Origin of the sequence: Chitinophaga rhizophila (assembly GCF_019492185.1) — a bacterium.
Classification (GTDB): Bacteria; Bacteroidota; Bacteroidia; order Chitinophagales; family Chitinophagaceae; genus Chitinophaga; species Chitinophaga rhizophila.
On sequence record NZ_JAICCF010000004.1, the window covers coordinates 115,343 to 230,685 of the forward strand.

Here is a 115,343-nt window from a genome sequence, read left to right on the forward strand (position 1 = left end):
GGAAGAAGCGGTCATGCGATACGATGATGACAGCGCCGTTATAGCTCAGGAGGTACTTTTCCAGCCATTCGATGGAAGGGAGGTCAAGGTGGTTGGTCGGCTCATCGAGCATGAGTACATCCGGCTGCTGAAGGATCAGTTTTGCCAGGAGAACACGCATACGCCAGCCTCCGGAGAACTGGCTGTAGGGGCGTTCCAGGTCGGCAGTGGAGAAGCCGAGGCCTTCTAGTACCTGGGCCGTCTTATGCCGGATATTGTAGCCATCGAGGGCTTCAAACTCGTGCAGTTTGTCGGCATATTCCATGAGCAGGGCTTCTGCTTCATTGGTTTCCAGTTCTTTGGTAATACGTTCAATATCTTTCTCCAGTTTGAGGGCTGCCTCAAAAGCAGTCATGCCTACATTGAGGATAGACTCGTCGGATTCAAAACTGAGCAGGTCCTGGTTGAAGAAGCCGAGGGAAAGGTTTTTGATCTTATTGACACTTCCTTTTGAAACGGTATATTCACCGTTGATGACACGTAAGATGGTGGATTTACCAGTTCCATTCAGGCCGATCAGACCTACGCGGTCGCCGGGTACGATATGCCATGAAGAATCTTCAACGATGACCCTTGCGCCAAACTCAAAAGTGATATCCTGTAGTGCTATCAGCATGCGAAAATTAATTGAGAGGTGCAAAGTTAGTGCTTTTCGGGGAGAGTCCATAGAGGTGGAGGCACTTCTATCATCTGATTCGATTATCTTTGGAGCCAAAAGTTCAGTAAAACATGAGGTCAGCTATATTTCTGGTAATCATTGGGTTCCTTGCCTGTAATGAATCTGCCAAAAAAACCGAGGCTGCTGCAGTGGAGGAAGCGCCATTGAAAGCGCCGTATGCGGCGCAGTTTTATGATTCGCTGCAGGTAACGATGGATGCGTATTATGATCTGACGGAAGGGTTTTCGCAGAGCAATGCGACTTATATTAACAAATGGGCGGGTGTTCTGAAGCAGCATGTGGACAGTTTGCCGTTACAGTTATTGCAGCTGGATCCCGCGAAGCTGGAAGCGATCCGGTCGGCGGCAGGCAGTATCAGTGCGGAACTGACCGGTATAGCAGGCGACAAGGATCTGGAAGAGAAAAGGGCGGGATTCAATATGGTGTCGGACATGTTGTATGACATTGTGCAGGTGACAGGGTTGAAGGGCCAGACAGTCTACAGGCAGTATTGTTCTATGGCTTTTGATGACCGGGGCGCGTACTGGATGAGTAAAAGCAGTAAATTACAGAATCCTTACTTTGGTAACGGAATGTTAGGCTGTGTGGAGGTAACTGACAGTCTGCGTTATTAAAAGTAGCGATATGAGGTAGGAATGCAGTGATGTTCATTACATTTGATATACCAAAATGCCGTCATTTTTCTTAACTTCGCAAGCCGATTTTATAGGCTATTTAAAATCAACATAAAAGCAAACAGCAAATAGCTGTAGGATAACAGCTCAAATCGTATGATCAACATTACATTACCGGATGGCGCAGTTCGTCAGTATGAAGCAGGAGTAACTGCAATGGATGTTGCCAAATCCATCAGTGAGGGATTGGCAAGGAAAGTTTTGGCCGCAAAATTTAATGGTCAGGTGACGGATGCGTCCCGGCCAATTACAACGGATGGTACTCTGCAGTTATTGACATGGACAGATACAGATGGTAAAGCTACCATGTGGCATTCCTCTGCCCACCTGATGGCGGAAGCGCTGGAGACACTGTATCCCGGGGTGAAATTTGGTATCGGACCTGCTATTGAAAACGGGTTCTATTACGATATTGACCTGGGAGGCCGTAGTATCTCCGACGAGGACCTCCAGAAGATCAGCGATAAGATGGCGGAACTGGCGAAGCAGAGCAATGCATATGAGCGCCGTGAAGTCAGCAAAGCTGAAGCTGAGCAATACTTTACTGAAAAGAATGATGAGTACAAGCTGGAACTGATCAGAGACCTGCAGGATGGTACCATCTCTTTCTATACACAGGGTAACTTCACGGACTTATGTCGTGGACCGCATATTCCGAACACTGGCTTTATCAAAGCGATTAAGCTGACCAACATTGCCGGCGCTTACTGGCGTGGTAATGAGAAGAATAAGATGCTTACCCGTATTTACGGTATCACTTTCCCTACCCAGAAAGAGCTGGATGAATACCTGCACCTGGTAGAAGAAGCGAAGAAACGTGACCACCGTAAGCTGGGTAAAGAACTGGAACTGTTCACTTTCTCTGAGAAGGTAGGGCTTGGTCTGCCTTTATGGCTGCCAAAAGGAGCGATGCTGCGCGAGCGCCTGCAGAACTTCCTGCAGAAAGCGCAGATAGAAAGCGGATATATGCCGGTAGTAACGCCGCATATCGGTAATAAGAACCTGTATATTACATCAGGTCACTATGAGAAATACGGTAAAGACAGCTTTCAGCCGATCCATACCCCTGAAGAGGGCGAGGAGTTTATGCTGAAACCGATGAACTGTCCTCATCACTGTGAGATCTATAAGGCCAGTCCGAAGAGCTATAAAGACTTGCCGGTACGTTTTGCAGAATTTGGTACCGTATATCGTTATGAGCAACATGGAGAGCTGCATGGCCTGACACGCGTGCGTGGCTTTACTCAGGATGACGCCCACCTGTTCTGTCGCCCGGATCAGGTAAAGGAAGAGTTCTGCAAAGTGATCGACCTGGTGTTATATGTGTTTAACAGTCTGAACTTCACAGATTATACTGCGCAGATTTCACTGCGTGATAAGGAAGACAGAGCGAAATATATCGGTACAGAAGAAAACTGGAACCTGGCAGAGCAGGCTATTATTGACTCAGCGGCAGAGAAAGGGCTGAAGACAGTAGTAGAGTATGGCGAAGCAGCGTTCTACGGACCTAAGCTGGACTTCATGGTGAAAGATGCCCTGGGCCGTAAATGGCAGTTGGGTACTATCCAGGTTGATTATAACCTGCCTGAGCGTTTCGAGCTGGAGTACGTAGGTGCGGATAACCTGAAGCATCGTCCGGTAATGATTCACCGCGCGCCATTCGGATCACTGGAGCGTTTCATTGCAGTATTGATTGAGCATTGTGGTGGTAAATTCCCGCTGTGGCTGACGCCGACACAGGTGAAGATCCTGCCGATCAGTGATAAGAACCAGGCTTATGCAGAAAAAGTCGCTGAATTACTAAAAAATGCTGAAATTCGCGCAGAAATTGATGACCGGAATGAGAAGATAGGTAAGAAGATCAGGGAAACTGAACTTGCAAAAGTACCTTATATGCTCGTTTTAGGTGAGAAAGAAACAGCTGAAAGCAAGGTTGCAGTACGCAGACAGGCGAAAGGCGATCTTGGTGCGATGGACCTGGAACAATTTATAGCACTTGTAAAAGAGGAAGTAGTTAGCAGGAAGCCATTCGAATAAGACAATTATATACAAAAGCTCATAAAATATATTTTTAACTAATTGAACTTTTGTATTTTCGGGTACGTTAATTGCTTTATAGTCCATAGATCACAGATGACGGTCTGCAGATTCAATCTTATAAGACTCTGTTCGTGGACTATGGACCACATACTGACAATTATTAATTAGTAACTTTATTTTTTTTAATGCCACAAGGACCCAGACCAAATTTTAACAGCAACAATCCCAACAGGGGTAGAAATCCTAACTTTCGCAGAGAACAACAACAAGAGCACCGCACGAACAGAATGATACGTGTGCCAGAAGTGCGATTGGTAGGTGAGAACATTGAGGTGGGGGTATATCGCACAGAGGATGCCCTGCGTATGGCAGAAGAGCAGGGACTGGATCTGGTTGAGATTTCTCCAAATGCCGCTCCTCCGGTATGCCGTATCATTGACTATAACAAGTTCCTTTACGAGAAGAAGAAGAAGGAAAAGGAGATGAAGGCGAAAGCTCATAAGAGCGAGGTGAAGGAAATTCGTTTTACGCCAAATACCGATGACCATGACTTTGACTTCAAAGCTAAACATGCTGAGAAGTTCCTCAAAGATGGTAACAAGGTTAAAACATATGTACAGTTCAAGGGCCGCGCGATTATGTTTAAAGAGCGTGGTGAGCTGATTCTGCTGAAGTTTGCTGAAAGGCTGGCAGAAGTAGGTGCCCTGGAAGGTATGCCGACAATGGAAGGTAAGCGTATGATCGCTATCTTCGCACCAAAAGGTGCTAAGAAGAAGGCTGATGCAGGACCAAAAGAAGATCGTCCGAGAGAGGATCGTCCTAAGGAAGATCGTCCTCAGCAGCCGAGAGAGCCGCGTCCAGCGCCAGCGCCGGCTCCATCTGAAGGCAAGCCTGAATAACTGTTCATATTATATGCGCTTTATTTACTTGGTGCAATTATATCAAATGAACCCGGGACATGTGTTCCGGGTTTTTTTATTGCATAAATTTGCCGAATGTTGTAGCTTGCTCATGCGGAGATTACTTAAACCAATAACATGCATTTATTTCTAATATTCACTATGTTACCCAATGTACATTATATTGGGTAAGTTTTGACACAATATGCAGGACAAGAAAATTTGCTTCTTAATCGATGATGATGAAGATGACCAGGAAATTTTTAGCCTGGCACTTGATACGCTGGACATAGACGTTACTTGCATCACTGCCAACGATGGTATTGAGGCGCTGAACAGACTGAATATAGATACTGATTTCACTCCGGACTTCATCTTTCTGGACCTGAATATGGTACGGATGAATGGGAGGGAATGTCTTGCTGAAATTAAAAAACTGTCGCGCCTGAAAAAGGTGCCGGTTATTATATACTCCACTTCTTCAGAACAGAAAGATATCACGGAAACCCGGATGTTAGGGGCAGATGACTATATAATTAAACCTCCAAGTATCTCCTTACTCGTGAAAAGATTGGAGCAAGTTTTGAGTAGGGATAGCTAGACGATTTAGATATTTTATGGAACTAACCAAGACCATGGCCCCTGAATTTCTCACCGGTGGAGGTGAAATGGGGGAGTTGATTCGCTCCAGGGATTGGTCTAAAACGCCATTAGGACCTGTAGAAGCGTGGCCCCAAAGCCTGAAGACATGCATAAGAATCATTCTGACATCAAGGCAACCCATGTTTGTTTGGTGGGGCAATGACCTCATTAACCTGTATAACGATGCTTACAGAAGTATTTTGGGAGGTAAACATCCTGCTGTTCTGGGCATACCCGCCAGAGATGTTTGGAGAGAGATCTGGGACGATGTAGGCCCCAGAGCTCAGGCCTGTATGGAAAACAACATCGGTACGTATGATGAATCGTTACTGCTGCTCATGGAGCGGAATGGCTATCCTGAAGAGACTTACTATACATTTTCCTATAGTCCGGTACCCGGTGATGAAGGAGGTACAGGCGGTATTATCTGTGCCAACACAGATGATACGCAGCGCATTCTGGGTGAAAGGCAGCTGAGGACTTTAAAGGACCTGGGCAAATACCTGGCGGATGCTGCCGACGACACAGATGTGTACTCACGAGCCATTACTGTACTTAGAAACAACACTGCGGATTTTCCATTCGCCTGTTTCTATAACGTAGAGATAGCTGAAGGACGTTTAAATATGGCGGCAAAGACAGAAGACGGCATTCCTACAGAAGTGCTGCCTGAGTCAATGCTGCTGATGGATGATATTGCCACGGAATGGAACTTCCCTGACGTTGTTACCCACACTAAAACGATTACTGTCCGTGACCTGAGCTGGAAGTATGGTCCATTACCATCCGGTAGTTGGAAGATTAGTCCTGATCAGGCCCTGGTAATACCGGTGATGCAAGGTGGACAGGATTGTCCGTTCGGGATACTGGTAGTAGGAATTAGCCCTCACCGGGAACTGGATGATAAATACAATAGCTTCTTCCAACTAGTAGCAGATCAGGTGGCAGGTAGTATCGTGAACGTGCGCGCAGTAGAAGAAGCCCGTAAAAGAACAGAAGCGCTGCTGGAAATAGACCGTGCTAAAACAGCCTTTTTCAGTAATATCAGTCACGAGTTCAGAACACCGCTGACCCTGATGCTGGGCCCACTGGAGGAGTTGTTATCCCAGCAAGACGGCTCTCTCACCCCTGAGCAGGAAGCAAACCTCCAGGCTACTCACAGGAACGCCATGCGCTTATTGAGACTGGTAAATACATTGCTGGACTTCAGCCGTATTGAAGCAGATAAGGTAAAAGCACAGTATTTCCCTGTGAATCTGGCAGACATTACGACTGACATTGCCAGTACGTTCAGAGCAGCAGTAGAACATGCCGGCCTGAAGTTTCATGTGGACTGCCAGGCATTATCTACAGTAGCTTATGTTGACAGGGATATGTGGGAGAAGGTCGTGTTGAATCTTCTTTCAAATGCCTTCAAATACACACTCAAAGGTTCCATAAAAATAACGCTTGAAGAAGCAGATCATCACGCAATATTGCGTGTGAAAGATACCGGGGTAGGTATTCCTGCTGACGAACTGCCCAACATGTTTGAACGTTTCCATCGTGTTAAACATTCTAAAGGTCGGACGCACGAAGGAACAGGTATTGGTCTGTCGCTGGTCAAGGAATTGATACAACTGCACCAGGGCGATATCAGCGTAGAAAGTCAGGAAGGTACGGGCAGTACTTTCACCGTAAAGGTTCCCTTGGGCAGAGCCCACCTCCCGGAAGATCAGGTAATTGACAAGAGAGTAGACTATACCTCCTCACTCACTGACGCCTATGTGAATGAAGCACTATACTTCAGCCGCGAAACAGAGCATCAGGCAATTGATAAGATCACAGAGGGAGGTGAAAAGGCCCGCATCCTGATAGTGGATGATAATGCCGATATGCGGGATTACCTGCAGCGACTCCTGGAAAAACAGTATATCATAGACACTGCCGCTAATGGTAAACTGGCGTTGGAGAAAATAAAGTCGCATACGCCAGAGCTGGTAATTAGTGATATCATGATGCCGGAAATGGACGGAATTGAGTTATTGCATCACATTAAGCATACTGCTGCAACCGACTCATTACCAGTCATTTTGGTGTCTGCGCGCGCAGGAGAGGAAGCGAAGATTGAAGGCTATGATATTGGGGCAGACGACTACCTCACCAAGCCATTTTCCTCTAAAGAATTGCAGGCAAGAGTACGAGCACAGATACGTATCTCCAGATTGCATCGTCATGCGATAGACATCTTACAACACAGTGCCGAAGAACTGGAGAAGAAGGTGGAAGAACGTACAGCGGAATTATTGCGTAAGAACTCTGAACTGGAACAGTTCGCATACATTGCCAGTCATGACCTGCAGGAACCACTGCGTAAAATAAGAACCTTCTCTGAGCTATTGCAGAAGAGTTTGCAGAAGGGTAACCCGGTTAATAACTATTTTGAGAAGATACAGTCCTCTGCAGCCAGAATGACTCAGCTGATCAAAGACGTGCTGGATTATTCACGCCTGGCTAACACTGAAGGTAAGTTTATTCCGATAGACCTAAACACGGTATTACAGAATGTTAAGATTGACTTCGATCTGCTGATAGAACAAAAGCAGGCGGTCATCCAGAATAATACGTTGCCTGTTGTAAAAGGAGTGCCATTACAGTTGCAGCAGCTGTTTACCAACCTGATAGGTAACTCACTGAAGTTCTCTGAAAAGCAGCCGCTTATAACTATAACAGCACAGCCGCTGCCTGCATCCGAAATACCTTTCTACCAGGGGTTGAAAGAAGACGAGAACTATGTTAAACTGGAGTTTGCCGATAATGGTATCGGGTTCGAGCAGCAGTTTGCAGAAAGGATATTTGCTATTTTCCAGCGCCTGAATGAACGGAAGGTATATGCAGGAACCGGGATAGGTTTAGCGCTTTGTAAGAAGATTGTAGAGAATCATCATGGGGTGATCCGGGCGAATGGTAAGTTGAACGAAGGGGCAACTTTTACAGTCATCTTACCCGTATAACTATTCATTATATCTTATCGTCAATATAAAAGAGGAAGAGGAACTGATATTCAGTTCCTCTTCCTCTTTTATTATCCATGTCATAGCTACTGCGGATATCCCGTGAAGTAGAAGTCAGGATGTTCTATACTCTTCAGTTGCCCCAGTTTACCTTCCTGCGGATCATTGAAGAAGTCAAGTGTAAACCGGTCATTACGGATATAGTCAAGTAAAGGCTTAGCATCAGCTGCTATCAATGAAGCATTACCTGCGAATGCCTGTCCTGTAAAGTTGAATACACCGTCGGCCGTCTTGGTGTAAGTGAACGGATATCTTGCCAGGTACTGGTTATTGTTCTGGACGATATATATGTTCAAGTCCATCGTCTGCTGTGCTACATTAAACACGTAAGCTGTGTAATACAGTGTCAGGCCGTAAGGCCCATTGATCAATGAACTAGCCAGGTTAGCAGAGATGGTAGCATAAGCCGGCGATGACCCGGGAAGTGGTTGCGGCAGTACGATCAGGCCGTCGAACTCTATACCGAGTAAACGGTGAGCAGGTACAACGGCGCTGGCTGCAACTTTCACTTCCACCCGTTGATCTCCTATAGTAACATAGAACACGCTTTTAACAGGATCCCAGAGCAGTTCACTGAAAGTGTTACCGTTATAGGTAACCGGTGTTTTCAGCTGGATGCCATTAATGGTATAAGAAAAGCTCGTCGTAAGTGTCTGCACTTGTCCGGAGCCGTCTACATACACCAGGGAAAAGTTCTTTGTCGTTGGATTGATACCCACCTGTAACCGGATGCCGTCAGAGAACTCCAGGTACAACCAGGGATTTGAGAAAATGTAACTTCCTGCATTATTAATGAGCGTAGCCAAACTTCCTGCGGTATAAGCGGCTGCTTCTGCGGCTGTTGCTCTGACCAATATCATGCGGGTATTGTTGGCTATACCTGTCAGCTTAATAGTATCTGTAGTTACTGTATCAATGCTGTACTCAAAGTCAATGGAATACCCAAGACCGGTTACACCTCCAAAGACATTCGGATCAGGGTCTGCCAATAAATGCAGATATGAGTAGGTGTCAAATAAGAGGGAAGGCCGTTGTACTGCTTTGAGGCGGTAGCTACTTTCCATAGACTCGGCTGCGGCGTCCAGGTTGATGTCACTTTGCATGGTTACACGGTCATTAGCGCCAAACTTGAAATAGAAGGAATAGCCACCTCCGTCCTCCGGATATACTGCCGTTTTCCATCCATTCGCACTTCCTGTAAGCGCTGTTTTATATTCCTGGAGTGCCTGCGCCATCCGGTCTTCCGGCTTTTCACCGAAAACAGATTCGGTCTTATCCTTTGAACAGGCGGCAAAGAAAAACGCCAGTAGTATGATATATATTCTATTATAGAGCATTTGTCCGGGTTTATAGGTTATCAATGGCGGTCTGTACACGTTCCTGCAAACGATAGAAGTCGATGTTGTAGTTCTCCATAAAATAGCGGACTATGATCTCTTCCTTTTGTCTGAATTTCGGTAGTACGTCATCCGGTGCTTCTGCAATAATGGCTTCATAGCCGTCTTTTCCTTCTACCAGCATGGTAGCAATCATCTCAACAAAATCCTCATCGGGTGCGCTACGGGCATATTGCGTGATGAAACCCCTGTCAAGTGCCTCCTGCAAAGTATAGTCATTCCAGCTGCCAGTATAACCGGTGGATATGCGCTTATATTCTACCGGGTATAGTATCGTCTGATGCAGGATGTGTGCAAATTCGTGATGAATAGTGTGCAGCATCTGTCTTACAAAGGGCTTGTCGGTAAGCACAAACTCGTTGAGCCAGAACAACACGATTTTACGGCCACCTTCTGCGGTACCCAGGGTGATGGTATTATTGGAGTTAAACTGCGGACTCCCTACCAGCACGAACTGCTTCTGACAGTAGGTCTTGAAGAAGGTCTCTCCGGCTTCGGCAACATAAGGGGCAATCCAGGTTTGCTGGATACTGCTCATTACCGGTCTGATCTTACTCTCCATTACGGGAACCAGTGTCTTGTCCAGTGTCAGTTCGTAGCGTTCAAAACGATATTTCACCTCAATATTATAAGGTTTGGTGAATACGGAATCCAGCCAAGTATCAAGTGGACCTTTTTCCCAGGTCTCGCCACCAAGGCCGGGGATGTTCACACTGTTTATCTTTTCATCCTTTGAGCAACCCGTCAGGCTTGCAAGGATGATTACTATCATGAGCAATTTTATCTGCATCTGTTTCATAATCAATTTAGTTTTGCCGTTTAACGGGGATTCTGCTCAACGCCGGCCAGTACCACTTCCTGCGGTAACTGGAACAGGCGTCGCTTGTCATCTGGTGCGAGTGTTTCAGACTCTCCGCCCACACTGGTATGTACTACAGGGATCTCGTACCGTAGGATATCAAACCAGCGCATGCCTTCCTGTATAAATTCCGCCCGTTTGAAGTCGAGTAGTGCGTTCAGCAACCCTGTCTTTACATCGGAAGTATTATAGAAATTGCGAAGTGCAGCATTGGTGATGCGGTATTCACTGGAGTAGTCTTCAATACGCATACTCGCGTAGTCATCCAGGTCGTTCCTGGCAGCGGTAAGATTGCCCAGGTAGATATTAGCTTCGGCCCTGTTAAATAACGCTTCCTCTGCTGTGAAAAGCGGGAAAATGGTATAAGGCACGCCGATGTCTGCATTAGCGCTGGAACGCACGAAGTGCTCCCTGAATTTCAGCACTATCCAGTTTTCTGTATTGCCACCTCTGTAGTACAACGGCTGTACCCAGCTGGCACCTGTTACATTTGGATAGATGAACAGCTCATATACCAGGTCAGTTCTGAGGCCATAACGATAGCTGGCTACATTCCTGGCCCAGTTAGACGGACCTTCTGCCAGCAGCAGATTGGCTGTTTCAGATGCTTTGGTATAGATGGCCTCCATCTCGTTACCTGTCAGCTGACTATACACTGTCACCCATGGACGGAGATTTGTTTTAAAGTTTCCGCCGGGGAAGACGTTATTAGCGTAGGTCACCACTTTCTGATAGTCCTTTTTAAACAGGTAAAAGCGGGCTGCAAATGCATTGGCAGCTGCTTTGTTAAAGTGATATTTAGGCACTTTATAGGAGGCGTTATCCAGCAGCGGCATGCCTTCCAGCAGGTCTTTTTCTATCTGCTCATATACGTAGGCAACGGTCTTTCTTTCATATTTCCCGTTCACTACTTTCTCAGGTGCCGTCACATAAGGAATACCCACGTCTTGTGCTGAAGTGGTGGCATTATAGACCTTGGAGAACAATGTTACCAGCATAAAGTGATTGTATGCACGGGCTACAAGCGCTTCCCCTTTCTGTGCATTATAGTCTTCCGGATTCTCTGCTATAGCTATTGCTTCCAACGCCTGGTTACAGGCAGCGATAGACTGGTAACAGGCATTCCAGTAGTTGGTAGGAGTACCCTGATCTCTTTCCAGTACATCCCGGAAAAAATAAGGATTGGTATTTACGGGCTCACTGACGAAAGCACCGGTACCCTTATCGGCTGCGTTATCAGATGCGGCCTCGGTAAAGGTAGCATAGTCGGCCTGCGGGTACGCTGTAGCCAGTAACTCGGCCACCTTCTCAACAGTATTCAACTGGGTACGCTGATCCGGCGACTGCTCCAGGTATTTTTTACATCCTGCAGAAGCGATCAGCATTATGGCAATTATATAGTAAGTTGTTTTTTTCATCATTGCTTCGTTTTAAATTACAGACCGGCTTTCACAGAAAAAGTGAATTGTCTGGGTATAGGCAAAGCCACACCGCCGGAGTTAAAGAACTCAGGATCCTGACCGTTAAGGCGGTCATCAGAATAGATCAGCCAAAGGTTATTGGCGACTAAGCTTACAGACAGATTATTAAAACCAGCCCGGCGTATTGCCTTTGGAGGCAGGTTATATGAAAGAGATACCTGCTTCAGTCTGACAAAATCGCCATTAGCTACACGAGCTGTTGAATAGTTGTAATTGTTGTAAGGATAGGCTCCATCCAGCTTTGAAAATCCCAGTTTGTCCAGTACCGAAGGTACGTTAGTTCGGTCCTCATCTCCCGGCAGTGTCCAACGATTTAGAAAATCATTTGAACTGGCATCCAGGTCGGTATACTGCTGCCTGAATCCTGGGTTCAGCCTGATTTTGTTACCCGAACTATACGTTACCAGGGCGGAGAGGGAGAAGTTGCTATACCGCAGTGTATTATACCAGCCTCCGGTCAGCGTAGGGTCTACCGGGCCATTATATACCAGGTTCTGAATCCTGTCACTCTGCAGGTACACGTTGCCACTCTTATTACCATCCTGGTTGGTAAATACCGGGGTACCATCCTTCGGGTTCAGGCCCTCAAACGGAATAGAGTAAAGTCCGCGCACGGGATGACCTACTGTTGCACCACCTTCTGCTACCACAAGGTCCCAGATGATAGGAATGTTTTCCAGTTTAGTGATCTTTCCTTTGTTGTAACCAACGGTTAACTGTGTGCGCAGTCCCCAGTCTTTCTGGTCTACTATCTTATAAGCCAGTGTTGCTTCCACACCATGCGATTTCATATCTCCATAGTTGGCAATCTTTGTCCCCTCACCACCAATGCCGGAGGTACGGATAGGGCCAATCAGGTCAAAGCCATTCCGCAGGTAACCATCAATAGTAAAGGTCAGTTTATCCTGAAAGAAACCAGCGTCTATACCGATGTTGGTCTCATACTGCTTTTCCCAGGTAAGCTGGGAGTTCTCGAGGCTCTGGATATAGATAACCGATTCAATCTCGGATAAATAAGGGCGGTTAGCACTCCTGTTCTGTAACACCACGCTGGAGTTACGCGCATTACCCATACTACCGGTCAGGCCGTAGGTAGCTCTCAGGGTTAACCTGTTCACGGTTTCCTGTCTGCGCATGAAGTCTTCAGTATCCACGTTCCATGATCCGCTCACATTCCAGGTAGGCAGCCAACGTGCGGTACGGGATTCGCCCAGCAAGTTAGAACCATCATACCTGATACTGGCGTTAAAGTTGTATTTGCCCTTGTAGGAGTATGCTGCATTCGCCAGATATGCCAGGTAGCGGTCATAGTTCTGGGACATACCATAATAGTTGAAGTTGTTCTCTACATTCTGCTTGATCACATTCGGATCGATGAACGGTACACCTCCTTTGTCAAATTGATATCCATAACCGTCAAACTGCCTGTTCTGGCGGTTGGCGTACCGTAGTTCCTGAGATCCGAGGAAGTTAACCATATGTACATCATTCCAGTTCTTACTCCATTCCACCATGTTGCGGAAGTAGTAACTTACCAGGTAATCATCTTCGGTAGTATAGATACCGCCATAAGGTAGTACCACTACAGGTTCTGCCTCCGGATCATCGGGGTTGCGGTAGAGGAAGCGGTTACGCTGGCGGATGGTAGCATCGCCTGCTGCCCGGTACGCCTGCGGCATGTTGGAGTTCTCCTTGATCTTGTGCTCCTGGGTGGATTTCACATAACGGATATTACCCAGGAAGGTATATTTCAGGTTCTTTAGGATCTTGTAAGAGAAATCGCCCTGTAGTTTTATATCGAGCTGGCTGAGATCAATCAGGTTGTTATTCATCTCGTTCACGATATTAAAAGGAGCGTAGTTCCGCGTAAAGTATTCAAGATTACCTCGCTCATCATAAGCTGTCAGCGCCCGGCTGGTATTAAGGGCGTAACTGTATGGGTTGATGTCAAAGTCCCGGTCAAACTGTCCGCTTACAGGGTTACTGTTCCTGTTCAGGGTACCCGGTACGCGCTGGTCACGGATGACTGCCTGGGTAATGAAGCCGAAGGATACTTTATCATTGATATTGTAGTTGGCTCTTACATTACCGGTAAAGCGCTTCAGTTTATCTGCGAGCGTCCAGCCCTGGTCCTGCAGGAAACTGGTAGATACGTACAGCTGGGATTTGTCTGTACCGGAAGATACGCTCAACGAGTGCTCCTGCATGAATGAGTTCCTGAATAACACGTCGAACCAGTTGGTATTGGCTTTGGCATACCGCTCCAGGAACTGGCGTTTCGACTCCGGACTGTTATACAGGCCGAAGCTGCCATTAGTAGCGTTATAGGTATCAATGAGGTTATACATTTTGGTATACACACCGCCATTCTCTGCCCGCGTAGCGTCAGAGTGGTTGAGCCAGCCTTTCAGGGACAGCTCATTGTAAAAAGCCATCTGGTCGTCCGAGTTCATAATGTCAAACTGATCGTAGGTAGGACGCAGGTAAGTAGAGTAATTACCGGTATAAGAGATCACTGGTTTGCCGACTTTACCTTTCTTTGTGGTGACTACCACTACGCCGTTCATGGCACGTGCGCCATATAATGCGGTAGCTGCCGCGTCTTTCAGGATCTGGAAGCTCTCAATGTCGTCTGAGTTGAGTCCGGCAACAGAAGAACCCAGCAGGGTAGCAGGGTTACCGGTGGACAGCTGCTCGTTGGATACATTAATAACGTCTTCCAGTACAACGCCATCTACCACCCAAAGAGGCTTATTATCTCCGGTGATGGAGGTAGCGCCACGCACCCGGATCTTGGGTGCAGCGCCGAAGGTGCCTGATACGTTCTGCACGCTTACACCGGCTACCTGACCTTCCAGCATACGGCTTACATCAGCAATACCATCACGCTTGATATCGGAGGCTTTAACATTAGTCGCAGCTCCGGTGAAGAGCTTACGGTCGATTGTCTGGTAGCCGGTCACAACTACCTCTTTCAGTGCACTTACATCTTCTTCGAGAATGATGTTCACGGGTTCGGTGGTCGCTTTGGCTTCTCTGGATTTGTAGCCGACCATGGAAAAGGTTAGGGTGGCACCTTTCTTAACTTTTAAGGTAAATGCGCCTGCGGCGTCAGTCACCGTTCCGTTTGTAGTGCCTTTCTCAATCACGTTGATACCAGGGATGGCTTCCGGGCGACCGTTCTTGCCATAGATCCGGACAACCCCGGTAATGGTTTCGGTAATGGGTTGCTGGAAAAGGCCATAGGTACCTGGCGAGGCAGTCGTGCTGACTACAGGGGCCGCGGTGGCATGCACTTCGCACAATGCACTGCACACAAGCAGGCAAAGCCACTTTGCTTTCGGGTTTAGAATATACATACTTCAGATTTTGGTTGCCCGTCAACGAGCTAAAAGAAAAAAAAATATACTAATATATACTGCTCACGTCAATTAATAACTCAGGACAAATTCGGGCTTTCTACATACAGATTTCAGTCACAAACCCCTACACTAACTTACGCAATATTTTCGTTTTCTTTGTGCATCAATCCAACACGTTTTGCAGAGAAGAGAACTTCGGGTGATACTGGTATCACTGATCGTCAGTTTTATATTAACCGGAACCAAGTTTGCCGCCTGGTTCATGACCCATTCTGTGGCTATCCTATCCGACGCTTTAGAATCTATCATCAATGTCGTAGCCGGGGCTTTCGCCTGTTATAGTATTTACCTCACCGGCAAACCCAAAGATCAGAATCACCCCTATGGCCATGGAAAGGTAGAGTTCTTTTCCATCGGGTTTGAAGGTGCTATGATATTTATAGCCGGCTGCCTTATCCTGTTCAAAGCCGCCCAGTACTTCTTTATTCCAACCGAACTGCATAAATTGGATCAGGGTGTCTGGCTGATCGCCGGAACCACACTGGCTAACCTGATGTTGGGGCTATTCCTGAAAAGAGAAGGGCAAAAACTGAACTCGCTCACCATCTCTGGTAACGCCAAACATATCATGACGGATGTATACAGCAGTATCGGACTGATTGCGGCATTATTGGTTATACACCTGACAGGGTGGGAGTGGATTGATCCGGCCGCATCTGCACTGATGGGGGGATTGATATTACGGCAGGGATATCAGTTGATGCGTACGTCTATCTCCGGACTGATGGATGAAACAGACATGCATGTGGTGGATAAGGTGATACAGGTATTATCTGCAAACAGAAGAGAGAATTGGATAGACATTCATAATATGCGTGTACAGCAATATGGCAATAATTATCACATTGATTGCCACCTTACGCTGCCTTATTATCTTGAACTCAGCGATGCGCATGATGAGCTGAAAGCGATTGAGCACCTCGTGAATGCCTCATTTGCTTCGGGAGAAGTGGAATTTTTTATCCATATAGATCCCTGCATACCTTCCTGTTGTCATTACTGCCGGCTGGAGAAGTGCCCGGTGAGACAGGAGGTCTTTACGGGTACCATTGTATGGACGAAGGAGAACGTGTTGCCTAACAGGAAGCATGGGGAGTAATTATTCCTCCCCTTCCTCGGTACCATGGCCTAAGATGGCACTGATGGGTTTTACCGCTCTATAGATATTGCGGTTATATTTATTCCCGAGAATAATAATAGTAGAAGTATCCTTGATGATACGGTTGAACACAGTATTATTGCCATGCCACCAGCCATTATGATATACAATCTCGCTGCTGTCAGGATTTATCATTAAACGCCAGCCGAGTCCGTAATTCCGGACGCCTGGACGTTCATTACTATAAGGCGTATAAGCTGCTTTGATCGTCTCAGGCTTGAACAGCTGACCACTATAAAGGGCCTGGTCCCATTTGAGCATATCGCGCGCGGTACTGTAAATACCTTTATCACCCACTACACCATCAAAGTAAGTATCCGGTTCCAGCTGACCATTATATTTATGGCTGATAGTCTGATGTGGACGAGCGGCGGCGGTAGGATCATATACAAAGGTATTGTTCATACCGAGCGGGCCGAAGAAGGTCTGCTGCATGAACGCTGCGTACTTCTGTCCGCTTACCTGTTCAATGATGGCGCCTAACAGCATATAATTGGTATTACAATACTGGAAATGTGTTCCCGGCTTATATTGAATACGCGGACGGTGTCTGATCATCAGCTGAATCACATCTTCGTTAGAAAGGAATTTATCCTTATCCGGCCAGATGCTGTCGCAGAAGTAGAGATAATTAGGCAGGCCGCTCCGGTGGTTGAGCAACATCTCTACGGTAATACCTCTGTATGGAAATTGCGGATAATATTTCTGAATGGAATCTGACAGACTGAGCTTTCCTTTTTCCATCAGGGCAAGAACGCCCATGCCGGTAAACGTCTTTGAAACGGAAGCCAGCTGGAAAGACGAACTATCATTGATAGCAGAAGTCTTATTACGATAATTTTCCAGGCCATGGTATTTCTCAAAAATCACTACGCCCTTCTTGGCAACGATCATTGAACCGTTAAAGCCGGCGCGGACCATATTCTGATAAAAGCCGTTTAATTCAGTCTGCTGGGATTTGGTAACGGGGGAGTTGAGAATAGCCAGAGCGGTTTCACTCATCACTTCCGTTCGTGGGGTATCAGGTTTATTTTTGGTTTCTTTATTGTTCGCGGCATTACTCTGGCAGGCAGTAATGGCATACAAGGCCATACCAGAGACAGTCAATGCGATATAAGCTGCTTTCATTCTGCTAGTTAGAGTCGGTTCTGTATCTGCTTAATTGTATAGGTACTAAAATTAGGCCCTAATGAATTGTTACACAAAAAAAACAGTCGGCAAAACACGATTTTAAAGGTATTTTAAGATTTAAAGGTTAAAAACCCTTAAAAAAGGGCCAAATTTGACTTTAATTTTGACGAAATCAAATTCGGGGGACACACTGTTTGATATTTGCCTAACATCTTTTAGGTTTGTGCCTTCGTTTCGCCATATAACAATTATTAAGCCAATTGTTCTTTGCAATTGGTAACACATAAAATATAAGCAATGGATCAGCAAAAGTTGACAAGTTATCCGAAGGAGAAGATCAATATTTTATTGTTGGAGAATATCAGCGATGCCGCCGCAGCGGAGTTTACATCGGCAGGATATGCCAACGTAAAAAGGTTGTCGGGCGCATTAGGCGAGGAAGATCTGATCCGTGAAGTGAAAGACGTGCATCTGCTGGGCATACGCTCTAAAACGCAGGTCACCCGGAAGGTATTGGAAGCGGCTTCCAAGCTACAGGCCGTTGGTTGTTTTTGCATTGGTACCAACCAGGTAGATCTGAAAAGCGCCCGTGAATTAGGGGTTGCCGTTTTTAATGCTCCATACTCAAACACCCGCTCCGTAGCTGAGCTGGTGATTGGTTTGTCGATCATGCTGATCCGCCGTATTCCTGACAAGAATACTGCTGCCCATGAGGGTATCTGGATGAAGGAAGCTAAAGGTAGCTATGAACTGAGGGGTAAATCGCTCGGTATTGTTGGTTACGGTAATATTGGCAGCCAGGTCAGCGTATTGGCTGAAGCGCTGGGAATGAATGTATTCTATTATGATGTAGAGACCAAACTACCACTTGGTAACGCAGTACAGGTACGTACGCTCGAAGCGCTGTTCGAGCAGGCGGATATTATCTCCCTGCACGTACCCTCTACCAAGTCTACTGCAAATATGATCAACAAAGAGACCCTGCAGTATGCAAAGAAAGGAGCTATCTTCATCAACTACGCCCGTGGCGAAGTAGTGGAACTGAATGATCTGAAAGATGCACTGACCAGCGGCCATTTATCCGGTGCGGCTATTGACGTGTTCCCGGTTGAACCTGAAAAGAATGGTGCAGCCTTCTCTACGCCGTTGCAGAAATTATCTAACGTGATCCTTACCCCGCATATCGGTGGTAGCACTGAAGAAGCACAGCATAATATCGGACTGGATGTAAGCGCGAAGATGCTGAACTACCTGGAAAAAGGTGCCAGCTTTGGTTCTCATACTATTCCTGCTATCAGTGTACCGGCTATTGATCATACGCACCGTATCCTGCACATTCACCAGAACGTACCGGGTGTATTGTCAGAGATTAATACTGTATTATCACAGAACAAAATCAATATCCTGGGACAGTATCTGAAAACGAACGATGCCATTGGTTACGTGGTATTAGACGTGGATAGTAAGTTGTCTAAAGAAGCATTTGCGCTGCTGAAAGATGTGAATCATACTATTAAAACAAGACTGCTGTATTAAGCTGGTCTGATAATAAATTGAAAAGGGCGTACTGTTGTAACAGTGCGCCCTTTTTCATTAACCGGTAGCCTATAACGTACCCTCTTTGATATTATTTTAACAAAATTGCTTGTTCGTCGCGTCTTCGCCGCTAGTCCGTCGCTAGTTCGTTGCTAGTTCGTCCGGGCAAGGAGCAAAATATCATCAGGCTATTCTGCCTTCTGTATTTTGATACGCTGGTGAATATTACCACTGGAAATGTCCAGGATATAGATACCCTTCGGCAGATTTGCCGTCTGCAATGAAGCAACAGATTGTTTACCTTTTACCACAGATCGTAGGACTTGCCTGCCGTTAAGATCATATATAGTGGCAATATGCGAAGCATAACCAGGTGGTATTGTGTAGTTCAGCTGACTGCCGAACGGATTTGGATACACGTTCACCGCGGTGTTGTTATTTTCTGTTGATGCAGGCAATGTTGACGCAGTGGTAACAGCAGCAGGTACCGGTCCGACAATGGAGAAGCTAAACTGCTCCCAACTGCCTGCAGTGGCTTTGGTACAGGTCATTGGCGCAGCGCCGTTTTCGGAAGATATGTACAAACCATTATTACCCCGTAGAGAGATGGTGCCATTAGCATTTGTTATCCAATCAAACGTTTCTGTATTGCCGGGCGATGTACGGTTGCAGGTGATTGCCTGTGTACCATTTTCGGAAGATACATATTTGCCCATACTCCGGAGGTGTACTTTGCCTGTACCTGCATTCCACACAGAAAACTGCTCCCATGTCTGCGGCGCTGCTCTTTCGCAGGTCATGGCTTTTGTACCATTTTCTCCGCTTACATACATGCTGTTATTACCTCTTAAAGTGATAATCTGGCCTACCGGAATCGGTGCCGGATTGGAGGTGTTAGAAAACTGTATCCAGTTCAGGTTAAAACCACCGGTTGCAATTTGGATGCGGATCGTCTGTTCGCCGGCAGGCAATGTTGCCGTTGTACTCACGGTCGTCCAGGTCTGCCATCCACCGGTTACAGGTACCGTAGCCGTTGCCAGCGTAGCGCCGTCTTTTCTGAGTGCGATAGCGCCGCCGGCCGTCTGACTGGCTACTCTGAACTGCACATTATAAGTACCCGCGGTCAGTACGTTGACGCGGTAATCCAGCCAGTCGCCGGTGTCGGTATATCCGATGTTTTGTCCGCCGCCGGTATCGGTAGTGGTTTCCGTCTGAAGTCCGTTCATGCTGGTGTAGCTTTCTGCCTGCACCGTGCCTGGGATGGGTATAGCAGGAGCGGGGCCGGGATCAGCGCCACCGAGCCACAGTAATCCGTCGATTATAAAACGGTTCTGTATTTCACTGGCGAAGGTGGATGACTTAGGCGTGTTATTGCTATAGTTCATGTCATTGTGCCCGAAGTTAGCGTACAACATCCGGAAGTTCCTGTTGGTCCAGATGATGGGATAGTATCCGCTGGTCCATGATTGATTGGGGTCGGTCCCCAGTGGGAAGCTGACAGGATCTACGGAAGCTAGTATGCGGATGTTACTGTTGGCGCGCAGGTCGTTGGTCCAGCTGTACCATTCACTGACGGCGGACGTGAATGTTGCCGGCAATCTCAGGGTACTTGGGTGGGTACGGTCTTCTGTGCGTAGTGTTGCCGTGGTAGGGCCCCAGGTATTATTCCGGAAGTTGCCGGTACCGAGCAAGGTATTGTGGTACCAGCTCCACTCGCCGGAATTGGTGGTGAAGGCGGATACGTGAAAGCCCATCCATGCGCCGCCGTTCTGCATGTATTGCTGGAAGGCAGTGCGTTGAGCCGTACCGGAGGGCAGGTCATCGAGAAACAGGACGACCTGGTATTGCGACAGGAATGCGGCGTTCAGGTTGTTCCAGTTGTTGGTGGCTTCGTATGAGAAGTTGTATTGGGCAGCGATGGAGGGAAACCATTGATTGGCTTCCTGCACAAAGCTGATGTGGGCGGCGTCCCATGTGCCATTGTAAAAGGCAATGACTTTGAACCGGGGCGTTTGCGCCTGTGAAGGGAGGGCTGCTATCAGCAGCAGGAATAATGCGACGGTGCGCATTATCCGTTTGTAACGGAGAACGTGGATTGTCATGAGGGACAGATTTTAACAGTTATGAAGAGGGTCGTATAGGGTTACCTATGTTGATGAAGTTAGTGAAAATGGGGTATCTGTCAAAAAGAAAGGCGCCCCGGAAAAACCGGGACGCCTTTGCCTATTGTACTTTACACTTCTTATCTGATAGCGGTTACTTCACCTTTCACAACATTTACAGCACCACCAAGTACCTTCTTGTAGCTCAGCATCCATACATAAGTACCATTTTCCACGAGGGCGCCTTTGTATCGGCCATCCCATCCCTGTTTCTGATCCTTGCTCAGGAAGATCAGCTCACCCCAACGGTTGTAGATACGTAAGTCGTAATCATACATAGGTCCACGAACGACAGGTTTGAAGCTATCATTATGGCCGTCACCGTTAGGCGTAAAGCCTGTTGGGAAATGTGGTTTAGGTTCACATGGCTGGTAGCGGACTACTATCTGGTCTGACATAGCGCCACACTCGTTGGAAATAGTCACTGTGTAAGTGCCAGGAGTGGTTACCCTGAACGTTGAGGAGGTGGAACCATCCTGCCAACGGATCTGGTTACCTGCACCAGCATTTACTCTCAGTGTCAGATCTTCGCCAATACACAGCATCGTGTCACGACCGAGGTCAAATTCAGGAATACCTGCTACAGTTACATTTACACTATCCATGGTAATTCTTGAACAGAATCTGTCCATAACAGACACTACATATTTACCGGCGCCAGTGATTTCTTTCACCGGATTAGTATCACCGTCATTCCAGAGGTAAGAGATGGCGTCAGGGTGAGTAGCGTCAACCACTACACGTCCGCCGTTACAGAACTCTCTGTCTGGTCCGAGGTCGATATCCAGGTCAGGTCTGAGCGTGACAGTTACATTTTCAGTAACTACGCAACCATCGCGGGTTACAGTCACGTCGTAGTTGCCTGGTCTTGATACTACGATCGAATTGGTTGTTTCACCAGTGTTCCACAATACGGAGCCACCATCAGGATCAACGTTCAGCATCGCTGTTTCGTTAGGACAGATCTCCAGGTCGTTGGTTACAACTACAGCAGGAGGGGTACCTACAAGAACAACAACTTCAGCGTGGGTTGTACAACCATTTACAGTCACATCCACACTATAAGTACCAGTAGCATTTACAGTGATAGAAGCGGTGGTAGCACCGGTTGACCATACATAGCTGCCGCCATCAACATAAGCGTTCAGCGTTACGGATTCGCCCTGACAGATTGCAGTATCGCGGATATTAACTACCGGCGGCATATTTACTATCACCTTCACAGAGTCTGTGGTTGCACAGATACCGTTGGTAACAGTAGCGTAATAAGTACCGGCGGTGCCTACTTCGATAGTCTGGGTGGTAGCACCTGTAGACCAGCGGATTGGGTAAGCAGCATTATCAATACCGGCATCGAGGGTGACAGTGCTACCTTGACAGATAGTTACGTCGTTACCCAGTTCAACAACCGGTTTGGTTACATATTGCAGGTCATAAGTTACCGGATCGGAAACGCAACCTGTTACACCATCAGTTACAGTGAAGGTAGCCTGAGTAGCGCCGTTCAGGTCAAACACGTTGCTGCTCTGAGTCAGCGGTGTAGGCACTGCGTTAGCTGGTACTACGCTCACGAGGGTGAACCGAGGTCTTGTTACTTTGTTCAGCAACAGTACTGCAAATTTGGTATTGTTTGAACAGTTTGCAGGCATGTTAGGATCCAGGGCCGGTTTCGGACAAGGATTTACTGTGATGGTCTGCACACGTTCGATGGCCTGGTTACCACATGCATCGGAGATAGTCCATCTTCTTGTGATGGTATAACCGTTACACAGGTCTACTGTAAACGGATCCTGTACCATTGTTGCCTTCTTAGGGAAGGTAGCGTCACAGTTATCACGTGCATACAGGGTAGCCGCAACCGGGATAGCATCTCCACAATTCAGCGTTACGTTGGTCGGAGCCGGGTCGATAACTGGTCTTGTGGTATCCGTTACGGTAATTACCTGGCGGAAAGTGGCTGTATTGTTACAAGCGTCTCTAGCAGTCCAGACACGGATCAGGCGGTAGTTGCTTGCGCAGGCTCCCTGGATGGTTTCGCGGCTCTGGGTGTAGGAGATTCTCACAGCGCTGCAATTATCGGTAGCCCTCAGATTGGTCGGAGGAACCGGAACCGCATCACAACTTACTGTGGTATCGGCAGGCGGCGCTACTACGAACACCGGCCTTGTAGTATCCTGTACAGTGATCACCTGCTGCATTACGTTGGTATTACCGCAGTTATCAGTTGCTGTCCAGGTACGGGTTAATCTGTAGCTGCTTGCGCATGAAGAAGACAGGTTATCTCTTCTTTCAGTGAGTCTTACAGTTACATTGGAGCTACAGTTGTCTGTAGCGGTGATAGCTTCAACAGATGGTACCCTGTCGCAATCAACAGTGATTGCAGGAGGTACTGTCATGGAGAATCTAGGTCTGATAGTATCCTGAACAGTGATAGTCTGAGTCAGTACGGTTCTGTTACCGCAAAGGTCAGTAGCTGTCCAGGTACGGATGATCTGGTAGTTATCAGCACATCTGCTACCGGAGAGATTTCTACGAATATCTACCGGATTCACAATGATGTTACCAGGCGTACAGTTGTCTGTAGCGGTCAGCGGAGCGCCAGCAGGAACCTTATCACAATCAACAGTGATGTTGGAAGGAGCAGGGTTGCTGAACACAGGAGGCGTCATGTCTCTGACAGTGATCACCTGTCTGAGGGTATCGCTTGCGTTACCGCATGCATCAACTGCCACCCATTTACGGATCAGTTGATAGTTGCTTGCACATGCACCTGGCTGGTCAACTCTTACTTCGATAGGAGTGATGGTCATTGTGCCGTTACAAGCGTCGTTAGCAGTCAGTGTTACCGCAGCAGGAACCTGGTCACACTCTACAGTTACGTTAGCAGGAGCTGTACCTGTGAATACAGGAGCTGTTCTGTCAACAACTGTAATAGTCTGTTGTGCCTGAGTGGTGAGACCGCATCGGTCAGTAGCTGTCCAGGTACGCATGATGGTGGTTGTACAAGCATCAACGTTGACAGTTACATCGTTATGGGTGATGGTCAGCGGCTCATTATCGTAAGGAGCGTGGCTGAACACCGGTGTACCGAATCGCTGGGTGTAGTCAGTACCCTGTACGCAATCCACAGTAACAGGACCAGGTACGGATATAACTACCGGAGGAATGTTCATCAGGGTCAGCATTACTGCGTTGCTGATGTTACCGGTACAAGCACCTGACATTACCACACGTCTGTACCACGTATTACGGGTGATCATCGGCGGGGTGAATGTGGCGTCGGTACCACCTACGGTTACGTTAGCGAAACCGGTTGTAGCATTTGTGGTACTTACCTGCCACTGATAAGTGTAGGTACCGTTACCACCGCTTAAGGTAGCACCCTGCAGCATGCCAGGAGTTTCGTTTGCACAAAGCAGCTGATCAGCGGTGATGGTGTTACCCAGGATAGCAGCCTGGTTGGTCAGCACCACATCATCAGGAACAGATGTACATGTTCCGTTAGTAATTGTCCAGCGCAGGGTTACTGTCTGACCGGAAGCAACTCTTACGGTTGTGTTAGGATCATTTGGATTAATGATAGTAGCAGCGCCACTTACGATTGTCCAGATACCTCTTGCGTTAGCAGGGGAAGGTGTGTTACCTGCCATTGTGAAGTTTGGATCATCACAATGTGTCTGGTCAGCGCCAGCAGCAGCGTTCACCGGCATTTCGTAGTTAGTGAGTCTTACTGTATCTGTGGTTACGCACAATCCGTTAGAGATTGTCCATACCGCATTAACAACAACACCGGCAGGTACAGTGATAACTGCATTTCTGTTAGTGCTGTCGGCTACTGCGAAGGAAGCACCGGTACCAGTAACTGGTATCAGACTCCATCTGCCAGTACCTACAGAAGGTGCCTGGGCGGCCATAGTAAATGACGGGTTGTTACAGTGTGTCAGGTCGCCACCGGCGTTAGCCGCAGCAGGAGCCACAAAGTTGGTCAGTCTTACAGTATCAGTTGTTACGCAGACACCGTTAGAGATTGTCCATACCGCGTCAACAATTACACCAGCAGGTACGGTGATCACCGCATTTCTGTTAGTGCTGTCGGCTACTGCGAAGGAAGCGCCGGTACCAGTAACTGGTATCAGACTCCATTTACCTGTACCTACAGAAGCAGCGTTGGCAGTCATTCTGAAAGCTTCGGTATTACACTGTGCCAGGTCGGAACCAGCAACAGCGGCAGTCGGCATTACATAGTTAGTCAGTCTTACAGTGTCAGTTGTTACGCAGACACCGTTTGTAATAGTCCATACAGCGTTCACCACAACACCGGCAGGTACATTGATTACCGCGGCAGGGTTGGTGCTGTCAGCTACTGCGAAGGAAGCGCCGGTACCAGTTACGGTAATCAGGCTCCATTTGCCGGTACCTACAGAAGCTGTGTTAGCAGCCATTGTGAAGGCAGGCGTGTTACACTGTGCCTGGTCGGCGCCAGCGTTAGCAGCAGTTGGCATTACATAGTTAGTCAGTGATACAGTGTCTCTGGTTTCACACACACCATTGGTGATGATCCACACAGCCTGTGCTGTTTCACCGGCAGGAACATTAATTACAGCGGTTGGATTAGTGCTGTCAGCTACTGCGAATGAAGCAGTAGAACCAGGCAGTAGGTTCCATCTGCCAGTACCTACAGATGGCGCGTTAGCAGCCATTGTAAATGCAGGCGTGTTACATTGTTGCTGATCACGGCCGGCATTTGAAGGAGCAGGCATTTCTCTGTTGATCAGAACAACTTCGTCAGAAGTCACACACACACCATTGGTAATGGTCCATGTAGCAGTTACTGTCACACCCGCAGGTACGTTAATAACAGCGTTAGGATTGGTGCTGTCAGCCACTGCGAATGAAGCAGTAGTGCCGGCAGTCAGTGTCCATCTGCCAGTACCTACAGAGGCTGTATTAGCAGCCATAGTGAAGGTAGCGTTGTTACAGTGTTCCTGATCGTCGCCTGCTGCAGCAGCAGTTGGCATTTCATGGTTGATCAGTACAACGGTGTCAGTTGAAGGACAAGTACCGTTGGTGATGGTCCAGATAGCTATTACTGTGTCGCCCGCAGGAACGTTAATCAGCGCAGACGGGTTGTTATCGTCGCCAGCATTGATAGAACCGGTAGATCCGGCAGTCAGCGTCCAGGTGCCGGTAGCGCCAGGAACGTCAGGAGTATTAGCAGTCATGTAGAAAGTAGAGATGTTACACTCTTCCTGATCAGGACCTGCATTAGCAGGAGCCGGGGTGAGGAAGTTAGTCAGTTCAACATCTGCGTAGTTTGAACATGTACCGTTAGTGATAGTCCAGCGCAGGATAGCAGATTCGCCGTTTGGCACAGTGACGTGTGCAATCGGGTTATTTACTTCACCTGTTCTGATAGTAGCGTTACCGCTTACAACGGTCCAGCTACCTACAGCGCCAGCAACTGTTGGCGCGTTAGCAGCAGTTACGAAGTCAGTACCCGCACATTTTGACTGGTCAGGACCAGCGTCAGCCACATCAGGTTCCTGGTAGTTAGTGATGATTACATCATCTGTAGAAGAACAAGTACCGTTAGCAATTGTCCATCTCAGTGTTACAGATGTACCAGCAGGAATCATGATGCCTGCTGTCGGGTTGTTAATCTGTGCAGCAGGGAAAGTGAATCCTGCAGGCGCAGAAGATACCACGCTCCAGGTACCTGTTGCGGTAGCAACAGAAGGAGCATTGGCAGCCAGGGTGAATGTAGACGTGTTGTTACAGTCTTCCTGGTCAGGACCTGCAGCAGCAGCAGTTGGTGCGATGTGGTTTACAAGTGTAACCTCGTCCGACTGAGAGCAGGTACCATTAGTAGCGGTCCAGCGCAGGGTCACGGTTGTACCGGCAGGTACAGTGATCGTAGCGGTAGGATTGTTTACGCTGGCAGCAGGGAAGGTAAATCCTGCAGGCGTAGAAGAGACAACGCTCCATGCACCTGTTCCGGTAGTGATAGCGTTAGCTGCCAGTACGAAGGAAGGTGTATTACACTGGGCCTGGTCAGCGCCAGCGTTTGGCGTAGTCGGAGGTGCATCATTTCTGAGCACTACCTCATCAGCAGAAGTACAGATGCCGTTAGTGATCGTCCAGCGCAGGGTTACAGTAGTACCTACAGGTATTGTAACATTCGCGGTAGGATTAGTCGTCTGAGCGGCAGTCAGTGTAAATGTGCCAGGAGTAGCGGAAACAACGCTCCATGCACCCGTACCTACAGTCGGCGTGTTAGCCGCCAGGGTAAAGGCTGTGTTATTACATTGTGCCTGATCAGGACCAGCAGCTGCAGTTGTAGGCAGCGGCGTGTTAGTCAGCACAACATCGTCAGTAGAAGAACAGGTTCCGTTAGTAACTGTCCAGCGCAGCGTAACAGTAGTACCAACAGGTACAGTGATAGCAGCGGTTGGGTTACTGATGCTGGCAGCAGGGAAAGTGAATCCTGCAGGCATAGAAGATACCACGCTCCATGCACCGGTACCGGAAGTCGGCGCATTCGCCGCCAGGGTAAAGGCGCTGTTGTTACATTGTTCCCGATCCGGACCTGCAGCAGCAGTTGTCACAGGCGCGTCGTTTCTTAATGTAACAGTGGAGGCAGCAGTACATGTACCATTTACTACCGTCCATGTAGCTACTACAGAAGTACCAACAGGCACGTTAATAGTAGCGGTAGGGCTGTTCTGCTGACCTGCAGCGATAGTCGCTGTAGTACCAGCAGGCAGTGTCCATGTACCGGTCATACCAGCACCAGGCGTGTTAGCCGTCATGGTGAAGGCAGCGATATTACACTGAGCACGGTTAGCGCCAGCTGAAGCAGTTGGCGGTGCATCGTTCCTTAATGTAACAGTAGAAGTAGTTGTACATGTACCGTTTGTAACAGTCCATGTAGCTACTACAGAAGTACCAACAGGTACGTTGATGGTAGCGGCAGGGTTGTTCTGCTGACCCGCAGCGATAGTCGCTGTAGTGCCGGCAGGCAGTGTCCATGTACCAGTCATGCCAGTACCAGGGGTATTAGCCGCCATAGTGAAGGCAGGGTTGTTACATTGTGCGCGGTTAGCACCAGCTGTAGCAGTTGGTGGCGCATCATTTCTCAATGTAACAGTAGAAGTCGCGGTACAGGTACCGTTTACTACAGTCCATGTAGCTACTACAGAAGTACCAACAGGTACATTGATAGTAGCGGCAGGGTTGTTCTGCTGACCCGCAGCGATAGTCGCTGTAGTGCCGGCAGGCAGTGTCCATGTACCAGTCATGCCAGCACCAGGCGTGTTAGCCGTCATGGTGAAGGCAGAGATATTACACTGAGCACGGTCAGCGCCAGCTGAAGCAGTCGGCGGTGCATCGTTTCTTAATGTAACAGTAGAAGTAGCCGTACAGGTACCGTTTACTACAGTCCATGTAGCTACTACAGAAGTACCAACAGGTACGTTGATAGTAGCGGTAGGGCTGTTCTGCTGACCCGCAGCGATAGTCGCTGTAGTGCCGGCAGGCAGTGTCCATGTACCGGTCATACCAGCACCAGGCGTGTTAGCCGCCATGGTAAATGCAGCGATATTACACTGAGCACGGTTAGCGCCAGCTGAAGCAGTTGGCGGTGCATCGTTTCTGAGGCGTACTATGTCGCTGGTGCTACATGTACCATTTGTGATGGTCCACACCGCATCAACAGTTACACCTGCAGGAACAGTAATCACCGCAGCGCGGTTGTTAACGCTGGCAGCAGGAATGGTAGCACCGGTACCTACAACAGGCACAAGCGTCCATGTACCCTGTCCTACAGTAGCAGCGTTGGCTGCCATAGTGAAGGAAGAGTTGTTACATCTTGCCTGGTCAGGTCCTGCATTTGCAGCAGCCGGAGCGGCATCGTTGGTCAGAACAACATCGTCTGTAGAACTACATTGTCCGTTAGTGATTGTCCAGCGCAGGGTCACGGTAGTACCAGCAGGTACAGTGATTGCAGCAGTACGGTTATTTATACTACCAGCAGGGAAAGTGAAACCTGCAGGAGTAGAAGAAACCACGCTCCACGCACCGGTCATACCGGTTCCTGGTGCGTTAGCAGCCAGGGTGAAGGCAGTGTTATTACATTGAGTCTGGTCTGGGCCTGCATTAGAAGGAGTAGCCGGAGCGGAATTGCTCAGGATTACATCATCAGTGAGGACACAGGTACCGTTAGTAGCGGTCCAGCGCAGGGTCACAGTTGTACCGGCAGGTACAGTGATCGTAGCGGTAGGATTGTTTACGCTGGCAGCAGGGAAGGTAAAGCCTGCAGGCGTAGAAGAAACAACGCTCCATGCGCCGGTACCGGTAGTGATAGCATTAGCTGCCAGCACAAAGGTAGGCGTGTTACACCTGGACTGGTCAGGACCAGCGTTTGGTGTAGTTGGCGGTGCATCGTTTCTAAGTACTACCTCATCAACAGAAGTACAGGCACCGTTAGTGATCGTCCAACGCAGCGTTACAGTATTGCCTACAGGAATAGTAACATTAGCGGTAGGATTACTCATCTGAGCGGCAGTCAGTGTAAATGTACCAGGAGTAGAAGAAACTACACTCCATGCACCCGTACCTACAGTCGGCGTGTTAGCCGCGAGGGTAAAGGCAGTATTATTACATTGAGCCTGATCAGCACCAGCTGCAGCAGTTGTAGGCAGTGGTCTGTTAATCAGTATTACATCGTCAAAAGAAGAACAAGTGCCGTTAGTGATCGTCCAGCGCAGGGTTACAGTAGTACCTACAGGTACAGTGATAGCCGCAGCGCGGTTGTTGATACTTGCAGCAGGGAAAGTGAAACCGGCAGGAGTAGAGGAAACTACACTCCATGTACCAGTCATGCCTGTACCTGGGGCGTTAGCCGCTAGGGTAAAGGCACTGTTGTTACATTGTTCACGATCCGGACCTGCATTGGAAGTCGTTGCAGCCGCATCGTTTCTTAATGTAACAGTAGAGGAAGCAGTACAGGTACCGTTTACTACAGTCCATGTAGCTACTACGGAGTTACCCGCAGTCACATTGATAGTAGCGGCCGGATTGTTCTGCTGGCCGGCAGCAATTGTAGCTGGCGCGCCTGCAGGCAGAGTCCATGTACCGGTCATACCAGCACCAGGGGTGTTAGCCGTCATAGTGAAGGCACTGGTATTACAATTTGTCTGATTTGCACCAGCTGTAGCAGTTGGTGGCGCATCGTTTCTCAGCACTACATCGTCAGTGCTGGTACAGGTACCATTCGTGATGGTCCAACGTAAAGTAACTGTCTGTCCGGCAGTTACGTTCACCACTGCGGCGCGGTTAGCACGCTGAGCGGCTGTTAAGGTATAAGACGCAGGAGAAACGACAGACCATGCACCGGTCATACCAGTAGCAGGAGCGTTAGCAGCCAGCGTGAAAGCAGGGGTATTACATTGCGCCTGATCTGGACCAGCTGCAGCAGTTGGCTGTACATCATTTCTCAGTACAACGTCGTCGCTGCTGGTACAAGCGCCATTTGTAATCGTCCAGCGTAATGTTACAGTTTGTCCGGCAGTTACGTTTACAACGGCTGCACGGTTGCTGATCTGAGCAGCAGTCAGGGTGTATCCTACAGGAGAAACCACAGACCATGCACCAGTCATACCGGTACCCGGCGCATTAGCGGCCAGGGTGAATGCAGGCGTGTTACACTGTGCCTGATCAGGACCCGCATTAGCAGTAGTCGCTGCAGTATAAACAGTTACGGTACCACTAGCGCAGGTGGTGTTACCACAGGAGCCGGTGATACTTTCAGCACGTACATAATAAGTAGTAGTAGCGGTTACAGGCACCGTGATAGAAGCGCCGGTTCCTACAGGAGTACCGATACCACAACCACCGGCATACCATACCCAAGCTGCGTTAGGGGTGCCATCAGGTCTAGTACCCAGGGTGCCGCCTACAACAGTCAGGGTAGTTGTACCCGATATACAAATGCTAGGAGATCCTACAGTTACACTTGTTGGAGCAGTTGGCGGAGTGGCAACACCGACAGTAAATCTTACGGTAGAGTCACAACCAGCTGCAGCGCTGTTCCTATAGGTCATATTGAAGCTATAGTTACCAGCAGGAGTGTTGGCAGGAATAGGAATGGTCATCGGCCATGTACGGATGGTATCATTCGTGATAGCCACAAATCCAGGCATGGCAGGAGTACCTGTAGTGATGCTGTAAACATCCGGGTTACCTTTTGTGGATATGGTATCCAGCGCGAAGGAAGTAACGGTGTTACAAATATCTGCTACGGGAGCAAGTCTAATAACCGGACGTGTTGTTTTATGCAACACAACCTCATCAACCACCGGCGTACAACCGCCAGCATTGGTGATAGACCATCTTAATACGATGTCCTGCTCATTTACCAGAGAAGTAACAGTTGTATTAGGGTCATGAATGTTGGCAATGGTAGCATTACCACTAACGAGCGTCCAGGTACCCTGTTCAGCATATGGGCCGGTAAGGGTTGCATCCGGAGCGCTGGCTCTCATTCTGAACACGTTGTCAGTACCACACTTAGTAGTATCCGGACCAGCGTCGCTGTTGGAAGGATCGAACATCAGTGTCAGTACAACAGATGCTGTATCAGTACAAGCGTTGTTAGCGCTGCTTCTTACAGACCATCTCAGGCGTACACTGGTACCGCCTTTTCTAACAGTTACCCTTGTGTTACGAAGGTTAGGGAAGAGAATCTGTGCATAGTCTCTCAGGTCAATACCTACAGTATCAGCAGGTGCGCCCGGACCCCATACATCAGCTATAGTCCATGTACCGGTTTCACCTGCTGCCAGCTGGGCATTCATGGTGAAGTTACCTGTTCTGTTTACACTTGCACAGGCAATCTGGTCAGGTCCCGCGTTAGCGACAGGTACCGGTGTTACATTAATAATAAAAGGAGCCGATTGAACACGACATACATCACCAGGCGTACGTACTACGACAGTGAAGATGCCTTCTTCCGGCGAATTTACCTGTACCTGAGAGAGAGTGGTCATGCCATCGTATCCAGGTAGGTGAGTCAGGTTCCCATTTACATCTGGTCCCTGGAACCATTCAATAATGTTTGTACCATTATTAATAGCGTCGTTGATACGGATATCAACAGAAGAACCAGCACAAATATTCTGTGAAGTAGATACTACTTCAACAATTGGTGCATCGACAGAGCTGATAAACGCAGTGTTGGAGTCCACACACGTATGACCGTCGGCGTAATCTACGTAACCATATACCATGATAGTGGTGTCTCCGAGTACCTGAATGGTTCGGGTTTCACCAGTATATCCGGGCAGGTCTCTCCATGTAAACCTGTCAAAGCCTCCCGAGGCTTGTAGTTCGACAAAGGCCCCCGCACAGACCTGACTTCTGGTCAGGTAGAGCTGAGGCATTGGTAATATTGTCAACCGGACAAATTCTGAAGGCGCGGCACACGAGACGGCGTCACTGCCTGTTTCATAAATTCGTACGCGGAAACGGTAAGAGGTAGGAACTGTTCTAGTACCTTTCAGTTCACCTGGAGGAATGACCAGGTCTCTTGACTGGTTGGTACCAAATGGAACGTTGTTGTAAGTGAGTCCTTCATCGTCACTCATCTCCCATTGGTAGGAAGGGTTTACGAAGTAGTCAGAAGGAGTGTAGCTGGAAGTGAGGGTAATAGGAGCGCCTTCGCAGACAACTTCCGCGAGGTTATCTGTTTTACCCAGAATTGACGCTGTGATGCTTGGGCTACAATATGCGAATTCGATATCGTCAATCGCGATATCGTTACCACAACCACCAGGTTTGTTATTAATAATCTGTACTATGACAGCATCAACGTTTGAAGGAACCGTAAAGGAGCCGCCGTATTTCTGCCAGCTCGATCTTGGGTTACTCAGGTCCATTGATACGTTATAGGTCGGGAAGTTTGCCAGGACCTGTGAAGGGTTGTTGGCATTCACGACCTGGAAGGTTACACCTGCGTACTGATAGCCATATCCACAGGTACCTTCGAAAACGGCAAGAGGGTTGACGTTAATCAACCATGCACTAAAGTTGTAAACAGATCCCCGACAGAGACCGGTTACTGTTTTCTGGTAAAATCTCCTCGGCTGATAAGCTGAGTTGGCAACAAGCATTGCACCACGGTTATTACCGGTGTGGTCTGTGTTGTTAACCCAGTCTGGTTTCAACTGAGTTGTGTGTGAAATTGCATAATAGTTGTCGGCTAGTTCACCGCTGCCCTGGTAGTCGTAGGTAACGACACCATCAATCGGGTATCTTCTGCGGTTAACGCCATTTGCCATTGTACCGAAGTCCTCAAAGAAGCCGGGTTTATCATTGGCTTCGTTGGTACCACATATATTAATGGTACAATCCATCGCGACAATCCTGCGGGTAAACGTCTGGGTCCTTGCGGCTCCATTGTCTGTGTAGGGCAGGGTGATGGTCAGGGTATAAATACCAGGCTGCATAAATTGCAGTGTCAGCGACTTTGTTCGTTGCAGTTTTGCTGCTTTCGTTGTCGCTGAGGTATTACCTGTGTAGAGCACCTCATAATCTGCATCAGACCCTGAGGGGCCAGCTATAGACCATGAAGCCTGATCGGTCACCCTGTATCGGTTACTGGTGACCACCATCGCGTTGACGCTAAGGTATTTTGTTTGACCAGCCGTACTACTGGCGGTCGAAACGCAGACCGTATCCGGCGTGTTAATATATATGGTCTGTGCCTGCACCATCCCAACGGCGCAGAACAGGATCATACATATAAGGAAAAGAATCTTTTTCATCAGTAGGTGTTTTGTGAAAAAAGTATCAGGGGGGATGCGACTAGACATCGCGCCAACTGACGGATTTACAATAGCTTACCGATCGTTCGAAGTTCCAATCCCTCACCGGAATGGCTTTTTGAGAAGTGTAAAGTGTTTCCATAGGCTTGATCATTTTTTACTTGATATGGCTAAGAAATGAGACTATTTTAAAATTAAAATTATGATTAATATAGTAAATATAAAAAATGTGTATATATTCTAAAGAGTCTTATACAAGGGTAATTGTAAATAAGTAACTGGTGGGAATTTGATATTCAGTACCTTAGTGGCGCGAAAAAAAGTTTACTGCTGTGGATAAAAGTTATCCACAGTCATGAGACGTTAATAAATATTTTATAACACGTGCTTGTTGTTTAAAATATTTACCTACCTTTGCAGACCAAATTTGATGTAAGATGCCCAAAGTAAAGACTCATTCCCGGGCGAAGAAGACCTTCAAGGTTACCGGGAGCGGACAGATTAAGCGGTATAATGCTTTCAAAAGTCACTTGCTGACCAAGAAATCTACCAAGAGAAAACGCCACCTGAGAGGTAGCAGCCTTGTCGATTCGGCTAACCTGAACCTGGTAAAAAGAATGCTTGCTCTCAGATAATGAGAAGTGGTGTTGAGTAATTAATTATTAACCTGATCAAAAAAGCACTATATGCCTCGTTCAGTAAATGCTGTTGCTTCCAGGGCCCGCAGGAAGAAAATTTTAAAGCAGGCCAAAGGCTTCTACGGTAAAAGGAAAAATGTTTATACCGTAGCGAAAAACGTATTGGAGAAAGGTCTTACGTATAGCTACGTAGGCCGTAAACTCAAGAAAAGAAACTACCGTCAGCTGTGGATCGCGCGTATTAACGCTGCAGTTCGCGCAGAAGGTATTACTTACTCTGAGTTTATCCATAAATTGTCAGAAAAGAATATCGACCTGAACAGGAAAGTATTAGCTGATCTGGCGATGAATGAACCAGAAACTTTCAAGAATCTGGTTGCTTCCGTTAAGTAATCTGTTAGCGATTAAAGCATAAATACTTTGTAGCCGGTGTTGATATCAATACCGGCTATGCTGTTTTTAGGGAAGATCCCAACAAAAGCCGACCCACTACCACTCATAGCTGCATATACCGCTCCCGCAGCATACAATGTATCCTTGATCTCCGCTAACTCCGGATGTGCCGGAAATACCGCTGCCTCAAAATCATTCGAGATAATCTCTCTCCACTGCTCAACCGGTTGTGCAATGCTATCCCTCAGAGATAATACAGGCACTTTTGGCGTGATCCTACTAAAAGCCCATCCTGTGTTGATATGGATGCCCGGATAAACAAGTACAAAACTCCAGGAAGACAGATCGAGGTTAACAGGTGTCATGATTTCTCCTCTGCCAGTTGCATACACTGCCTTGTTCTCTATAAAAAACGGACAGTCGCTTCCAAGTGCCGCTGCATAGGTAATCAATTGCTCTTTCGAGATACCCAGCTGAAAACGGTTATTGAGTGTCTGTAGCATAAACGCTGCATCTGAAGAACCACCTCCCAGGCCTGCACCAATAGGAATATGCTTGTGCAGGTGAATATCCACTTCCGGCAAATCTGCAAAGTCCTGCTTCAGCAACCGCCACGCTTTCAGGCACAGATTATCGGCACTGTTGCCAGGTACGGCTATACCGGATGTTGTAAAAGAAAGGCTGCCCGGACTGATCACTTCAAGTGCATCTGTAAGGGGGAGTGGATAGAAGACAGTTTCCAGTTCATGAAACCCGTCAGGTCTTTTGCTGACTACGTGCAGACCGAGGTTAATTTTACAGTTTGGGAAGACGATCATGGTATAAAAAACCATAAACCATAGCTATTAGAACTATGGTTTATGGATCATTTATCGATAATAAAATTTGTTAAGATAAGCATCAACGGCTTTTGCGGCTGTTGATCTCGTCGCGTATAGCGATAGCACGGATATAATCTTCCTGTTCCAGTACTTCCTGCAGCAGTTGATTCAACTCATCCAGGTTAAGTACTTTCAGGTCGTCTTCCGCACCTTTTTCGTGTTCAGAGATAGTAGGAGTTACCGGCTTAACACCGCTTTTCTTGCCAGCAGGATCGTCGAGGAGGATGCCTGCGCTATTGAGAATGTTTTCGTAAGTGAAGATAGGACAGCCAAAGCGTACAGCCAGTGCCAGTGCATCAGAAGTACGTGAGTCAATCTCTATCGTTTCGTCATTACTATAACAGATCAATTTTGAATAAAAGATTCCTTCCTGCAGGTTGCTGATAACTACTTCGTGCAATTCAATATTGAATGCATTCATAAAGTTCTTCATCAGATCGTGTGTTAACGGGCGGCTGGGTTGCATCTTTTCTAACGCCACGGCTATCGCCTGAGCTTCAAATCCACCTATTACGATAGGCAGACGGCGCAAACCGTTCACTTCTCCCAAGACTACGGCGTAAGAATGTGTTTGCGTTATGCTATGCGATAAAGCAACTATTTCCAGTTCTATTTTTCTCATATCTGTCCTGCGTTGTCGCTGAATATTTTATAAGAACGTGAAGTTAGAAAAAATATTCCTTATCTAAAAAACAGATAATAAGTTAGTGCGTTGATGCGCTACACTTATTTCAGTTCCTGTATGGCCGCTGTTAATTTAGGAACCACTTCAAAGGCATCGCCGACTATACCATAGTCTGCTGCTTTAAAAAATGGCGCTTCTGGGTCCTTATTGATCACCACAATGACCTTACTACCGTTTACGCCTGCCAGGTGCTGAATAGCCCCTGAAATGCCTATTGCAATGTATAGATTCGGGCGTACGGTAAGACCTGTCTGACCAACGTGTTCATGATGGGGACGCCATCCGGTATCTGCAACAGGGCGGGAACAGGCTGTGGCTGCTCCCAGTGCTTTTGCCAGATCTTCCACAAGTCCCCAGTTTTCAGGTCCTTTTAGTCCTCTGCCACCACTTACCACAATCTCTGCCTCAGTCAGTGGAATTTCTCCGCTAACTGTTTCTGTACTGCTCACCTTTACTTTAAAATCTGCGTCGTTAACAGCAGGGGAGAAGGCAGCTACTGTAGCTTTTGCTGCTGTAGGTTCCAGCGCAAAAGTATTTGGCATAACAGCAATCACTTTTTTATCGGAAGTGATATTTACATTGGCAAATGCCTTGCCGGAAAATACGCTCTTCTTAACAACGAAACCATTACTGGTATCAGGTAGTGAAATGGCACCGGAAACAAAGCCGGCTTTCAGGCGTGCGGCCACTCTTGGCGCTACTGCCTTACCATCAAAATTGTGGGGAAATACAATGAGCTGTGCGCCTTCCTGCTCAACAGCTGCTGCAATAATCTTAGTGAATACGGAGCCTTCCACTTCATTCAGCCGGGCATCTGCCACGTGGAGTACTTTTGTTGCGCCATAGCTACCCAGGGCTTCCAGCTCTGCATTGTCTGCTGCACCAAGTACCAGTGCTGTCGCACTTACACCCAGCTGCTGTGCAACTTTAGCGCCATATTGTATTGCTTCAAATGCTACTTTCTTAACCTTTCCGTGGGCCTGATCTGCGAATATTAAAACTGACATGTTTGACGTAGAATTTAAGTGCTAAAAAATAGGGGAGAACTGCATCTGCAAATATGACTAAATCACCTTTGCTTCGTCGTGCAGTAATTTCACCAGCTCGGCTACATTGTCCGGACTGATAAGCTTAACACCAGCTTTGGCCGGCGGCAGCTCAAAGCTGGTTACCGTGGTTAACGCTTCTGCAGCTACGGGTTCTACAACAGCCAATGGCTTGGTACGTGCAGCCATGATACCACGCATGCCAGGTATACGTTGTTCTGCCATTCCTTTCTGACAGGATACTACTACCGGAAGCGCCACTTTCACGATTTCCTCGCCACCTTCTATCTCTCGATTAATAGTTGCTTCCGTGCCACTCAGTTCAAACTTTGCAGCAATAGAAACATAAGGCATTTCCAGTAATTCAGCTACCATGCCGCCGATAGCTGCACCATTGTAATCAATGGTTTCCTTACCTGTAAATATCAGGTCATAACCCTGCTTGCGCGCATGCTCAGCAATCTGTGTAGCAATATAGAAACTATCCTGGCTGTCTGTGTTGATGCGGAATGCCTCATCTCCACCCAATGCCAGGGCTTTACGAATAATCGGCTCAGTGTCTGCGCCGCCAACGGTTACAAGATGAACGGTAGCGCCCAGCGTTTCTTTCAGTTCAAGGGCACGAACCAGGGCATACCATTCATCGTAGGGGTTAATGATGAACTGTACACCCGCCTCATTGAATTTCGTGTTGTTGTCTGTGAAAGCTATTTTTGCAGTCGTGTCCGGAGTTTTACTAATACAAACTAAAATCTTCATGGCCTAAACTGTTTTATGTTTTAAAGCGGTATGAGCAAATATATTTAAATAATGGATAGAATAGCCAGGATAAAGGAATTTCTTAAAACCAGTCCGAATGACAGCTTCCTGAAGCATGCACTTGCGCTTGAGTACATCAAGCTGGGAGATGATGCCGGTGCCAGACAGCTGTTTGAAGAGTTACTGGCGTACGAACCAGGATATGTCGGTTCTTACTATCAGCTGGGCCGTCTGCTCGAAAGAGCCGGTCTTCAGGCAGAAGCCATCGCTGTATTTGAAAAAGGCATGCAGATGGCAAAAGCAGCCAATGACAAACATGCCTATAATGAATTGCAGGCTGCATTGGACGATCTGATTTAACTTAACTTTCAGCTAATGGATTTACTGACAGATTTTAAAGCATTTATTGATAAGGAGAAACTCTTCTCTGCAGATCAGCCCCTTTTGCTGGCTGTCAGCGGGGGCGTAGACTCTGTAGTAATGGCATGCCTGTGCAAGGCCGCCGGCCTTCACTTCGTTATCGCGCACTGTAATTTTCAGCTCAGAGCCGAAGAGTCAACGCGTGATGAAACCTTTGTAAGCAGCCTCGCAGAACGTCTACAGGTTCCTTTCTGTCACACACGATTTGATACTGCTTCCTATGCTGAACTAAACCGTGTATCCATTCAGGTGGCAGCCAGAGAGCTACGCTATAAGTGGCTGGAAGAAACGCGTGCAGCACAGTCATGCAGTTGTATTCTCACTGCCCATCATATGCAGGACAATGTGGAAACTGTACTGATGAATCTCGTTAAAGGCACCGGTATCTCCGGTCTGCACGGCATTCTTCCTGCGCAGGGTAAACTGCGCCGTCCCTTACTCTTCGCACAAAAAGATCAGCTGCTTGCCTATGCACAACAACATGCTATCGCCTATGTAGAAGACAGCTCCAATGTCACTGTTAAATATACCCGTAATTTCTTCCGCCATAAGGTGATCCCCGTCATGCAGGAAGCTAATCCTGGTATTGTTCCTAACATAGCCGCCAGCATAGACCGCTTCCGCGAAGCAGAAATACTGTATCAGCAGGCGCTGGAAAAGCATGTCCGCAGACTCTTAGTGCAAAAGGGAAACATGTATATGATCTCTGTACTGAAGCTACAGAAGACCACTCCTATGCAGACTGTCGCCTGGGAGATATTCCGGCAGTACGGCTGTACAGCCGCACAATTGCCTCAAGTGCTTGAATTACTGGATAGCAGTTCTGGAAGGATGGTGGAAACAACTACCCACCGTTTTATCCGTGACAGACAATGGTTGCTGATTACGCCGCTTGTGGAGGAAGAATCGCCTGTGATTGTAATAGAGAAAGACAGAAGTGTAGTACCTACTGCCAATGGTGTGTTACGCATCAGAACTGTACTCAGGAAGGAATATACAACAATTCCAACTGCTGCAACCATCGCTTGCCTGGACAAAGCAGCACTGCAATACCCGCTACTACTGCGCAGATGGAAGCAGGGAGACTATTTCTATCCGCTGGGTATGCGTAAGAAGAAAAAACTGAGCAGATTCTTTATTGATCAGAAGTTATCCGTTCCTCAGAAGGAAAATGTGTGGGTACTGGAATCTGCAAAGCGCATTGTCTGGATAGTAGGTCTGCGCATAGACGACAGATATAAGATCACGCCGCAAACTAACGAATTGCTAACAATAGAGTGGGAGGCTTTGTAAGCCCCCACTTTACTTAAAATTATTGATCAGGCTATTGAACTCAGGAAATGAGTGTTTCTTCAGACAAAAGTCATAGAAATGCTGCGCTGAAGACAGGTACTCTTCGTAAGTAAATGGCTTAACCATATAAGACAACGCACCCAATTGCTGACATTCATGCATTTCTATCACGTTCAGTGAAGAAGAAAATATAATCACCGGTATATCCTTGTAGGCATCAAGACTTTTCAATTCACGCAGCGTCTGCGTACCGCTAAGTCTTGGCATATTCAGGTCAAGGACGACCAGTGATGGCATGACGCCTTTTTTACGGTGTATTTCCGATAGGTAGTCCAGCACTTTTTCTCCATCTTCTACCAAAAGAGGTACCTCCGGCAGATTTATCGCGTTAAAGGCATCCTGCATAATGAAACGGTCCTCAAGATCGTCATCCGCCAGCAATATCTTCACAGTATTATCCATAACTGATAAATTCTTTCTTTAATTTGAAAAACCAAATATTCCTGCCAGCTACGCAACGGGTGGCAGTGTTACAATAAATTTCGCTCCGATCCCTGGCTGACTGCTCGCGGTAATACTACCATTGTGCAAGTCAACAATCTTCTTACACATTGCGAGTCCTATACCGGTACCCGCATACTTTTCGCGCGAATGTAATCGTTGAAATAAGCTGAACATCTTATCCAGGTATTTCTCTTCAAAGCCAACTCCGTTGTCTTCAAAGATCAGCTGGATCTGTTGTTCTGCATTTTCCTTCGCGTAGACCTTCACAACCGGTGATCGCTGCTCATCCGAGAACTTGATTGCATTCGACAACAGGTTCTGAAATAATTGCCGCATCTGCATTGGATAAACGGATAAAACAGGTAATGAGATTACCTCTACCCGCGCATGTTTGGCTTTAATAGCCAGGTCCAGATCATTCATTGCTTCTGATGCAATGATGTTCAGGTCTGTCTTCACCAGATGCAGGTTTTCCCTGTAAATACGCGAGAAGTTCAACAGGTCATGGATCAGCTGCGTCATTCGCTGGCTGGCACTCATCATATTGCCGAAATAGAGCTTTCCTCTTTCATCAGTCTGTTCTGCATAGTGCTTATTGAGGTAATCGCTGTAAAATACGATCTTCCGCAAAGGCTCCTGCAGATCATGAGAGGCCGCATATGCGAACTGCTCCAGCTCCTGGTTGCTCCGGTTCAGTTCCTTTACCTTCTCTTCCAACAGCAGTTTTGTTTCCTGCAGTTCTTTGTTGTCCCGGAGGGTTTGCTCCATCACTTTATGGGCATGGATATCTACCATAGAGCCGGTCCAGTAGCTGATATTGGCAGTTTCAGACATCACAGGCGTAAGTGACACCAGGTGCCAGATAAATTCACCCGTATGCTGATTCCGCAGCTCCATTTCCCGTTTAAATGGCTTTCTTTCTGCCACATGTTGCCACCAGAACTCCCACGCTATAGAAAATTCCTCTTCACGCAGAATCGGCTTCCACTTGTTTTCATTTAACTGATGTGCGTCATATCCGGTGAAGGATTGCAGCCAGCTATTTGAATACAGTATCTCGCCTTCGTCATTCAGAGAAAATATCATCAGCGGCAGGGCGTTTGTTACTTCGCGGTACTGCGTTTCACTGTCTTTCAGCTTCTCTGCCAGTTCATGCAGCTGTTTGTTCTTCCGTTTGATCTCGTCGTACGGAGATAGCGGCTGTTCTACGCTAAACGCCGATATCCACTGTTCAATACGACTGCTGATAATCTTGTGTGAGCCTGGTATTTTAAACTCCAGCGTTATTTCTACACCTTTATCTGTTCTGTCCAGTGTAAACTGGTCTACCAGTTTCCGGGCATACACCAGGTTTTCGTTGATCTTCTCAGTAAGGTTGACGTTACGGTCGAATACCTTTGCTATGAGGAATTTCTCCGGATCCTTGATATCGGCACGAATACCGAGTACCAGCGCTGCGTTGTAACCGTACTCAATCACATGCCTGGCTACTTCCGACACTGCGGTTGCAAAAGTAGTTTGTGCTGCCAGTGACAATCCTGCCAGTTCTCCCAGCTTCATAGTCCGTTTGTGTACCAGCACCAGGTCCATATCAGTTTCCAGCGTAATCCGGGTGATTTCCTGCATTGTGTTTATTTTACTTTAACAATCACTACAGACATGTCATCGGTCTTGCGCGCATTATCCTTATAAATAGCGGCGGCAAGTATGGACATGTCATACCTGAAAATTCCGGGATAGCGCATCATTTCCCAGCGTGTTTTGATTCCATCAGAACACATAATCAGTATTTGCTCTTTTCCTGGTCCATGTTCAACTTCCTGTTCGTTCATGGTTCGTGGCAGGTTATGGCCGATGATACCATTATACGGAAGATAAGTTTTGGACGCTGCTGCAGTCCACATCCGCGTATGGATATTACCCACGCCGCATAACCGCCATTTCCTTAAGCGGTAGTTATAAATGGCGATTGAGCCTACCAGTCCGCGTGTACGTTTGACATCTTCATTGATCTGTCTCAGTACTTCTCCCAGATCGGGCAGGAGGCAATACCGGAAAGAGCTGATTGCCGCAGTTACAGCCTTATTGGCTTCAATGCCGTGACCAAGTCCATCACCAAGAAATATGCGGATACCTGCTTTATCAGGATTAATGAAAAAACCGTCTCCGCATACTTTCTCGCCTGGTTTTGGTACCAGTAATGTTCTTATTTCAGGCCCCGGTTTCGGAGGGTATTGCTCCGCAGGTTTAATGTAGAACCTGGATAACAGGATGGTACCCCAGCCTTTAACGGAGTAAATCTGAAGAAAGTCAGATAACCGCTTGATGGCTCCCAATCCCTGTCCAAGTGTTTTGGAAGTAGACATGCCGTCCTGCATCATACGTGCAAGCTCCGTGATTCCCGGTCCGCTGTCAATTGCGATGATCTCAATCGCTGGTTGTGGCTGATCTGTGAGCATTACCAGTACCTCTCCGGTACCAGCATGTTTAATGATGTTAGACCCTATTTCAGCTACGACGATATCAATCTCCGCAACTTTCTTTTCAGGCAGACCGCATTGTATAGAAAGACGGTGCACTTCACGTTTTAATAGGGACAGATAACTTCTGTCTTCTATGTTAAAACTGATCTGCCGTCCGGTTATCCATTCTTCCATTTAGTTATAGTAATGGTAGTTCCTTTACCCACCGTACTTTTAATATCAAATTCACTCACAAGACGCTTTGCACCCGGTAATCCAAGTCCAAGACTTTTGCCCGTAGAAAAGCCGTCTTTCATAGCCTGTTCTATATTGGAAATACCAGGGCCTTTGTCTGAAAAGGTGACACGGACACCATTTTGTCGCTGACCGTTAACTATTTCAATGAGGGCAGTACCTTCTCCGGCATAGCGGAGCATATTTCTGGAAAGTTCGCTGGCTGCTGTAATCAGTTTTGTCTGGTTGACCAGTCCCATGCCAATTTTGACAGCATACTCCTTCAACCTGTTTCTGAATAACACCATGTCCAACTCTTTCGCAATGCGGATATTATCGCTGGATAGTACTATCATTCCTCAGGTTCTTCTTCTTCGGTGACTTGTATTTTTTGCTGAAGCAGTTCCATCCCTTTTTCGACATTCAATGCCGTCTGTACTCCTTTTAATGGTAACCCCAGTTCTACCAATGTGATCGCAACCGCAGGCTGCATACCCACAATAACAGTTTCTGCGTCAAGTATTTTGCTCATGCCTGCAATGTTACCCAGTATTCTTCCCATGAAAGAATCGACGATAGACACTGCAGATATATCAATCAATACCCCCCTGGCACCGGTCTTACTAACCGCCTGCACCAGATCAGACTCCAGATTCAGCGCCAGTCTGTCGTACAGGTCCACCTGAATGGCAACCATCAGGAAATGGCCAATTTTCAGAATAGGTATTTTATCCATCAATTCGTTCTTTTATTTAACCGCTGATTTTCTAACTTCCAGTTGCAACAGGGAATACGCATGCCTTAGCGCGCTTGCCAATGTAGCTTTAGTGATAATACCGGAGAGATCTATTCCAAGATGTACAATTGTCTGAGCAATCTCAGGACGTATGCCACTGATAATACATTCTGCTCCCATCAGACGGGTTGCACTGACAGTTTTGATAAGGTGCTGGGCCACAAGGGAATCAACAGCCGGAACGCCGGAAATATCCAGTATCGCTATATTACTTGATGTGTCAACAATTTCCTGTAATAAACTCTCCATTACTACCTGTGTACGTGCACTATCCAGGGTACCAATAATCGGCATAGCCACAACGCCATCCCAGACACGTATAACAGGCGTAGAGATCTCTGCTATCTCATCAGTCTGCCGAAGAATTACTTCTTCTCTTCCTTTAATAAATGTTTCAAATGTAACAATCCCAAGGCTATCAATCAGTTTGCTGATCTTCAGACTCTCCTCCAGCAATTGTACAGGATCATTTTTGATCTCCTGCTGTAGTATTGACAGCAGGGCGTCCTTAAGACTAAATACGAACGTACCAGTCTCTCTTGGAGAATAACCTTGTTTTGCCCTTGATATAGAAATACCTTCCAGTGCTTCATGTACCGGTGTCAGCGCAATGGAATGTATATCATCCAGATTAACATCGCTCAACGCTTGTAGTAAAACATCTACAAGTTCTTCCGATTGAACCGTCAGCTCCTCGTTAGACATTAAGTCTTCCCGTAGAGAAAAATCCACTAATTGGTTCTTCATCCACAATTCGAGGATCTGCTTTTTCCTTTTCTGTAAAATTTTTGCTGTGTCGAGCTTCATGTGTGTGGCTTGTTTTGCTAAAATGGCGCATATTGTCCGCGCTACACCTGCAAAAAACAAACCGGAAAAGGAAGAAGCCGCTGCCTACAGGCCGTTCAACAGCTGGTTGACGAAGTGTATGCCGATTTTTGGCTCAAAAATAAGTGGGAATAATAAGCCAAACACCGCCCCCCACAAATGCGCATCATGATTGATGCCGCTATGGGCCTGGCTGCGTGACATGTATATAGTATATCCCAGATATATTACACCGTATAATATAGCTGGGAGCGGGAAGAAGAATACGTAAATCCTTGCCCATGGCTGAAACAAAATCGCCGCAAACACCACCGCAGATACCGCACCCGAAGCGCCGATTGTCTGATAACGGTAATTATTTCTGTGTTTCAGAAAAGTTGGCACGTCAGATAGTATCAGCGCCAGCACATAAAAAAGCAGGTAATATGCCTTACTATTAAAAACGGCTGTAAACGCACTTTCAATAAAATTGCCAAAGAAATAAAGGGTGAACATGTTAAACCCCAGGTGCATAAAGTCAGCATGTACCAGCCCTGAAGTGACAAAACGGTAATACTGATTTTTCTCCTTTACCATATATGGCCACATGCTCAGGTCTCCCATACGCGTTTCATTATTAAATGATGTGACGGAGACCACACAGGTAATGATGATAATTGCTAAGCTGATTGTAAATGCCATGCTAACGGGTAATTTATATGTTGAAGATGTAATTATACTGATTTTTTACTGATGATGATACTTCTCCCTGTTGATAACCGTATAAGCACGATACAGTTGCTCAGTCATGATCAGTCTTACCAGCTGATGCGGAAAGGTGAGGGGAGAAAGGGATAACTTCAGCTGCGCTCTTCCCAATACCGCCGCATCCAGTCCGAATGCGCCTCCAATCAGAAAAATCACCTGACGTGTGGCAGCATTCGCCCTTTGCTGTATAAACTCTGCCAGTTGTATCGTCGTCTGCATCTTGCCATATTCATCCAGCGCAACCAGGTAGTCCTGCGGCTGCAGCATATCCAATATCATCTTACCTTCCTGTTTCTTTAGCTCCGGAACGGAAAGACTGGCCGCCTGCTTCACTGTCGGTATCAGTTTTAGTTCAAAATCCACATAATGCTGTAACCGCTTCTGAAAGATAGCGATACCATCCCTGATATAAGGGTCATTCTCCTTTCCAATGCTCCAGAGTTGTATTTTCACTTGCTGATATTTAATGAAATATGTCTGCCTGTTACGGCGGGCGGTAAATGTACGGAACCTGAATATTATGAATCAAACAAAAAAAATATTTCAAAAATTTGGTGATTATATAAATATTCCTACCTTTGCAATCCCAATAACGGGAATGGCTTCGTAGCTCAACTGAATAGAGCATCTGACTACGGATCAGAAGGTTTCTGGTTTGAATCCAGACGAGGTCACAAAACCGCTTCAGCATTGCTGTCGCGACTATTTCAGCAGATCATCGCTGCAATAAAGGGTAAGTTCTTTAAATGATTTCTTTCCGGCTAATGAGTCCGCAGTTCAACTGAACAGCACTGCTGATTAACTATCAGTAATCACCATTACCAAATATGGAAGAAAGCAATGAATGGCTTCGTAGCTCAACTGAATAGAGCATCTGACTACGGATCAGAAGGTTTCTGGTTTGAATCCAGACGAGGTCACACAAAACGAAAGGGTTGTATCGAAAGATGCAACCCTTTTTTATTGGGCCATCCTGCCAGCAATTACCCATAACTCCCTGCTATCACCGGCCATTATATTCCTGTTTGTTTACCTGCAACCAGCCACTGTTAGTTCCTCAACCCCTGGTTGTCACTCCAACCTGCACACGCAATACGCCATTTCCCTGATCTGAGCATCGTCAAAACCGCCCCTCTCTGCTATACGGATAAAAAAATTACATACTTCTCTGCATCCTGCGGGAAATTGTTCGTGTATTATCTGTCAGATAAGCGTTTGTGCTTTACTCCAGCCCTTCACCATTAGTACATCCTGAGTACACCTGTATATCCCGGGGATATTGAAGTGATCCTTAGATGAACTATAGAAACCGGGTCAGTACAAATACCATAGCAGTACTTAACCCTATCTTTATGATAAAATACCTCAAAATCAATCTCTATGGCCATTGTTAAAGACAATATGCTGCTGCAACTGGTGCGTGGCTCCATCGGCAAACTTGTCACTATCTACGAAAGGAACGGGCAGATCATCATGGCGAAGAAGCGTGGGCCATCCACCAGAAAGCCCACTGCCAAACAATTGGAGGCGCGGCATAAAATGACCATCGCCGCCGGCTATGCACGACAGCTGCTAAACGATCCGGAGCTGAAGGCCTATTACGCCTCGCTGGCCGGTCCCGGACAAAACGCTTATAATATGGCGGTAAAGGACGCCTATCGCTCGCCGGAAATACAGCAAATCAGGTTAGAAAACAACGATGTGGTAGTTACTGCGAAAGATGAATTTCGCGTAGCGGAAGTAAAAGTGCAGGTTCTCGATGCAAAAGGCGACATCACTGAAACCGGTGTTGCTATATTGGGGCGCAATGGTATAGACTGGCACTACAAAACACGTACACTGCCGGCAGGAGGGAAGGTCGTGGTAGTGGCAACAGATCTGCCGGGACAAAAAACCGTCCGGGAACTGCTATTGTAAATCGCACTTATCAGGAGTGTGTCGTTCAAAAAGCATTTGAACTGGTTCGGCATGTCCATAACAACCAATCTATGTCAGTTACCACCATAAATAAAAACAGGATACTTACAATAGTTGCAAGTATCCCGTTCTTTCTTGGACTCCGTCTGGATTCAAACCAGAATCCCCTGATCCGTAGTCAGGCACTCTTTCAGTTGAGCTACAGAGCCACACCCGGTTAGGGACTGCAAATGTGCAGTAAATTATTGTACCTGACAACTAAACTGACCGCATATTTTATATAACGGTAACGAATATATATTGAGGATAGTTCGGTGCTATTTCCCGTAAATTATTATTGGGTAAGTAACAATCTAATTATCAGGAGACTGTAGAAGATCGATATTTTGAGAATAGGTAAAACAGTACCTTTGGCGGCTTAAAAATAAAAAGTCCCAGCTGTTGCTGAGACTTTTCCTGTGACCTCGTCTGGATTCAAACCAGAAACCTTCTGATCCGTAGTCAGATGCTCTATTCAGTTGAGCTACGAAGCCATTCCCGTTTTGGGATTGCAAAGATGCATAAAAAAATCATACTACCAAAATATTCTTATAAAAATTTATCGTTTATGCGTACGGTATAGTAAGCATATCAGCAGTAACTCTTTTTATGCAAAGGCGGATCAGCTGTCCTGTTCTGTTTCCTTAATCGCCTCTTCATCTTCCTGCGGATCGGGCATGTCTTCTATATTAGCCCCTTCCCGGATATACTTCTCCGCTTTTTCATCTATCAGGCTCTCGCCCGGACTTACGCTTTCTTCCGGCGATCTATTGCTGGCATTGCCTGTGGCCGGTACGGCCTTCGGTTTATCATCCTGTTGTAACATAAGCTTTCTTTCAAATAGTCAAAAAACTGTGCCATGGTCTGTAGCAGGAAGCCAGATATGGTATCCGGCATGTCATCTTTTATTTCCTAGCCCGCCCCGTAATTTCTGGCATCTGATATGCCTTATCAGGTGCTGATGCCCGCAACTCAGGTCTGCTACGGCTTTGCCTGCTGGACGTGGCTGCATAAAAGCACTGTTTGTATGAAACATTACTACTACCTGTTTACCTGTTTGTTATCATTACATATCTCCTTTAGTTATGCCCAGCACCCGTTGCGCAATCCGGCAGAAGATCGTTGGTATAAAAAGGCCATTATCTACAGTCTCGAAGTACATACCTTCAAAGACAGCGATGGTGATGGCAAGGGCGATTTCCAGGGATTAACGCAGCAGTTGGATTACCTGAAGGGACTAGGTATAGACGCTATATGGTTAGCTCCCTTTCACCCGTCACCCCGCAAAGACGATGGTTATGATGTGGCCGATTATTATGGAATTGATTCCAGTTGCGGAACGAAGGGCGACTTCACCGAGTTTATGTACCAGGCAAAACTGCGGGGGATCAGAGTAATGATGGATATGGTGTTAAATCACACGTCTGACCAGCATCCCTGGTTCCAGCAGGCTAGAAAGAATACCAATTCAGCATACTATAAATGGTATGCCTGGTCAAAGGAACGGCCTTCCAATTACAATAAGGGGATGGCCTTTCCCGGTGTACAAAAGGAGGTATGGACCTACGATTCATTAGCGCATGCATGGTACTTTCACCGCTTTTATAAGTTTCAGCCAGATCTTAATTTTACTAATCCACACGTACGGGCTGAATCAGAAAGAATTATTAGTTACTGGCTGCAACAAGGCATTGCAGGGTTCAGACTGGATGCAGTTCCTTTCATGTTAGAGGTTGCCACACCAGGACAGGACGAGCCTCCGCAGCAATATGAGATCATTCCCGACATGCAACGTTTTGCGCAATGGCGTAACGGCGAAGCCATTATGCTGGGGGAGGCAAATGTTCCACCAAAGGATAATAAGAAGTACTATGGTGAGAACGGAGAAGGCTTACAGATGATGTTCAACTTTTACGTTAACCAGTACCTCTTCTATGCATTTGCTACAGGAAAACTATCTCCGTTTGTAAAGGCGCTGGAAGATACCCGCGCAAAACCTGCATCCTTTCAATGGGCTTACTTTCTGCGCAATCATGATGAAATTGATCTGGGTCGCCTGAGCAAAGAGCAGCGCAACGAGGTATACAAAGCTTTTGGTCCTGATACATCTATGCAATTGTACGACAGGGGCATCCGGCGCAGACTGGCCCCTATGTTGGGAAATAATCAGCGCAGACTTAAAATGGCTTACAGCATGTTGTTTGCACTGCCTGGTACACCGGTGATGCGTTATGGCGATGAAATAGGCATGGGAGACAATCTTCAGTTGAATGAACGGCTGGCTGTGAGAACGCCGATGCAGTGGTCTGCCGCTCCGCAGGCAGGATTTACTACGGCGGCAAAAGCATTCCGTCCGGTGATTGATAGCGGAGAATACGGCTATAAACACCTGAATGTGGCTGCACAACAGCAATCCCGGGAATCGATGCTGCACTTCATGAAAGACATGATCAGCTTACGTCGTGCATGTCCTGAAATTGCGCTGGGAGAGTGGCAGACTGATATTCTCAACGGATCTGTGCTGCGTCTGCACTATCAGTACAAAGGGAAATCCCTGACTATTCTGCACAATTTTGCGGATAAACCACAGCAAGTACAGCTAAGTGGCGCACAGGGTCAGGAGATATTGCAGGAACTCTCTGGTAGCAGGCGCTCCATTTCACCCGGTAAGGGAGGCTATACTGTGAGCCTGGAGGGCTACGGATATGCATGGTTCCGCCATAGTGATGCCCCTGGCAAATGATGCAAAAGGATAGGAGGAATATTAGAACCCGGTTGTCAGACCAGGTAGTATGGCAGAAATAGTAAACGCGTACTGCCGCCTCAAAACGTATATGTTTGTCTTCAACTGAAAGGGGCACGGGTGAAAAAAGCAGTCCCGGCAAACTTTTAAGAGTATACCGGGACTGTGCTTTTAATGGAAGTATTGATTACACTTGCGCATTCACTTTATATGTCAGCCATAATACATCGTCTTCCAGTTGTTTGACCTGCTGTAATTTCAGCAGGGTCGCATTACACCTGCGATCTTTTTCTTCAATTTCAAAAACGGAAGAGGTATCAGTTCTGCCGTCAGCCAATGGCAGCAGCAACTGATGATATTCATCTATCAGGCCTTCATTGAGGAAACTTCCGTTTAGATGTCCGCCACCTTCCAGCATCAATATCTCAATGTTGAATAACGTTTTCAATTTTTCGAGTGCGACAGGGAGGTTGATCTTGTCTTCTCCTGCGAAAACATAAGACACCCCGATCTCCTGGAGATGTGCCAGGTAGCTGTCCTGCACAGCTTCTGTCAGTACGGTGATAACATGTTCCCCCAGCATCTCTGCACTATTCCAGCCCAATTTACCATGACCATCTATGGCTATAGCATAAGATGCCGCATCAGACTTTGCTACATGATCTTCCCGGCTGATGGTATAGTCTATGAGCTTGTGTATGGGTGCAGCATGATGAGTGAAATCCTTTTCCATGGTAGTTCGTCCGACGATCCAGGTTTTATGTCCGAGGGCTTCGTGTGCTTTCTCAAAGCTTTTGGTCAGTTCCTGTACAGTGCTGTTATCCCCCCATTTCTCTCCCAATATCTATCCATCTACAGAGGTCATCATCAGGCAGATGATATAAGGCCGGTTATTCATAATAATATCAGTTTATAATTAACGATCTGTAAATGTAATGCAAAGGTCGCACCGTCCTGTAACAGATATAAAAGATAGCGGGCGGCTGCGCTTAAACAGGAATACTGCAATAGCATCGATATCAGACCGTAAAGCCCTGGTGATTACTTGTCGTTAATCATGAGGGCACTGTCATTGATTTCCAGTCTGCTGTTACCGAGTAGTGTGATGACTTCTGCTCCTGCAAGCAACACGGGGCCATAGCCATGGGCCGCGTAAATATTGACAGGCCGGTAATAGTAGTACGCAGGGTCAAAAGCCATTCCTGTACCAACGCATGTACCCTCTACATGCCCTTTTTCATTTACTTTGGTAGCAACGGCGCTCCATGCAAGCAGGCACATTGGAGTATATGCTTTTGCATCCAGCCATCCTTTGTTGATACCACGCGCAATCGCATAGGTATAAATAGCTGTAGCAGAAGTCTCAAGGTAACTATCATTCCTGTCCAGCAACTGATGCCAGAATCCTTGTCCGGATTGGTATTTAGCCAATCCTTGTACATGCAGCTTTAACTGTGCAAGCACTTCTTTACGGCCATTAAAATTCTCTGGTAATACATCCAAAAGTTCTGTCATGGCCATTACAGCCCAGCCATTGGCACGGGCCCAGTGAAATTCAGGATGTACAGCCATTGATTCTACCCATCCATGCATGTACACACCCAGTTCTTTATTGAACATACGCTTTGAATAGGACAGGACCTGCTTAACGGCATCGTTGTAGTATTTCGCATCACCGGTAAGTTTCCCCATCTGTGCAAGCGCAGGTACGCTCATAAACAGATCGTCCAGCCATAGGGAGTTCTTGAGTGGGCGGTTCCTGGCAAGCGTACCATCCGGTAGCCGGTATTCTTTTGTGGTAATGTAAGTGATATAATTATCGATAAGAGGCTTCAGGCGTGCGTTTTTGGTACGCCGGTATTCCCTGATCATGGCCGCACACATAGCGCCGGCATCGTCCAGTGCATGAGGGGCTACAGGCTGGCGCATAGCATTGAAAGCCCGGGGATATTGCTGGTTTAATTGTTTGAAACCAGGGTAGGCATCCGCCAGGAAGTTCATACGTGCAGTAGTATAACCGGTATACCTTTCGTCGCCGGTAGCTTCTCCGACACTGGTCATACCGGCATAGGTTACGCCCCATTCGTAACTGGTTAACCGGAAATCGCCTTGTTTGAAGATGATGTTACTGTCTGGCGTAGCGGTCATTGTATATTCTTTATTAGACAACCGGTTTATCCATTGCGTTGGTGTAGCCTGATCAAGATAAGTGAATACCCTGTCCAGTGTTGTCTTTACCTCGTTTTTGGTAATTACCTTGTAAGGCATAGGATAATCGGGCTGCAGCGCATGCAGGGGGGCTGTCACGTCATTGGCTTTTTGTGCACTTGCCACTTGTCCGATCAGACAGCATAATAACAGTAGTTTTTTCATATCGGGTCTTAGATTTATTGCTTGATGTAAATAGTGACAGTTGTGTGTAATTGTTGAATACAGGGCGTTGTAAGCTTGCGGCTTATTTGCGTTGCAGCGTGATGGACATGAGTCCGATGACGACATCGTTGGATAATGTTCTCACGGTAAGGTGCTTTAATACCTTGTCAGGATCGAGCCTGATATCCTGTAATACGGCAGCTCCACCATCGATACTACGGCCATATACACCGGGGATGTTCAGCGCTTTGCCGAGGTCATTGCTTACCAGTCCTGACAACAGATGTAGTCTGTATTGACGTGGTGCATGCAGTTGGAACGCCAGACTGTCTACATAGTAATCCTGCTCTATGGGTGCCCAGGTATCCGGATTGATAAGGGGGAACTGCTGACGACTGCCATCAGTATAAGCGATGTCTATATAACCGTTTTCAATCCTGCTTTGCATCTGATTAGTGCTGCCGGCCATCAGTAAGTAGGCATGTGTAGCATTACCGGATAATGGTATGGTCACACTATCCGGATAATTATCCCATAAGGACGTGTAAACAATGTTTTTACCGGTAGCCGGCGTGCGGAAAGGAATGCCAAGATTTGTACTGTTAATACTGTTACGTACCTGGCGCCGTAATCCGGAGTCGTCTATCGTGGCATTGATCAAAGGATGACACCATTCACCAATACCTTGGGTGGGTATCTGGAGGGTGGTGTAGGGAGGGCGCGGTGTCAGGTATTGGTGATTGAAGATATCTGTAACCGACGCGTTCCAGTGTTCATCCATGTTGACAGGCTCACAGGAGGCAGTGTTGACGGCAAGAAAGGCCGGAGATATGACGGGTGCTGGTTTGTCAGATGGATAGTGTATTGCTTTCCACCAGGTGAGCTGTCCTTGTGAGGTGCGCTCAAATCTGGTACGATTACCATTTCCTTTTGGTAGAGCGATGGAATCGCCCGTCCAGGTAATACGTATATCGCAGGGTTTGGACTGCGGAAAATCTTTTGATGAGATATGGATGGAAATGAAGGGTGCGCCGGCAATAGCGTCAGTAAGGTTCCATTTAGCCGGGAGGCCATTAACGGTGACACCAGAGATCCTATCTCGACGCGCAGCAAGTTGTAGCTCGAGGTCCATGATCCGGGAAAAGTTGGGCGTGATGATGTAGTGGTCAGTTTCGGATGACTGGCGTGCGGTTCCTGAGTGCCGGAAGCTGTAGGCAATATCGGGCAGGCTGATGGAGGCGTATGGCCAGTTAGCCGGAAAGCCCGGACGAATCATTAAGCGGCCTTGGAGTGCATCTGGCGTGATGCCGTAGAGGCCTTGTACAAACAGGCGAGATGCTACACCAATAGCATCACCAAAGTCGCGGTAACACTCGCCTCGGGCAGCGTCGTAAAAGGATACCTGACCGATATTACCTGGGCTGCCGCCGAGGTACATACCATCGAGTACGGCACTTTTCAGTAGCAGGAAACCTGCTTCTTTTCTACCCGCCTGGAAGTAGGAAAGCGCTGTGTGCATGACTTCTTCAAAGGCGACGTTGTTTGTACTCCACACATAGGGCATCCAGTTGCTGGTGGATATTGTATGAAAGCCTTCGTCGGGTAACCCCGCAGCGCGCACAGGGATATGAGGAATCTCACTATCTATATACCTGGTAGCCTGGTAGTTCTGACGAGGATCGCCTGCCTCGCTGTCAATAGCATGATATATGGTGTAAACACCCGCGCTGGTATGCAGGCGTTTTAGTCCCATGAAGTCCTGGTATTCTGCCCAATGCCCCTGGTCTTTCAGCCATAGTCTGGCATTAATAGCCGCATGAATCTTCCGGGCTTCCGTCTGATATGGAAGTGGATCTTCACCTATTTTCTCTGCTATGGCAGCAGCCATGCGAAACGCCCGGTAGTTATATGCGGAAGAGTGGGTAACAGCACCGGCGTTATAATACAGTCCGTCGCTGGCCCAGATACAGGCATATGCATCGAATAAGCCGTCGTTATCAGGATCGTAGTTAAGCTTTTCCCATGCCAGGTGACGGGTCAGTACGGGCCATAACTTACGAGCGTAGGCAGTATCACCTGTCCAGTTCAGATGCCATAAGAGCGCGTCTATGTAGACGAGGTTCATATCATAGTGATGCATCTGGTCTGGCCTGTTGGGATTGCGGGCGATGTATCCGTTACTGTATTGTGGGGTACCCCATATTTTAGCGGAGCGGGCCAGGTGCAGGGCAGTGTCCTGCGCAGGATGAGGGATGGAGTTAGGGACGTTTGTGACCTGACTGGCAGCGAATGCATCAAAGTGACTGCGGGCACGGTCATGCCATCCCAGGAAGTCGCCTGCGTAGGCAGCACGCCAGCCGGTAAGCGGCATCCGCCAGCCGATAGCACCATGAAGCCATGTTTGTCCGTCCCAGATGCCGTTAGCAGCAGTAGAAAGAATGCCGCCGACAGGGTTAAGGAAAGCGTCAGGCGTAGAGATCCGGACCCTGGCAGTGAGGTCAGTGCGTGCTTTTTCGGCGGTGTTAAACAGAGCAGCCCCTGTAGGAGTATCAGTGGAAGCAATTTCCTGTTGCCGTATCAGCATGTAATGCGTAGTAGCATGTGGGCCGATAGTCCACTTACAGGAGCTGGAATATACAGGAGTTGACGCAGGTTCAAAGCTATCCGGAGGATCAGCGCCCATGTCGCCGTTACGGTTCAGGCGTGCCGCCCTGATAGCACTGCAGCCACTCCATAATTGTGTTCCGGCAGGCATATTGGAAGTCGTGATTTTCCATATAGCGCCTTCAGTATCGTGCAAGGCCAGGACGGTAATGGTCAGTTGACCATGCCCCCATGAAGGATCGGTGAGTTGATAGGTGCGTTTTCCGCCGGAGTAGGAGGCTTCACATCGGGAGGTGGAATCCAGCGCAATGGCAGTATGCCTGGGAGTAGCGATGGTAAATCTGATATGCCGGTTGTTTTTAGGCATAAAAGACGCGAATACGGGCCGATCACTGGTTTCCAGTCTGTAGGCAGTATGACCGCCGTATAGGGCCCGGGTAAAACGATTAGCCCCGTTTATGCAGACTATACTGTCGCCCGCGGGGCGATAGTGGAGGGTGCGGGGTGTATTTCGTTTGGCGTCGTTGTAGGAGGTAGACTCAATGAAATCACCGGCTTTTTGTTTCGGAGCAACCTGGGAATAGCCGTGCAGCACGGGGAGCAAAAGTAGGTAGCTTAATGTCAGTCTGATATTCATTTATACAAGCATCTGGTTAAACCGGTAGTTAATGTCAGCGGGCAGCGTTGTAAACCGGCGGGTCTGTGATTGATAATGTGTCTTACTTTTCCTGGCGGCAGGAGGGTAGCAAGTATTGAACTGGTCTGTCTGGGATGAAGGGCAGTCAGCAGCAGAGATACCAATGAGATATCAGGAGCGCTGCTGATGTTTCATACCGTGGAAGTTACTTTATTTGATATTAGAGCTGTGTTTACAGCTTGTTTAGTGTCTATAAGACAATATAACGTAGTTTCAAATATAGTAAATTTTACACCTGCCGTCAAAGACATTCTGATGGGGGGAGCAGCTGGGGGTAGGAGTCAATAGGCGGTTAGCAGGAGGAGTTGTGAAGGGCAGGAGTAAGGGCCGTGAATGTGGCGCAGACGGCGGGATTGTTATGAGGAAAAGTGCGGGGAACAGGCGGGAAGTATCGAAGGCGGAGAAGCGTATTTCTAGGAATGGAAAAGATTTTTTTGATAAATAAGGGTGTTTTCCTATTTTTGCAGTCCGATTCAAGGGAATGGCTCCGTAGCTCAACTGAATAGAGCATCTGACTACGGATCAGAAGGTTTCTGGTTTGAATCCAGACGGGGTCACAAAACGGAAGAGGTTGTATCTGATGATACAACCTCTTTTTTTATTACGGTTGGATGATTTATATGCAATGACGCAGGCACACCAGCTGACTAATATGACTTGCCGCAATGGTTGCGGGCAACTTCTAATGTCAATCTTCCTCTACCCCATTTACTTAAAAGTTAAAATAAAAGACGCATTTTTACAAACTGCCGCATTTCATTTGGTGTAGCTTTGGCTTTAAATTGAATACCATGATAAAATTTGGATATACGATTCTTTATGTAGCGGATGTAAGTAAGGCAGTTGAATTTTATACATCAGCTTTTGGTTTAGAGAAGAAATTTATTTCTCCGGATAATGACTATGCGGAATTGTTGACAGGAGAGACGGCATTGGCATTTATATCGAGAGAGCTGGGACATGCGAATCTGAAAGAGGGCTTTGTGCCTAGCAGGCTTGCCGACAAACCTTTTGGGATAGAGTTAGGGTTTGTAACAACAAACGTGAGCGAAGTGATTGAATCGGCTGTTAGCAAGGGTGCAGTATTGGTAGAATCACCTAAAGAGAAACCCTGGGGGCAGACCGTGGCATATGTACGCGACATTGATGGTTTCTTAATTGAGATTTGTACGCCTGTTGGCTGATAGCCGGTTGGTTATAATGGGGGAAATAGTGTATTAAAAGAGGAGCCGGTGAGGAAACTCACCGGCCATAAGATTACTAGCTAAATAACTGAGGTTAACTTGACAATGGACAGATGAAAAATCATTACAAATCAAAATGGTTCTTTCGAGGAGAAAATAGAGTTTTCATCTGATGTTTGTACATGGGAATTATTTTAAATGGTATACACCTTTGATTATATTTAGTTCCATTCGATGTGGCAATTGGTTAATAAAGTCCTTCTCGTCTTCAGTGCGGACGATATTTAATCGGCCCATACCATTGGGAAAGTCCCGGTCTATAGACAGTTGCTTTCCATAGAAGCTTTCAAAAGCATTTTCCACATCGCTTTTACTGGCATTCACGAAGAAGAGTACATTTTCCTTCCAGGAAGTGACCTCTTTCTGATCAAATTTCTGAACGAGGTAATGTCCTTGTTTGTAGATGCCTTTGTCACCGGCACCCAGTTGGGTGTTAATGCCGTTGTCGTTCATCCTGACGCTGCCGGATACTACCGCTACGCTTGGACTGCCTTTGGTGAAGGTATTAATGTTAAACGCAGTGCCCAGTACTTCAACTTTTCCCGTAGGGTGTTGAACAATGAATGGCCGGCCGGGTTCGGAAGCAATGTCACAGTATGCTTCACCATCAATGAAGATGTCTCTTTGTTTTCCTGTGAATTTTTTAGGAAAAGTGATCCTGGAGCCTGCGTTTGCAACAATACCACTTCCATCTGGCAGGGTAATGCGGCATATCTTTTTAAATCCTGTTTGTATTTCGAGTTGATGTCTTGTGAACATGCCTCGGGGCACATTCAGTAATTTATCATCAGCATAAATTTCTCCGTTATTGGATAATCTAAGTGTTTCGTTTTGCAGTGTTATCCAACTTTCCCCGTCAAACAGATAAGTGGCATTATTATCTTTCTGTGCGAGGGCAGGAATCTTGTTAGTATAGTTGTTGTAAGCTGTTATACCTAGTATAATCATAGCCAGTAAGCAGGCAGCGATCAGTGGCACACGGATTCTTACGTACAGGCTGCTTCTTTTACTTCTATCTATTGCGTTGGCCATTGAAATAATCTTCCTGGCTGATGTATGCATTTCCTCTTTTGTTTCTCTCCGGATTGAACCCAAAGACTTGTACAGTTCTGCGGATAGCATATTAACAGCCGGATCTACTTCTCTCAGCTTATTCAGAAGAACCTGTTCTTCCGGTGTGATAGTATCTGCTATCTCTGCAATGATGAGGGCTTCAAGTTCCAGGGGCATATTTTCCATGGTTGTGTAATTAAAAGACAGAACTAAAGTTGAAAATTGATGAAGAAGAGGGAATTATTTTTTTAGAATTTCTTTTAGCTTCTTCGTTGACGAGACGATAATGCCACGCAATGCGGGAACAGTAATGCCCATCTCTTTAGCAACTTCCTGTTGTTTTCGTCCTTCCAGATATACTTTTCTCAGGGCGTCAGCCCTTGTTGGAGAAAGATATTTATCTAAGGCAGGTATGAGTTGTTCAACCAATGAATAATTTGTAGCTGTTGGATCATCGAAAAGGGGAGCGTTCTGAAAATATTTCTTTTCTCGGGACTGATCGGTCTTTTTCTTGTCTATCTTGTTTAGCGCGCGGTTATGAGCTGCTTTTATTAGATAAAAGCGCCAGTCTTTTATTTCCGGTAATTTCGCACGTTTGACCCAGAGATACATGAAGACCTCCTGTACGACATCCTCGGCTTCCTGTGGGTTACTGAGTTTTGATGTTACATACAGGCGGACCTGGTGTGAGTATTTTTCATATAATGTACTCAATGCTTCTTCACTGCCTTGCCGTAGCGACGACAGTAGTATGGCATCCCCGATGTTCTCCATAGATCTCAAGTTGTTTAGCTTGTTTAAGAAAGACACCATTCCCTGGGTGTTTTTCGGATCTCTTAAAAGATATAACTGAAAGGTCAGCATGAGGGAGGATACCTAAAAGCAACCCTCAAATTGGCATTTCGATCACTCGGCGATAAATCCTCATAGATCATTCGTATTTTTGTAGCTATACTTATTTCCCAACGTGTACTAGACATTTATGCGACTAATTTTATGTTCCGGTTATTCGTTTCCAGGGTTTTCCATAGGTAGTAACAATTAGTTACTATGAGGGACTTTCCTAATTAAGGCAAAACTAAATAGCCCTTTCGATCAAAATGACCTCATTTTATTATTTTTTTAATCGGACTAAATAACTTAGCTTGATTCTGACACTCTCAATTTAAACATAGCTGTTACGCAAAGCAGAGATTACTATGGGAATATTCCTAATATATGAACCATTAGACATCAACTAGACACGAACAACCGAATGTATCCTCGGCGCATAAATTTCTACGTATACACAGTCATTTAACTGCATCCGCTTTGTCGTTAAACAGGGGAATTTTACTGAATGAAGGACTTTTATATTTCTGACATGCGACTTCAGAAGAAATATGCCAGCATCTCATTTCTCTTCCTGCTATTTCCATTACTATTCATTGCGATTAAAACGCAGTCACAGCATCAAAATTCAGTACTGGATACTAAGTATGTAACGGTTAACAAGCACCACGTACCGTTTGCCGATATCCTATCTGCACTGGAGCAGCAAACAGGCCTGCTGTTAAATACTGCCCGTGATGGCAGAGAGCTGGCCAGTCTGCACGTACAACAGGAAACATTAAGGGCCGCACTGGATAAATTGTTTGGAAAAGACCAGATGGAGTACATTCTCCTGGAGAAGTCCCGGGTGGTAAAGATCGTGCCCAGAGGGCAAGGTCATAATAACGGGAATAATACGAAAGGGAATGAAAATGAGCAGGTTGTTTCTCCAGATCGTTCGGTATATCATATATCGGGTCACGTGAAAGATGAAACAGGCATATATCTTCCAGGTGCAACGATTCATGTAAAAGGGAAAAAAGATGGGGCCCGAACAGATTCCACTGGCGCATTTACATTGGTAACCAGTGAGTCCAGGCCACGTTTGCAGGTATCCTATGTGGGTTATGAGACGCTTGAAAAATTCGTTGAGCCTGGCAGTGGAATTACACTGGTGCTGAAACAGGGCAATCGTGGTTTGGACGAAGTCACAATAGTAGGTTATATGGATAATTCCAGAAGATATACAGCCGGGTCCGTATCCAGGATTACAGCCGCTGAAATTGAGGGGCATCCAATCGGAAATCCGCTTTTGTCGCTACAGGGCAGAGTACCTGGAATGGTGATCACACAATCAAGTGGCATTGCCGGATCTTCCATACGGGTGAATCTAAGGGGAACCAACTCGCTGTTTAATGGTTCTGACCCGCTTTATATAGTCAATGGCGCTCAGCTACCGATTAACAGTGAACAGATTAATCTTTTATCATCAGTTGCTTCTCAGAATGAGAATGGGGGGATAAGCCCCTTCTCGCTTTTTGGTCTGACAGATATTGAATCAATAGACATTCAGAAGGATGCGGTTGCGACTGCTGCTTATGGTAGCAGGGGCGCAAACGGGGTAGTACATATTACCACGAAAAGGCCGGATTCCGGCAGGTTAAAAGTAACCGTCAATTATATGCAGGGTGTTAGTAATGTGTCCCACCATCTACACCTGCTCAACACACAGCAGTACCTGGGGATGCGCAGAGAGGCATTTAAAAACGACGGGTTGATTCTCAATGACAGGCCAGGGAATCCAGGATATGCTTATGACCTTCTTCTTTGGGACACCATGAGGTATACTAATTGGCAAAAAATGCTGACCGGCAGGAGCGCCGCATTACGGGACTTCAATATTGGCGTATCCGGAGGAAGCAAGACTACGCGGGTATTGTTGAGTACAGGGATCTATAGAGAAGGCGCTGTTTATTCAAAGGATATGTCTTATTTGCGCAGCAACATTAACCTGGCACTAAACCATGAGTCCCGCGATTCAAGTTTTAACTTAGGCATTTATGCTAATTATTCAATAGATAATAATCAGCTATTCAATCCTACTACAAATGGAGAGTTTTTACCACCCAATGCACCTAAACCTTACGACGAGCGTAATAAGCTGGTATGGGAAGAGAAAGGTGAAATGTTTGCCAACCCCCTGGCCGAGCTATTAAAACGCTATTCCATTGTAAAGAATAACCTGATTGTCAATGTAGCCCCTTCATATGAATTATTCCGTCATTTCAAAGTGAAGGCAAATATCGCTTTCTCAGGTATAAATGTGTATGAAAATAGTACAGTACCGATAGCCGCACAAAACCCCTACGCGGACAGTACTATTACTGGCAGCTCCTCATTTGCAACCGGCAGATACAAGAGTATAATGATCGACAATATGGCCGAATATGCGATTCATTCGAGGTTCGGAGATATTATGTTGTTGGCAGGGTATTCTTATCAGTTTGCCAGGTCCAATACATCTATTATTACGGGATTAGGATACACTAATGATGCGGATCTTCGTTTTAAAGAAAGAGCGCCTGTAAAAACAGCAGAGTTACGTGATCCGAATGAATACAGGTATGGGGCACTATTTTCCCAGCTCAATTATCGTTATCACCAGAAGTATATCCTTGACATGACTTTCCGCCGGGATGGAAGTAGTAAATTCAGTCCGGAGCGGCGTTTCGGTAGCTTCTGGGCTGCGGGTGCTGCCTGGATATTTTCAAAGGAAGCATTCTTCGCACATTTCGATAGCTGGCTGCGATATGGTAAACTCAGAGGAAGTATGGGTGTGACAGGAAATGACAAGATTGCAAACTACAAATACCTGGATACCTGGTCGCCCATACCATCCGGCCCTTATCAGGGTATACCCGGACTTGCTCCAGACGCTCTATATAACCCGGCTTACTCTTGGGAGACCTGCCGTAAAACAGAGTTGGGCCTTGAGATGGAGTTTGTGCCAGCGGCAATGTTCCTTTCAGCCGCTTACTTTTCAAATGTTAGTTCCGATCAGCTGGTGAAATATAATCTGCTCGTGCAGACTGGCTTTAACAGTATACTCAAAAACATTGATGCAGATATACTGAACCGCGGCTGGGAGTTTACATTTGACGCAACACTCCTGAAAACAAATCGAATGAAGCTGTCTGCAGGACTTAATTTTACTATTCCTGAGAACAGACTGCTGACGTTCCAGGATCTGAAGAAGTCATCTTACAATGATACCTATGTCCTTGGGCAATCCGTAAGGGTATTGAACCGCCTTCGTTCAGACGGTATAGATCCTAAAACGGGCACATTTATTATCAGGGATAAAGATGGTAACGGTATTTATAACGGTGCGGATTATGAGGTGATTGGGCATCTTGATCCTGACTGGTATGGTAGTCTTCGTTTGGGGCTGGAATGGAAAAGACTAAGTATTATGGTACTCAGTGATTTCAGAAAACAGATTGCTCCTAATTACCTGCATGCGATCTACCTGAATAATATCCTGCCTGGTGCTCCAAGAAACCAGTCAGTAGAAGTATTGGATCACTGGCAGGTACCCGGTGATGCGTCTTTATATCCTAAGTACTCAACACAATCCGGAGGCGCTGTGTACGGAGATCGCAGGTTAATTGTTAATTCTGAAAGAGCTTACTCAGACGCCAGTTTCCTCAAATTGAGAAACGTTTTTATTTATTACACAATACAGCCATTCAGGTTGTCACACCTACGTATGCAAAGTATACGGCTGTATTGCAAAGCACAGAATCTTTTTACACTAACGAGGTATAGGGCTGGCGATCCGGAAACGGCAAGTCCGCTATCACTAGCATCATTAAGAACGGTCACAATGGGTCTGCAGGTAACGTTTTAGCGTAAATTAAACTGACATGCTAATAAGTAATCATATGGAATGCAGCATTATTAAAAAGAGTACAATAGTTGGTTTGCTGGCTATAATGCTGGCATTGATGTGCTGGACAGGGTGTACAAAATTATTGGATGTACCAGCGCCAGATAACAAAACTATTGGTAAGGAGATTTTTAATAATAAAGACTCTGCAACAGCAGCGGTAGCAGGTATCTATACAGGATTGTCATCCACGACAAATCTGCTATCCGGTGCTATCTCAGTATATACTGGATTGTATTGTGATGAATTATCATATAACGCACAGCAAACACAGATTCAGGAGTTTTATTCAGCGGAGTTATCCCCCGCAAATACTACTATTGAGTACTATTTCTGGGGTGGCGCGTATAAACATATTTATAGCGCAAATGCTTGTATTGAGGGCTTGGAAGCAAGTACTACACTTCCTGAGCAGCTTAAAAACCAGTTAATCGGAGAGTGTAAAGTATTAAGGTCACTGATGTATTTTCATTTGATTCGGTGTTTTGGAGATGTACCGCTTGTAAAAGTGACGTCTTATCTGCAAAATGAGCAGATGCCCAGGACACCTGTACACATAGTAGAGGAGTTTATTGAAGCTGATTTGCTAAAAGCAAAAGAACTTCTGGGTACAGCATATCCATCTCCGGATAGGGCAAGGGCTAATAAGTGGGTAGCGGCAGCATTGCTTGCACAGTACTATCAGTATAAAGGCAATTGGCAGGCAGCAGAGCAGGAAGCCACCGCAGTAATTAATGCGGGATACTATTCAATGGAAGAGATAGGAGAGGTCTTTCTTGCGACGAGTTCGGAAGCCATCTTCCTCCTGCAACCCGTACTTAACGGGTATAATACCATGGAGGGCAACTGGCTCGTACCCGCTGGAGCTATGAGGCCCCCAATTACGCTTAGTCCAACTTTGTTGGCTGCTTTTGAAACTGGAGATATACGTATGAAGGAATGGGTAGGGTACAAAACAGTTAATGGATATGTTTACTCATATCCCTTTAAGTATAAGAAACGTGCTGATTTTTCCACTTCCTTTAAACTTACAGAATATACAACGCTGCTAAGACTATCAGAAATGTATCTTCTGCGAGCCGAAGCGAAGGTAGCACTCGGCCAGTTGGCAGATGCTATGACGGACCTTGATCTTATCCGTGGCAGGGCAGGGCTACCACTAATAAAAGAACATTCCCCATCTATATCAGCAGAAGAATTGAAGGAAAAGATTTTACATGAAAGGAGAATAGAACTTTACGCCGAATGTGGCCACCGCTGGTACGATTTGAAACGTACAGGAAAAGTGAACCAGACCATGTCAGCAGTCAAAACGAAATGGCAATCTACAGATACACTGTGGCCTGTTCCCGCAACACAAATCTTCCTCAATCCCGTGTTAACGCAGAATGAAGGTTATAAGTAAAAATTATCGAAAGATTAGACTAGTCAATAGTGCATACTTTGTACGCTTGCTTTAATAAGTTTGTTAATGTAAACAGCACTCAAATTTGTGAAGACGTAGTTGTTATCAACGTAGTCAGCTCCACCAGCTATTAACTACCAATGGAACTGCAGGAACCTGATACATCAGGGGATGATCAGCTCCCTGATGTAATAAGATCTGAATTACTTGTAAAGCATATACCCAGTAGTATAGACATATACATTATCCTGCGCCCTGAGACATACTTCAATAGATGGAGCGCAATGCTGCTCAGCGATTGATTTTGGTACATTAACTAGTACCAGCTCGTCGTTCCAGTTTATCCAGTTACGATATGGTTCTGCTGAAGCATCAGCGGAGGGTTTTCCGGTAGTAGCAACTGCTGATCCTACCCCTGTTAATACTGCTGCGAACGCAAATAGTAGTGTGATTTTTTTCATAAGAAGTAATTAATCGATGTTAGAGAAAATTTGTCGGGAAAATAAAAAGTGTGACTTAAAGATTTTTGTAACAGACGAAGGTGATTGTGCTAACCAGCACGGGAAGAACAAAAGCTATCCCGTGCCCTGCTGATAGCAAGGCATACTGAAGATTGTTCCATTGATTTGACTTTAGGTTAGAAGATTTATTTAGCTAGTTTAAAAGACTTTTCAAGTAATTCCGCACGCTGCTCTATGTAAATACCCGCAAAACCGATAGCAATAAATAACAGATTAAATAGCAGATGCTCTGTCCATGACAGCTTTGCAATAGCTCCCCCGCAACTACATGGTATCTTGCCATAAAAACGTAATTGCACAAGAATGATGTAACCTGTAAAACAGATCATGAGAGAAGTAGAGAGATACAGTGCCAGCTTGCGGAAGCTATTTACTGTCATCATTAGTGCAAGTAATATTTCCACTAATGGTATGACCCAGGTCAGAAACTGACCATAAGCATCCGAAAACGGTTGACGCTGCATCTGAACTACAAAAACCTGGAACGTCATTAATTTGGAAACTGCTGCATAAAGAAACATGCTGATAAATAGAAAATAGCATGCATGCAAAACCATGTCCCTGGCTTTCATAGCTTAGGTTTTAGTACATATCCATATATCCCTCGAACAGTTATAAGTTGTTGGTTGATCGTCTGATCTTAGCTAGTAATTGTTAGCAGTCCCTTTATTTCCCCTTGACAAATGTTAGTGCTGTTTACGACTGCATAATACAAAATCCCCCATGCCGAATTGTTAATGCGTGGTTAAATAAAACTTAAAGGACATGTTAACACATATCAGCGGCTTCCGCAGAGAAGAGAGTACACCAGTTTAAAATGGACGTGTTGGTAACGCACTCCTACATTAGAACGAAGTTGTTACAATAGTCATAGAGATTATCAGACTATCTCCTGCGATAATGTCGCCATCAAATTGATCGTAGAATGTTTGAAATACAAGTATCTGAATTAGATAAAAAAAAGACAGCCGACTAGTTAGCCGGCTGTCTACACGTAGAATAATATTTACTGTTTAGCCTCTTTCTTGTTCTTCTTATCTTCTTTGTTAGCAACGTTCTCTAGGACCCTACCATCAGGACTGAACGTCACCTTCCTTTCCTCTGTTTCTTTTTTCAGTTCCAGCTTATAGGTGATCGCACCATCATTAGTATGCTTATCCGCATCCTTAATGGTATATCCGGTGAACTCTCGCTCAACGGTTTGTTTGATAGCAGTTGGCAAATCGGTGTTTTTGATATCTTCTTTTTGTTTTATTAGCTTACCGTTGGCATCATACCACACATCATGTTTATGGAACGCTGCTTTATACTGGTTATCCTTCAGTTTCCATTTGACGTCTGCTGCACCTGGAAACTGCTGCTGAAAGTTCCTGGACACAGCCGCCGGCACATTAATAGCTTCGGGACTTTTCTGTGCATAAACAGTGATGCTGGTTCCTAGAATAATAAGTAAAATAAGATGCTTCATGAATATGTTTTTATATAACATCCAAAATTAAGAATTAGAAACAGCACTTGGGTATAAATGCAGGAGATCAACAACAATTACCGCTAATATGGAACTAAAATAAGTGTATGATGGGAATGGAGCAGATTACGTACCTTTACTATATCTTTTACTTCCTACATAAACGTCTGTTTATGATACACTTTCGCGCAATCAAAAGGTCACTGGCCCCTGACACTTCCATGGCTGACTATATCAGCAATCTTCCAGCACGGTACAATAACTCAAAAGCTGAGAGGATTGCCGCCTATCTCACCCACCAGTTTAGCAGTGAATGCTGTAAATCGCACCCCGATTATAAAGTGGAAATGAATATCGAATCCCGGTCAGAAGACGGTGATGTGGTATTATATTCCTATGATAAGAGCTGCTGTGATACATTCACACAACGGCTATCAGAGATCATTGCCAAGAGTAAAGAATTATTCCCTTGATCTGCTATTTCCCGTAAAAAAGCTGTACCTTTTCCCTATCCTTAACCCTTGTTTATGGCCTTACAATACCAGTTTGGAGAACGGGAGCAAACATCCGCCCGAGCTCACGCAAGCAACATATCTTCTCAGGGACTTCAGCGTAAAGCTGTATCATCATTTCCGGAGGCGTTACCCGTCCAAAAGCAATCATTGACTGATGAAGAATTACCTGCCCAGCGCGTAGGCATAGAGGAGGAGGAATTACCCGTGCAGCCTAAATCAGCAATACAGCGCAAGGCGAATAATACCGGCCTGCCCGACCACTTGAAATCAGGAGTTGAATCGCTGTCAGGACTGGATATGTCTGATGTCAAAGTCCACTATAACTCTGCACAGCCAGCTCAGCTGAATGCGCATGCCTATGCCCAGGGTACAGACATCCATGTTGCCCCAGGACAGGAAAAGCATCTTCCGCATGAAGCGTGGCATGTAGTGCAGCAGAAGCAGGGCAGGGTACAGGCTACCACACAACTGAAGGATAGCATGCCAGTAAATGACGATGCCGGATTAGAAGCCGAGGCAGACCTAATGGGGCAAAAGAGCCTAACCAACTTAGGTCAGGGCTTCTCTTCCTGAGTCATCATAGGGCGTAGCAGAAATCTGCTGATTAAAATTCCCAGTGCAATACCCGCCGCAAAAATAAATAGTGCGTCAGCCAGAGGAATCGTTACACACCTGGTGCCATCAGTATTCTTGTGCGTCATCCCAAATGGTACTTCCCGGTTGAGGAAGACGGCTACAATCCCAAAAAAGGCGCTAATAAAAACAGCCCCCAGCAGAATACGTAGTACCGTCTTACGCCACTCCCAGGTAAATCCTTTCATGCGTAGGTTATACGCGTAATATATCCCGATCAATACGGTGATACAAAACAGGAATAGCGCAACGTAGGCAAAAAAATCGTCGTCGTCTTCCTGCCGGTCCTCCATAAGCTGACACGGGTCAGAAAACATTAGCTTCAACATGCGTAGCTCATGACTAAGCTTGTGCATTACCCTGCTCCACCACGACATAGTAGGCTCCGTTCGTGGTACCAAGGGTACGGTGTCCAGAAAGGTTGTATCAATTTGAACGAATTTGTCTGTCATTACATCCCACAATTCTCCATATCCATCATCTGCACCCAGTGGCCAGACGGCTACACCTCCAAGACCACTATTCAGAATATAATCATATTTCACCTCCAATGTATTCGCATCGTCAAACCAGATCGCTGACCTGACTATACCTGCTGCATCTCTCTGGTGCACCACTGCTGCTACCGCGTCTTCATCATAGCTCACCATACTGTCAGCCGGAAATCGCTTTTTGATATCGCTATAGGACACATAGCGTGTAAAGAGATCTCGACCGTCTGCACCCAGCTTCCACTCAGTACCATAATAAGAGAGCAGCAGAATGAATTTGGCTGGTTTGATCTGTTGATTGAGTAAGCGTGATATGACGGGCTCAATAGCTTTTCTCGCATCGCCTTTCATAGGAGAAAGTGGACCAGCAGCCGAACCAATTGCTTTAGTAAAATCTACCAGGAAATGATCGCTTACCTGATCTAACGCCCGCAGGTCATAGGCACCGGTCTCATCGTATGGTGGTATTGTTATGGCGACTCTGTAGTGCCTGCTGCCATTATTAAGGTGATTGTACAGTAATGTAATAAAATTAGTAAAAGCTTTTCTATGTGTACTCGGCATTGACCCAAACCAAATATTGACACCGTGCGCTTCGTACTTTAACAGCAGAGTCATGAGGGTATCTGCGCAGCGTAGTTGCGAAGATGCATCGTGTAATAATGCCTCTATCCGTGCCGCGTCCTGCATATAAAAGGTAAAGGTTCGGTTCGCAGCAAGATCCACCAAAGGGAGTTCATTAGGTATAGGTTCTTTTTTTTCTGCGGGAGTGTAGCCATAATAATTGAGTTCGCTAAGTGTGCTAAAATTATAATGAAGGTATTTTTCGCCCATCCAGTAAGGATGAATTCCCATGACTTTGCATTTGTGTGCTAACCGAACAGTATATGTTATACCGGTCGTATCGCTTAATTTTAATGTATCGACCTGGAACGGCGAGCGGCCGTATAAAGACCGTATCTTTTGTAGGCGTTGCTGCTGAGCTGCCGTATTTTGCTCTATGGTTTCCTTCTGTTGCAGGATTGGAATAATCTTGTTAATCAGAGAGGCAACATCGGCATCTGATACAGGTTGAGGTGACGCCTCCGAAGCTTCTGTTCCTTCATCAGAAGTAGGGACCGGATCTGGTCGCTGCAAGATTTTATCAATTAATGCACGTAAGGAGTCAAAGTGCTGATTCTGTTGAAGCGATAGTTCTTCGTTCAGCTTCTTTATATCTGCGGCTGTCGCTACCAGAGAATCGGCCATGACGGTCCTGATGATCGTAATGACGCGTTGCTGTTCCCGGGCATGTGCATTCCGCCTGAATTGCAGCGCCGAAACAATCTTTTGAAGCAGCTTGACCTTTCCTGTTGTGTCCTTCCGAAATTCCGGAAGTTGAATCGTTTGTTTTGGTTGCGTGGTGTCATACGCTGACGTATACACTCCAAAGGCATACATTTTTGTTCCGGTAAATAAAGAGATATTAAGGAACAAAAATATGCGAAGGATATTTTTGTAAAGGGAGTACATAAGAAATGGAATTTACCTGACAACGCGAGAGCAAGAGTAACAATAATATTTAATAAAAAATAGGTAATTATTCATTTAAATAAAATTTTTATTAGTTTCATTTAACTGCTATCTTGTGCTCAGTATAATAAAAAACAGTCCGTTAAAAGATCCTAGCACCCTGACTATCCACCGTTAAAGCGGAAAATATACAACACAACGTACGACATAACGCGTTAGAATATTTATAAAGTAAAACATCATGTATTATCTCTGGTAATACCTTGTGCACCTCAGTCTGACTGAGTACTTCCTGAGAAAATTTAGCCATATGATTTACGAAACCCTTTCATGCATCACTGAAGTGATCAATAATCATTTCAACAGGCAGTTGCATGTCAATGAGGATAAAGTGATATTGTCCGGTATAGTAAACCAGGATGGTAGTGTTGCTGTGCAGGGTGAAAATAAAGTACTTGTAACGCTGATCAACATTGAGAAAGAGGCGATGGGGAAAGGTGTGCCCGGCTACAATACAGGACTGGTACAGGCAAAGACAACGCCGCCTATATGCATCAACCTGTATGTGTTGTTTTCGGCATACTTCACAGCCAATAACTATGCAGAAGCATTGAGGTTTATTTCCTTTATCATGGCTTTCTTTCAGTCGCGCAATGTACTTACACCCGACAACACACCTTCTCTGGACAGACGTATCGATAAGCTGGTTTTCGAGATGGAGAGTCTGGGCACAGAACGTATGAACAACGTATGGGCAACACTTGGCGCCAAGTATATGCCTTCTGTTGTCTACAAAATGCGCATGCTCACCTTCGATGACAGCATTATCAGAGAATACAGACCATCTGTATCGGACATTACCACAAACGATAAACTTCTGTAAACAACATTACAGTAATGGGATTTGCTTTGCTGACGGAAATCGTTTTCCGTCACAGATTCTTTGCTGATAATAGTTTCAGGAACATAAACGTGCTTCTGCCGCAACAAACGGCAATAGAAATGCGACGTTATGGATTGCTATTCCGCAGAATGCCGGACAGGATTGTTGTGCTTTTAAATGCCGACAATAGCGACCGCACTCGCTTACTACAAGAGGGTGTGACGCTTTTCTTTGATGTGCAGCTGCTGGATCGCTACTTCTATAACTATACCGCATTACGGCAGACAGATGTTCCAGGAACTATCTTACTGTTCAGCAATCAGCGTGAATGTGCTCCAGGTAAATTGCACAGGCAGGAGTCTGCCTCTGCGGATGATCTCATCCCGGCAGAGTCAGAGGGTGCAGGAATCTCCGCCCGTCCTTTTGCCAGGATAATCATGTCACTCACGCCTGAGCTGCTGCCGGTATATGAAATCAGTTTTGCTGCAAAAGCTACAAAGTGGTGTTACTTCCTGATGAGTAATGATCTTTCGTTACTCACACAACCATCTATTGTTGATGCCCGTGGCAGCATTCAATTTGCTGCGCCGCTGCCGGTAGATATGCCTGACGGAAGGAGAGTCCCAGTACTTATCTCCCAGCAGGTATTGCCTTTATCACAACGGCCGGTCCATACGTTGCAGCTGCGAGACACTGTAGGAGAAGGTGAACAATACCGAACCATTATTCAGGCATTGCCATCACCAGATATTACAGCGGTTTCTGCAGCAGGCATGGCCATATACGACCGTACGGTGGCATATTCGGAAATCTTTTTGTACTAAAATCAAATCCGCACAGCTATGGCTTCAACACTCATGACTCCGGGCGTTTACATAGAAGAAAAAAACGCCTTCCCCAGTTCTGCCGTCGCCGTCGAAACAGCAGTTCCCGTATTTATCGGCTATACGCACAAAGCCGAACGGTTTGGTAAGTCGCTTTTGCACAAACCAACCCGTGTAACTTCCTTCGCGGAGTTCGTGGAACTATTCGGCGCAGGCTTCCGATCAAAATTCAGCATTGCTGATCCGGCAGCTGAATACAAAGGTGAAACCTTTATCATCAATGGTGTACAAAAGGCTGTTGAGATTAAGGAGAAGAACACCTTCTATCTCTATAACAGTATCCGTCTGTTCTACGCGAATGGCGGCAGTAACTGTTATATCGTTTCTGTAGGTACGTACGGCGACAAACCCGACGGCCTTGAGATCTCTCTTGATGATTTCACAGGCTCGGATACAAAACCTGATGTACTGCTGTTACTGGAAAAGGAATTTGAACCAACCCTGGTGGTTATCCCTGATGTTATTGCGCTTGGTGAAGCTGCCTATAATACAGTGTACACAAAAGTACTGGCGCATTGTGCGAAAACACAAAGCCGCTTCGGGATCTTTGATCTTGCACAACAGGGCCCTACTGACACAACTGACGCTGTTGTGGCTGCCTTCAGAGACAAGATAGGTATCAATGCATTGAACTATGGTGCTGCCTATTACCCCTGGTTGAAAACAGCAATTGTACAAGCAAACGAGGTGGACTTTGAAAACCTTGATGCTACAGTTGACCTGGAAACTCTATTGCCGGAAGATCTTGCCAAGCAGGTAGTAAAAGCGTACAAAGCGGTTGCTGAACCTGATACAAATGCAAAGAAGAATTATCATCAGTCACTTAAAGCTTCCAGCCCTGTCTACAACAGCATACTGGAGGAGATTCGAGCACGCCTGAATGAATTGCCACCAGGGGGTGCTATCGCTGGTATTTATACATTGGTTGACAATTCGCGCGGTGTATGGAAGTCGCCTGCCAATGTATCAATCAGTATGGTTAATGCTCCTGCAGTAAATATCTCCGCGGATGAGCAGAAGCAGCTTAACGTAGATGTACTTGCTGGTAAGTCTATTAACGTGATCCGTCCATTTCCGGGAGTTGGTACGCTTATATGGGGCGGTCGCACACTGGATGGTAACAGTCAGGACTGGCGCTATATCAACGTGCGCCGCACGCTGATCATGATTGAACAATCTATTAAACTGGCTGCCCGTACCTACGTTTTCGAGCCTAATGATGCGACCACCTGGGTTACAGTGAAGGCAATGATAGACAATTTCCTTAATAACCTCTGGAAACAGGGCGCTCTTGCCGGCGCAGCTCCTGAGCAAGCTTACGATGTGCAATTGGGCTTAGGTGCCACAATGACGCCCCAGGATATCCTTGACGGTAAAATGCTGATCACAGTGAAGGTGGCTATCGTAAGACCTGCAGAGTTCATCGTGATCACTTTCCAGCAAATGATGCAGCAATCTTAGTTTGACTATCTGAACAACCTATTTCTTAAAACTAAAAGCTTATAACTATGGCAGATGACGGCTCTACCCAGGCCCAGTCCACATGGCCACTCGTGAAATTCTCGTTCAAGGTTATGTGGGACGGTGCAGAACTGATATTCCAGGAAGTAACCGGTTTATCATCAGAAACCCAGATCATTGAATATCGCGGTGGCAGCAGCCCGGTTTATTCCACAGTGAAAATGCCTGGTATCCAGAAATTCTCCAATGTAACATTGAAGAAGGGCATTTTCAAAGGCGACAAAGCCTTGTGGGAGAAATACAAAGGTATTACCATGAATACCTACAAGCGTATCAATATCGTTGTCAGCCTGCTGGATGAAAAGCAGGATATCGCAATGAGCTGGACGCTAAAAAATGCTTTCCCATGCAAGATTACAGTAACAGACATGAAATCTGATGCAAACGAGATTGCTGTGGAAACCATGGAAGTTGCACACGAAGGTTTAACGCTTACTGAATAGTTTCAGATATGGATTCCGCATACCCACCGGTGGGGTTTTATTATAAAGTGAACTTCATCAGCTACCCAGGTAAGCAGGAAGGCAATTTCCAGGACGTAAGCGGTATTTCTGTTAGTGTAACGCCGGAAGAGGTCAGGGAAGGGGGAGAGAATCAATTTGTATACAAGCTCCCTTCCCCTCCTAAATACAGTAATCTGGTTTTACGCAGGGGAATGCTGATAGGCTCCTCTGTTACCGACTGGATCAGGAAAAGCCTGTCTACTTTTACCTTTAAGCCTACTACGGTTGTTGTTATGTTATTGGATGAAACAGCCCAGCCAATCTACTCCTGGAAGTTTTATGGGGTCTACCCGGTTAAACTGGAAGTCTCTGGTCTTAAGGCCAAAGGTGATGGCGAAATCGTGGTAGAAACCCTCGAACTGGCTTACAAGTATTTTGAAAAAGATAAATAATTACAGATGCCTCTGGAAATAAGGGAACTCGTCATCAAGGTGACCATCTCTTCTGATGCTGCGAAAGGTGCTAATACGCTGCCTGATGAGAAAACGCTCCGGCACTGGAAGGATGGTATTATCAGGGAATGTGTTGAAAGTATCCTTAACAGGATGAAAAATGAAGCCGAGCGTTAGATTATGGGTCAGATAAAGAAGCTGCAGATTGCTGCTTACGCTGATGCTACGGGCGTAAATCAGTTGCTGGGTACTATTAATGCAATGATCAATCCGGCCAGCTATTCACTAAGCTACGTAGCAGAATACGAACTGTCGAAAGAAGACGCTGCCAGCGGCCCGACCCAGATATTTAAAGGTATGGGGCAGTCAGACCTTAACCTGGATTTGCTGGTGGACGGTACCGGTATTATACCGATTCCGGATGGAATGACAGTCGATGGCTATATTGACCGCCTGCAATACCTGATTTTTTCTTATCAGGGAACGGTACATCGTCCTAACTTCCTGAAGGTATCATGGGGTAGTCTTGTATACAAAGGTGTCTGCAAGAGCTTTACAACTAACTATAAACTCTTTAATGCTGATGGTACTGCTCTACGCGCTGAGGTAAAGCTGGTAATTGCAAAATCGCTCGACTTCAAATCCAAGAAAGGGCTTGCAAAAAAGGAATCTCCGGACCTGACGCATATCAGGACTGTCAAAGCTGGCGATACCCTGCCCATGATGACCTACCGGATCTATGGAGACGCCTCTTATTATATTGAAGTGGCAAGACTGAACGGGCTAAGCAGCGTACATGCTATACGTCCCGGTGACGAACTTTATTTTCCACCATTAAAGAAGGCATAATGGCTGTTGAAGGTCCTCTGAATATTACTGACCCTACGCTCAAATTCACAGTTACAGTGGATGGAAGCGCTATACAGGAGAAGGTTTTTGTCTCTTCTATTCATATTTCGCATGAGGTAAATAAGATCTCTCATGCGGATATTGTCTTTGCAGAAGGTACCGGTGATAACGGGGCTGCCGGCGACGAAGGCAGCTTTCCTGCAAGCGACATGGCTGAATTGAAACCCGGCAGTAATATCACTGTCACTGCTGGTTATGGTGATAGCACTGAAGTATCGATATTCAAAGGCGTCATCGTTAAACAGGCGCTAAGTATCAGTAAGGGCACCGGATTTGAATTAGTGGTAACCTGTAAGCATAATGCGGTTAAGATGACGCTTGGACAAAAAGAAGCTGAATTTTCAGCATCCACAGACAGCGATGCTATTCAGAAGATTGCCAGCGTTTATGGCTTATCTGCTACTGTTGACAGCACCTCTGCTCCACAGGAAATACTATTTCAGAAGACTGCTACAGACTGGGATTTTATGCTGGCCCGTGCTGCTTTCAACGGCTTTATTACTACGCTGGATGATGATGCAGTTACTATCGGTAAACCTAACTTCTCGGCTGAAGCGGTGTTATCAGTCACGTATGGCGATTCCATTATCTCGTTCAATGCGGAGGTCAATGCCGAAAAGCAACCGCCTTCACTGGATGCATACGCCTGGGATCCGCAGACACTGGCATTAATCACGTCTTCTGCAGAGGAACCAACATTGAATGCACAAGGGGACCTGACAGCGAAATCCCTGTCAGAGAAACTCAGTCAGACCGGTCTGAAACTGATCTCCAGCGCCCCGCTGCCAAAGGCTGACCTCAAGACCTGGGCCGACAGTACTTTGCTGCGCCTTCGTATGAATGCTCTTAAAGGTACTGTTGTATTTATCGGGAATGCCAAGCCTAAACCTGGCAAGATGCTGGAATTAGTAGGTGTAGGACCAAGGTTCAGTGGCAAAGCATTTATCAATAAGGTCCGACACGTCCTGGAAGATGGACAGTGGACCACGCACGTACAATTCGGCGCGCCTGATAAACCCATTTTTGAGAAGGAACAGTTCTCCGCAGTGCCTGCTAACGGACAAATGCCGGCTATCCACGGACTGCAGCTTGCTAAGGTGGTAAAGATCTCTGAAGACCCGGCGTCGCAGTATAGGGTGCAGGTGAAGCCGGCTTCAAACGCCAGTGAACAAAAAGGGATATGGGCAAGGCTTGCCAGTTACTACGCTACATCCTCAGCGGGGGCAGTGTTTTGTCCGGAGGTAGGTGATGAGGTGATCCTGGGTTTTCTTGAGTCAGATCCCCGTTATCCAGTTATCCTAGGTTCGCTTTTCAGCAAGAGTAATGTACCGCCGCTGACGCAGGGAGACGAGAAAAACAATACCAAAGCGCTGTATAGCCGTAGTCTGCTCCAGATCAGTTTTGATGACGATAAAAAGGTAATTAAGATCACTACGCCCGGGAATAATATGATTACCCTTAGCGACGATGGGAAATCTATCGAAATAAAGGACCAGCAAAGCAATAGCATTAAGCTGGATGACAGCGGTATATTACTCAACAGTGCGAAAGATATTACATTAAAAGCCACTGGGAATATCAGTCTGCAGGCAACAGGGAAAGCGACCCTGAAAGCAACCCAGGACCTGGAGCTGAATGGTATGAATATCAAACAAACCGCCCAGATAGGATTTACCGCAAAAGGGACTGCTACAGCAGAACTATCTGCCTCCGGTCAGACTGTTGTTAAAGGTGGTATGGTCATGATCAACTAAAATAGCTAACTATGGGAACACCTGCCGCAAGATTAAACGATATGCATGCCTGTCCTATGCAAACACCTGCTTTGCCGCCTATTCCGCACGTCGGAGGACCTGTTACTGGTCCAGGCGTGCCGACGGTATTAATAGGGCAAATGCCAGCCGCTGTACTGGGCGATATCTGTGTATGCACGGGGCCTCCTGACACGATTGTAAAAGGTTCTGCTACAGTCATGATCGGAGGCCGTCCTGCCGCCCGTATGGGTGACTCAACTGCCCATGGAGGAACGATCGTGATGGGTTGCCCTACTGTACTTATAGGCGGCTGACTGCTGGTATGGGCAACGCCGCAGCCTATGGAGGAATGATCGTAATGGGTTGCCCTACTGTATTGATAGGCGGTTAACTGCTGGTATGGGCAACGCCGCAGCCCATGGAGGAACGATCGTAAAGGGTTGCCCTAGTGTACTTATAGGCGGCTGACTGCTCATAGAGGCAATGCCGCAGTCCATGAAGGAATCATCGCAATAGGTTGCGCTACGATACTTATAGGCAGTTTACTAGACCCAATTGCCTATATAGGAACAATCATGATGGGTTGCCCTACTGTACTCATAAGCGGTTAACTAGACCCTATTTCCCTCGGAGGAACGATCGTAATGAGGGCGTCCTTCACTATTAACAGGTGGTTAAACAATAACGAATGGCAATTCACTCTTTTCTTGGTACGGGATGGGCATTCCCCCCATCTTTTGATAAAACGGGTAACGGTGTGCTAATGAGCGAAGCCATTACCGATATTGAAGAAAGTATACGAATCATCCTTGGCACCATACCAGGAGAGCGGCTGATGCAGCCCACTTTTGGCTGTAATCTCCGCAGGCTGGTATTTGAGCGGGCGGATACCCAGATGATCACTGAAATAAATGATCTGATTGCGCACGCGCTTCTCAGCTTTGAACCCAGAGTTGATTTTGAAGGCACTGATGTGCTGCTTAGGGATGATATAGAAGGCCTGATCAACATTCAGATTCATTACACAATTATTGCCACCAACACCCGGCATAACATGGTATATCCATTTTACATTCTGGAGGGCACAAATATTGAATCGCCCGACCTGTTGCCTTAGCGTATACTAGAGATGAACAAATTATTTGACTATATGAGGGATGGTATCAGCCAGTCTGAGCGTAAGCTGGAAGCGCTGATGCCCTCCTATGTGAAGATTGACGAACGCAGTCGGGAAGACCTGTTAATATTCCTGTCTGAACTGGCAACACAATTCAACTATTACAACTTCGATCATAATATTGACGGCGACTGGAAGCCCTTCCTGCAGTCAGATATGCTGGTCATGATAACCACCATCTCCCGCCTTGATTTTACTCATTGGCAGGAGCAACATACACGTATACAGTCAGCGTTGGCCTCGGTGGGAGGAGACGCTAAATTATATTCGCTGCTGAGTGAACTATTCAATCTGATTTTCACTATTGCCAATCAGCTGGCAGGACATCTGCGCCTGCTGAAGAAGGCCGACGTACAGGCGCTTACCTGGATATACACAGACCAACTGATGGAAAGTGTGGCTGAGGACGTACTATTGCTGCTGCAGTTTGAAGATCAGGCTATTCAGCTGTTTACGCCGGTAACCCACTTCCGCACAATTGCCGTTACCGATGAACTGGCGGCTAACTTCCCTTCACTGGCAAAGAAGACCAATAGAACGCCTCCGGCATTTCTCGGTTTTCAATCGTTGAATGACGTATACAATAACCTTCGCACAAAGTTCTACCAGGTAACCAGCGCGGCACAGTTCTATCTAAGGAGACGGCCAGACACATTACAGCATCAACCGCATATCGGGATGCTGATGGCATTTACACAGTTATATACCCGGCTGCAGGACAAGCTGAATAAGCTTACTGGTCAGCACCTGGACTATTACTACCGTAAGATGCTTGGCCTGCAACAGAAGCCGGCTATACCAGACCAGGTACACGTCTTCATGGATGCGCAGCCGCAAAGTATGCCTGTTACTGTACCCAGGGGTACTGCCATGTCTGTGGAAACCGGTAACGGTGCTCCTCCGGTCACCTACCGCACGGCACACGATATGCGGGTTAGTCATACAACTATAAAAGCACTGAAATCAGTATATGTGAACAGCTACCGGCAGATCGCATCTGAAAGCCCGCTTTTCTCTGATATCGTCGAGTCGCAGGTGTATGCTGCTACTCATCTCGTACCTCCTCCGGCCAGTTACATGCCGGGAGCTATAGCGGTTCCTTCGTGGCCGATGCTGGGTGAACCCCAGCAGGACCTGCCCCAAGACAAGCGTACTATGCAGGAAACCGAGATGGGGGTAATCCTGGGGTCGCCTTTGCTGTACCTTACAGAAGGTCAGCGTACGTTAGAATTATCACTGCATTTTGAGGCAACGTCCTTTGAGAAGCTGCTGGCGTATGTCATGAACTTTGCGGGTGTGACGGGTAAACCGGAGGCTATGGTCATGAATGAGCTGCTGTCAGCCGCATTTGTTATCTCCTACACAACTGTGGAGGGATGGCAAACGTTTACAAGGCATAGCATCAGAAGTAGTGCAGCCGGTAGTGAAGACAACGCTTTCCTCATCACAATCGCTTACGACACCAATGCGCCTGCTGCGGCAATCTATAACCCTCTCGTACATGGCGGTGCTTATCAAAGCGGATATCCGCTATTGCGCCTGTTGCTGAACAATAACAGTTTCCATCATCCCTATTCCTTCCTTCCGCTGTTATGGCTGGAAAGAATCAGTATAAGGGCCAATGTAAAAGGCTACCGCTCAGTCAAGCTATATAATAACACCGGACCCCTAAGTCCGGCCAACCCTTTTCAGTTATTCGGGGCACAGCCAACGGTAGGCTCTTTCCTCGACATCCGGGATAGTAATGTTTTCAACGTTTACACCAAGACATTCCGCATTCAACTAGAGTGGCTGGAATTACCACATGCGGAAGGCGGATTTAACGACTACTATGCTGCCTACGAAGCAGATATGACCAATGAATCTTTCGTAGCAGGTATCAGCGCATTTGAGAACGGGGCCGTACAACCGGAAAGGGCTCAGCAACAGCAGCTACAGCTATTTAATACTTATACTGACGAACTGGGAAGAACCCGTCTGTCAGATAAATCAACGCTGTCTAAGATCGACCTTAAAAGGATACACTTTCATAACCGGCCATTACTGGATAAAGAACCTTTTGTACTGGACGGATTCTATAACGATGCAGCTATCAGACTGGAACTGGCTGGTCCGCAGGAGGCATTTGGTCACAAACGGTATATTCGCCTGTTTCCGGAAGTGATTGCGCACAATGCAGGCAGATGGGTGAAAAAGAAATCTATTCCCAATATGCCCTATACGCCGTTGGTAAAGTCCATTGCAATAGACTATGTGCTGGAGCAGGCGGAGATATTAAAGCCCGATAAGTCAGACGATCCGTCCCAACCTCTTCAGATATTCCACTTGTACCCGTTCGGTCACAGGCAGGTATACCCGTCCTCTTTTCAGGGGGACTTTACCCTACTGCCTACTTTTGAAGACAAAGCAAGCCTGTATATCGGACTTGACGGCATGCAGCCCCAGGAGGAGATCTCCCTGCTGTTTCAACTGGAAGAGCGGCATCGTAATCACACGCGTATCAATAAGGCACCGCAGCTCCACTGGAGCTACCTGTATAACGACCGTTGGGTACCTTTCAATAACGCACAGATCGTTACTGATACGACCCGCCTTTTTATCAATAGCGGTATTATCAGTCTGAAGACGCCGCCGTTCAACTGTGCTGGTAATACACGACTGGACAGGCAACTGCAATGGCTCAGGCTCTCCTCACCAGAAGAGATGCAGATTCGTCCTATGTTGAAAGGCTTATTTGTAAATGCCGCTATTGCCTGCCGGGAGCAATCTGACACCCACGTTTCTACCTCATTGCCTGCTATGTCTATCAAAGCCCTGCAGCAGGAGATAAGGGGCGTACAGCGTGTCTGGCAGTTATTTCCATCGTTTGGCGGCCGGCCTGCCGAGACTACAGAAGAATACTATGTTCGCGTGAGTGAACGTTTACGGCATAAAAACAGACCATTATACAGCATGGACATCATCCAGCTGATACTGGAAGCATTTCCCGAAATACTGATTGTTAAATGTGCGACGAACATTGCAGCCTCAGATGTTCAGCTGGTGATCGTACCTAAACCGACCGGTAATGGCAGATATGAAAATCCGGAACCACATACCGATATCGCAACCCTGTTCCGGATACATGGATTTATTGCCCGTCTGCTGCCACCTTTCATTAAGGTAACGGTACATCATCCTATATATGAAAAGGTGAAGATTGTATGTGATGTTGGCTTCGTAGAGAAGGAAAATCTTACAGATACCAATTACTACCTGACGCGCCTACAGGAAGACATCAGCCAGTACCTTACGCCCTGGTTATATGATGCGCAACCGGAAGTAAAGATGGGGGGGGCACTATATACCGCCGATGTGCTCAGTTACATCAAAAAGCTGCCTTACATCGCTTACGTTACCGGCTTCTCTATGGTCCACTTTTTTGAAGAAGAAGATGCAGACGGCAACTTCATTCATTGCATGCTGGATACTGCCGTCAGCAACACAGAGTATGTAAGGGCCTCCACGTCTGAAGCGGTACTGATACCTGCGCCACACCATTCCATCCGTGTCATTAATGACAGGGACTATCGTGAACCGGAAGCGATAGGCATCAGCGGTGTTATTACCGGCGAAGAAATGATCATCGGTCAGCACGAAAGAAGCAGCTACAACGACGATACCGACTCATATTATACTGAAGGAGAAATTATTTCACTCACCATACAACCCAGATAACCGATTATGGCGACGAAGAATAACAACAAGATATTTGGCAGGGAAGAGCTAAAAGAACACTTCCGGAACGGTAAACTGCCAACAGAACATCACTTTGCACACCTGATTGACTCTACCATCAACAAACAGGAAGACGGCTTTTCCAAAGATGAAGAAAACGGCATGCTGGTAGCAGCGCTGGGAGCGTCTAAACGGCTTGTATCTTTCTATCGTACCAATGACGACCTGGAACCGTTTTTTCTGATGGAAAAAGATGAAAGGGAAAACCCGGGTTTTCGCATGCGCCCGCATACTAATCGGTCAGAAGGAACATCCGTTGATGCGCAGAGCTTCTTCTTCCACATGAACGGCGACCTGGGTATAGGTAAAAGATGTAATCCCTGTTATAAAATGGAGGTTACCGGGTTCGTTGCTATGGAAGGCCGGATCGGTACCTACCAGGTAGGGAAGGTTCCGGCTGACGGAAAGTGGCACCCGGTTATCAGTGGCCTTGATAACTGTCAGGCATTCGAGATCATTGCCCGTACAGGGAAGCGTAACTCAGGCCGATTTGCCATTCTGCATGCCTACGCAGTGAGTGCTTTCGGCAGATCATGGCCCCGGCGGAGTATCAGAAAAACATCTTCGCATTACGGTTTCTTCTGGAATCGGCTGCGGGTACGCTGGAAAGGAAGTACCCATAACTATGCGCTGCAGATACGCACCAACAGTAACTACGGGCCGGACGTAGACATTTACTACCGCATCACCAGACTGTGGGATGATACAGCATTTATGCCTAAAGACTATTACCATCACTAGCAAGCGGTTGTTGATATGAATATTCCTTTACAGATCAGCAGAGATAATACCAGAGATAAAACGCTGGACTTTGCCACATTAAGGGCGGAAGCGCTTGCACTGGTGCAGGAACTGTCGGGTCACGTATGGACGGACTATAACCTGCACGACCCTGGGGTTACCATCTTAGAGCAGCTTTGTTTTGCCCTGACTGACCTGGCTTACAAAACCGATTTCCCTGTAAATGAGCTGCTGGCAGATGAGCATGGGCGTATCCATGCCAGGCACAATGTGTTCTTCAGTAAGTCAGATATACTGAATGCAGGCCCCGTAACTGTAGCAGACTTCCGTAAGCTGCTGCTGGACCAGGTAGAGCGGTTGGAAAACGTATGGATAGAACCGGTAATGTCTGACTATTCTCCCGGCGCATCCAAAGGTACATACCGCGTACTGATCCAGCCGGATGACGCTATGACCCGGGAAGTGGAGGCAGATATGGCTGTGGCAGAAAAGCTGAGGGCAGTGGTGCGTAACTGCCTGATGCGGAACAGAAACCTGGGAGAGAACTTTGAAGAAATCAGTATTCTGAAAGCACAGCACATAGCCATCAAAGCAACCATTATGGTAGATGCCCACTACCCGGTAAGAGAAACGCTGGCCTACGTATGTAATGCGATCGAAGAAGTCGTACACCCGCCGGTACGGTTTGTGTCAGAGGCAGAACTGCTGGAGGCGGGGTATAGTATTGAAGAGATCTATCAGGGTCCGGAGCTGAGTCGGGGCTTTGTGCCTGACGCTGATCTGCGTGAGCGGAAGCAGCAGGTAGATCCTTCAGAAATGGTTAAAGCGATCTCCCAGGTACCCGGCGTTATCCAGGTGAAGTTCCTGCATATATCTACGGATGGTATCAACTTCAGCAGCCGGCCTATACTGATACAACCCGGGTACTATCCCTATGTGGATATCACAGATGGTCGTAACGATATAGGGATCTACAGTGATCAGTTTGAACAGCACTCCCGCGATGCTGTCTTCTGGAACGTTTTCCGGAAGATCCGGGAGATGAGAAAACGGCACTATACAGCGCAGGAAAAAGCAAAGGCGGATAATTCCCTGCAGGCTACCTACCGTAATTCCACGCAATACTATTCGCTGCAGCACTATCTACCTGCTATCTATGGCACAGGAGAAGAAGAGGTGTCTATGCAGGAACCTGCACCCAGACGAGCGCAGGCAAAGCAACTGAAAGCCTATCTGTTGCTGTTTGAACAGCTGCTGGCGGATTATCTGGCACAACTCGGGAATCTCTCCGCAGTATTCTCGCCCGATATCGATAACATACCGGCAAGTACCTACTTCTCCCAACCGCTGTACGATGTGCCGCATGTACAGCATCTGCTGAAGGCATTTACTACCAGCAAGCAGCTATGGGAGGACTTCAAAAATGATCGCAATAACGCCTACGTGAAGTCACTGGAGGGCATGTCAGAAAGTGACACTGTCTACCAGCAGCGCAAGATCCGCATCTTCGATCACCTGTTGGCACGTTTTAATATGGTAGTGCCCAGATACCCTGTGAACCTGTATAATGTACTGTATCATCCACCGGATGAGAAAAGCCGTATCAACTGTGAGCTTCGCTGGAAGGCCAGCTTATTGCAACAGCTGCCGGTATTACTCAAAGGCAGGATGCAGGGATTCAATTACCTGATGGATCCCGATGCCATGGGTGTATTCTCCGGTTACCAGCAATGGATCTATAAGCTGCTGCATATTGAACGCGATGTACACCAGCCTCTGACTGCAGTGTTTGACAAGCCCCACCTGGATATGCAGGTAGCCGGTGCCTGGCACCCTGTTCCTATTGCTACGCAGATACATGTAAACGGGGAGAATATCTGGTATAACGACGATATACCAGACAACGCTATCGGCACACAACAGTATCATTTCGGTCATCAGCCTGTTTCCTTACTGAAATATGGAACGGACCCGTCCAACTACAGGATTGTGGAGAATGAGGCAGCTAACCTGTTTGTCATACTCTATAAGGCCCCGGGGCAGAACACCTGGCACGCCACGGCTAAACACAGGAACAGGGAGGCAGCCATTAGTGCACAGCAGCAGATGATCAAACATTTGCAGGAGATCAGCAGTGCTTCCGAAGGCTTTTACACTGTAGAGCACACCTTGCTCAGACCAACGCTGCAAATGAAGGCTTACGGCTTTCGCCTGCTATCATATAAAGGTAAAGTGATACTTGAATTACGGGCACTTCGTGGCTTTGAAGACCGGGAGCAGCTGATCCGACGGTTGATAGCAACACGCTGGGAGGCATTATCTGCCGGAGAGATCTACCAGCAGCTATCTGCGGATTATATTGTCCATGCACAGCCACAGACATTGGGAAATGACATGCATGAGCTGGTACATTGCCTCTCCCTGATCCGTGCGGGCCACGATGCGGCATATCCCCGTATGGAATACTATATTGATTCCGGTAACGGACAGGCTTTGCCGGATACGTTTTACCGGCCGGCTGTCACTATTGTTTTGCCTTCCTGGCCTGCCAGATTCCAGTACGCAGAATTTCGCCGGTTCACGGAAGACCTTATCAGGGAACAGACTCCTGTCTATTACCACCTGTCTTTCCGCTGGCTGGGTATTGCCGAAATGAGGCAGTTTGAAAAGATATACTTTCCCTGGCTGAAAGCTTTGCCGGATCTTTTTCTGAGCGGTACCATTCCCGCGCTGCGAATAAAGATGCTGGAGTTTCTTTCCAAAACCAGCAAGCCATAGGATGAACGAATCCGCACATATTATCCGACGATGGACCTTCGATATCCAGTATGCCGACAAGGACGGGGCCAGGGGCTTGCAGGACAAGTTTAGTACCCTGTTCAATCACCACCTGTCGGCCGCTACCGAAAAGGTAATCAGCAGCGTATTATCACCCGGGGAAAGCGCCTGGATACCTCACCTGGAACTGGACCTCGGTACATTACCCTACACGAACTTTGAGCAGGACGTGGTACGCATACTGCCTGAACTGCTGGAAAAGGCGTTAAGAGAACGTATTGCTCAATCCTGGCAACAAAGTAATACGCCAGGTAAGGTATTACACTTCAGTACCGTACAGGAAAGGCATTATGCTCTGCTGGCTCACTACCTGCTCTCTGGCAGCATGCCCTGGTGGGCTACACCTGAAGAAAGCAGCAGACTGGAAGACATTGTGCTGGCCCTGATTGCAGCCTCGCCCTCCCAATTCGCACTGTTTATAGTAAAGACTGCGCAGCAGGACTATGTACTGAAAAGGATTGCCTGGCATTTTTCCAAAGGTACAGTGCAGCAAATTATTACTTCGCTGGAAGAAGAACAGGCGACTTTTATCCTTGGATATATTACGGGTGTCATCACCCTGCACAGTAAACAGGCATTGGTCGCCCATGCGCAGAACGAATTTGAACGCGCCGTATGGCTGTTCGTACTGACCTACCTGGTGACAGATAACAGTGGACAGTTCAACCGTAAACAGTTCATCCGGCGTCACCTGGAAAGGCTGGCACGACACTTCAATGCGGATTATTATCATCTTCTGTATATATTCCGCAAAGCGATAGACCTGTACAGACAATACATTCCGTCAGATTCTTTTGTCACCTTCATACAGGTACTATACGAAGAGAATGCCGCTGCCGGCATACATGCAGACAATGCACAGGCTTTTGCAGTTATGCCTTATGACGGACACGATCATGTAAATGTGCCCAGATTATTGCCTTTAGGCAGCGCGCCACATACAGATATACCATTGCCACTATTGTGGATTAACTACGATACAATAGCAGGAAGGGAGGATAGGGAAGAGGTGTGGCAACAAGCGGTTACGCTATTCCGGTCTTTTATCACCGGACAGCCCCTTCCGGCCTGGTTCAGCCGGCTGCAGAAAGGCAGGCAGGATGTGCTCATGAAACAGGCCGTTATCCTGCTGTTCAGGAAGCGGCCATTGTTACTTGCCAGCCTGTGGGAACAACCAGCACCATTGCTGCAGGCACGGTTACATATTCACCAGCTATTCGATAAAACAGTCACGCCGTTGGAGGAGAACATTCGCTATCAGCTGCAAAGGTACGCTGAGCAGGACACGATCCAGTTTCTCCAACAGGCATTACCACACACCTTCATCCAGCATCGTAACAGTTTCCGGGAAATATGGCTGCAATACAAACAACGCACCCATGCCGATCGGCTCCTGTTTTACAGGAATGTATTATCTCCTGTGGCTGTATTACAACAGGTAGCGCTGCATACTACGGAGGAAGATTTCTGGACAATGATGGGTGATGCGCTGCCGCTATTATGGGGGAATCATACTATTGCCGCCTTGCAGCAATGGCAGCAATTGCTGGAAACAATGGTCACTGATAACCTGGAACGCGACAGTGTTAAGCTATTATTCCGCCGGTTCAACCTGTTATGGTTATCCGGCAGGATACAAATCAACAGCAGCGAGTCATATATCAATCAGCTGGCCCAATTCCTGAGTGGCTACGGAGAAACGACAGTCAGGAAGCTATTATACAACATCGTACAACATGATATGTCATCCGTCACTTCCCTGACACAGATCAGAAGTGCTTTACCCGTCCTGCAAAAGGCAACGGCGGCGCTGATCAGGCCTGAAAAGAGGGTGGCAACTGCATCATCCGACTCGCATTCAAACCCGAGCCTATTACAGCAGGGGCAACCGCTGCCGGCACAGGAGCAAAGACCTTACGAGCGTCTGTTTGCCAGGCCGGTACAGACACCTGGTTCAGAACAGGAGGCTATAACCATCCGGAATGCCGGCCTGGTACTATTGCATCCTTTCTTCTCTACCTATTTCTCCAAACTTGATCTGCTCACAAAAGGAAAGTTTAATGACGAGAAAGCGCGTCAGAAGGCAATACGTTTACTACAACTGCTGGTGGATGGGCAGACCGGGCATGCAGAGCATGAACTGTTACTGAACCGTGTGATGTGTAATGCACCCTGGGAAGAACCGTTGGATCCTGATGTAGATATCACAGCGGCAGATCGTGAACTATCCTCACAACTGATAGGTGTGGCCATCCAGCAATGGCCTAAGATGCGTAACAGTTCACAGGAGAGCTTCCGGGCCTCGTTTCTGCAAAGGGAAGGCTTATTATGGCAGACAGAAGAAGCCTGGATTATACGCATTCATCAGCGCAGTTACGACATCATTTTACAAACACTACCCTGGAGCTACGGAATGATGCGTTTCTCCTGGCTCCCAAAACCGATATATACAGAATGGATAACAACCTGATGGTTGCAAATGCCGCCGTATTACATGAGGAGCTATTATGGTTCAGCAGAATATTGCAGCTGCGTATGCAACAATACTTCGAGACGGCGCATGTACAGGTGCTCGAAGAACCAGCTCCACCGGTCATGGATGGGAATGCCGTCTACTCACAGATCATAAGGCACTACAGGATGACCACGTCCGAGCGGTTGGTACTGTTACTCGCATTATGCCCTCATCTGCAACCACAATTGCTGGATATCTTTTTTGTCAAAAACAGTACGTACGACAGAGGTTTTACTGAGTTTGGCGGGATCAAGGGGAATCAGCATGGAGGTTTTCTGCCCACAGGCGAAACAGCGGCTTTTCTTGTTGCCGCCAATAACCTGTTACAACGGTTGGAACTGTTACAACTATTCAGCCCGCATCATTTCTTTATCAGGGATAATATCTTAAAACTGGTATCACCTCATACTGACGAGCCGATGTTAAGCGGCGCTTTGCAGATCACGCCCGAGTATCTCAGTTACTTCACACAAGGCATCGCGTATCAGCCCCATTACAGCACGCAGTTTCCCGCAAAGCAGATCCGTACAGGACTGGGCTGGGGTGATCTGGTACTGGATCCGCATACGATGACAGAGGTAGAAGAGATCCGCACCTGGATCGAACATGGAACCGCCTTACTGAAGGATTGGAAAATGGAGAACAGGATTAAACCAGGATACAGAGCCCTGTTTTACGGTCCGCCGGGAACTGGTAAGTCCTTCACGGCCTGCCTGCTGGGAAAGACGTTCCAGATGGATGTATACCGTATTGACCTGTCGATGATCGTATCTAAATATATTGGTGAAACGGAGAAGAACCTGGCAGGTGTATTTGACCAGGCGGCCAATAAACATTGGATATTGTTCTTTGACGAAGCCGATGCCTTATTTGGTAAACGCAGTGCAACAAACTCTTCCAATGACCGGTATGCGAACCAGGAAGTTGCTTATCTGCTGCAAAGGATAGAAGACTTTCCTGGTCTGGTAATACTGGCTACCAATCTGAAGGCAAATATTGATGAAGCTTTCGGCCGAAGGTTTCAGTCTATGATCTATTTTCCGGTACCAGCACCTGCACAGCGGGAGCGGATATGGCAGCAATCATTTCCGAAGCACGTTGCACTGGACGCAGATGTGAATCTCTCCGAGATTGCCAGGAAATATGAACTGGCAGGTGGTGCTATCATTAATGTAGTACAATATAGTTGCCTTTCTGCACTCAAGAGAAACAGTGAAACCATTCTCCTCAAAGACATCCAAACCGGCATCCGTAAAGAGTTTAATAAAGAAGGTAAGACGCTGAATCTATAATTTGTTGCATTTCCTGTGAAGTTTTTTCCACAAAAACTACCTATTCCGGCATCATCCGCCTTCGGTAAATGCAGAGGCACGTGTTTTGCATCCGGGATCAGCATGAAGAATACTCATCTACTGATATCTATAGCTTGTGTGATTGCAGGCTTTGCCTATAGTTGTGATACGAAAAAAGGGACAGAAAAGGAAGGGATTAAGGTTACTCCACGTAACACGGATATCACGCCTGCTAACGCATATAACAATTTTTTTCTTGACACTAGTGATGTCAACAAATTCATTACTGCACAGCAGCTGAATGATACAATGGCAGCCAGAATGCGGAGCTTCTATAATGCCCGTAACTTCCAGTATGCATGGTTTGATCAGAGCGGACTGAATGAGCAGGCCTATGGCTTCCGTAGTCTGTATGATTATAGTATTGATACCAGTGAAGGGAATAAGTCGCTCGAATACCGTCTGAACGCTATGATGAATGGCGATATGGATGGAGCTGCTTCTCCGAAAGACGCAAATATCGTCAAAACAGAACTGCAGTTAACACAGCGCTTTATCAGCTATTACCTGGATAAGGCAGACCATAGCGTGGAGGCTTTGGAGAATGCGGTGCCGGCAACAAAGTCTGCCATACTCGATAAAGCTGCACATGTATTGGAAGGTAAAGATGAGACGATGGGTAGCAATAGTTATCCTACACTGAAAAAGGCTTTACAACAGTATGTTGACATTGCAAAGAACGGGGGTTGGGATACGATTACTGTAGAAAAGAAAAAGCGTTACAAGAAGGGAGACAGTACCGCTGTAATCGCCTGGGTAAAGAAACGTTTACAGGCCACAGGAGAAATGGCTGATAAAGATACTTCCACACTCTTCAATGACGCCCTGGAAGCTGCTGTAATCAGGTTTGAAGGTACACATGGTCATACACCAAAAGGTGTCATTACAGATACGTTATTGCGTGAGATGAATACGCCAGCTATCAAACTGGTACAACGTATACTGATCAATCTGGAAAGGATGCGCTGGGCTCCGGCAAATCCTGACGGAAGGCTGATCCTGGTAAACATTCCTGAATTTGCGCTGCACGTATGGAATGGAAGCAAACGTGAGTTTGACATGCCGGTGGTAGTAGGAAAGGAAGGTAAGAACACCACCATGTTCTCTGGCAAGCTGGATCAGATCGTGTTCAGTCCTTACTGGAACCTGCCAAACAGTATTGTTAAAGAAGAAGTGTTGCCGGCCATGTCCCGTAACAAGAATTATATCAGCGATAAGAATATGGAGATCACAGGAGAGCGTAACGGAGTACCTATTGTAAGGCAGTTACCTGGTAAGGACAACCCACTGGGTAAAGTAAAGTTCCTCTTCCCAAACAGTTTCAATATCTACTTCCATGACACCAATCAGAAGTACCTCTTTGACAGAGATCAACGTGCTTTCAGTCATGGTTGTATCAGACTGGGAGACCCGGAGAAGATGGCCAACTATTTGTTGGCAGATAATAACAGCTGGTCTGCGGAACGTATAGACAGTGCTATGAATAGTGGCAAGGAGAAATATGTAAGAGTAAAAGAACCTGTGCCGGTATTGATCTCTTACTATACAGCCTGGGTAGATGAGGAAGGTAAGGTGCAGTTCAGGGAGGATATCTATGATCACGATACTTATACAGCAGGTAAACTTTTTACTGATCCGAAGTGATTGTCAACTTATAACACGCCTGTTCCGTGACATCTTCCTGGCCCTTTTCAGTATACGCGTTATCTCCATGCAGAGGCGGTAATGATTTTAGCGTGAGAATTATATAATTGAGCGCCGTTGTTGTGTATTTGAAGAGGGGCCAGGAGGAGTTACAGGAATACAAAATAAAACCGCGATTACAGTAGCAAATACTACCTGTAATCGCGGTTTAGTTTTTACTTAAATATCTTTTTACTGATTGTTAAACGATAGTGGTATCTGTCGGCATCAGCATTTTAGAGTTTGCCATGTAAGATTTATCCGGACTGTATAAGAACAGGCAGGTACCATCTTTAATAGCCTCAATGATCTGGCGGTGTACCTGTTCCGGTATAGCGGGGCAGCCAAGGCTACGACCGATATATCCCTGTAATTTGGCAATCTGCTCGCTGACATACTTTGCACTGTGCATTACGATACCACGACTCATCGCATTATCATTAATACCCTGTTCTTCTCCTGCCAGACGTAAAGAGTAACCATGTTCACCTTTGTAAGTCTGACCGGTTACATAGAATCCCAGACTGCTCTTGAAACTTTCCGGTGTGTTAGAGAAGTTAGTCGCTACAGCGGTACCGGAATTTCTTCCATGTGACACCAGTGTATTAAACAACACCTCGCCCTTTTTCAGGTCTATCACAAACAGTCTTTTTTTGCTGGAAGGCAGACTAAAGTCGGCTATCGTCAGCAGGTCCGGATTGGCTAACTTACCTTCCTTTTCGAGCTTTTCAAGTCCCGCCAATGCATACGCATATGCATCTTTAGACAGGCCGAGAGAGTCAAGTTTCAATTGACTAAACAAAGCCATTCTTGCCCCCAGCTTATTTTCAGCCAGTGACACGATCTTTGTTTTATTACCTGCAGTAGGTACGGCAGCTGTGAAAAGGATACCGGAGAATAATCCGGCAGCAAGTGTGAATTTAAAGATGTTCTTAAACACAGGTTTCTTCATCAACGGAATTGGGTTAGGTTTTTCTAAAAATTAGCCGGGCTTATGGTTAGTCCGGCTGTTTACTTTGGCTTGAAGTACTGATGCAAATTTACCACAAAAAAAGCTAACAAAATGTGAAAATGGGGAATTTAAGCTCGGCTGTTGGCGTATGTTTAACAATCCTATGACAAAATGTGCCGAACTGGCAGGCTGGGCTGCGGTGTTGCTGCTACCATATTATCAGAGATTATTTGTAACTTTATTGAGTAGTTTATATGGTGGTAATCTTCTTTTAAACTATTGAAAATCATCCATTTGAGTGCTATAAGTCCACCTCAAGTCCACCTCATCTCCACATTTAGTTCTCTTTCAGTTCGTTACGTGTAATATCCGTCAGGTAATACTCAATATTCTTATCATCTTTTATTGTCGCCATGATCTTAATTTCCTAGGGTCTCAGGACTTTCTACGTCATAATGTCTGATCTATCTGGTTTCCATGTTGATATTGTATCAGTACTTGTGTAATGTTGCTTCAGATATGAGGAATTTCAGCGTTACTTGTGAAGAGTTTGGTCGGTCATGGGCAGCTGTCCAAGACGACCTCCTGCCACCCGTTTGCACGCCTTCAAAAGTGCGTCAGCCCGTCGTCCTACCTCAAGCGGCAGCAGACAGCTACAACCATGCAGAGACGGTTACAGCACCGGTATAAAAGCAAAAAGCCAGCAACTGGAGATCAGATGCTGGCTTTTTACTAATATCAGGAAGACGATTATATCTCTGGTTCCTGCTGACTGAGGCAATGGAAACTACCTAATCCCCAGATGATCTCTGTGGAGTCAATTCCAACGACCTCACGATCTTTGAAGCACTCGCTAATGATACGCAGTGCCTTGTCGTCATTTGCACAATTAAACACAGGAACAATCACATGTTTATTACTGATGTAGAAGTTGGCATAAGACGCTGGTAAACGTTGATCATCATAAATGATGGCGTCAGGCATTGGCAGTTCAACGACGTTCAGTTGTTTACCGCTGAGGAGACGCATCTGTTTCAGCTGTTGCAGATTCTGCTGAAGCAGCTCATAGTTTTCATCCTGCTTGTTTGTCTCGATGACAGTCAGAACAGTATCTTCATTGACAAAACGTACGGTGTCATCAATATGGCCGTCAGTATCATCACCAATAATCCCTTCATCTACCCATAATACCTGATCAACACCATAAAAGTCCTGCAGGTAGGTTTCTATCTGCGCTTTATTAAGATGCGGGTTCCTGTTCTCGTTTAACAGGCAGCATCCTGAAGTGAGGACGGTACCTTTACCGTTGAACTCTACTGAGCCGCCTTCCATGATAATGCCGGGATGATACACAGGCAGTTTGAAGTGCTCTGCGATGCGGGTGGGCACTACATCATCTTTGTCAAATGGAGGGTATTTGCCGCCCCAGGCGTTGTAGTTCCAGTCAACGATCACCTTTTTACGGGTGGCAGGGTTGATGAGGAAGGCAGGGCCGTGATCGCGGCACCAGGCGTCGTTGGTCGGGTTAAAGTAAAATTCAACCTTTGACATGTTAACGCCGGCTTTCTCCAGATGACCGGTAGCGAAAGCCTTCATGGCTTCATCGTTCACGTTGATACGGACTATTTCACTCTCTGCCAGGTATTTTACGAACTGGCTATAGTAGGGATAGATGGTGTGGATCTTTCCCGGCCAGCTGGCTTCTTTATGCGGCCAGCTCAGCCAGGTTGCGGTATGCGGGTGAAATTCGGCAGGGAAGAAGTATCCCTGCTGTTTCAAAGTAGGTTGTCCGTTCATTATGCTTCGTCAATAAATCTTTTGGTGATAGGTGCGTAAGAGTCAATTCTTCTGTCGCGCATAAACGGCCAGTGTGTACGGTATCTGTCGGTAACAGAAAGATCCAGTTCCTGCACGAATACTTCTTCCTTCTCGTGAGAAGCCTGGTAGATGATGCTGCCAAATGGATTGGCAATGAAAGAACCACCCCAGAATTTCATAGCGCCTTCCTGTTCCAGGCCCACACGGTTTACACTTACTACGTGGATACCATTAGCTACAGCATGGCTGCGCTGGATGGTCTGCCAGGCGTTGTATTGCTCTACATTGGTTGGCTCATCCTGGCTGGTAGCCCAACCGATAGCAGTAGGGTAGAAGAGGATTTCTGCACCCATCAGTGCAGTGATTCTTGCCGCTTCCGGATACCACTGATCCCAACAGATCAGTACACCAATAGTGGCGAATTTTGTCTTGAATACTTTATAACCGAGATCACCTGGGGTGAAATAGAATTTCTCGTAGTATGCCGGATCGTCCGGGATATGCATCTTACGGTATTTACCCAGGTAGCTGCCGTCGGCATCCAGCACGGCGGTTGTGTTATGGTAAAGGCCTTGCGCACGCTTCTCAAACAGGGACGCGATAATCACAACGCCCAGTTCTGCCGCTACTTTCTGTAAAGTGTCGGTAGACGGACCAGGAATAGGTTCTGCCAGGGAGAAATTATCATAATCCTCCACGTCACAGAAATAAAGGGAAGTAAACAATTCCTGCAGACAAACAATCTGAGCACCTTTGGCGGCTGCTTCACGTACCCGCTCTGTTGCCTTGGCAAGGTTTTCAGCCTTATTGCCACTGCAGGACATTTGCACAAAACCTACTTTAACTTTTGACATTACCTGAGTTTAATTTAACCGTTTAAAAAATTGAAGCCGCAAATTTACCAAATTATCTTAGAAAAACCCGAGGCCAATATGCCATCCGAACCAGGCCGTTACGGCATTACTGAATGTAAAGGGATTGTAATGTACCGGCAGCTTGTCCAGATATCCCGGCTCGGCAGTATATTGCTTGTCAGTGTAGTGTAGGGTAAAGGAAGGTCCGGCAAACAGGGTAATGTTTTTCCTCAGTCGCCGGTTCCAGGCAGTCTGCAGTCGTATCAGTGAATTGGTCGCTTCCCAGTTGCCCAGGTAAACATATTGGGAGGTCACCTCTGCTGTGATTTCTGATCGGGCAGATAATCTGAAAGGATGACCGATGCCATATCCGAAAGTATAGGCGTCTGCGGTGCCGCGTTTCATGCCTGCAATCAGCAGACTATAAAACCGCTTACTGCCAGACTTGTAAGCGATGTTCAGATCGAAGATCTCGTTGTGATAGATCTGTACCTGGTGGTATCCTCTTCTGACGATATTTAATAGTCCGAGGCTGTATCCGTCAGAAGAATCCGCGTAATTAACTATGCCGATCTGCACGCCTTTCAGTACGGTGGCATAGTTTACGATTCCTGCTATCTGAGCGCCTTTGGCAGTATCAATACTGACATTGACAGCACCGGCCATTTGTGCGCCACCGCCGCCTTTGCGGTAGTTCACAGCTCCGGCAATCTGTACACCGTTCATATCTTTCCTGCCCATATTGATAGCGCCGGCAATCTGTATCCCACTGATGTTCTGCCATCCTACATTTATGGCCCCGGCAATCTGCGCACCGTTGACAGAATCGCGGTTCAGATTAACAGCACCGGCGATCTGTGCACCTTTGAGATGTCCGGCAGCATTATTGACAGCGCCTGCAATCTGTGCGCCTTTTGCGTCTCCACCGGTCTGATTATAGGCTCCGCTGATCTGTGCGCCCTGGAAGCCATATTTGAGGATATTGCTTACCCCGCCGATCTGTGCTCCGTTCAGAGAGTCCATGGTATGGTTGTGTACTCCCGCTACCTGAGCGCCGGTAAGCCGGCCGCCGACGATGTTAAAGACGCCTGCCAGCTGCACCCACTTCACACTTTTCTGGTCAATATTGAAGATACCTGCCATCTCCACGCCGCTTAAGCCAGCAGTATAGCCGCCAATCAGGTTCAGTGAGAACTTATTGACTACCTGAGAGCCTAACTTACCATGTGTACCCAGGGCCGGTACAATAGAATACTGGTAGGGTTGCCGGGTAAAGAAGTCACTCAGGTTAAGACTTTGCATACGTTGGCGGGAGGAGAGGAAGAAGCGGCCGAAGAAGGTCTGTTCGACATGCGTATGCTGACTCACGTCTACAATTGACAGCTGGATAGGCGCAGCTGGTTTGATATGCGCCGTCATTTCCTGATCATGTCCCGCCGGCACCAGCATAATGGTGTCCCGGTAAAGCTCTTTGCTGACAGTCAGCAGCGCCGCAGTCCGTTCTTTTTCACGCAAGCGTATCCTGAAGTAACCCTGTTCATTGGTTAGCGTAGAAATCAGCAGCATATTTTCGTAAACGCTGGCGTTGGCGATAGGTAGTCCGGTATTGGCATCCCTGATATATCCGGTGATAACATACCATTTTTCTTTTGAAGAAGCACCCGGCTGGATGATGATCTGATTACCTATTTCCCGGAACTGAAAGTTGCCCTGAAAGAGTATGTCCAGCACCTGTTTGACTGACCGGTTGGTGACATTGACTGTTACCAGGCTATCATCATGAATAAATTCTTTAACATAGGAGAAGTGAAAGTCGCCTTGCATAGCAATGTTATCAAGCACCAGGGAGAGGGGCTTACGATCTGCAGTGATGGTAACCGTTTTATTAAGCAGGCTTTGGGCATAGCTGGAATAGCCCCCGTAGAGGAAAGCTACAAACAGGATAAGTTGTTTCAACAGTACAGTTTTGAATTTGCCGCAAGATACTACGTATTTTTCTTTTTGGTTATTAACTACCCTTACAGTAGGTTTGTGCCGCATTTGGTTTCACCAGAAGGTGAATTAATAGGGAATCCGGTGTGAGTCCGGAACTATCCCCGTAGCTGTAATCCTGTATCGTTAATAAGCGTTCGTTTTTCCCGGCATCACGCTCCATTGCCACTATCCCTGAGGGATGGGAAGGCCCGGGAAAAGCAGGAAAGTCAGAAGACCTGCCACGTGCAACAGACATCCTGTTACTTCGGGTGAAAGTACGGCTGTTACCGGAACCGGATTTGGTTCGTTTCAGACTTATTTCTAAACATCCGTTGGCAGCGTTCCCCGGTGCGAACGGATGGCCTGTTTGGGTAAAGAGTTGCCGGGGAATTGATCATCCCGATAAAAACAAGATGTATGTATAAAAATCTACGCACGTGGTTATTTGGTGGTTTGCTGCTGGCAGCTGCTTCCTGTAAGAATGATGATGATATTGTGATCCCTTCTCCGCAGGCGACCGCTGGTAAGACGACTGACAGTCTCTATATCGGAGATAGTACGCTGCTGCATCCGGCGGTAAACGTAAAATCGGATGTTACCTATAAATGGACGGTAAACAATACGCCATCCGGTACAGACTCCGTTTTCAGTTTTAAACCTGTCGCCAGCGGCGATTTTGAGATCGTGTTTGAAGCCAGCAATACAATGGGTAAAAGCACAGTTACCTACAAGATCCATGTATGGCGTAAATACGAGAATGGTTTCTTTATCATCAGCGAAGGTAACTATGGCGTAAAAAGTGGGGATGTGAACTTCTACGATTATGGTAAGGATACTGTCTATGAATATGCATATGCTGCGGAGAATCCGGGTAAAGAGATGGGGCCTTTAACCTCTACTATGGAGTTTGGCGCTATTCATAATGGCAAACTGTATGTTGTAGGTAAATTTGGCGGTCCACTGGTTGTGGCTGACGCGGTAACGCTGAAAGAGACCGGCCGTATTGCAGACTTGCCAGCGAACGATGGCCGCGCCTTTGTAGGTATTAACGAAACTACCGGATTATTGAGTAGTGCTGCCGGCGTGTATCCCGTGAACCTGACCACCCTGACATTGGGTGAGGCGGTGAGTGGTATTAACGGAGAAGTGACGGATATGATCAAAAGTGGAAATTACATTTTTGTGATGTCTGCGAAGGAAGGCATCATCGCACTGAATGCTGCTGATTACTCTGTTGCCAGGAAACTGGGTACAGCCGTTGCGGGCTTTGTAGAAAGCAAAGATGGTAGTCTGTGGGCCGCTTCTGCCACGCAGCTGAAAAAGATCAACCCTGCAACATTGGAGGTGGACAGTATCACGACTGGTTTTCCGGTGTATTACAATGAATATACCTACTACAACAGTTCAATCACTGCATCTACCAGCGAAAACGCTATTTACGTGATATCCGGCGCTAATCAGGTATACAAATATGTGCCGGGCAACGCGGCTTCTCTGACTTCTCCGTTCATTACTTTGCCAGCTGGCCAGTATTTCTACGGGAAAGGTATTGCATATGATAAAGCAAGAAATTACCTGGTGCTGAATAGTAATACGAACATGTATGGCGCGGATATCAACAACCAGCTATATATTCATAATGCTACTACCGGAGAGCAGTTGCATGCCACTTCTTACCGTGGATATTTCTTCCCGGGAATGCCTGTGTTTCAACCGTAAAATATCTTAACAGCAATTGAAGCGTCGCCTGTACATATTACTTTCCTGTCTGGCCCTTGCCAGCCAGCATCTCTATGCGCAGGATAAAGGTACACCTGCACCCGCAGCAGCAGTTTCCAAGGATACTGCTGCTGCCCGGATGTTGCAGGGGGTGACTATCTTCTCCAATAAAATCAATTCAGTATCTCCGGTACAGACGCTTAGTGGCAGGGCGCTGGAGAAAATGAATAGTTTGTCTGTGGCAGATGCCGTACGTTTCTTTTCAGGAGTGCAATTGAAAGATTACGGTGGTCTCGGTGGATTGAAGACCCTGAACGTGCGTAGTATGGGTACTAATCATGTAGGTGTTTTCTATGACGGCATCCAGCTGGGCAATGCACAAAATGGGACAGTAGACCTGGGGCGTTTCTCCCTGGATAATATTGAGCAGATAGATCTTTACAATGCCCAGAAAGGTGCTATTCTGCAGCCCGCAAAAGGGTTTGCTTCTGCTTCTGCCATCTACCTGCAGTCCCGTAAGCCTGTCTTTGCGGAAGGAGAGAATACACACGGCAAAGTGGCTCTCAAAACCGGCTCTTTTGGATTATTTAACCCGTCTGTCAGGCTTGAACAGCGACTGTCTGACAAGGTATCTGCCGTAGTAAGCAGCGAGTGGATGCATGGTCACGGACGGTATCAGTTCCGGTACACAAATGGTACCTATGATACGACTGCTGTCAGGCAGAATGCCGGTATTGATGCGGCAAGGGTCGAAGCCGGATTATTCGGTCAGCTCAGAGACAGCAGCACCTGGCACGCGAAAGTATACTACTACAATTCCAGCCGTGGATTGCCGGGGGCTATTGTCAGTAATAAGTTCCTGAATGGACAACATCAGTGGGACAGAAACCTGTTTGTACAAACTTCCTATAACAAGCGATTTGGCCGGCGGTATACGATGCAGCTCAATGCAAAGTATATGTATGATTACGTGCGCTATCTTGATACGTCTATCATCGCTGACTACGGTGCACTTATGAACCGCTACCGGCAGAATGAGTATTATTTTTCCTCCGCTAATCAATACAAGATCACCGACTTCTGGGATGTTGCTTTATCCGCAGACTTTCAGCTAAATGAAATGACGGCAGTCAACCTGGACCGGTTTGCTATTCCTACCCGTTACACAACCCTTGCGGCAGCAGCTACACAGCTGCACCTCGGGCAGGTAGAGATCCAGGGTAACATACTGGCCACCGTTATCAACGAAAAGACGAAGCTGTATAACGCTGGCAGAGACTATGCTGCATTGCGGCCAACAGTGCTGGCGTCCTGGCAGCCTTTTCAGCAGCAAGATCTGAAGCTGCGCGCTTTTTATAAAAGCATCTTCCGCATGCCGACTTTCAATGACATGTACTATAGCACCATCGGTAACCCCGATCTGCGTCCTGAGCATACCAGGCAGTATAATGCAGGTGTGGGGTATACGCATAATTCCAAAGGTTTTATCCGGTTTTTCTCCTTGCAGACAGACGCTTATTACAGTCATGTAAAAGATAAAATTGTCGCTGCTCCTGGGCGCAACTTCCAATGGATGATGCAGAACATCGGTAGTGTAGATATCTATGGTATTGATGCCAGCGTGCAGGTATCGCCGCAGCTGTTGTCGCAGGTGAATACTGATTTCTCTATAAAATATACTTACCAGAAAGCCCTGGACGCATCCGAACCGCTGGAGGTGAACTACAAAGACCAGATTGCCTATGTGCCGGTGCAAAGCGGCTCTTTCATCGCACACGCTTCCTGGAATAAATGGGATATCAATTACAGCTTTATCTATGTAGGGGAAAGGTATTTTTTGAATACCAATATCCCGATGTACTACCTGGAGCCATGGTATACCAGTGACCTGTCTGTAACCACCAGTTTCCTGTTAAAAGGTAACCTGATCAAACTGACAGGGGAGCTCAATAATGTTTTTAACCAGTACTACGATGTAGTCATTAATTACCCGATGCCGGGACGATACTACCGTCTTACTGCCAGTATAAACTTCTGATACATGCAAATTTTTGTGAAACTCATATCGACTCGTAGCCTGATGCTGATAGCATTGTCAGCAATGATGGCCGTGAGTGCGTGCCGTAAAGGGAAGGAGGTGATTCCGGGTGAAGAAACACCGGTTGGGCAACCAGACACGCTGCGTAACGGATTTTATCTGCTGAATGAAGGGAATATGGGGATGAACCTGGCCACGCTGGACTACTATGACAGGAGTACCGGCGTTTACAAGCGTAATATTTACAGTGAAATCAATCCCGGTGCTACCAAAGAGATGGGGGACGTAGGCAATGACATCCGGATCTATGGCAGTAAGCTGTATGTGGTGATCAATATGTCTGACAAGGTGGAAGTATTGGATGTACATTCTGCCCGGCGTATCGGCCAGATCAGTGTCCGCAACTGCCGCTATATTACGTTTTACAATGGAAAGGCTTATGTAAGCTCCTATTCCGCGGCATTAGGCGATGCTAATGCAGGAGCCGGTTTTGTGGCAGAGATAGACACGGCTACGCTGCAGGTGACACGTACAGTTACAGTTGGCCGTCAGCCGGAGGAAATGGCTATCGTAGGTGATAAGATGTATGTTGCCAATTCGGGAGGGTATAGTCCGCCAAGATATGAGCGTACTGTATCTGTAGTAGATATGAAAACATTCACAGAGATCAAAAAAATTGACGTGGCTATTAACCTGCACCGCGTCAAGGCAGATCAGTACGGAGATGTGTATGTTACTTCCAGGGGCGACTATTACAATATCCGCTCGAAGCTGTATGTTATAGACAGCAAGCAGGATATGGTGAAAGATTCCTTTGCATTATCTGCCAGCAACCTGGCTATTTCAGGCGACTCGGCATATGTGTACAGCGTGGAATGGAGCTATGTTAATAACAGAAATACGGTCAGCTATGCTATCATCAATGTGAAGGATGAGCGTAAGATGACTGATAATTTCATTACTGACGGTACGGATAAGCAAATCAGAACCCCATACGGGATGGCGATAGACCCGGAAAACGGGGATATATATGTCTCAGACGCGAAGGACTACCTATTGCCCGGCACATTGTATTGCTTCAGTAAAGGAGGCAAAAAAAAATGGAGTGTTACTACTGGAAACATACCCGCGCATTTTGCTTTTGTACCCAGATAATCGGAACTTTGTAGACTATGCGAATACAGAATCTGCTGCTGTTGGTGATATTGGTGATATTCCTTTTTTCCTGTTCAAAAGACGAAATTGGAGGTGACCATCCGGGAACAGTTACTATTTCCTTCAAAAACGATACAGTGATCGGTCTTAATCAGACTGTCACTATCGAAGCCGTGTATACTGGCAGCGCCGCAATTACGCATCGCTGGACGGTGAATGACTCGCTGTATGCTACTACTGCGCGGCTGGTATTTAAGCCACCCGTTGCAGGTCTGTACACAATTACCTATTCAGGTAAGATAGGAGAGGTAACATATACTGAGTTTCTGAAAGTCACCGCAGAACCGAAGATTCGGCCTGTAACTGATACGAGCAGCCGCTTTATCAGCAGGGTGTATGAGTACCTGCCGGCTCCCGGGCAGTTTATGGGAGAATCTGCAGGGTCATTAGACGGAGCTAGGAGCATTATCGGAGACCGGACAGGGTTGTTGTCGCTAGGTAGCTTTGGCGGATATGTCATTTTTGGATTTGACCATTCAATTGTCAATCAGGCAGGTGCAGATCTGGCGATATATGGTAATCCACTGCCTGCGCCTAGGGATTGGTCTGAGCCAGGTATTGTTCTGGTGAGCCGGGATGAAAATGAAAATGGGCTGCCGGATGATACCTGGTATGAACTGGCCGGCAGTGAATATAAGAATGCCTCTACCATCAGGAATTACAGCATTACTTATTATAACCCCAGGGGCATGGTGAATGTGCCCTGGAAAGACAATATGGGTAATACTGGTGTGGTGGAGATCAATGAATTTCACCAGCATTCCTATTACCCGGCGTTCGTAGCTAATCAGGATTCATTGACATTCACAGGTAGCCGGTTGCCGGCAACGTTTGGTGAGCAGGACGGCATTTATATCAACAGGGCATTTGCCTGGGGGTATGCAGACAATTATGCTACTGACGCTACGAAAGATCCCTACGCGGTAAACAGGTATAATGTATTCGATCTATCATGGGCGGTTGACAGGAACGGAACGGTAGTATCGCTACGGGCAATAGACTTTGTAAAGGTCTACACCGGGCAGAATAATAAGGGATATAATCTTATGGGAGAGGTGTCTACAGAAATCAGTGGGGCCGCTGATCTGAATATGCGATAAAGTCCATTAGAATTTTATTATTTTCAGGGGCTGGCCTTTAACGGGCTGGCCCTTTTTATTCAGTTCACGTTTTAAAAGATTAATTCCATGTTAAAAGCCACATTGACTAGAAATGTGCTCCTTATCTGCCTGTTGGGAGCAGCGTTAACTGCTTTCAGGTCCGCCTCGTACCAGCATTCCGCTAATAATGCGCCTGTACCGGACAGTATTCTGCCGGTCAGAGGTTTTTGTATCGCAGCACCCAGGAAGGCCTCGCTGGATGCATTTGTCAAATTTATACGGGAGGAACTGGCTACGCGAAAGGTCAATACACTGGTATTGCGGGTGGAATACAATTACGAATACGAAAGTTACCCTGAGTTACGGGATGCCGGTGCATTGTCCAAAGCAGACGTTAAAAAGCTGGTAGCAGTTTGCAGGGAGCACCATATCAACCTGATCCCACAATTAAACCTGCTGGGGCATCAGTCCTGGGCAGGCCAGACCAGCAACCTGCTGATGAAGTACCCGCAGTTTGACGAGACACCCTGGGTAAAGATGCCGGCGAAGTATGAGTGGCCGAATGCGGACGGGTTGTATTGTAAAAGTTATTGTCCGCTGCATCCGGAAGTGCATACAGTTGTTTTCAAGCTAATGGACGAGTTATGCGATGTATTTGAAAGCAAGGCCTACCATGCCGGGCTGGACGAAGTATTTTACCTGGGCGAAGATAAATGTCCGCGTTGCGGGGGAAGAGATAAGGCAGAGTTGTTTGCCGGCGAAGTGACTTTATTGCGTAATCACCTGGCAGAGAAGGGCAGGACGCTATGGATATGGGGCGACCGCCTGATTGACGGTAAAACAACCGGAATCGGGATGTGGGAGGGTAGTATGAATAATACCTACAGGGCAGTAGATATGATCCCCAGGGATGTAATGATCTGCGACTGGCACTATGACCGTCCGGAAAAAACACCGGTGTATTTTGCCATGAAGGGGCTGAGTGTGATCACCTGTCCCTGGAGAAAACCGGACTTTGCATCTCAGCAATTGAAAGATATGCTGCAATTTAGAGAGACCGCGACACCTGTTATGAAAGACCGATATCAGGGAATGATGCAGACAGTATGGTCGGGTGCGGAGGATTTTATGGATGAGTACTATGGGAGGAAGTCCTCCCGGGCAGGACAGGCAGGAAAGCCTGTGGATACGCTTCAGACGGCGAGCCGTTGCTTCCGTCAACTATATGGAGACATTGGTAAGGTCGTGGCAGGAAATTAATTGACGAAGGCAATTACCAGGGATTCCGGGACATAGGAGCTCCTGGAAATATTGAAGATTAGCGAGTTTTATTTGGAAAGGGCAGCTTTTAGGATTACCTTTAACCTTTACAAATTTTTTAATTTTCACAAATGACAACAAAATTCCAGGGAACTGTAAAGTTCTTCAACGAGACAAAAGGCTTTGGCTTCATCATTCACGATGAATCTGATAAGGAGACTTTTGTTCACGTTAATGGTCTGATTCACGAAATCCAGGCGGATGACAGAGTAGAATTTGAACTGCAGGAAGGCCGTAAAGGTATGAACGCTGTTAACGTAAGACGTATCGACTAAGCTTGCTTTTTCTATACAATTAGTAATAAAGCCCTCAGGTAATACCTGGGGGCTTTGTTTTTATTATGACTTTTGTTGCCAGTATCAGGGATGTTTGTGTAGTGCATATGTCGAAAAACCTCAATTCCAGGTGATTTCCTTATCTTTTGTTCCGAAACGTCAATTCAAACATTAGAGCAATGGCAGCATTATTTTCCCCCTTGCAGATAAGGGGAGTGACATTCAGGAACAGGATCACCGTTTCACCCATGTGCGAATACAGTGCGGAGAATGGCTTTGCCAATGACTGGCATCTGGTACATCTGGGCAGCAGGGCAGTAGGTGGTGCAGGGTTGATCATTACAGAAGCAGTTGCAGTGAGCAGGGAAGGCAGGATTTCTCCCAGTGATCTGGGGTTGTGGGATGACGCGTATATTCCCGGTCTTAAGCGGATTACAGACTTCCTTTCGGCACAGGGAGCAGTACCAGGTATTCAGCTGGCACATGCCGGCCGTAAGTCCAGTACAGATGTGCCATGGAAGGGTATTAGGCTGATACCACCGGACCAGGGTGGTTGGAAGGAGATTTATGCGCCCAGCGCTATTGCGTTTTCAGAGAAGTACGGTCAGCCGATCGCACTTTCCAAAGAAGAGATTACCCGGATCATACATGACTTTAAAGCAGCCGCAAAGCGTTCCCTGGAGGCAGGGTTTAAGGTAATAGAGGTGCATGGCGCGCATGGTTATCTGGTTCACCAGTTTCTTTCGCCGCTTAGCAATCACCGTACAGATGAATATGGCGGCGGCTTTGACAATCGTATACGTTTTATGCTGGAAATAGTGGATGCTGTGAGAGAAGTATGGCCGGCTGAGTATCCGTTATTCGTGCGGATATCGGCTACAGACTGGGCAGAGGGTGGCTGGAACCTGGAAGAATCTACCTCGCTGGCCAGGATATTAAAAGACAGGGGCGTGGATCTGATAGATACGTCATCGGGCGGTTTGACCCCGCATCAGAAGATTACAGTTGGTCCGCTGTACCAGACGCCTTTTGCAGCGCATATCCGGAAAGAAGCGGGTATACTGACGGGCGCAGTGGGTTTGATCACAACACCTGAGCAGGCAGCGTCAGTTATTGCAGATGAGCAGGCCGATCTGGTGCTTATTGCACGGGCGTCTTTGAGAGATCCATACTTCCCGATGCATGCCGCGGATGCTTTAGGAGAGGAATCATTTGAGTGGCCGGTACAGTATGAGCGGGCCAAAGTAAAACATTAATAGTAATTTTCAGGAAATGCAGCGGAGGCAGGCTGCATTTCTAACTTCTCCATCTTAGTTACTGATTCGTATTTCCTCTTCCAGTTCCTTCAGATCTTTTTCCATCAGCGGTTTGATATGCATCAGCGTATCCAGTAGTTTCCGGATATCCTCTGTTGTATTAGCAGTCCAGCTTTTTGATTCGCTGACCTTTTGTAGTATTTCGCCTGCCCCTTTCACTTCAAGATTCATGACACTGGGTTTCATCTTGTGCAGGACTTTTTTGAGTTCTGTGAGGTTTTTGCTGTGCAGCAGTTGTTGAAGGTCTGAGATGTACTCATCCAGGGAAGATACAAAGAGTCCAATCATTTTATGTATGAATGAGGGACTGGTGCTGGTTATTTTATACAGGTATGTATAAGTATACAATTCGTGTTCCGGTTGCATGATAGTAGATAGTGTTCTTAGGCGCCCTCTATCTCGCCTGTCTGTAACATTTTGTAAATAGTAGACTTGCCGATATCGAGTTTTTCTGCTACCAGCAGCACGTTGTCGTTATATCTTTTCAGATAATTGCGGATGATCAGTCTTGTATATTCGCGGAGGGTCAGCTCTGTATTCAAGACAGTATCTACATCCTGGCTGTTGCCAGAAAGGAAGGTGATATCTTCCGGTTCAATGGTATTATTTTCTGACATGACAGCTGCCAGTTCCACAACAGATTTCAGTTCGCGCACATTGCCCGGATAGCTATATCCAACCAGTTTGTCTCTGGCAGCCGGAGATACTTTTATCTCTGCTATTTTATTTTCCTTGCAATAGGCGGTGAGGAAGTATTGGGTAAGCAGCAGTATATCTTCCTTACGTTCACGGAGCGGTGGTAGCGTTACAGGAAGGCCCACAATACGGTAGTATAGGTCTTCCCTGAAATTGCCTTTTTTCACTTCGTCCGCAAGGTTTTTATGGGTAGCTACGACAAGTCTGAAGTCCAGTTTGACTTTTGAAGAACCACCGAGGCGGGTCAGTTCTTTTTCCTGGAGTACGCGGAGTAATTTACTCTGAATGTTCAGGTCCATTTCTCCGATTTCATCGAGGAAGAGCGTGCCGCCATTAGCTTCTTCAAAACGACCAATCTTTTTGTTCATAGCTCCTGTAAAAGCGCCTTTTTCGTAGCCGAACAGTTCACTTTCCACCAATTCTTTTGGAATGGCGGCCATATTCACGGGAACGAACGGCTGACTGCTTCTAGCGGAGTTATAGTGTACAGCGCGGGCGACTAGTTCCTTACCGGTACCTGTTTCTCCCGAGACAGATACATTGATAACAGAGCCTGCAGCTTTATCTATCATTTTAAAGACAGTTTGCAGGGCGGGGCTGTTACCGATAATGGAACGGGAATAGTCATACTTGGTTTTGAGTTCGGCCTTCAATTCTGATATTTCATTTTTCAGCGAGAGCCTTTCGCGCAACCGGATAATGGCTTTCCACAGCAATTGCTGTGTATTGTCATCTTTCACGAGATAGTCTTCCGCGCCCATTTTGAGCAGGTCAACAGCAGTCGTGATTCTTTCCTGTGCGCTAATGATAATAACAGGCAAATTGGGCTGAGCCTGTTTGATTTTTTTGTAAAGCTCCTCGCCATTCATGTCGGGCAGGCCGAAATCAATGGTAACGAGATCGGGTTTCCGGTTAAGTTGAGCCAGGCATTCCTTGCCTGATCCGATCAGGGTTACTTCGTAGTCCGGGTTCTGACTAAGATAATGATGCAACAATCCGCCGTACCACTTATCATCCTCAACAATAAATATCTTGAAATCGAGCATTCATGGAATTTTCCGTTAATTTAGGAAAATTTTTCATCATCGAATCAAAAGGCCTCCATTACTGCACTTTTTGCAAAGCAGCTCCGGAGGCCCTGTGGGTTGTTATGAAATAGGCAAGCAAAAATTGTTTATAAGTTCACTGTTCTATATGGGATAAATAATTGTAAAAAGTAGGCCCCTCTGCCTTCACTCATCCACACGCATCGGGGCCATGATCAAGCACTCTCAAGCTGGTTATAGTAACATTCACGCTAAGTTCTTCTGACTGTCATCGCCTGGCCCCTCACATTTTCACTGACAGCAACAACACAGGGGCCGGGATGAAGTCCACATACTCAACACAATATTTTTATTCTCTTAAAGATCTGTCTGGTGTTCATCGCCTGACCCTGTCTCTTCACCTTTCATTTTCACCAGGGCCGGGATGGACGTAACTCTAAAGCGGCAGGGTATCACACCACGTCTAATTAATGTCTTTCTCTGTCACATAATCATCGCCTGGCCCCTTTCCATTTCACTGACAGCAACTGCACCGGGGCCGGGATGAAATCCACATACTCAACACAATATTTTCAATAACTAAAGATCTGTTCTGGTACATCGCCTGGCCCTGTCTTTTCACTTTTCATTTTCACCAGGGCCGGGATGGACGTTAACTCTAAAGCGGCAAGGTTTCACCCATGTTTGATTAATCATTTTCTTCTAACGTACTGTGATCGCCTGGCCCCTTTCGTTCTCACTGACAGCAACTGCACCGGGGCCGGGATGAAAGTCCACATACTCAACACAATATTTTCGATAATTAAAGATCTGACTGGTATTCATCGCCTGGCCCTGTCTCCTCACTTTTCAATTTCACCAGGGCCGGGATGACATTCATCTAAAACTGGCATAGTGTTCGGCCATCGCCTGGCCCCTCATCTCACTTTTTCCATTTCACCGGGGCCGGGATGCTGATCTACATGTTCAATACAAACCCCTTAAAAAAAAACCACATTGATTGTCTGAAAAGTCCCCCTAAGTAATATATTCAGCTAGTTCATTGCATTGTTAAGATATTCCTGTAAAGCTGCAGGGTAGAGCAGTACTTCTGCGAGTTGTTCTTTTTTCCGCGGCGTAAAAAAGGTGCCATCTGAAAAGAGATCTCCTACCTGTTGCTTGAAAAACTCTGGTTTGAACTGAGAGGCGACCAGCTGTGCTGCACAACTCATGTCTGCATAGAGCGGTTTATTGCTGAGCAGCTGTTCTACGTGTTTGCGCACCTTCTCAACATAGTGGCCGCTAATGCGGTATCCGTTCCAACCATGCGCTACCAGTTCATTAACACCTCCACCCATTGGTACTATCACCGGTCTGCCATAACTCATTGCCTGCAGGATACTGAAGTCGAATGTTTCCTGGTATTGCTCGGTGTTAGCGAGGTTCAGAACCACAGCTGCTCTCTGATAGAAAGGATGGAGATTCAGCTGTGTTCCATAAACCATCAAATTGTCAGGGATAAAATAGTCATGAAAATAAGCGTCGATATCTTTCTGACTCGCGTCAATAACTAATTCAAATTTTGTTGCCGGCATCAGGTTGGCAAGCTGCATCAGTTCAGGCAGGCCACTTTCTTTGTCCAGCGGAGCAATCATCAGCACTGTTTTGCGGGAGCCGTGATTGGAGTGTAATACGGCTTCCTGTACAAAGGATTGAGGCAGGCAGCTGTGTACAATATGTTTCTGCGAATTAGGGAAGTCAAACTTACCTTGCAGATACCGGGAACCAAAAACGACTTGCAGTGCATTACGTTTGGCGGTGAATAACATGATCTGGCGGAGCAAAGGAAAGGCAACCGCAGTTTCATGAATGTGATACGTAACTGGCGTTTTCTTCAGCCTGCTGGCCCATGCAGCACCGAAAGGCAGTAGTGTATTGATATACACTTTTGCTTCGGGCTCCAGCAATCCCCATACTTTCCTGAACACTATCAACTGAGCCAGCAGGAAGCTGAAGAATACGCGCCATTTGTTCCCCCGTTCCGAATAATTTATGTAGTGGTAGGTGACGCCAGGTAAGCCTGAAAGGAACCCGGGTGTGTCGCCTGTCCGGTTTGTGATAAGATGGATGTTCTGTCCGTTTTCTGCCAATGTCTCAAGTGACTGGCGAAATACAAGTGTGTTACCGTTTCTGTCGTTCTGAAGGTGTACTGCGATTATCTTACTCATAACGATGTATTGTGATGTGTGAAAACTAGGTATAGGGATAAACAGAACGCTTCTTTAATATGTGTAGGTATAAGCAGGCGAATGTGTGGTGCCCGCAGGCTTAGGCTATGACGATCTCAAAACTTCGTATAAATAACTGAACAGTGAACAGGAGGCCAGTACTACTCCGAAGAAGAGGAAGAATCGGTTATTCAGTTTTTTCCGCTTCAGGTAATCCTGTACGATAAACAGCTTGTTTAGCGTCGCGCTTATATGTTCCAATACGCTGTCATCCTTAATAATGTAATCAAATGCGCCATTTTTCAGTGACTCTGTAGCAATCTCCGGTTGCTGGCGGGAGCTGGCGAAGATCACGAAGATGTTGCTGTTAATGCGTTTGATCTCTTTCAACAGTTCCAGACCGGTCATATCTCCAAGGTCGTGGTCCAGCAGCACGATATCCGGTTCGGTATCATTGCCCAGTTCGGCCAGGAAGTCAGCGCCTGAAGGGAAACACTGTACGTGTTCGTAACCTTCTGATCTCAGGTGCTTGTCGTAGGTGGCGAGACAGAATGGGTCATCATCAACTACGTAAATCTTACTATCGAACTTGTTAGCCATTTGCTGTTGTTTGGTATAGTAGAATCCATTTAAATGCCAGTTTCCGGGAACGTTGCCAATCGGCCATGGTGGCGGATTCCGCGTTTTGGCATATAGCCAGGAACGTCTAGTTTCAGGAAATCATTCCAGAAAATGGAAAAATGGTGGGAGGTAGGCATAAAAAAACGTCCCGGGGAGACCGGGACGTGCTGATTATATTGTAATAACCAATGTTTTTATTGTTGAGGGGCTGGTTTACCACCAGCGTTTTTACTGCGGTGCTGCTGGGACTGTCCAGGTTGCGGCCGTGGTCCTTGATGGTTACCGCCAGACTTATTATTACGCTGTCCGCCGGGGCGCTTTTTGCCATGCGGGCGTTTGCCGCCTCCCGGACGGGAGGGTTTGGGCGTATATTCAGGTACGGGCCCCAGATCAGCCGGTATTTCAGCTTTGGTAACCGGTATACCCAGTACTTCTTCAATACGTGCAAACTTACGCTGTTCTTTCTCACTGACGATTGTATAAGCGGTACCATCAGTAGCAGCCCTGGCAGTACGGCCAATACGGTGAATGTAGTCTTCTCCGTCGTTTGGTACGTCATAATTGATCACCAGGTCTATATCTTCAATGTCGATACCCCGGCTTAATATATCCGTCGCCACCAGCATTTTGAGCTTCTTATTCTTAAAGTCCATCAGGACCTGCTCTCTTTTATCCTGTTCCAGGTCTGAGTGGATCTCATCTACCGAGAAGCGGGCCTTTTTCAGTTCGTAAGTAAGCTGGCGCACGTTCTGTTTGCGGGAGCAAAAGATGATAATGCTACCAAACTCCTTACGGGAGAGTAATTGTTTGATCAGCCCTATTTTCTGCTCTTCAAACACAACGAAGGCTTCCTGTACAATCTTCTCAGGCGGCTTGGAGATAGCTATATTGATCTCTTCCGGATGATCGAGGATCTTGAGGGCCAGTTTCCGGATCTTGTCAGGCATGGTAGCCGAAAAGAGCAGATTCTGCCTTTGTTTGGGAAGCGTGGAGGTGATTCTTATAATGTCATCACTGAAACCCATGTCCAGCATGCGGTCAGCTTCGTCGAGCACCAGATATTTTACAGCATCGAGCTTTACATAGCCCATGTTGAGGTGAGCTATCATACGGCCGGGAGTGCAGATAACGATATCCACACCTTTCGTCAGCGCTTTCTTTTCAGCGGCAAACAGGGCACCGTTACTACCGCCATAGACGGCAATAGAGCTGACAGAGGTAAAATACGACATACCCTCCAGTGTCTGGGCAATCTGGACTGCCAGTTCCCTGGTAGGTACTATAATCAGTGAGTTGATCTTGTGTGCATCGTGGGGCTCAGTGATTAAACGGTGCAATATGGGCAGGAGGAAGGCGGCAGTTTTGCCGGTACCAGTCTGGGCACAGGCCAGAATGTCCTTTCCTGCAATGATCGGGGGGATAACTTTTTCCTGGACTGGCGTAGCCGTCGTATATCCCATCGCATCTATTCCATCCAGGACCCTGTCGTCCAGGTCAAATTCATCAAAATACAAAGTGCTTATATGGTTTTAATTCTAAAATATATTAGCTAAAGATACGTAATTGTAATCACAGCACATACGGTATGTTCTTTGCGGGAAGTGCGGAAACCAATAATTAACAGAGATGCTTGAAAATTTACAGAGAGATCTACATCTACCGCCGATTGTATGGAACATTTTGCTTGGAGGAGCAGCCCTGATTACAGGTTTGATTATTAAATACCTGCTGGCACTGGTACTGAGAGTGACAGCAAGTAAGAACGAGACAGACTATTCCCTGATCAGATCGACACTGAGACGTTTAGGTAAGCCGATTAACTACTTCTTGCCTGTATTGGTACTGGATATGGTGCTTCCCTTTATGGAGCTGGCAAGAAAGCCGATGAATGTGTTGAACAGGGTAGTGGAGATTTCGTTAATTATTGCATTCGGGTTCATGTTGACCGGATTAGTGAAGGTCTTTGAAGACTATATCATGCATGCGTATGACCTGAAGAAGGAAGATAACCTGCGTGAGCGGAAAATGCGTACTCAGCTGCAGTTTGTGCGTAAATTGGCTATTACTACCATCATGTTACTGACATTGTGTGCAGTATTGCTGAGTTTTGACAGTTTACGTAAAATAGGCGCTGGTCTTCTTACCGGTGTGGGTGTCGGTGGTATTATTATCGGTTTTGCCGCCCAGCGTTCTTTAGCCAACTTCCTGGCAGGTATGCAGCTGGCATTTACACAACCGATCCGTATTGACGATGTACTGGTGGTAGAAGGTGAATGGGGTAGGGTAGAAGAGATTACCCTGACATATGTAGTACTGGGCATCTGGGACCAGCGTAAACTGATTTTACCCATCAACTACTTCATAGAAAAGCCATTCCAGAACTGGACGCGGACAGGATCAGCGATATTGGGCACTGCTTTCCTTTACCTGGACTATACCGCGCCAATTGATATTCTGCGTGCAGAATTTGAACGGCTGGTAAAAGATCATCCATTATGGGACAAAAGAGTACAGGTAATGCAGGTGACTAATATCACCGACCGTAGCGTGGAAATAAGGATGCTGGTGAGCTGTAATAGTTCAGGTAAGGCATTTGACCTGCGTTGCTTCCTGCGGGAAAATATGCTGTCGTTTATCCAGCAGAATCATGCCTACTGCCTGCCGAAAACACGTGCCGTCTTTGAAGATAAAGACACGCCCTTACTTCAGGGGTGATCGTCATTGATTTCAACCCAGTAACCGTCCGGGTCGGTGAAATATATCTGTTTTATTCCATCGACCCGTACGGTTGGCTTATCGGCATCGCCAGCCCAGCTATAGAACGGTATATGGTGCTTACGCAGCCGGGACATAAACTCGTCTACCGAAGCAACACTGAAGCAAAGATGTGAGTTTTTATCATGGGTAGTGATCGCTTTTGCGCCGGAAATAATGTGCAGATGGCTATGTTCAGCCACCTGGAACCAGGTATGCCGGCCGTCATGAAAGGGTTCCGGAATGGTATCCAATTGAATTATGTCCCTGTAAAATGCAGTACTTTTCTGAAGGTCAACTACATACAGCGCTATGTGGTTTAACACAACGCCTTTTCGCTGTTGAGCGGAAGCAGGCATATTGGAGATGATCATAACAGCTGCCAGCAAAAGCAAGAGTGGAATCCGTTGTTTCATGCTCCAATATACTTATCACTTGTCGAATTTTATGAACTTTCTTGTCACTTTGATACCTGTATCGAATATGATCGTGACAAAATAGATGCCCGGCACATAATCAGATACGTTCAAAGTATATACATAAGACATGCTGAGCGCAGAGCGGGGGGTATTCGATTCGCTGAATACCATTCGTCCGGAGAGATTCAATACACGTACATCCACTCTCGTAACATTGGAATCCAGGGTATATCTGATGGTGATCTGTTCGTCGGTCGGGTTAGGAAACACGATCATGTCATCACTATTGGTTCTGCCGTCCAGCACCAGTGGTCCCTGTTGGAATCCCTGGCTGAGTATGATATAGTCAGGATATGTCCATGTTTTTACGGCAATATCGCCTATGGTACAATCTATTTCATAAAGGTTTTCTTTACCGCCAACATCAGCGATGGTCTGGGTTACCCCTCCACCAGCACTGGCTACTACCTGTCGTTCGATGGTAAAATCCAACGACCGCTGTGCGTGTGCCATTCCTGTAAACAGGAATGACGCACCCACCGCATTAACAGTAAGTAATTTGCTGATTAGTTTCATGATCAAGGTTTTTCTTCAGTGAAGATTTCCATTTCCACTCGTCTGTTCCTGTCCTTACCGGCTTTGTTGCTGTTGGCAGCAAGTGGTTTGGACTGACCGTATCCTTTGGTGGTAACTCTTTCAGCGCCAACACCTTTGGATACGAGGTATTGTCTTACTGCTTCACTTCTTTTTTCTGATAAAGTCTGGTTAAATGCTTCAGTACCTTCGTTGTCCGTATGGCCGCTCAGCAGCAGCTGCCATTCAGGATGTGACAGCAGCAGCGCTGCCATTTTATCCAGGGAAGGCAGTGAAGATGCTGATATGTCAGCTTTTGCACTGGAGAACTGAAGGTTTGAAAAGGCTGTATTAATAACTTCTTTTTCGTTCTTTTTGAGGTCAGCCGCTTTCAGGGCTGGTTTTGCTGCCGGTGTGGCAATAGAATCAGGAGACGGGGTCAGATCTATCGCATCCAGTGGACCTGGGCCAACCGGGAAACGTCTTTCGGAGTATGGTAATACAGTTCCATCAGGCAGCACTTCATCTGCACGGGAAGCTACGATCTGCCAGGTGAATGGCACGTTCGATTTACCACCCTGGAGTTCTTTTACGTCAAAGCCTTTTGCAGATTTGTTGGTTACAAAGACACCATTACACTCGCCTTCCAGCTGAATGAATACTTTCATCGGGTGTTTTGCATCTACACGGATCACTTTTGCCAGCAGATCTTCCAATTCGATATGCGCCGCACCATTTGTCAGTTCGCCGGTACCAAAATCCTGGAACAATACTTCAGGCGCTTCTGTACAGAACAGCAGGCGGTTTTCGCCGGTTTTGTCCTTTACAACGGTGGATTTGGTACCATTGGATATCAGACCATATAGACCGGTGGAGTTAGCGCCAGCCAGATAAGTATAAACGTGCACTTTAGCTGCGCTTGTACCAAATTCAAACACACCACCCCAACGTTCAACTACGTCAGTGGCATTACCTTTTGCAAAGCCCAGTACACCTACACCAGCGTAAGGAGTAGAAGCAGCACCTCCGGCAACACCGACAACGCCCGCACCACCATGACCTGGCAGCACTGTTACCTGGTTGTTACCTACACCCATCACACCTATACCATTGGTAGCGTTTGTGCCAAAGCCTATAGCACCAGCACGTGTACCCAAACCCATTACACCAGCGCCAATTTCAGGCGTGTTAGTCACAGTCTGGTAGTCAACGTTATTACCAGCACCAACAACACCTACACCGGAACCATGAGTGGACATACCCAGTACACCACCGGAGCGGAAAGAGTTTGTAGCTTTATAAGGAGAGTTGGTCATACCGATCACACCAAGACCACCACTGGTAGAAGAGTTGTAACCTCTTACACCTTCATTGAAACGGGTCGTACCAATTCCGTAAATACCAGAACCTACCTGGGTGAAACCTTTTACACCATAACCGTTACTTGCATTGTAGCCAGCTACACCTGCGCCGGTACCGCTGTTAGCGTAACCGATAATAGCGTTTGAGTAAATAGGCTGGTCATTGATAATACCGGTAGAGTGATCGCCGGAGAATACGGTGAACACGCCTTTACCTAGTGAAGTTCCTCCGTCGTCTGTACCGTTTATGATAATCTGAGGCTTGTCAGGAAAAATACGCATTCTTTCAAATTGTGTACCGGTACCACCGGCTTTGAATATGAAAGGATTGTCATCGGTAGTTCCTATGAAGTCAAGCGCCGGATTGGTTTCTGAGTTACCTCTTATCAGCCATGCCCTGTTACCTGATTTTAAGGTGTCAGGATTGGCAGTGGTTGTAATGCCTATAGAACCATCGCTTTTAAATTCCAGTCCGGCCAGGTTCCAGCCAATACCGTCCTGCGCA

84 protein-coding genes, 5 tRNA genes and 1 riboswitch (2 of these 90 running past the window's edge) are annotated in these 115,343 nt (G+C 46.8%); of the genes, 45 read left to right on the plus strand and 44 right to left on the minus strand.

Annotated elements, in window-relative coordinates; genetic code table 11:
- Positions 1–655 carry the start of an ABC-F family ATP-binding cassette domain-containing protein gene (locus tag K1Y79_RS20630; RefSeq protein ID WP_220252090.1) on the minus strand. 1,343 nt of this gene lie to the left of the window's left edge, so 655 of the gene's 1,998 nt are visible here — the first part of the coding sequence; it begins with the start codon at positions 653–655; the stop codon falls past the left edge of the window.
- A gap of 113 nt (positions 656–768) precedes the next feature.
- Between K1Y79_RS20630 and K1Y79_RS20635 the strand changes: the two genes are divergently transcribed.
- The 5 genes from K1Y79_RS20635 (at position 769) to K1Y79_RS20655 (ending at position 7,966) form a co-directional block, all read left to right on the plus strand.
- Positions 769–1,332 carry a DUF3347 domain-containing protein gene (locus K1Y79_RS20635; protein ID WP_220252091.1) on the plus strand — a complete coding sequence of 188 codons (564 nt, stop codon included), beginning with the start codon at positions 769–771 and terminating at the stop codon, positions 1,330–1,332.
- Positions 1,333–1,488: 156 nt separating this feature from the next.
- A complete protein-coding gene (thrS, locus tag K1Y79_RS20640) occupies positions 1,489–3,429 on the plus strand; it encodes a threonine--tRNA ligase (protein ID WP_220252092.1) in 1,941 nt (646 codons plus the stop codon).
- 188 nt (positions 3,430–3,617) lie between these two features.
- Complete coding sequence (gene infC, locus K1Y79_RS20645; RefSeq protein WP_220252093.1) at positions 3,618–4,331, plus strand: translation initiation factor IF-3; 714 nt, start codon at positions 3,618–3,620, stop codon at positions 4,329–4,331.
- A gap of 205 nt (positions 4,332–4,536) precedes the next feature.
- Positions 4,537–4,932 carry a response regulator gene (locus K1Y79_RS20650; protein ID WP_220252094.1) on the plus strand — a complete coding sequence of 132 codons (396 nt, stop codon included), beginning with the start codon at positions 4,537–4,539 and terminating at the stop codon, positions 4,930–4,932.
- 16 nt (positions 4,933–4,948) lie between these two features.
- Positions 4,949–7,966: an ATP-binding protein gene (locus K1Y79_RS20655; protein ID WP_220252095.1), complete on the plus strand. Its 3,018-nt coding sequence runs from the start codon at positions 4,949–4,951 to the stop codon at positions 7,964–7,966.
- 86 nt (positions 7,967–8,052) lie between these two features.
- Here the strand turns inward: K1Y79_RS20655 and K1Y79_RS20660 are convergent, their stop codons facing one another.
- Genes K1Y79_RS20660 through K1Y79_RS20675 form a run of 4 tightly spaced genes read right to left on the minus strand, consistent with a single transcriptional unit; the run spans position 8,053 to position 15,122 of the window.
- Positions 8,053–9,363, minus strand: a complete 1,311-nt coding sequence (locus K1Y79_RS20660) for a DUF4302 domain-containing protein (protein WP_220252096.1) — start codon at positions 9,361–9,363, stop codon at positions 8,053–8,055.
- Positions 9,364–9,373: 10 nt separating this feature from the next.
- Positions 9,374–10,222, minus strand: a complete 849-nt coding sequence (locus K1Y79_RS20665; RefSeq protein ID WP_220252097.1) for a zinc-binding metallopeptidase — start codon at positions 10,220–10,222, stop codon at positions 9,374–9,376.
- A 20-nt stretch (positions 10,223–10,242) separates the two neighbouring features.
- Positions 10,243–11,700 carry a RagB/SusD family nutrient uptake outer membrane protein gene (locus K1Y79_RS20670; protein ID WP_220252098.1) on the minus strand — a complete coding sequence of 486 codons (1,458 nt, stop codon included), beginning with the start codon at positions 11,698–11,700 and terminating at the stop codon, positions 10,243–10,245.
- Between the two features lie 17 nt (positions 11,701–11,717).
- Positions 11,718–15,122, minus strand: a complete 3,405-nt coding sequence (locus K1Y79_RS20675) for a SusC/RagA family TonB-linked outer membrane protein (protein ID WP_220252099.1) — start codon at positions 15,120–15,122, stop codon at positions 11,718–11,720.
- 181 nt (positions 15,123–15,303) lie between these two features.
- On the opposite strand from K1Y79_RS20675, the gene K1Y79_RS20680 reads away from it, so the two are divergent.
- Entirely contained in the window at positions 15,304–16,284 is a 981-nt protein-coding gene (locus K1Y79_RS20680; RefSeq protein WP_220252100.1) for a cation diffusion facilitator family transporter, read from the plus strand.
- Here K1Y79_RS20680 and K1Y79_RS20685 read toward each other — a convergent pair whose 3' ends face one another.
- The gene (locus tag K1Y79_RS20685) at positions 16,285–17,472 is read right to left on the minus strand and encodes a serine hydrolase domain-containing protein (RefSeq protein WP_220252101.1); all 1,188 of its coding nucleotides are present in this window, start codon (positions 17,470–17,472) and stop codon (positions 16,285–16,287) included. It lies immediately after the preceding gene.
- 300 nt (positions 17,473–17,772) lie between these two features.
- Here K1Y79_RS20685 and serA point away from each other — a divergent pair, with 300 nt between their 5' ends.
- Positions 17,773–19,011: a phosphoglycerate dehydrogenase gene (gene serA / locus K1Y79_RS20690; RefSeq protein WP_220252102.1), complete on the plus strand. Its 1,239-nt coding sequence runs from the start codon at positions 17,773–17,775 to the stop codon at positions 19,009–19,011.
- Between the two features lie 188 nt (positions 19,012–19,199).
- On the opposite strand, the gene K1Y79_RS20695 is transcribed toward serA, so the two are convergent.
- Positions 19,200–21,113: a carbohydrate-binding protein gene (locus tag K1Y79_RS20695; protein ID WP_220252103.1), complete on the minus strand. Its 1,914-nt coding sequence runs from the start codon at positions 21,111–21,113 to the stop codon at positions 19,200–19,202.
- Between the two features lie 140 nt (positions 21,114–21,253).
- Complete coding sequence (locus K1Y79_RS20700) at positions 21,254–33,994, minus strand: gliding motility-associated C-terminal domain-containing protein (RefSeq protein ID WP_220252104.1); 12,741 nt, start codon at positions 33,992–33,994, stop codon at positions 21,254–21,256.
- A gap of 437 nt (positions 33,995–34,431) precedes the next feature.
- Between K1Y79_RS20700 and rpmI the strand changes: the two genes are divergently transcribed.
- Together rpmI and rplT are read left to right on the plus strand one after the other, a co-directional pair.
- Positions 34,432–34,629: a 50S ribosomal protein L35 gene (rpmI, locus tag K1Y79_RS20705; protein WP_162330624.1), complete on the plus strand. Its 198-nt coding sequence runs from the start codon at positions 34,432–34,434 to the stop codon at positions 34,627–34,629.
- A gap of 51 nt (positions 34,630–34,680) precedes the next feature.
- On the plus strand, positions 34,681–35,025 hold the full coding sequence (gene rplT, locus K1Y79_RS20710) for a 50S ribosomal protein L20 (protein WP_220252105.1): 345 nt from the start codon (positions 34,681–34,683) through the stop codon (positions 35,023–35,025).
- 11 nt (positions 35,026–35,036) lie between these two features.
- On the opposite strand, the gene ispE is transcribed toward rplT, so the two are convergent.
- The 4 genes from ispE to K1Y79_RS20730 form a co-directional block, all read right to left on the minus strand.
- Positions 35,037–35,858, minus strand: a complete 822-nt coding sequence (gene ispE, locus K1Y79_RS20715; protein WP_236059763.1) for a 4-(cytidine 5'-diphospho)-2-C-methyl-D-erythritol kinase — start codon at positions 35,856–35,858, stop codon at positions 35,037–35,039.
- 67 nt (positions 35,859–35,925) lie between these two features.
- Positions 35,926–36,528, minus strand: a complete 603-nt coding sequence (locus K1Y79_RS20720; RefSeq protein WP_220252106.1) for a bifunctional nuclease family protein — start codon at positions 36,526–36,528, stop codon at positions 35,926–35,928.
- 104 nt (positions 36,529–36,632) lie between these two features.
- Positions 36,633–37,598 (minus strand): electron transfer flavoprotein subunit alpha/FixB family protein, encoded by a 966-nt coding sequence (locus tag K1Y79_RS20725; protein WP_220252107.1) that lies wholly within the window; start codon positions 37,596–37,598, stop codon positions 36,633–36,635.
- A gap of 57 nt (positions 37,599–37,655) precedes the next feature.
- Positions 37,656–38,396: an electron transfer flavoprotein subunit beta/FixA family protein gene (locus K1Y79_RS20730; RefSeq protein WP_220252108.1), complete on the minus strand. Its 741-nt coding sequence runs from the start codon at positions 38,394–38,396 to the stop codon at positions 37,656–37,658.
- 51 nt (positions 38,397–38,447) lie between these two features.
- Between K1Y79_RS20730 and K1Y79_RS20735 the strand changes: the two genes are divergently transcribed.
- Both K1Y79_RS20735 and tilS read left to right on the plus strand, forming a co-directional pair.
- Complete coding sequence (locus K1Y79_RS20735) at positions 38,448–38,756, plus strand: tetratricopeptide repeat protein (protein WP_220252109.1); 309 nt, start codon at positions 38,448–38,450, stop codon at positions 38,754–38,756.
- Positions 38,757–38,771: 15 nt separating this feature from the next.
- A complete protein-coding gene (tilS, locus tag K1Y79_RS20740; RefSeq protein ID WP_220252110.1) occupies positions 38,772–40,109 on the plus strand; it encodes a tRNA lysidine(34) synthetase TilS in 1,338 nt (445 codons plus the stop codon).
- Between the two features lie 9 nt (positions 40,110–40,118).
- Here tilS and K1Y79_RS20745 read toward each other — a convergent pair whose 3' ends face one another.
- The 8 genes from K1Y79_RS20745 to K1Y79_RS20780 form a co-directional block, all read right to left on the minus strand.
- Positions 40,119–40,571: a response regulator gene (locus tag K1Y79_RS20745; RefSeq protein ID WP_220252111.1), complete on the minus strand. Its 453-nt coding sequence runs from the start codon at positions 40,569–40,571 to the stop codon at positions 40,119–40,121.
- Positions 40,572–40,619: 48 nt separating this feature from the next.
- A complete protein-coding gene (locus K1Y79_RS20750; RefSeq protein ID WP_220252112.1) occupies positions 40,620–42,239 on the minus strand; it encodes an ATP-binding protein in 1,620 nt (539 codons plus the stop codon).
- A gap of 5 nt (positions 42,240–42,244) precedes the next feature.
- On the minus strand, positions 42,245–43,270 hold the full coding sequence (locus K1Y79_RS20755; protein WP_220252113.1) for an ATP-binding SpoIIE family protein phosphatase: 1,026 nt from the start codon (positions 43,268–43,270) through the stop codon (positions 42,245–42,247).
- On the minus strand, positions 43,255–43,665 hold the full coding sequence (locus K1Y79_RS20760) for an anti-sigma regulatory factor (protein ID WP_220252114.1): 411 nt from the start codon (positions 43,663–43,665) through the stop codon (positions 43,255–43,257). The genes K1Y79_RS20755 and K1Y79_RS20760 overlap by 16 nt, the downstream gene beginning before the upstream one ends.
- Positions 43,662–44,045: an STAS domain-containing protein gene (locus K1Y79_RS20765; protein WP_220252115.1), complete on the minus strand. Its 384-nt coding sequence runs from the start codon at positions 44,043–44,045 to the stop codon at positions 43,662–43,664. The genes K1Y79_RS20760 and K1Y79_RS20765 overlap by 4 nt, the downstream gene beginning before the upstream one ends.
- Before the next feature lie 12 nt (positions 44,046–44,057).
- On the minus strand, positions 44,058–44,912 hold the full coding sequence (locus K1Y79_RS20770; protein ID WP_220252116.1) for an STAS domain-containing protein: 855 nt from the start codon (positions 44,910–44,912) through the stop codon (positions 44,058–44,060).
- 84 nt (positions 44,913–44,996) lie between these two features.
- Positions 44,997–45,611, minus strand: coding sequence for a rhomboid family intramembrane serine protease (locus K1Y79_RS20775; RefSeq protein ID WP_220252117.1), 615 nt, complete (start codon positions 45,609–45,611; stop codon positions 44,997–44,999).
- Between the two features lie 45 nt (positions 45,612–45,656).
- The gene (locus K1Y79_RS20780; protein WP_220252118.1) at positions 45,657–46,130 is read right to left on the minus strand and encodes a 23S rRNA (pseudouridine(1915)-N(3))-methyltransferase RlmH; all 474 of its coding nucleotides are present in this window, start codon (positions 46,128–46,130) and stop codon (positions 45,657–45,659) included.
- A gap of 147 nt (positions 46,131–46,277) precedes the next feature.
- On the opposite strand from K1Y79_RS20780, the gene K1Y79_RS20785 reads away from it, so the two are divergent.
- The 3 genes from K1Y79_RS20785 to K1Y79_RS20795 all read left to right on the plus strand — a co-directional run bounded on the left by K1Y79_RS20785 (position 46,278) and on the right by K1Y79_RS20795 (position 47,594).
- A tRNA-Arg gene (locus tag K1Y79_RS20785) sits at positions 46,278–46,351 on the plus strand.
- A gap of 172 nt (positions 46,352–46,523) precedes the next feature.
- Positions 46,524–46,597: transfer RNA gene (locus tag K1Y79_RS20790), tRNA-Arg, on the plus strand.
- A 460-nt stretch (positions 46,598–47,057) separates the two neighbouring features.
- Positions 47,058–47,594: a hypothetical protein gene (locus K1Y79_RS20795; protein ID WP_220252119.1), complete on the plus strand. Its 537-nt coding sequence runs from the start codon at positions 47,058–47,060 to the stop codon at positions 47,592–47,594.
- A 137-nt stretch (positions 47,595–47,731) separates the two neighbouring features.
- Here the strand turns inward: K1Y79_RS20795 and K1Y79_RS20800 are convergent.
- The 3 genes from K1Y79_RS20800 to K1Y79_RS20810 all read right to left on the minus strand — a co-directional run bounded on the left by K1Y79_RS20800 (position 47,732) and on the right by K1Y79_RS20810 (position 48,459).
- Positions 47,732–47,803: transfer RNA gene (locus K1Y79_RS20800), tRNA-Arg, on the minus strand.
- A 250-nt stretch (positions 47,804–48,053) separates the two neighbouring features.
- Positions 48,054–48,127 (minus strand) — tRNA-Arg (locus K1Y79_RS20805).
- 128 nt (positions 48,128–48,255) lie between these two features.
- Positions 48,256–48,459: a hypothetical protein gene (locus K1Y79_RS20810; RefSeq protein ID WP_220252120.1), complete on the minus strand. Its 204-nt coding sequence runs from the start codon at positions 48,457–48,459 to the stop codon at positions 48,256–48,258.
- Between the two features lie 201 nt (positions 48,460–48,660).
- Here K1Y79_RS20810 and K1Y79_RS20815 point away from each other — a divergent pair, with 201 nt between their 5' ends.
- Entirely contained in the window at positions 48,661–50,376 is a 1,716-nt protein-coding gene (locus K1Y79_RS20815; RefSeq protein ID WP_220252121.1) for an alpha-amylase family protein, read from the plus strand.
- 187 nt (positions 50,377–50,563) lie between these two features.
- On the opposite strand, the gene K1Y79_RS20820 is transcribed toward K1Y79_RS20815, so the two are convergent.
- The 3 genes from K1Y79_RS20820 to K1Y79_RS20830 all read right to left on the minus strand — a co-directional run bounded on the left by K1Y79_RS20820 (position 50,564) and on the right by K1Y79_RS20830 (position 55,990).
- Positions 50,564–51,217, minus strand: coding sequence for a dihydrofolate reductase family protein (locus K1Y79_RS20820; RefSeq protein WP_220252122.1), 654 nt, complete (start codon positions 51,215–51,217; stop codon positions 50,564–50,566).
- Between the two features lie 200 nt (positions 51,218–51,417).
- Positions 51,418–52,749 carry a glycoside hydrolase family 88/105 protein gene (locus K1Y79_RS20825; protein WP_220252123.1) on the minus strand — a complete coding sequence of 444 codons (1,332 nt, stop codon included), beginning with the start codon at positions 52,747–52,749 and terminating at the stop codon, positions 51,418–51,420.
- A gap of 82 nt (positions 52,750–52,831) precedes the next feature.
- Positions 52,832–55,990 (minus strand): DUF4450 domain-containing protein, encoded by a 3,159-nt coding sequence (locus K1Y79_RS20830; protein ID WP_220252124.1) that lies wholly within the window; start codon positions 55,988–55,990, stop codon positions 52,832–52,834.
- Between the two features lie 543 nt (positions 55,991–56,533).
- Between K1Y79_RS20830 and K1Y79_RS20835 the strand changes: the two genes are divergently transcribed.
- Both K1Y79_RS20835 and K1Y79_RS20840 read left to right on the plus strand, forming a co-directional pair.
- A tRNA-Arg gene (locus K1Y79_RS20835) sits at positions 56,534–56,607 on the plus strand.
- Between the two features lie 234 nt (positions 56,608–56,841).
- Positions 56,842–57,234 (plus strand): VOC family protein, encoded by a 393-nt coding sequence (locus tag K1Y79_RS20840; protein WP_220252125.1) that lies wholly within the window; start codon positions 56,842–56,844, stop codon positions 57,232–57,234.
- A gap of 189 nt (positions 57,235–57,423) precedes the next feature.
- Here the strand turns inward: K1Y79_RS20840 and K1Y79_RS20845 are convergent, their stop codons facing one another.
- A complete protein-coding gene (locus K1Y79_RS20845; protein WP_220252126.1) occupies positions 57,424–58,533 on the minus strand; it encodes a FecR family protein in 1,110 nt (369 codons plus the stop codon).
- 54 nt (positions 58,534–58,587) lie between these two features.
- A complete protein-coding gene (locus K1Y79_RS20850) occupies positions 58,588–59,121 on the minus strand; it encodes an RNA polymerase sigma factor (RefSeq protein ID WP_220252127.1) in 534 nt (177 codons plus the stop codon).
- Positions 59,122–59,710: 589 nt separating this feature from the next.
- Between K1Y79_RS20850 and K1Y79_RS20855 the strand changes: the two genes are divergently transcribed.
- Positions 59,711–63,067 carry a SusC/RagA family TonB-linked outer membrane protein gene (locus K1Y79_RS20855; RefSeq protein WP_220252128.1) on the plus strand — a complete coding sequence of 1,119 codons (3,357 nt, stop codon included), beginning with the start codon at positions 59,711–59,713 and terminating at the stop codon, positions 63,065–63,067.
- 34 nt (positions 63,068–63,101) lie between these two features.
- Entirely contained in the window at positions 63,102–64,511 is a 1,410-nt protein-coding gene (locus tag K1Y79_RS20860; protein ID WP_220252129.1) for a RagB/SusD family nutrient uptake outer membrane protein, read from the plus strand.
- A gap of 203 nt (positions 64,512–64,714) precedes the next feature.
- Here the strand turns inward: K1Y79_RS20860 and K1Y79_RS20865 are convergent, their stop codons facing one another.
- From K1Y79_RS20865 to K1Y79_RS20875, 3 genes are all read right to left on the minus strand, one after another.
- Complete coding sequence (locus tag K1Y79_RS20865) at positions 64,715–64,972, minus strand: hypothetical protein (protein WP_220252130.1); 258 nt, start codon at positions 64,970–64,972, stop codon at positions 64,715–64,717.
- A 185-nt stretch (positions 64,973–65,157) separates the two neighbouring features.
- Positions 65,158–65,604 carry a MauE/DoxX family redox-associated membrane protein gene (locus K1Y79_RS20870; RefSeq protein ID WP_220252131.1) on the minus strand — a complete coding sequence of 149 codons (447 nt, stop codon included), beginning with the start codon at positions 65,602–65,604 and terminating at the stop codon, positions 65,158–65,160.
- Between the two features lie 434 nt (positions 65,605–66,038).
- Positions 66,039–66,500 carry a PepSY-like domain-containing protein gene (locus tag K1Y79_RS20875; RefSeq protein WP_220252132.1) on the minus strand — a complete coding sequence of 154 codons (462 nt, stop codon included), beginning with the start codon at positions 66,498–66,500 and terminating at the stop codon, positions 66,039–66,041.
- 173 nt (positions 66,501–66,673) lie between these two features.
- Between K1Y79_RS20875 and K1Y79_RS20880 the strand changes: the two genes are divergently transcribed.
- Together K1Y79_RS20880 and K1Y79_RS20885 are read left to right on the plus strand one after the other, a co-directional pair.
- Positions 66,674–66,973 (plus strand): hypothetical protein, encoded by a 300-nt coding sequence (locus K1Y79_RS20880; RefSeq protein WP_220252133.1) that lies wholly within the window; start codon positions 66,674–66,676, stop codon positions 66,971–66,973.
- Positions 66,974–67,027: 54 nt separating this feature from the next.
- Positions 67,028–67,588, plus strand: a complete 561-nt coding sequence (locus K1Y79_RS20885) for an eCIS core domain-containing protein (RefSeq protein ID WP_220252134.1) — start codon at positions 67,028–67,030, stop codon at positions 67,586–67,588.
- On the opposite strand, the gene K1Y79_RS20890 is transcribed toward K1Y79_RS20885, so the two are convergent.
- Positions 67,570–69,651 (minus strand): glycosyl hydrolase family 18 protein, encoded by a 2,082-nt coding sequence (locus K1Y79_RS20890; protein ID WP_220252135.1) that lies wholly within the window; start codon positions 69,649–69,651, stop codon positions 67,570–67,572. The two genes, K1Y79_RS20885 and K1Y79_RS20890, sit on opposite strands and share 19 nt — an antisense overlap.
- Positions 69,652–69,961: 310 nt before the next feature.
- On the opposite strand from K1Y79_RS20890, the gene K1Y79_RS20895 reads away from it, so the two are divergent.
- The 16 genes from K1Y79_RS20895 to K1Y79_RS20970 all read left to right on the plus strand — a co-directional run bounded on the left by K1Y79_RS20895 (position 69,962) and on the right by K1Y79_RS20970 (position 90,541).
- Entirely contained in the window at positions 69,962–70,534 is a 573-nt protein-coding gene (locus K1Y79_RS20895; protein WP_220252136.1) for a DUF4255 domain-containing protein, read from the plus strand.
- Between the two features lie 14 nt (positions 70,535–70,548).
- A complete protein-coding gene (locus K1Y79_RS20900; protein WP_220252137.1) occupies positions 70,549–71,358 on the plus strand; it encodes a hypothetical protein in 810 nt (269 codons plus the stop codon).
- Positions 71,359–71,376: 18 nt separating this feature from the next.
- On the plus strand, positions 71,377–72,879 hold the full coding sequence (locus K1Y79_RS20905) for a phage tail sheath family protein (protein ID WP_220252138.1): 1,503 nt from the start codon (positions 71,377–71,379) through the stop codon (positions 72,877–72,879).
- Between the two features lie 47 nt (positions 72,880–72,926).
- Positions 72,927–73,382: a phage tail protein gene (locus tag K1Y79_RS20910; RefSeq protein WP_220252139.1), complete on the plus strand. Its 456-nt coding sequence runs from the start codon at positions 72,927–72,929 to the stop codon at positions 73,380–73,382.
- 8 nt (positions 73,383–73,390) lie between these two features.
- Positions 73,391–73,834, plus strand: a complete 444-nt coding sequence (locus tag K1Y79_RS20915) for a phage tail protein (RefSeq protein WP_220252140.1) — start codon at positions 73,391–73,393, stop codon at positions 73,832–73,834.
- A 6-nt stretch (positions 73,835–73,840) separates the two neighbouring features.
- Positions 73,841–74,011: a DUF5908 family protein gene (locus tag K1Y79_RS20920; protein WP_220252141.1), complete on the plus strand. Its 171-nt coding sequence runs from the start codon at positions 73,841–73,843 to the stop codon at positions 74,009–74,011.
- A 3-nt stretch (positions 74,012–74,014) separates the two neighbouring features.
- On the plus strand, positions 74,015–74,683 hold the full coding sequence (locus K1Y79_RS20925) for a CIS tube protein (protein WP_220252142.1): 669 nt from the start codon (positions 74,015–74,017) through the stop codon (positions 74,681–74,683).
- A complete protein-coding gene (gene vgrG / locus K1Y79_RS20930; RefSeq protein WP_220252143.1) occupies positions 74,683–76,497 on the plus strand; it encodes a type VI secretion system tip protein VgrG in 1,815 nt (604 codons plus the stop codon). Before K1Y79_RS20925 ends, vgrG begins: the two co-directional genes overlap by 1 nt.
- Positions 76,498–76,508: 11 nt before the next feature.
- Positions 76,509–76,811, plus strand: coding sequence for a PAAR domain-containing protein (locus tag K1Y79_RS20935; RefSeq protein WP_220252144.1), 303 nt, complete (start codon positions 76,509–76,511; stop codon positions 76,809–76,811).
- 374 nt (positions 76,812–77,185) lie between these two features.
- Positions 77,186–77,614 (plus strand): GPW/gp25 family protein, encoded by a 429-nt coding sequence (locus K1Y79_RS20940; protein WP_220252145.1) that lies wholly within the window; start codon positions 77,186–77,188, stop codon positions 77,612–77,614.
- 12 nt (positions 77,615–77,626) lie between these two features.
- Positions 77,627–81,391, plus strand: a complete 3,765-nt coding sequence (locus K1Y79_RS20945; RefSeq protein ID WP_220252146.1) for a hypothetical protein — start codon at positions 77,627–77,629, stop codon at positions 81,389–81,391.
- A gap of 6 nt (positions 81,392–81,397) precedes the next feature.
- Entirely contained in the window at positions 81,398–82,192 is a 795-nt protein-coding gene (locus K1Y79_RS20950) for a hypothetical protein (RefSeq protein ID WP_220252147.1), read from the plus strand.
- Between the two features lie 15 nt (positions 82,193–82,207).
- Positions 82,208–84,970, plus strand: a complete 2,763-nt coding sequence (locus tag K1Y79_RS20955; protein ID WP_220252148.1) for a hypothetical protein — start codon at positions 82,208–82,210, stop codon at positions 84,968–84,970.
- A 1-nt stretch (position 84,971) separates the two neighbouring features.
- Positions 84,972–87,500: a contractile injection system tape measure protein gene (locus K1Y79_RS20960; protein ID WP_220252149.1), complete on the plus strand. Its 2,529-nt coding sequence runs from the start codon at positions 84,972–84,974 to the stop codon at positions 87,498–87,500.
- A complete protein-coding gene (locus K1Y79_RS20965; protein WP_220252150.1) occupies positions 87,485–88,837 on the plus strand; it encodes an ATP-binding protein in 1,353 nt (450 codons plus the stop codon). The genes K1Y79_RS20960 and K1Y79_RS20965 overlap by 16 nt, the downstream gene beginning before the upstream one ends.
- 102 nt (positions 88,838–88,939) lie before the next feature.
- Positions 88,940–90,541, plus strand: a complete 1,602-nt coding sequence (locus tag K1Y79_RS20970) for a L,D-transpeptidase family protein (RefSeq protein WP_220252151.1) — start codon at positions 88,940–88,942, stop codon at positions 90,539–90,541.
- A 241-nt stretch (positions 90,542–90,782) separates the two neighbouring features.
- Here K1Y79_RS20970 and K1Y79_RS20975 read toward each other — a convergent pair whose 3' ends face one another.
- The 4 genes from K1Y79_RS20975 to K1Y79_RS20990 form a co-directional block, all read right to left on the minus strand.
- Positions 90,783–91,532: a murein L,D-transpeptidase catalytic domain family protein gene (locus K1Y79_RS20975; protein ID WP_220252152.1), complete on the minus strand. Its 750-nt coding sequence runs from the start codon at positions 91,530–91,532 to the stop codon at positions 90,783–90,785.
- 750 nt (positions 91,533–92,282) lie between these two features.
- The gene (locus tag K1Y79_RS20980) at positions 92,283–93,329 is read right to left on the minus strand and encodes an agmatine deiminase family protein (RefSeq protein ID WP_220252153.1); all 1,047 of its coding nucleotides are present in this window, start codon (positions 93,327–93,329) and stop codon (positions 92,283–92,285) included.
- On the minus strand, positions 93,329–94,204 hold the full coding sequence (locus tag K1Y79_RS20985; protein WP_220252154.1) for a carbon-nitrogen hydrolase: 876 nt from the start codon (positions 94,202–94,204) through the stop codon (positions 93,329–93,331). Before K1Y79_RS20985 ends, K1Y79_RS20980 begins: the two co-directional genes overlap by 1 nt.
- A gap of 57 nt (positions 94,205–94,261) precedes the next feature.
- Positions 94,262–96,160, minus strand: a complete 1,899-nt coding sequence (locus K1Y79_RS20990) for an STN and carboxypeptidase regulatory-like domain-containing protein (protein WP_220252155.1) — start codon at positions 96,158–96,160, stop codon at positions 94,262–94,264.
- Between the two features lie 68 nt (positions 96,161–96,228).
- A riboswitch (cobalamin riboswitch) is annotated at positions 96,229–96,436 on the plus strand.
- A 159-nt stretch (positions 96,437–96,595) separates the two neighbouring features.
- Between K1Y79_RS20990 and K1Y79_RS20995 the strand changes: the two genes are divergently transcribed.
- The 7 genes from K1Y79_RS20995 to K1Y79_RS21025 all read left to right on the plus strand — a co-directional run bounded on the left by K1Y79_RS20995 (position 96,596) and on the right by K1Y79_RS21025 (position 105,101).
- Entirely contained in the window at positions 96,596–97,897 is a 1,302-nt protein-coding gene (locus tag K1Y79_RS20995; RefSeq protein WP_220252156.1) for a DUF5074 domain-containing protein, read from the plus strand.
- 16 nt (positions 97,898–97,913) lie between these two features.
- A complete protein-coding gene (locus tag K1Y79_RS21000; RefSeq protein WP_220252157.1) occupies positions 97,914–99,935 on the plus strand; it encodes a TonB-dependent receptor plug domain-containing protein in 2,022 nt (673 codons plus the stop codon).
- Positions 99,936–99,938: 3 nt separating this feature from the next.
- A complete protein-coding gene (locus tag K1Y79_RS21005; RefSeq protein WP_220252158.1) occupies positions 99,939–101,090 on the plus strand; it encodes a YncE family protein in 1,152 nt (383 codons plus the stop codon).
- Positions 101,091–101,107: 17 nt separating this feature from the next.
- Complete coding sequence (locus K1Y79_RS21010; protein WP_220252159.1) at positions 101,108–102,250, plus strand: hypothetical protein; 1,143 nt, start codon at positions 101,108–101,110, stop codon at positions 102,248–102,250.
- 87 nt (positions 102,251–102,337) lie between these two features.
- Entirely contained in the window at positions 102,338–103,510 is a 1,173-nt protein-coding gene (locus K1Y79_RS21015; protein ID WP_220252160.1) for a family 20 glycosylhydrolase, read from the plus strand.
- A 131-nt stretch (positions 103,511–103,641) separates the two neighbouring features.
- Positions 103,642–103,845, plus strand: coding sequence for a cold-shock protein (locus K1Y79_RS21020; protein WP_220252161.1), 204 nt, complete (start codon positions 103,642–103,644; stop codon positions 103,843–103,845).
- 179 nt (positions 103,846–104,024) lie between these two features.
- On the plus strand, positions 104,025–105,101 hold the full coding sequence (locus tag K1Y79_RS21025) for an NADH:flavin oxidoreductase/NADH oxidase (protein WP_220252162.1): 1,077 nt from the start codon (positions 104,025–104,027) through the stop codon (positions 105,099–105,101).
- A 54-nt stretch (positions 105,102–105,155) separates the two neighbouring features.
- Here K1Y79_RS21025 and K1Y79_RS21030 read toward each other — a convergent pair whose 3' ends face one another.
- The 5 genes from K1Y79_RS21030 to K1Y79_RS21050 form a co-directional block, all read right to left on the minus strand.
- The gene (locus tag K1Y79_RS21030; protein WP_220252163.1) at positions 105,156–105,449 is read right to left on the minus strand and encodes an Hpt domain-containing protein; all 294 of its coding nucleotides are present in this window, start codon (positions 105,447–105,449) and stop codon (positions 105,156–105,158) included.
- Positions 105,450–105,544: 95 nt separating this feature from the next.
- On the minus strand, positions 105,545–106,903 hold the full coding sequence (locus K1Y79_RS21035; RefSeq protein WP_220252164.1) for a sigma-54-dependent transcriptional regulator: 1,359 nt from the start codon (positions 106,901–106,903) through the stop codon (positions 105,545–105,547).
- A gap of 1,034 nt (positions 106,904–107,937) precedes the next feature.
- Entirely contained in the window at positions 107,938–109,110 is a 1,173-nt protein-coding gene (locus tag K1Y79_RS21040; protein WP_220252165.1) for a glycosyltransferase family 4 protein, read from the minus strand.
- 105 nt (positions 109,111–109,215) lie between these two features.
- On the minus strand, positions 109,216–109,710 hold the full coding sequence (locus tag K1Y79_RS21045; protein WP_220252166.1) for a response regulator: 495 nt from the start codon (positions 109,708–109,710) through the stop codon (positions 109,216–109,218).
- A 215-nt stretch (positions 109,711–109,925) separates the two neighbouring features.
- Positions 109,926–111,245 carry a DEAD/DEAH box helicase gene (locus K1Y79_RS21050; protein WP_220252167.1) on the minus strand — a complete coding sequence of 440 codons (1,320 nt, stop codon included), beginning with the start codon at positions 111,243–111,245 and terminating at the stop codon, positions 109,926–109,928.
- Positions 111,246–111,357: 112 nt separating this feature from the next.
- Between K1Y79_RS21050 and K1Y79_RS21055 the strand changes: the two genes are divergently transcribed.
- Complete coding sequence (locus K1Y79_RS21055) at positions 111,358–112,446, plus strand: mechanosensitive ion channel family protein (protein ID WP_220252168.1); 1,089 nt, start codon at positions 111,358–111,360, stop codon at positions 112,444–112,446.
- Here K1Y79_RS21055 and K1Y79_RS21060 read toward each other — a convergent pair.
- The 3 genes in view from K1Y79_RS21060 to K1Y79_RS21070 are tightly spaced (at most 15 nt apart) and all read right to left on the minus strand, a layout consistent with a single transcriptional unit that may run on beyond the window.
- Positions 112,437–112,901 carry a VOC family protein gene (locus K1Y79_RS21060; protein WP_236059764.1) on the minus strand — a complete coding sequence of 155 codons (465 nt, stop codon included), beginning with the start codon at positions 112,899–112,901 and terminating at the stop codon, positions 112,437–112,439. The genes K1Y79_RS21055 and K1Y79_RS21060 overlap by 10 nt on opposite strands.
- Before the next feature lie 15 nt (positions 112,902–112,916).
- Positions 112,917–113,480, minus strand: coding sequence for a T9SS type A sorting domain-containing protein (locus K1Y79_RS21065; protein ID WP_220252169.1), 564 nt, complete (start codon positions 113,478–113,480; stop codon positions 112,917–112,919).
- Positions 113,481–113,482: 2 nt separating this feature from the next.
- Positions 113,483–115,343, minus strand: partial view of an OmpA family protein gene (locus tag K1Y79_RS21070; protein ID WP_220252170.1) — the 3' portion only. Its footprint extends 1,217 nt past the window's final position; 1,861 of the gene's 3,078 nt are visible here — the last part of the coding sequence; its start codon lies off the right edge, out of view; its stop codon occupies positions 113,483–113,485.

Bases quoted from the DNA above. Each gene is read 5' to 3' on its own strand.
- K1Y79_RS20655 (WP_220252095.1), top strand. From the start codon at position 4,949: ATGGAACTAACCAAGACCATGGCCCCTGAATTTCTCACCGGTGGAGGT.
- K1Y79_RS20865 (WP_220252130.1), bottom strand. From the start codon at position 64,972: ATGAAAAAAATCACACTACTATTTGCGTTCGCAGCAGTATTAACAGGG.
- K1Y79_RS20810 (WP_220252120.1), bottom strand. From the start codon at position 48,459: ATGTTACAACAGGATGATAAACCGAAGGCCGTACCGGCCACAGGCAAT.
- K1Y79_RS20985 (WP_220252154.1), bottom strand. From the start codon at position 94,204: ATGTCAAAAGTTAAAGTAGGTTTTGTGCAAATGTCCTGCAGTGGCAAT.
- K1Y79_RS20915 (WP_220252140.1), top strand. From the start codon at position 73,391: ATGGATTCCGCATACCCACCGGTGGGGTTTTATTATAAAGTGAACTTC.
- K1Y79_RS20815 (WP_220252121.1), top strand. From the start codon at position 48,661: ATGAAACATTACTACTACCTGTTTACCTGTTTGTTATCATTACATATC.
- K1Y79_RS20725 (WP_220252107.1), bottom strand. From the start codon at position 37,598: ATGTCAGTTTTAATATTCGCAGATCAGGCCCACGGAAAGGTTAAGAAA.
- K1Y79_RS20845 (WP_220252126.1), bottom strand. From the start codon at position 58,533: ATGGAAAATATGCCCCTGGAACTTGAAGCCCTCATCATTGCAGAGATA.
- K1Y79_RS20830 (WP_220252124.1), bottom strand. From the start codon at position 55,990: ATGAATATCAGACTGACATTAAGCTACCTACTTTTGCTCCCCGTGCTG.
- K1Y79_RS20905 (WP_220252138.1), top strand. From the start codon at position 71,377: ATGGCTTCAACACTCATGACTCCGGGCGTTTACATAGAAGAAAAAAAC.
- K1Y79_RS20925 (WP_220252142.1), top strand. From the start codon at position 74,015: ATGGGTCAGATAAAGAAGCTGCAGATTGCTGCTTACGCTGATGCTACG.
- K1Y79_RS20750 (WP_220252112.1), bottom strand. From the start codon at position 42,239: ATGCAGGAAATCACCCGGATTACGCTGGAAACTGATATGGACCTGGTG.
- K1Y79_RS20875 (WP_220252132.1), bottom strand. From the start codon at position 66,500: ATGAAGCATCTTATTTTACTTATTATTCTAGGAACCAGCATCACTGTT.
- K1Y79_RS20755 (WP_220252113.1), bottom strand. From the start codon at position 43,270: ATGGAAGAATGGATAACCGGACGGCAGATCAGTTTTAACATAGAAGAC.
- K1Y79_RS20720 (WP_220252106.1), bottom strand. From the start codon at position 36,528: ATGAGAAAAATAGAACTGGAAATAGTTGCTTTATCGCATAGCATAACG.
- K1Y79_RS20825 (WP_220252123.1), bottom strand. From the start codon at position 52,749: ATGAAAAAACTACTGTTATTATGCTGTCTGATCGGACAAGTGGCAAGT.
- K1Y79_RS20670 (WP_220252098.1), bottom strand. From the start codon at position 11,700: ATGAAAAAAACAACTTACTATATAATTGCCATAATGCTGATCGCTTCT.
- K1Y79_RS21015 (WP_220252160.1), top strand. From the start codon at position 102,338: ATGTTAAAAGCCACATTGACTAGAAATGTGCTCCTTATCTGCCTGTTG.
- K1Y79_RS20995 (WP_220252156.1), top strand. From the start codon at position 96,596: ATGTATAAAAATCTACGCACGTGGTTATTTGGTGGTTTGCTGCTGGCA.
- K1Y79_RS20735 (WP_220252109.1), top strand. From the start codon at position 38,448: ATGGATAGAATAGCCAGGATAAAGGAATTTCTTAAAACCAGTCCGAAT.
- K1Y79_RS20895 (WP_220252136.1), top strand. From the start codon at position 69,962: ATGATTTACGAAACCCTTTCATGCATCACTGAAGTGATCAATAATCAT.
- K1Y79_RS20850 (WP_220252127.1), bottom strand. From the start codon at position 59,121: ATGGAGAACATCGGGGATGCCATACTACTGTCGTCGCTACGGCAAGGC.
- K1Y79_RS20920 (WP_220252141.1), top strand. From the start codon at position 73,841: ATGCCTCTGGAAATAAGGGAACTCGTCATCAAGGTGACCATCTCTTCT.
- K1Y79_RS20940 (WP_220252145.1), top strand. From the start codon at position 77,186: ATGGCAATTCACTCTTTTCTTGGTACGGGATGGGCATTCCCCCCATCT.
- K1Y79_RS21035 (WP_220252164.1), bottom strand. From the start codon at position 106,903: ATGCTCGATTTCAAGATATTTATTGTTGAGGATGATAAGTGGTACGGC.
- K1Y79_RS20775 (WP_220252117.1), bottom strand. From the start codon at position 45,611: ATGGCATTTACAATCAGCTTAGCAATTATCATCATTACCTGTGTGGTC.
- K1Y79_RS20765 (WP_220252115.1), bottom strand. From the start codon at position 44,045: ATGGATAAAATACCTATTCTGAAAATTGGCCATTTCCTGATGGTTGCC.
- K1Y79_RS21020 (WP_220252161.1), top strand. From the start codon at position 103,642: ATGACAACAAAATTCCAGGGAACTGTAAAGTTCTTCAACGAGACAAAA.
- K1Y79_RS20855 (WP_220252128.1), top strand. From the start codon at position 59,711: ATGCGACTTCAGAAGAAATATGCCAGCATCTCATTTCTCTTCCTGCTA.
- vgrG (WP_220252143.1), top strand. From the start codon at position 74,683: ATGGCTGTTGAAGGTCCTCTGAATATTACTGACCCTACGCTCAAATTC.
- K1Y79_RS20935 (WP_220252144.1), top strand. From the start codon at position 76,509: ATGGGAACACCTGCCGCAAGATTAAACGATATGCATGCCTGTCCTATG.
- K1Y79_RS20685 (WP_220252101.1), bottom strand. From the start codon at position 17,472: ATGAAAGCAGCTTATATCGCATTGACTGTCTCTGGTATGGCCTTGTAT.
- K1Y79_RS20960 (WP_220252149.1), top strand. From the start codon at position 84,972: ATGAACGAATCCGCACATATTATCCGACGATGGACCTTCGATATCCAG.
- K1Y79_RS20980 (WP_220252153.1), bottom strand. From the start codon at position 93,329: ATGAACGGACAACCTACTTTGAAACAGCAGGGATACTTCTTCCCTGCC.
- K1Y79_RS21005 (WP_220252158.1), top strand. From the start codon at position 99,939: ATGCAAATTTTTGTGAAACTCATATCGACTCGTAGCCTGATGCTGATA.
- infC (WP_220252093.1), top strand. From the start codon at position 3,618: ATGCCACAAGGACCCAGACCAAATTTTAACAGCAACAATCCCAACAGG.
- K1Y79_RS20650 (WP_220252094.1), top strand. From the start codon at position 4,537: ATGCAGGACAAGAAAATTTGCTTCTTAATCGATGATGATGAAGATGAC.
- K1Y79_RS21010 (WP_220252159.1), top strand. From the start codon at position 101,108: ATGCGAATACAGAATCTGCTGCTGTTGGTGATATTGGTGATATTCCTT.
- K1Y79_RS20880 (WP_220252133.1), top strand. From the start codon at position 66,674: ATGATACACTTTCGCGCAATCAAAAGGTCACTGGCCCCTGACACTTCC.
- K1Y79_RS20760 (WP_220252114.1), bottom strand. From the start codon at position 43,665: ATGATAGTACTATCCAGCGATAATATCCGCATTGCGAAAGAGTTGGAC.
- K1Y79_RS20695 (WP_220252103.1), bottom strand. From the start codon at position 21,113: ATGACAATCCACGTTCTCCGTTACAAACGGATAATGCGCACCGTCGCA.
- K1Y79_RS20730 (WP_220252108.1), bottom strand. From the start codon at position 38,396: ATGAAGATTTTAGTTTGTATTAGTAAAACTCCGGACACGACTGCAAAA.
- serA (WP_220252102.1), top strand. From the start codon at position 17,773: ATGGATCAGCAAAAGTTGACAAGTTATCCGAAGGAGAAGATCAATATT.
- K1Y79_RS20770 (WP_220252116.1), bottom strand. From the start codon at position 44,912: ATGAAGCTCGACACAGCAAAAATTTTACAGAAAAGGAAAAAGCAGATC.
- tilS (WP_220252110.1), top strand. From the start codon at position 38,772: ATGGATTTACTGACAGATTTTAAAGCATTTATTGATAAGGAGAAACTC.
- K1Y79_RS20860 (WP_220252129.1), top strand. From the start codon at position 63,102: ATGGAATGCAGCATTATTAAAAAGAGTACAATAGTTGGTTTGCTGGCT.
- K1Y79_RS20910 (WP_220252139.1), top strand. From the start codon at position 72,927: ATGGCAGATGACGGCTCTACCCAGGCCCAGTCCACATGGCCACTCGTG.
- K1Y79_RS21025 (WP_220252162.1), top strand. From the start codon at position 104,025: ATGGCAGCATTATTTTCCCCCTTGCAGATAAGGGGAGTGACATTCAGG.
- K1Y79_RS20885 (WP_220252134.1), top strand. From the start codon at position 67,028: ATGGCCTTACAATACCAGTTTGGAGAACGGGAGCAAACATCCGCCCGA.
- K1Y79_RS21065 (WP_220252169.1), bottom strand. From the start codon at position 113,480: ATGAAACTAATCAGCAAATTACTTACTGTTAATGCGGTGGGTGCGTCA.
- K1Y79_RS20965 (WP_220252150.1), top strand. From the start codon at position 87,485: ATGGATAACAACCTGATGGTTGCAAATGCCGCCGTATTACATGAGGAG.
- K1Y79_RS21060 (WP_236059764.1), bottom strand. From the start codon at position 112,901: ATGAAACAACGGATTCCACTCTTGCTTTTGCTGGCAGCTGTTATGATC.
- K1Y79_RS20950 (WP_220252147.1), top strand. From the start codon at position 81,398: ATGGCGACGAAGAATAACAACAAGATATTTGGCAGGGAAGAGCTAAAA.
- K1Y79_RS20970 (WP_220252151.1), top strand. From the start codon at position 88,940: ATGAAGAATACTCATCTACTGATATCTATAGCTTGTGTGATTGCAGGC.
- K1Y79_RS20660 (WP_220252096.1), bottom strand. From the start codon at position 9,363: ATGCTCTATAATAGAATATATATCATACTACTGGCGTTTTTCTTTGCC.
- rpmI (WP_162330624.1), top strand. From the start codon at position 34,432: ATGCCCAAAGTAAAGACTCATTCCCGGGCGAAGAAGACCTTCAAGGTT.
- K1Y79_RS20900 (WP_220252137.1), top strand. From the start codon at position 70,549: ATGGGATTTGCTTTGCTGACGGAAATCGTTTTCCGTCACAGATTCTTT.
- K1Y79_RS20665 (WP_220252097.1), bottom strand. From the start codon at position 10,222: ATGAAACAGATGCAGATAAAATTGCTCATGATAGTAATCATCCTTGCA.
- K1Y79_RS20955 (WP_220252148.1), top strand. From the start codon at position 82,208: ATGAATATTCCTTTACAGATCAGCAGAGATAATACCAGAGATAAAACG.
- K1Y79_RS20870 (WP_220252131.1), bottom strand. From the start codon at position 65,604: ATGAAAGCCAGGGACATGGTTTTGCATGCATGCTATTTTCTATTTATC.
- rplT (WP_220252105.1), top strand. From the start codon at position 34,681: ATGCCTCGTTCAGTAAATGCTGTTGCTTCCAGGGCCCGCAGGAAGAAA.
- K1Y79_RS20840 (WP_220252125.1), top strand. From the start codon at position 56,842: ATGATAAAATTTGGATATACGATTCTTTATGTAGCGGATGTAAGTAAG.
- K1Y79_RS20890 (WP_220252135.1), bottom strand. From the start codon at position 69,651: ATGTACTCCCTTTACAAAAATATCCTTCGCATATTTTTGTTCCTTAAT.
- K1Y79_RS20945 (WP_220252146.1), top strand. From the start codon at position 77,627: ATGAACAAATTATTTGACTATATGAGGGATGGTATCAGCCAGTCTGAG.
- K1Y79_RS20700 (WP_220252104.1), bottom strand. From the start codon at position 33,994: ATGAAAAAGATTCTTTTCCTTATATGTATGATCCTGTTCTGCGCCGTT.
- K1Y79_RS20675 (WP_220252099.1), bottom strand. From the start codon at position 15,122: ATGTATATTCTAAACCCGAAAGCAAAGTGGCTTTGCCTGCTTGTGTGC.
- thrS (WP_220252092.1), top strand. From the start codon at position 1,489: ATGATCAACATTACATTACCGGATGGCGCAGTTCGTCAGTATGAAGCA.
- K1Y79_RS20745 (WP_220252111.1), bottom strand. From the start codon at position 40,571: ATGGATAATACTGTGAAGATATTGCTGGCGGATGACGATCTTGAGGAC.
- K1Y79_RS20795 (WP_220252119.1), top strand. From the start codon at position 47,058: ATGGCCATTGTTAAAGACAATATGCTGCTGCAACTGGTGCGTGGCTCC.
- K1Y79_RS21045 (WP_220252166.1), bottom strand. From the start codon at position 109,710: ATGGCTAACAAGTTCGATAGTAAGATTTACGTAGTTGATGATGACCCA.
- K1Y79_RS21040 (WP_220252165.1), bottom strand. From the start codon at position 109,110: ATGAGTAAGATAATCGCAGTACACCTTCAGAACGACAGAAACGGTAAC.
- ispE (WP_236059763.1), bottom strand. From the start codon at position 35,858: ATGGTTTTTTATACCATGATCGTCTTCCCAAACTGTAAAATTAACCTC.
- K1Y79_RS21030 (WP_220252163.1), bottom strand. From the start codon at position 105,449: ATGATTGGACTCTTTGTATCTTCCCTGGATGAGTACATCTCAGACCTT.
- K1Y79_RS20975 (WP_220252152.1), bottom strand. From the start codon at position 91,532: ATGAAGAAACCTGTGTTTAAGAACATCTTTAAATTCACACTTGCTGCC.
- K1Y79_RS20635 (WP_220252091.1), top strand. From the start codon at position 769: ATGAGGTCAGCTATATTTCTGGTAATCATTGGGTTCCTTGCCTGTAAT.
- K1Y79_RS21055 (WP_220252168.1), top strand. From the start codon at position 111,358: ATGCTTGAAAATTTACAGAGAGATCTACATCTACCGCCGATTGTATGG.